103 protein-coding genes, 1 tRNA gene and 1 pseudogene (1 of these 105 cut by a window edge) are annotated in these 114,607 nt (G+C 68.2%); 36 read left to right on the forward strand and 69 right to left on the reverse strand.

The annotated features are described in order from the left end of the window. Positions 1-95: 95 nt before the first annotated feature. The 37 genes from ABH933_RS37405 to ABH933_RS37585 all read right to left on the reverse strand — a co-directional run bounded on the left by ABH933_RS37405 (position 96) and on the right by ABH933_RS37585 (position 39,845). A complete protein-coding gene (locus ABH933_RS37405) occupies positions 96-416 on the reverse strand; it encodes a chitin binding peritrophin-A domain-containing protein (RefSeq protein WP_429424835.1) in 321 nt (106 codons plus the stop codon). A 380-nt stretch (positions 417-796) separates the two neighbouring features. Further along, positions 797-2,482, reverse strand: coding sequence for a hypothetical protein (locus ABH933_RS37410; RefSeq protein ID WP_429424837.1), 1,686 nt, complete (start codon positions 2,480-2,482; stop codon positions 797-799). A 182-nt stretch (positions 2,483-2,664) separates the two neighbouring features. After that, positions 2,665-4,164, reverse strand: a complete 1,500-nt coding sequence (locus ABH933_RS37415; protein ID WP_429424839.1) for a hypothetical protein — start codon at positions 4,162-4,164, stop codon at positions 2,665-2,667. A 394-nt stretch (positions 4,165-4,558) separates the two neighbouring features. After that, a complete protein-coding gene (locus tag ABH933_RS37420; RefSeq protein ID WP_429424841.1) occupies positions 4,559-6,256 on the reverse strand; it encodes a hypothetical protein in 1,698 nt (565 codons plus the stop codon). Further along, complete coding sequence (locus ABH933_RS37425) at positions 6,243-6,872, reverse strand: hypothetical protein (RefSeq protein WP_429424843.1); 630 nt, start codon at positions 6,870-6,872, stop codon at positions 6,243-6,245. Before ABH933_RS37425 ends, ABH933_RS37420 begins: the two co-directional genes overlap by 14 nt. A 199-nt stretch (positions 6,873-7,071) precedes the next feature. Beyond that, complete coding sequence (locus tag ABH933_RS37430; protein ID WP_429424845.1) at positions 7,072-7,482, reverse strand: hypothetical protein; 411 nt, start codon at positions 7,480-7,482, stop codon at positions 7,072-7,074. Positions 7,483-7,489: 7 nt separating this feature from the next. Continuing rightward, positions 7,490-7,936 (reverse strand): DUF4913 domain-containing protein, encoded by a 447-nt coding sequence (locus tag ABH933_RS37435; RefSeq protein WP_429424846.1) that lies wholly within the window; start codon positions 7,934-7,936, stop codon positions 7,490-7,492. Beyond that, positions 7,933-9,756 carry a type IV secretory system conjugative DNA transfer family protein gene (locus ABH933_RS37440; RefSeq protein ID WP_429424848.1) on the reverse strand — a complete coding sequence of 608 codons (1,824 nt, stop codon included), beginning with the start codon at positions 9,754-9,756 and terminating at the stop codon, positions 7,933-7,935. The genes ABH933_RS37435 and ABH933_RS37440 overlap by 4 nt, the downstream gene beginning before the upstream one ends. A 142-nt stretch (positions 9,757-9,898) precedes the next feature. Further along, a complete protein-coding gene (locus ABH933_RS37445) occupies positions 9,899-11,113 on the reverse strand; it encodes a cytochrome P450 (RefSeq protein WP_429424850.1) in 1,215 nt (404 codons plus the stop codon). Positions 11,114-11,273: 160 nt separating this feature from the next. After that, positions 11,274-12,701, reverse strand: a complete 1,428-nt coding sequence (locus tag ABH933_RS37450; RefSeq protein WP_429424852.1) for an MFS transporter — start codon at positions 12,699-12,701, stop codon at positions 11,274-11,276. Further along, on the reverse strand, positions 12,698-13,894 hold the full coding sequence (locus ABH933_RS37455; protein WP_429424853.1) for a hypothetical protein: 1,197 nt from the start codon (positions 13,892-13,894) through the stop codon (positions 12,698-12,700). The genes ABH933_RS37450 and ABH933_RS37455 overlap by 4 nt, the downstream gene beginning before the upstream one ends. After that, on the reverse strand, positions 13,891-14,415 hold the full coding sequence (locus tag ABH933_RS37460) for a hypothetical protein (protein WP_429424855.1): 525 nt from the start codon (positions 14,413-14,415) through the stop codon (positions 13,891-13,893). The genes ABH933_RS37455 and ABH933_RS37460 overlap by 4 nt, the downstream gene beginning before the upstream one ends. Positions 14,416-14,444: 29 nt before the next feature. Beyond that, positions 14,445-15,104 carry a hypothetical protein gene (locus tag ABH933_RS37465; protein WP_429424857.1) on the reverse strand — a complete coding sequence of 220 codons (660 nt, stop codon included), beginning with the start codon at positions 15,102-15,104 and terminating at the stop codon, positions 14,445-14,447. Positions 15,105-16,165: 1,061 nt separating this feature from the next. After that, the gene (locus ABH933_RS37470) at positions 16,166-16,993 is read right to left on the reverse strand and encodes a hypothetical protein (RefSeq protein ID WP_429424859.1); all 828 of its coding nucleotides are present in this window, start codon (positions 16,991-16,993) and stop codon (positions 16,166-16,168) included. A 73-nt stretch (positions 16,994-17,066) separates the two neighbouring features. After that, on the reverse strand, positions 17,067-18,200 hold the full coding sequence (locus tag ABH933_RS37475; RefSeq protein WP_429424861.1) for a C40 family peptidase: 1,134 nt from the start codon (positions 18,198-18,200) through the stop codon (positions 17,067-17,069). 187 nt (positions 18,201-18,387) lie between these two features. Next, a complete protein-coding gene (locus ABH933_RS37480; RefSeq protein WP_429424863.1) occupies positions 18,388-19,275 on the reverse strand; it encodes a hypothetical protein in 888 nt (295 codons plus the stop codon). Between the two features lie 377 nt (positions 19,276-19,652). Next, entirely contained in the window at positions 19,653-19,964 is a 312-nt protein-coding gene (locus ABH933_RS37485; protein WP_429424865.1) for a hypothetical protein, read from the reverse strand. Positions 19,965-20,219: 255 nt separating this feature from the next. Beyond that, positions 20,220-20,792 carry a hypothetical protein gene (locus tag ABH933_RS37490; RefSeq protein WP_429424867.1) on the reverse strand — a complete coding sequence of 191 codons (573 nt, stop codon included), beginning with the start codon at positions 20,790-20,792 and terminating at the stop codon, positions 20,220-20,222. Between the two features lie 144 nt (positions 20,793-20,936). Beyond that, positions 20,937-22,670, reverse strand: a complete 1,734-nt coding sequence (locus tag ABH933_RS37495; RefSeq protein ID WP_429424868.1) for a hypothetical protein — start codon at positions 22,668-22,670, stop codon at positions 20,937-20,939. Continuing rightward, a complete protein-coding gene (locus ABH933_RS37500) occupies positions 22,667-24,133 on the reverse strand; it encodes an SCO6880 family protein (protein WP_429424870.1) in 1,467 nt (488 codons plus the stop codon). The genes ABH933_RS37495 and ABH933_RS37500 overlap by 4 nt, the downstream gene beginning before the upstream one ends. Continuing rightward, complete coding sequence (locus ABH933_RS37505) at positions 24,130-25,605, reverse strand: hypothetical protein (RefSeq protein WP_429424872.1); 1,476 nt, start codon at positions 25,603-25,605, stop codon at positions 24,130-24,132. Before ABH933_RS37505 ends, ABH933_RS37500 begins: the two co-directional genes overlap by 4 nt. Next, complete coding sequence (locus ABH933_RS37510; protein ID WP_429424874.1) at positions 25,602-26,402, reverse strand: hypothetical protein; 801 nt, start codon at positions 26,400-26,402, stop codon at positions 25,602-25,604. Before ABH933_RS37510 ends, ABH933_RS37505 begins: the two co-directional genes overlap by 4 nt. Before the next feature lie 19 nt (positions 26,403-26,421). Then, positions 26,422-27,057, reverse strand: a complete 636-nt coding sequence (locus ABH933_RS37515; RefSeq protein WP_429424876.1) for a hypothetical protein — start codon at positions 27,055-27,057, stop codon at positions 26,422-26,424. Between the two features lie 52 nt (positions 27,058-27,109). Further along, positions 27,110-27,370, reverse strand: a complete 261-nt coding sequence (locus tag ABH933_RS37520) for a hypothetical protein (protein WP_429424878.1) — start codon at positions 27,368-27,370, stop codon at positions 27,110-27,112. Between the two features lie 2 nt (positions 27,371-27,372). Beyond that, positions 27,373-27,669, reverse strand: coding sequence for a hypothetical protein (locus tag ABH933_RS37525; protein WP_429424881.1), 297 nt, complete (start codon positions 27,667-27,669; stop codon positions 27,373-27,375). An 11-nt stretch (positions 27,670-27,680) separates the two neighbouring features. Next, positions 27,681-28,361 (reverse strand): DUF6668 family protein, encoded by a 681-nt coding sequence (locus tag ABH933_RS37530; RefSeq protein WP_429424883.1) that lies wholly within the window; start codon positions 28,359-28,361, stop codon positions 27,681-27,683. Between the two features lie 5 nt (positions 28,362-28,366). Beyond that, positions 28,367-29,104, reverse strand: coding sequence for a hypothetical protein (locus ABH933_RS37535; RefSeq protein ID WP_429424885.1), 738 nt, complete (start codon positions 29,102-29,104; stop codon positions 28,367-28,369). Then, complete coding sequence (locus tag ABH933_RS37540) at positions 29,101-30,657, reverse strand: cutinase family protein (protein WP_429424887.1); 1,557 nt, start codon at positions 30,655-30,657, stop codon at positions 29,101-29,103. Before ABH933_RS37540 ends, ABH933_RS37535 begins: the two co-directional genes overlap by 4 nt. Before the next feature lie 124 nt (positions 30,658-30,781). Next, on the reverse strand, positions 30,782-31,849 hold the full coding sequence (locus ABH933_RS37545; RefSeq protein ID WP_429424889.1) for a lipase family protein: 1,068 nt from the start codon (positions 31,847-31,849) through the stop codon (positions 30,782-30,784). Positions 31,850-32,038: 189 nt separating this feature from the next. Beyond that, complete coding sequence (locus ABH933_RS37550; protein WP_429424891.1) at positions 32,039-33,211, reverse strand: cutinase family protein; 1,173 nt, start codon at positions 33,209-33,211, stop codon at positions 32,039-32,041. 119 nt (positions 33,212-33,330) lie between these two features. Continuing rightward, positions 33,331-34,227: a hypothetical protein gene (locus tag ABH933_RS37555; RefSeq protein ID WP_429424892.1), complete on the reverse strand. Its 897-nt coding sequence runs from the start codon at positions 34,225-34,227 to the stop codon at positions 33,331-33,333. Positions 34,228-34,443: 216 nt separating this feature from the next. After that, a complete protein-coding gene (locus ABH933_RS37560) occupies positions 34,444-35,448 on the reverse strand; it encodes a competence protein CoiA family protein (protein WP_429424894.1) in 1,005 nt (334 codons plus the stop codon). A 1,001-nt stretch (positions 35,449-36,449) separates the two neighbouring features. Then, complete coding sequence (locus ABH933_RS37565; protein WP_429424896.1) at positions 36,450-36,710, reverse strand: NUDIX domain-containing protein; 261 nt, start codon at positions 36,708-36,710, stop codon at positions 36,450-36,452. A gap of 17 nt (positions 36,711-36,727) precedes the next feature. Continuing rightward, positions 36,728-36,952 carry a DegT/DnrJ/EryC1/StrS family aminotransferase gene (locus tag ABH933_RS37570; protein WP_429424899.1) on the reverse strand — a complete coding sequence of 75 codons (225 nt, stop codon included), beginning with the start codon at positions 36,950-36,952 and terminating at the stop codon, positions 36,728-36,730. A 69-nt stretch (positions 36,953-37,021) separates the two neighbouring features. After that, complete coding sequence (locus ABH933_RS37575) at positions 37,022-37,630, reverse strand: GNAT family N-acetyltransferase (RefSeq protein WP_429424901.1); 609 nt, start codon at positions 37,628-37,630, stop codon at positions 37,022-37,024. 553 nt (positions 37,631-38,183) lie between these two features. After that, a complete protein-coding gene (locus ABH933_RS37580; RefSeq protein ID WP_429424903.1) occupies positions 38,184-39,146 on the reverse strand; it encodes an ATP-dependent DNA ligase in 963 nt (320 codons plus the stop codon). Positions 39,147-39,644: 498 nt separating this feature from the next. Then, positions 39,645-39,845 (reverse strand): hypothetical protein, encoded by a 201-nt coding sequence (locus ABH933_RS37585; RefSeq protein ID WP_429424905.1) that lies wholly within the window; start codon positions 39,843-39,845, stop codon positions 39,645-39,647. A gap of 158 nt (positions 39,846-40,003) precedes the next feature. Here ABH933_RS37585 and ABH933_RS37590 point away from each other — a divergent pair, with 158 nt between their 5' ends. Beyond that, on the forward strand, positions 40,004-41,164 hold the full coding sequence (locus ABH933_RS37590) for a UDP-N-acetylglucosamine--N-acetylmuramyl-(pentapeptide) pyrophosphoryl-undecaprenol N-acetylglucosamine transferase (RefSeq protein ID WP_429424907.1): 1,161 nt from the start codon (positions 40,004-40,006) through the stop codon (positions 41,162-41,164). Here the strand turns inward: ABH933_RS37590 and ABH933_RS37595 are convergent. Genes ABH933_RS37595 through ABH933_RS37605 form a run of 3 tightly spaced genes read right to left on the reverse strand, consistent with a single transcriptional unit; the run spans position 41,157 to position 44,231 of the window. Continuing rightward, the gene (locus tag ABH933_RS37595) at positions 41,157-42,287 is read right to left on the reverse strand and encodes a DegT/DnrJ/EryC1/StrS family aminotransferase (protein ID WP_429424909.1); all 1,131 of its coding nucleotides are present in this window, start codon (positions 42,285-42,287) and stop codon (positions 41,157-41,159) included. The genes ABH933_RS37590 and ABH933_RS37595 overlap by 8 nt on opposite strands. Continuing rightward, positions 42,271-43,248 carry an ATP-grasp domain-containing protein gene (locus ABH933_RS37600; RefSeq protein ID WP_429424911.1) on the reverse strand — a complete coding sequence of 326 codons (978 nt, stop codon included), beginning with the start codon at positions 43,246-43,248 and terminating at the stop codon, positions 42,271-42,273. Before ABH933_RS37600 ends, ABH933_RS37595 begins: the two co-directional genes overlap by 17 nt. Continuing rightward, on the reverse strand, positions 43,245-44,231 hold the full coding sequence (locus ABH933_RS37605) for a dTDP-glucose 4,6-dehydratase (RefSeq protein ID WP_429424913.1): 987 nt from the start codon (positions 44,229-44,231) through the stop codon (positions 43,245-43,247). Before ABH933_RS37605 ends, ABH933_RS37600 begins: the two co-directional genes overlap by 4 nt. 178 nt (positions 44,232-44,409) lie before the next feature. On the opposite strand from ABH933_RS37605, the gene ABH933_RS37610 reads away from it, so the two are divergent. After that, positions 44,410-45,909 (forward strand): peptide deformylase, encoded by a 1,500-nt coding sequence (locus ABH933_RS37610; protein WP_429424915.1) that lies wholly within the window; start codon positions 44,410-44,412, stop codon positions 45,907-45,909. Positions 45,910-46,349: 440 nt separating this feature from the next. Here ABH933_RS37610 and ABH933_RS37615 read toward each other — a convergent pair whose 3' ends face one another. Together ABH933_RS37615 and ABH933_RS37620 are read right to left on the reverse strand one after the other, a co-directional pair. Next, positions 46,350-46,640 carry a hypothetical protein gene (locus ABH933_RS37615; protein ID WP_429424918.1) on the reverse strand — a complete coding sequence of 97 codons (291 nt, stop codon included), beginning with the start codon at positions 46,638-46,640 and terminating at the stop codon, positions 46,350-46,352. A 198-nt stretch (positions 46,641-46,838) separates the two neighbouring features. Next, on the reverse strand, positions 46,839-47,681 hold the full coding sequence (locus ABH933_RS37620) for a helix-turn-helix domain-containing protein (RefSeq protein ID WP_429424919.1): 843 nt from the start codon (positions 47,679-47,681) through the stop codon (positions 46,839-46,841). 1,084 nt (positions 47,682-48,765) lie between these two features. Here ABH933_RS37620 and ABH933_RS37625 point away from each other — a divergent pair. Both ABH933_RS37625 and ABH933_RS37630 read left to right on the forward strand, forming a co-directional pair. Then, positions 48,766-49,821 (forward strand): hypothetical protein, encoded by a 1,056-nt coding sequence (locus tag ABH933_RS37625; protein WP_429424921.1) that lies wholly within the window; start codon positions 48,766-48,768, stop codon positions 49,819-49,821. A 458-nt stretch (positions 49,822-50,279) separates the two neighbouring features. After that, positions 50,280-52,022: a recombinase family protein gene (locus ABH933_RS37630; RefSeq protein ID WP_429424923.1), complete on the forward strand. Its 1,743-nt coding sequence runs from the start codon at positions 50,280-50,282 to the stop codon at positions 52,020-52,022. Here ABH933_RS37630 and ABH933_RS37635 read toward each other — a convergent pair. From ABH933_RS37635 to ABH933_RS37645, 3 genes are all read right to left on the reverse strand, one after another. Beyond that, positions 52,001-52,089 (reverse strand) — tRNA-Leu (locus ABH933_RS37635). The genes ABH933_RS37630 and ABH933_RS37635 overlap by 22 nt on opposite strands. A gap of 103 nt (positions 52,090-52,192) precedes the next feature. Next, entirely contained in the window at positions 52,193-52,507 is a 315-nt protein-coding gene (gene mihF, locus ABH933_RS37640; protein ID WP_215920182.1) for an integration host factor, actinobacterial type, read from the reverse strand. Positions 52,508-52,793: 286 nt separating this feature from the next. After that, positions 52,794-53,852: an alpha/beta hydrolase gene (locus tag ABH933_RS37645; RefSeq protein WP_429425234.1), complete on the reverse strand. Its 1,059-nt coding sequence runs from the start codon at positions 53,850-53,852 to the stop codon at positions 52,794-52,796. A gap of 349 nt (positions 53,853-54,201) precedes the next feature. Here ABH933_RS37645 and ABH933_RS37650 point away from each other — a divergent pair, with 349 nt between their 5' ends. Beyond that, complete coding sequence (locus tag ABH933_RS37650; RefSeq protein WP_429424925.1) at positions 54,202-55,683, forward strand: aldehyde dehydrogenase; 1,482 nt, start codon at positions 54,202-54,204, stop codon at positions 55,681-55,683. Positions 55,684-55,805: 122 nt separating this feature from the next. Here ABH933_RS37650 and ABH933_RS37655 read toward each other — a convergent pair whose 3' ends face one another. Beyond that, on the reverse strand, positions 55,806-57,116 hold the full coding sequence (locus tag ABH933_RS37655) for an aspartate aminotransferase family protein (protein WP_429424927.1): 1,311 nt from the start codon (positions 57,114-57,116) through the stop codon (positions 55,806-55,808). A gap of 133 nt (positions 57,117-57,249) precedes the next feature. On the opposite strand from ABH933_RS37655, the gene ABH933_RS37660 reads away from it, so the two are divergent. Then, a complete protein-coding gene (locus ABH933_RS37660; RefSeq protein ID WP_429424929.1) occupies positions 57,250-58,125 on the forward strand; it encodes a TIGR03621 family F420-dependent LLM class oxidoreductase in 876 nt (291 codons plus the stop codon). A gap of 235 nt (positions 58,126-58,360) precedes the next feature. Then, positions 58,361-58,846, forward strand: coding sequence for a hypothetical protein (locus tag ABH933_RS37665; RefSeq protein ID WP_429424931.1), 486 nt, complete (start codon positions 58,361-58,363; stop codon positions 58,844-58,846). Positions 58,847-58,903: 57 nt separating this feature from the next. Here the strand turns inward: ABH933_RS37665 and ABH933_RS37670 are convergent, their stop codons facing one another. Together ABH933_RS37670 and ABH933_RS37675 are read right to left on the reverse strand one after the other, a co-directional pair. Continuing rightward, positions 58,904-60,535, reverse strand: a complete 1,632-nt coding sequence (locus ABH933_RS37670) for an FAD-dependent oxidoreductase (RefSeq protein ID WP_429424933.1) — start codon at positions 60,533-60,535, stop codon at positions 58,904-58,906. A gap of 167 nt (positions 60,536-60,702) precedes the next feature. Next, positions 60,703-61,404: a TetR/AcrR family transcriptional regulator gene (locus ABH933_RS37675; protein ID WP_429424935.1), complete on the reverse strand. Its 702-nt coding sequence runs from the start codon at positions 61,402-61,404 to the stop codon at positions 60,703-60,705. Between the two features lie 88 nt (positions 61,405-61,492). Here ABH933_RS37675 and ABH933_RS37680 point away from each other — a divergent pair, with 88 nt between their 5' ends. Further along, positions 61,493-61,900 carry a site-specific integrase gene (locus ABH933_RS37680; RefSeq protein ID WP_429424937.1) on the forward strand — a complete coding sequence of 136 codons (408 nt, stop codon included), beginning with the start codon at positions 61,493-61,495 and terminating at the stop codon, positions 61,898-61,900. 378 nt (positions 61,901-62,278) lie between these two features. Further along, the gene (locus tag ABH933_RS37685) at positions 62,279-62,896 is read left to right on the forward strand and encodes a hypothetical protein (RefSeq protein ID WP_429424939.1); all 618 of its coding nucleotides are present in this window, start codon (positions 62,279-62,281) and stop codon (positions 62,894-62,896) included. A 170-nt stretch (positions 62,897-63,066) separates the two neighbouring features. On the opposite strand, the gene ABH933_RS37690 is transcribed toward ABH933_RS37685, so the two are convergent. Beyond that, positions 63,067-63,504, reverse strand: a complete 438-nt coding sequence (locus ABH933_RS37690; protein ID WP_429424941.1) for a hypothetical protein — start codon at positions 63,502-63,504, stop codon at positions 63,067-63,069. Positions 63,505-63,725: 221 nt separating this feature from the next. On the opposite strand from ABH933_RS37690, the gene ABH933_RS37695 reads away from it, so the two are divergent. From ABH933_RS37695 to ABH933_RS37715, 5 genes are all read left to right on the forward strand, one after another. Continuing rightward, positions 63,726-64,115: a hypothetical protein gene (locus ABH933_RS37695; RefSeq protein ID WP_429424943.1), complete on the forward strand. Its 390-nt coding sequence runs from the start codon at positions 63,726-63,728 to the stop codon at positions 64,113-64,115. Positions 64,116-64,513: 398 nt separating this feature from the next. Continuing rightward, positions 64,514-65,482 (forward strand): quinone oxidoreductase family protein, encoded by a 969-nt coding sequence (locus ABH933_RS37700; RefSeq protein ID WP_429424945.1) that lies wholly within the window; start codon positions 64,514-64,516, stop codon positions 65,480-65,482. A 639-nt stretch (positions 65,483-66,121) separates the two neighbouring features. Next, positions 66,122-66,802 (forward strand): hypothetical protein, encoded by a 681-nt coding sequence (locus tag ABH933_RS37705; protein WP_429424947.1) that lies wholly within the window; start codon positions 66,122-66,124, stop codon positions 66,800-66,802. After that, positions 66,799-67,344 carry an alpha/beta-hydrolase N-terminal domain-containing protein gene (locus ABH933_RS37710; protein ID WP_429424949.1) on the forward strand — a complete coding sequence of 182 codons (546 nt, stop codon included), beginning with the start codon at positions 66,799-66,801 and terminating at the stop codon, positions 67,342-67,344. The genes ABH933_RS37705 and ABH933_RS37710 overlap by 4 nt, the downstream gene beginning before the upstream one ends. A gap of 60 nt (positions 67,345-67,404) precedes the next feature. Next, positions 67,405-68,157 carry an SDR family oxidoreductase gene (locus tag ABH933_RS37715; protein WP_429424951.1) on the forward strand — a complete coding sequence of 251 codons (753 nt, stop codon included), beginning with the start codon at positions 67,405-67,407 and terminating at the stop codon, positions 68,155-68,157. A 251-nt stretch (positions 68,158-68,408) separates the two neighbouring features. Here ABH933_RS37715 and ABH933_RS37720 read toward each other — a convergent pair whose 3' ends face one another. The 3 genes from ABH933_RS37720 to ABH933_RS37730 all read right to left on the reverse strand — a co-directional run bounded on the left by ABH933_RS37720 (position 68,409) and on the right by ABH933_RS37730 (position 71,695). Then, on the reverse strand, positions 68,409-69,263 hold the full coding sequence (locus ABH933_RS37720; RefSeq protein WP_429424953.1) for a lysophospholipid acyltransferase family protein: 855 nt from the start codon (positions 69,261-69,263) through the stop codon (positions 68,409-68,411). A gap of 406 nt (positions 69,264-69,669) precedes the next feature. Further along, the gene (locus tag ABH933_RS37725; RefSeq protein WP_429424955.1) at positions 69,670-70,329 is read right to left on the reverse strand and encodes a response regulator; all 660 of its coding nucleotides are present in this window, start codon (positions 70,327-70,329) and stop codon (positions 69,670-69,672) included. A gap of 43 nt (positions 70,330-70,372) precedes the next feature. After that, positions 70,373-71,695, reverse strand: coding sequence for a sensor histidine kinase (locus tag ABH933_RS37730; RefSeq protein WP_429424958.1), 1,323 nt, complete (start codon positions 71,693-71,695; stop codon positions 70,373-70,375). A gap of 314 nt (positions 71,696-72,009) precedes the next feature. Between ABH933_RS37730 and ABH933_RS37735 the strand changes: the two genes are divergently transcribed. Both ABH933_RS37735 and ABH933_RS37740 read left to right on the forward strand, forming a co-directional pair. Further along, a complete protein-coding gene (locus tag ABH933_RS37735) occupies positions 72,010-73,371 on the forward strand; it encodes a M20/M25/M40 family metallo-hydrolase (RefSeq protein WP_429424960.1) in 1,362 nt (453 codons plus the stop codon). A gap of 31 nt (positions 73,372-73,402) precedes the next feature. Further along, complete coding sequence (locus tag ABH933_RS37740) at positions 73,403-73,945, forward strand: YbhB/YbcL family Raf kinase inhibitor-like protein (protein WP_429424962.1); 543 nt, start codon at positions 73,403-73,405, stop codon at positions 73,943-73,945. A gap of 6 nt (positions 73,946-73,951) precedes the next feature. Here the strand turns inward: ABH933_RS37740 and ABH933_RS37745 are convergent, their stop codons facing one another. After that, the gene (locus ABH933_RS37745) at positions 73,952-74,842 is read right to left on the reverse strand and encodes a sigma-70 family RNA polymerase sigma factor (protein WP_429424964.1); all 891 of its coding nucleotides are present in this window, start codon (positions 74,840-74,842) and stop codon (positions 73,952-73,954) included. An 86-nt stretch (positions 74,843-74,928) separates the two neighbouring features. Here ABH933_RS37745 and ABH933_RS37750 point away from each other — a divergent pair, with 86 nt between their 5' ends. After that, positions 74,929-75,606 (forward strand): nitroreductase, encoded by a 678-nt coding sequence (locus tag ABH933_RS37750; RefSeq protein WP_429424966.1) that lies wholly within the window; start codon positions 74,929-74,931, stop codon positions 75,604-75,606. Positions 75,607-75,640: 34 nt separating this feature from the next. Here the strand turns inward: ABH933_RS37750 and ABH933_RS37755 are convergent. The 3 genes and pseudogenes from ABH933_RS37755 to ABH933_RS37765 all read right to left on the reverse strand — a co-directional run bounded on the left by ABH933_RS37755 (position 75,641) and on the right by ABH933_RS37765 (position 79,745). Beyond that, positions 75,641-77,468: pseudogene (locus ABH933_RS37755) on the reverse strand (AMP-dependent synthetase/ligase). Positions 77,469-77,598: 130 nt separating this feature from the next. Beyond that, positions 77,599-78,288: a GTP cyclohydrolase II gene (locus ABH933_RS37760; RefSeq protein ID WP_429424968.1), complete on the reverse strand. Its 690-nt coding sequence runs from the start codon at positions 78,286-78,288 to the stop codon at positions 77,599-77,601. Next, positions 78,285-79,745, reverse strand: coding sequence for a PfkB family carbohydrate kinase (locus ABH933_RS37765; RefSeq protein WP_429424970.1), 1,461 nt, complete (start codon positions 79,743-79,745; stop codon positions 78,285-78,287). The genes ABH933_RS37760 and ABH933_RS37765 overlap by 4 nt, the downstream gene beginning before the upstream one ends. Positions 79,746-80,178: 433 nt before the next feature. Between ABH933_RS37765 and ABH933_RS37770 the strand changes: the two genes are divergently transcribed. Continuing rightward, positions 80,179-80,541 (forward strand): hypothetical protein, encoded by a 363-nt coding sequence (locus ABH933_RS37770; protein WP_429424972.1) that lies wholly within the window; start codon positions 80,179-80,181, stop codon positions 80,539-80,541. 136 nt (positions 80,542-80,677) lie between these two features. On the opposite strand, the gene ABH933_RS37775 is transcribed toward ABH933_RS37770, so the two are convergent. From ABH933_RS37775 to ABH933_RS37785, 3 genes are read right to left on the reverse strand one after another with little or no spacing between them, the layout of a single operon-like run. Beyond that, positions 80,678-81,757 (reverse strand): quinone-dependent dihydroorotate dehydrogenase, encoded by a 1,080-nt coding sequence (locus ABH933_RS37775; protein WP_429424974.1) that lies wholly within the window; start codon positions 81,755-81,757, stop codon positions 80,678-80,680. Positions 81,758-81,762: 5 nt separating this feature from the next. Then, positions 81,763-82,029, reverse strand: coding sequence for a DUF5703 family protein (locus ABH933_RS37780; RefSeq protein WP_215920127.1), 267 nt, complete (start codon positions 82,027-82,029; stop codon positions 81,763-81,765). Further along, a complete protein-coding gene (locus tag ABH933_RS37785) occupies positions 82,029-83,120 on the reverse strand; it encodes a YncE family protein (protein WP_429424976.1) in 1,092 nt (363 codons plus the stop codon). Before ABH933_RS37785 ends, ABH933_RS37780 begins: the two co-directional genes overlap by 1 nt. A gap of 248 nt (positions 83,121-83,368) precedes the next feature. On the opposite strand from ABH933_RS37785, the gene ABH933_RS37790 reads away from it, so the two are divergent. The 3 genes from ABH933_RS37790 (at position 83,369) to ABH933_RS37800 (ending at position 86,944) form a co-directional block, all read left to right on the forward strand. Next, the gene (locus ABH933_RS37790; protein WP_429424979.1) at positions 83,369-83,725 is read left to right on the forward strand and encodes a hypothetical protein; all 357 of its coding nucleotides are present in this window, start codon (positions 83,369-83,371) and stop codon (positions 83,723-83,725) included. A gap of 115 nt (positions 83,726-83,840) precedes the next feature. Then, positions 83,841-84,389, forward strand: a complete 549-nt coding sequence (locus ABH933_RS37795) for a hypothetical protein (RefSeq protein WP_429424981.1) — start codon at positions 83,841-83,843, stop codon at positions 84,387-84,389. A 416-nt stretch (positions 84,390-84,805) separates the two neighbouring features. Next, entirely contained in the window at positions 84,806-86,944 is a 2,139-nt protein-coding gene (locus ABH933_RS37800) for an MMPL family transporter (protein ID WP_429425236.1), read from the forward strand. Positions 86,945-87,014: 70 nt separating this feature from the next. Here the strand turns inward: ABH933_RS37800 and ABH933_RS37805 are convergent, their stop codons facing one another. The 4 genes from ABH933_RS37805 to ABH933_RS37820 form a co-directional block, all read right to left on the reverse strand. Beyond that, positions 87,015-87,833 carry a heme ABC transporter ATP-binding protein gene (locus ABH933_RS37805; RefSeq protein WP_429455234.1) on the reverse strand — a complete coding sequence of 273 codons (819 nt, stop codon included), beginning with the start codon at positions 87,831-87,833 and terminating at the stop codon, positions 87,015-87,017. A 14-nt stretch (positions 87,834-87,847) separates the two neighbouring features. After that, a complete protein-coding gene (locus tag ABH933_RS37810; protein ID WP_429425239.1) occupies positions 87,848-88,906 on the reverse strand; it encodes a FecCD family ABC transporter permease in 1,059 nt (352 codons plus the stop codon). A 146-nt stretch (positions 88,907-89,052) separates the two neighbouring features. After that, entirely contained in the window at positions 89,053-90,090 is a 1,038-nt protein-coding gene (locus tag ABH933_RS37815) for a heme/hemin ABC transporter substrate-binding protein (protein ID WP_429425241.1), read from the reverse strand. Between the two features lie 165 nt (positions 90,091-90,255). Continuing rightward, positions 90,256-91,215 carry an aldo/keto reductase gene (locus tag ABH933_RS37820; protein ID WP_429425243.1) on the reverse strand — a complete coding sequence of 320 codons (960 nt, stop codon included), beginning with the start codon at positions 91,213-91,215 and terminating at the stop codon, positions 90,256-90,258. A 294-nt stretch (positions 91,216-91,509) separates the two neighbouring features. On the opposite strand from ABH933_RS37820, the gene ABH933_RS37825 reads away from it, so the two are divergent. The 4 genes from ABH933_RS37825 to mshC all read left to right on the forward strand — a co-directional run bounded on the left by ABH933_RS37825 (position 91,510) and on the right by mshC (position 95,262). Next, complete coding sequence (locus tag ABH933_RS37825; protein ID WP_429424985.1) at positions 91,510-92,289, forward strand: histidine phosphatase family protein; 780 nt, start codon at positions 91,510-91,512, stop codon at positions 92,287-92,289. A gap of 32 nt (positions 92,290-92,321) precedes the next feature. Continuing rightward, positions 92,322-92,906 carry a DUF3090 domain-containing protein gene (locus ABH933_RS37830; protein WP_215920116.1) on the forward strand — a complete coding sequence of 195 codons (585 nt, stop codon included), beginning with the start codon at positions 92,322-92,324 and terminating at the stop codon, positions 92,904-92,906. 83 nt (positions 92,907-92,989) lie between these two features. Beyond that, complete coding sequence (locus ABH933_RS37835) at positions 92,990-93,832, forward strand: SCO1664 family protein (protein WP_429424987.1); 843 nt, start codon at positions 92,990-92,992, stop codon at positions 93,830-93,832. Between the two features lie 191 nt (positions 93,833-94,023). Further along, positions 94,024-95,262, forward strand: coding sequence for a cysteine--1-D-myo-inosityl 2-amino-2-deoxy-alpha-D-glucopyranoside ligase (gene mshC, locus ABH933_RS37840; protein ID WP_429424989.1), 1,239 nt, complete (start codon positions 94,024-94,026; stop codon positions 95,260-95,262). 18 nt (positions 95,263-95,280) lie between these two features. Here the strand turns inward: mshC and ABH933_RS37845 are convergent, their stop codons facing one another. Together ABH933_RS37845 and ABH933_RS37850 are read right to left on the reverse strand one after the other, a co-directional pair. Beyond that, entirely contained in the window at positions 95,281-95,760 is a 480-nt protein-coding gene (locus ABH933_RS37845; protein WP_429424992.1) for an SRPBCC family protein, read from the reverse strand. Continuing rightward, positions 95,757-96,092 carry an ArsR/SmtB family transcription factor gene (locus tag ABH933_RS37850; protein WP_429424995.1) on the reverse strand — a complete coding sequence of 112 codons (336 nt, stop codon included), beginning with the start codon at positions 96,090-96,092 and terminating at the stop codon, positions 95,757-95,759. Before ABH933_RS37850 ends, ABH933_RS37845 begins: the two co-directional genes overlap by 4 nt. Positions 96,093-96,231: 139 nt before the next feature. Between ABH933_RS37850 and ABH933_RS37855 the strand changes: the two genes are divergently transcribed. The 5 genes from ABH933_RS37855 (at position 96,232) to thrS (ending at position 103,104) form a co-directional block, all read left to right on the forward strand. Continuing rightward, complete coding sequence (locus ABH933_RS37855; RefSeq protein WP_429424997.1) at positions 96,232-96,726, forward strand: cupin domain-containing protein; 495 nt, start codon at positions 96,232-96,234, stop codon at positions 96,724-96,726. Between the two features lie 130 nt (positions 96,727-96,856). After that, the gene (locus ABH933_RS37860; RefSeq protein ID WP_429424999.1) at positions 96,857-99,982 is read left to right on the forward strand and encodes a type II toxin-antitoxin system Rv0910 family toxin; all 3,126 of its coding nucleotides are present in this window, start codon (positions 96,857-96,859) and stop codon (positions 99,980-99,982) included. 459 nt (positions 99,983-100,441) lie between these two features. Beyond that, positions 100,442-101,080, forward strand: coding sequence for a biotin synthase BioB (bioB, locus tag ABH933_RS37865; RefSeq protein ID WP_429425001.1), 639 nt, complete (start codon positions 100,442-100,444; stop codon positions 101,078-101,080). Further along, on the forward strand, positions 100,975-101,433 hold the full coding sequence (locus tag ABH933_RS37870; RefSeq protein WP_429425004.1) for a hypothetical protein: 459 nt from the start codon (positions 100,975-100,977) through the stop codon (positions 101,431-101,433). The genes bioB and ABH933_RS37870 overlap by 106 nt, the downstream gene beginning before the upstream one ends. A gap of 453 nt (positions 101,434-101,886) precedes the next feature. Then, positions 101,887-103,104: a threonine--tRNA ligase gene (thrS, locus tag ABH933_RS37875; RefSeq protein WP_429425006.1), complete on the forward strand. Its 1,218-nt coding sequence runs from the start codon at positions 101,887-101,889 to the stop codon at positions 103,102-103,104. 108 nt (positions 103,105-103,212) lie between these two features. Here the strand turns inward: thrS and ABH933_RS37880 are convergent, their stop codons facing one another. Next, positions 103,213-103,944, reverse strand: coding sequence for a TetR/AcrR family transcriptional regulator (locus ABH933_RS37880; RefSeq protein ID WP_429425008.1), 732 nt, complete (start codon positions 103,942-103,944; stop codon positions 103,213-103,215). 95 nt (positions 103,945-104,039) lie between these two features. On the opposite strand from ABH933_RS37880, the gene ABH933_RS37885 reads away from it, so the two are divergent. After that, the gene (locus ABH933_RS37885; RefSeq protein ID WP_429425011.1) at positions 104,040-105,164 is read left to right on the forward strand and encodes an FAD-dependent oxidoreductase; all 1,125 of its coding nucleotides are present in this window, start codon (positions 104,040-104,042) and stop codon (positions 105,162-105,164) included. 162 nt (positions 105,165-105,326) lie between these two features. Here the strand turns inward: ABH933_RS37885 and ABH933_RS37890 are convergent, their stop codons facing one another. Further along, the gene (locus ABH933_RS37890; RefSeq protein ID WP_429425013.1) at positions 105,327-105,917 is read right to left on the reverse strand and encodes a TetR family transcriptional regulator; all 591 of its coding nucleotides are present in this window, start codon (positions 105,915-105,917) and stop codon (positions 105,327-105,329) included. Positions 105,918-106,040: 123 nt separating this feature from the next. Here ABH933_RS37890 and ABH933_RS37895 point away from each other — a divergent pair, with 123 nt between their 5' ends. Beyond that, positions 106,041-106,997: an SDR family oxidoreductase gene (locus ABH933_RS37895; protein WP_429425015.1), complete on the forward strand. Its 957-nt coding sequence runs from the start codon at positions 106,041-106,043 to the stop codon at positions 106,995-106,997. A 23-nt stretch (positions 106,998-107,020) separates the two neighbouring features. Here ABH933_RS37895 and ABH933_RS37900 read toward each other — a convergent pair whose 3' ends face one another. Then, positions 107,021-107,455: an SRPBCC family protein gene (locus tag ABH933_RS37900; RefSeq protein WP_429425017.1), complete on the reverse strand. Its 435-nt coding sequence runs from the start codon at positions 107,453-107,455 to the stop codon at positions 107,021-107,023. Positions 107,456-107,556: 101 nt separating this feature from the next. On the opposite strand from ABH933_RS37900, the gene ABH933_RS37905 reads away from it, so the two are divergent. After that, a complete protein-coding gene (locus ABH933_RS37905) occupies positions 107,557-108,396 on the forward strand; it encodes a patatin-like phospholipase family protein (protein ID WP_429425020.1) in 840 nt (279 codons plus the stop codon). A 54-nt stretch (positions 108,397-108,450) separates the two neighbouring features. On the opposite strand, the gene ABH933_RS37910 is transcribed toward ABH933_RS37905, so the two are convergent. Beyond that, entirely contained in the window at positions 108,451-110,319 is a 1,869-nt protein-coding gene (locus tag ABH933_RS37910) for an amino acid transporter (RefSeq protein ID WP_429425245.1), read from the reverse strand. 469 nt (positions 110,320-110,788) lie between these two features. On the opposite strand from ABH933_RS37910, the gene ABH933_RS37915 reads away from it, so the two are divergent. The 3 genes from ABH933_RS37915 to ABH933_RS37925 form a co-directional block, all read left to right on the forward strand. Beyond that, positions 110,789-112,156, forward strand: coding sequence for an MFS transporter (locus tag ABH933_RS37915; protein WP_429425022.1), 1,368 nt, complete (start codon positions 110,789-110,791; stop codon positions 112,154-112,156). A 354-nt stretch (positions 112,157-112,510) separates the two neighbouring features. Further along, positions 112,511-113,554, forward strand: coding sequence for a helix-turn-helix domain-containing protein (locus ABH933_RS37920; protein WP_429425024.1), 1,044 nt, complete (start codon positions 112,511-112,513; stop codon positions 113,552-113,554). Between the two features lie 399 nt (positions 113,555-113,953). Beyond that, positions 113,954-114,607, forward strand: the 5' portion of a protein-coding gene (locus ABH933_RS37925; RefSeq protein WP_429425026.1) for a cytochrome P450. It continues 510 nt past the right edge of the window; 654 of the gene's 1,164 nt are visible here — the first part of the coding sequence; the start codon lies at positions 113,954-113,956; its stop codon lies off the right edge, out of view.

A 114,607-nucleotide genomic window follows, 5' to 3' on the forward strand; every position in this document is an offset into this window, starting at 1 on the left:
ATCCGCGCCATCAACGAATCCAGTTCGCCCACCAGCCGATCCAACATCACCCGACAGGTCTACCAGCACCAATTCACGCGAGTGACGTTGCAGTACTAATCGACCTCAGCAGGCAGCGGAGACTGGTATTCGTCGGCCACAGCGCCCGCGTTGGACGGCCAGTCGCAGTACTGGCCCTTCGGGTTCCAATCCAGGCCGGGCGGACACGACTGAACGGTCGCGATGTTGTTTGAGCACTGAATATACTTCGTCGTGTCCTCTGGGTCCGGGAAGAGGCCGTTGGGCTGGGGACAGCTGAAGGCGGCGACGTCGAGTCCGACGCCCTCCGCGCGGGCCGAGGCCCCGGTGGCGAGCGTGAGGCCGGAACCGAGCAGCAGCGCACCGGCGGGCAGAGCCAGGATACGGGCGAGTCGCACGGTCGTCTCCTTCGGATAGGGCATCAGGCCGCTCGAATCATGACAGGGGCTGGACGGACGCACGTGTGGACGCCCGGCCTCGCTTCGTTGCGATCGGCTAACACTTTCCGTGCCGGTCACGGCCGTGAAGTTGGGGTATTACGGATTACGCGTATCCGTTGCTTTTTCGGCGATTACGCGTCTGGCAGCGACCCCGCTCTCGGGCGTCAATCAGGTTTGTGCGGACTACTGTTGGCCCGCTTCGGCATTGTCGATCTGGGATTGGAGTTCGTCGATCCTCCGCTTCGCCTTCTCCAGTTGTTCCCTGAGCGCATTTATCTTCCCGACGCCGCCCACGGGCTGGTCGATGTCGTGCTTGCTGTCCGCCGCGCGCGGTTAACTCATCTGTCGGGTTCATAGTCGACCTCCGGGTGCGGCTGATCCACATCGGCCGTGTGCTCGGCGACCTGGTCGGCCGTCGGCGCGGTTGTTGTGTCCGGGCCGTGGTCACGATGTCGGATCGCCACGTCGAGTAGCCCGGCGATGCGGTGGCCGGTATCCATGGCGTCGCTGCGGTGAGCGTGTGGGGTGATTGTGCGGCGGGTGAGGGTTCGGTCACCGTCGTGTTCCCAGACGGCGGGGTTGTAGGCCACGCCGTCGACGCGCATGCCTGGGAACAACCCGTCGCGCCACAAGTCAAAAGGCGGTGCGGCATCACTACTCGGTCCCAGGTCACCGGGGTGGTCCAGCTGCGGGATGGTGCCCAGGGGCTGCCGGAGGGCATCGGCTTGCTGTGCGATTGCCTCGGCCCGCCCGGTGAAACGTCGCTGTCGCAGGCTGGCACCCAGGATGGCCTGCCATTGGTCTTGCGGCACGTTGACCGCTGGCCGCTGCACGGGTTGCGTGCTGGTGAACCCAATCATCCGGCCCTCGAGCATATTGAGTATTTGCAAGGCCGTCTCGCGGCGCCCCAGCATGGCCACGAAGTGTGGCCCGTCCGGGGTATCGGCCGATTCGCTGGCGTACCAGCCTGGCCGGTCACTTCCCGCGTGCTCGGGGCGCCAGGTCACCTCGATGAAGCGCGACCGGTCGTCCTGGTCGCGGAACACGAACTGCTCGCCGGACCGCAAGCCGTCGGTTCGCTCGTCTTCCATCTGGTGCACCAGTGCGTCGATCCAGTTCGGTCGGTCACCGAGGGGATCGAGTACCCGGTAGGAGTCCAGGAGCGGGAACTCGGTGGCATGGTCGTGTCCGAATCTGGTGGTGCGCTCGTCGGCGGCGCTGTGGAGTAGATGCAGGACCCTGTCTCGGTAGACCGTTGCCAGGAACCGGTCGTGGGCTGAGTGTTGGTGCTGGACGGCGTTGTCGGCGTCGTGGTAGGCGTTGATCAAAGGGCTGAGTAGATCATCGTGCTGGGCGAAGGAGCTGAACGCTGCGGCTTCGGCGTCGGTGAGGTCGGTCAGGTGACTGCTGAGCGCGGCGCCGAATACCGATCCGCCGGGCTCTCGACCCAGTTCCAGTATTGGTCGCGGCCATCCGTTGGTCGGGTCGAGGCGAGTGATCGCTGCTTCCACACCGTCGGACAGGTGCGTTACGGCTTTGTCCGAGAGCCACATTCGCGCGGCGGCTTCACTGGTGAACGGTGGCGATTCCACAGTGAATCGGTCTTCGGCGTTGAAGAAGCGGGCCCGGTATGGGTGCGCGAGGTCCGCGACGATTGTGGTCTGGCCGGGAGTCTGGCCCGATATCAGCTGTGTCACGTGGGTATGCAGTTGGGCGGGGTAATCGTGCAGCGAGTGCAGCAGGGTGACGGTTCCCCGGTCCTGGTCTACCTCGAGCACGGCCGCTCGTGCACCCCATGCGGACCGATTCCCTTCTCGGTCGGCGGTGTACCCCGCGAGCCGTCCGGCAATCCAGGCGTAGGCGCTTTGCAGTGAGTCCGTCCCCGCTACATGCAATGCGCCGTACTCGCGTACGGCACGGTCGAACGCGCCGACCTCGCCGATCACCACCCGGTAGCGAGTGCGGTCGATCGCCCGTGGATCCTCGTACACGGTGCTGGGATCTGTCGTCGGGTCAGTGCTCACGTCCGGCTCCGGACTGGCTGCCAGGATTCCCGGCGCCGGATGTGGTGCCGTCGGTCGCGTTCATCCCCATCACTGCAGCGCGGCTCCACGCCGAGCGTCTCAGTGGCCGATGGCGTCGGATTGAGTCCTGTCGGTCCATCGCTACGCCCGGCCCGGCGGATCTGTAGTCGACCGGTGCCCGCTCACCCGAGCTCATGGCCCAGTGCGCTAGGTGGCTCGTGTATGCCGACCGTGCTGTCCGGTTGATCGGGGTCCGGGCTATCGCTCGGCCCCGATGACGCCGAGGGCGGGTGTTCACTCCGCGTTACCGCGTCCAACAGCCGCACGATTCGTATTCCGTGCACGTGGCCGTCCCACACAGTCGTACCGTCCTGGGCCTGCTGGTATTCGATGTGTGTCGGCACGAACTCCTCACCGATCTCCGGCATCTCCGGGGCCCGCTGGCCGGTCAGCCTCGCCTCCAGGTCCGGTGGAATCGGGGCGTACGGTCGAATCATGGCGATGACCTGCCGAGGGTCGGTGATTTCGCTGCGAGCGTTAGCGCCGACGTCGAGGGTCACCACATCCTCGCCGTCGGCGTCCACACCGTCGAAGACCTGCGCGAAGAAGCTGTCGGTGAGTCGATCCCATCCCACCCACACCTCCCGGTCCGGATGCGTCTGGGGGTCACGGGCCCGAAGCCGCAGTCGGTTGACTTGCACTGCCTCTATTTCGCCGTGCTCGCTCTCGGTGCGGCGTTCGCTCAACGTGCCGATCTGGCGGACGACCTCACCGGCGGTTCGATTGAGGTGGTGGACCGACTCGACGGTCACCGTGCCACCGGGTTCGGCGATCTCTCGGCTGATGTCCAGCCATACCCGCTGGTCCGGTGTGGCGTATCGAACCATGGTCTGTATGGCCCAGATGTAGGCCGAGGGCAGGTCTGGGGTTTTGAGTTGTGGGCTGGTCTGCCACCTGGGGGAGAGGGCGTTCGCATCGTCTTTGCCGATGGACACGATGTGTTCGCGCAGATCCGGCGGGGTGCTCAGCAACCGAGCCAGGTGGCGGTCCTGCCCGGCGTAGTAGGAGGCAAATTCCTCCGCTAGTTCCGGCTCGTCGCGGTGGGTCCGCAGGTAGTCGTCGAGTTGCTTCTCCACCTTCGCGATCGACGCGGTCAGCTGCGGGTCCGGCTCGGAATCGAGTAGGACATATTCCGGACCGTCTTCGGTATGTACCACGTCGGGAGCGTTTTCGATGTCGTACAGCTCGAACAGCCGTTTCTGCAACGCCCGGGCCGTCGCCGTCACGGACTGACCATCGATTCCCGGGGCAAATGCGTCCGGGGCAGTGACGATCTGTGCGGTCGCAGCGGACAGGGCTTCCCACTCGCTGCGCAGGCCGCGGCGGTCTTGGGCGAGCCACTCGTCGCGGTACGCGCGAGGATAGAAAGACAGTGCCTCGTTCACGGCGACTCGGGCGGCCTCGTCCAGCCCGGTGGTGCGGGCGGACGTGGCGATGTCCCTGGCGGTGGCGCGTAGGAATTCGCCTCGCGCGAGGCGGTCTTCGTCTGCTTCGTTGAGCACGGTGATGAGGGCGTGGTGCAAGCTGGTCATCCGGTGGTAGTGGTCCAGCTGGGCGCCGATCATGGCCCGCGCGGCCGCGACGGGGTCCGATGAGGTGTTGTTGGACAGGGGATTAGACATGGATTACCTCTGGGGGCTCGAAGCGGGTGACCCGGCGAGGCCGGGTACCGACGCGCGCGGTGGGCGTCGGGTGCGAGCGGTGCGGGCTCGGGGTGAGTGTCCGATACGCACTACCGCGCCCGGCTCGCTCCGCGGGCGGTGCCCCGACCGGTGAACTGGTAGCCGACCGTGTCGATGGGCGGCTTACACCATGGGAGTGCGTAGCGATCCTGCGTGAACGCTCTGTATGGCTGGGCATTGGATTCTTCCCCGGGAGGTGGGTGGGTGATGCGTTGAGCGCAGCCAGACGGGCTCGTCACCCGTGCGCTCGACCGAGCCGAATGCGATGCGGCACACGGCATCACAAATGCGAGCCTGGTGTAGGCGGCGAACGCGGCAACCATGGCGGGTCGGCTCAGCCGAGCTCGTGGTCGGCAGTGTGGTTCCGCTCGCGGTCGAGGCTGGCAGGCATCGCTGGCGGGCTCGTGTCCGGTGTCGGTGTGCTCTGGTGTCCGGGTGGCTGCTGGGTGTGAGTCATCTCGATCAGTTCGGCGATCCGCCCACCGGGCTCGGTGTGCGGCCCTGGATCTGTGTTCGCTGCCCGCTTCGTCGAATAGTCCGCTGTCCGATCGGGTGCATGCGTCAGGCCTTGCTCGTGGCGATCGTTGTGCTGCACGAACGGGTTGTAGGTGATTGCCCCTGTGCGTGATCCGGGGAACAGGCCGTCGCGCCAGAAGTCGAACACGCGGTCCGGCGGGTAGTCCCGGCCCTCCCGCGAGTCGATCGGGTTCGCTGGGCCGGTCCTGTGCACGGCGAATGGTCGGCGGAGCGTGTCGGATTGGCGGGTGAGCTCATCAACCTGAGATGCGAGACGGTCGTACAGGGAGTCCAACTCGAAGATCTCGTGATCGTGCTCACGGGGAATGTCGACCGCGGGGCGCAGCATGGGCGTGGTGGTACCGAATGCGGCCATCCGGTCGGTCAGCATGTCGAGAATCTCGAGCCCGGTCGAGCGTCGCCCGAGAATCGCGACGAACGTCGTACCTTCTGGTGTCTGCCGGTGTTCGGTGGCGAACCAGCCTCGACGATGCACAGGCACTGCGCTGCCGGTCCACACCACCTCGATGATGCGGGAGGCATCGCGGCGGTCATGAAACCGGAACACACGCCGTGGGGTCATGACCCGGTCGGCCTCGCGGCGCGCGGCGGTGATCATCGAGGTGTCCCAGGTGGGGTGTGCTCGGTTGTCGCGGCGGACCCGATACAGGTCCCGCAGCGCGAACGTCGCGGGATGCGAATCGGTCCCCGCGGGCTGGCCGGCGGCGATGTGGGCGGAACCTCGGCGGTAGGCGAGCCGGTCTCGGTAGACCGTCTCGCCGAACAGATCACTGGCCGAGGTTTGTGCCTGCAGCCCGTGTTCGGTGTTCTCGTAGGCGGTGGCCAGGCTTGGTCGTGCGTCCGGCTGCAGCCTGGGCAGGAACGCATCGTCGGCGTTGTCGAGGTCGCTCAGACTACCGTGCAGTTTCACGCCGAAGTCCGGTCGGAGGGCGGCGAATTCGAACACCGGCCGAGGCCACCCCAGGGTCGGGTCCAGGCGGGTGATCGATGCTTGGACCCCGTCGCTGTGCGCTCGTTCGCCCTTGTCCTGCAGCCACAGTCGCGCTGCGGCTTCGGTCTGCAATGGTGCGGACTCGTAGGTGATCAGATCCTGGCTGTTGTAGAGGCGGGCACGGTACGGCAGGGAGAAGTCCGGCAACGACGCAGGGGAGGCCGCGGCCATCAGGTCGGTGACCTGGTCCAGTACGGCGGCGGTGGGGCCGTGCAGCGAGGAGACCAGCGTGGCTGTCGCGGCAGCACGGTCCACCTCGACGATCGCCGCGCGCGCACCGTCGGCTCGTTCGCGGTGAACGGGTTCGACGTATTGCGCCAGTTCCTTCTGCAGCCACGAGTGCGCCGCACGCAGCGAGTCAGCGCCCACGACGCGGACTTCCCCGATCTCGTGGATCGGCCGCGTGACATGCCGGATCGGGCCGAGCAGGACCCGGTAACGGCTGTGGTCGATGTCGGCTGGGCTGGTGATGATCTGGTCGGGTTCCCTTTCAGCCGAGCTCATGGCCTGCTCCGGGGTCTGGTTGCTGGTAGCCCAGCGCTGTGGCTGCCGATGCTTCCGGGGGCGGTTGTTCCATCGGCGGTGTTGTTGCCGGGTCGGCTGCCGGGGTGGCAGTGGCCAGTAACCGGCCGATCCGCGCGCCGCGCTGAGCCATGTCTACGGCCACTTCGGCGGCCTCGTTCATCTCCGGGTGCTCGAGGCGGTGCCGTTCGTCTGTGTAGACAGACAGGTAGATCTCGCGTTCCTCGTCCCGGTTGGCGCCGTCCATCGCATAGGCCATTTCCCACGCCCGGCGTTCGGGCGACCACTGACCGGTGTGTTCTCCCCAGACCGCGTCCCAGACTGCGCCTTTCGCTGCCGCCACGGCCGCTGTCAGATCGGCGCTCGTCCCGGCGGTGTGCAGTCTCGCGTCCAGCCGCGCCTGTTCTGCTGCCAGCGTGAGATGTTCTGTCCGCCAACGTTTTTTGTCTCGATACACGGGATCGACGAGCATGCCGGCCTGGTCCAGGCTTCGATATTCGACCGGGGTGAACGGTGATTCGCCGACCCGCAGATCGTGTCGTACGTTGTCGGTGATCTGCCGCATCTGTTCGGGCATAAATTCCCAGTCCTGGGTCACGTCGACCAGCCACTCCCAGGCACGTCCGTCCGGGCTGCTCTCCCACAGCCTCGAGATTTCATCGGTGCGGTCGAGGAGCTCTCGCACTTGCGGGTCGTTGTCCGTGTTGTGGTTCGTGTCGGGTAGTGCCCCGAGCAGGCGATACCACTCGGCGAAAGCGTCGCGCATAGCTTTTTCCTGTGCTGGATCCATCGCCTCGTTACTCCATGTTCGATATGTCGGTGCCTGGGTGTTCGGCCGCGGCGGCGAGATGCTCTGCACGCCACTGCAATTGCTGCCGATACACCTCGTCGATCAGGAATCCGGCTTGGTGCATACTGTGGGCCTGCAACGGGCTGTAGGGGGTCAGTCCGGCTCTGAGCTCATGCCGGACACGATCCATTTGGCGTCGCATCGCCTCGGGGGCCACGAGCCAGTCGTTGGCGATACCGTTGAGCCACTCCCATTCGGCCGCATCCGGTCCGGTTTCCCACGGCTCGGAAATCGCGTTGTACCGATCTGCGAGGTGATCGAATTCTTCGGGGTTTCGTTCGGCTGCTGCCATCGCCTGGCGCAGCCGCATGATCTCCGCGAATGCGTCCCGCATGGCGTGTTCCCGTGCTTGATCCATGGCCCGGCTACTCCTGTTCCGACGAGTCCGAGACCTCGACGGCGACTTCTGCGTCGGCGGGTGGGCGGGGTTCGTCGTCCTGGCTGTTGAACCATCTCTCGGGTACCGGTTCGGTCGGCAGTGTCTGTTCTCCGACGTGGTGTTCGGGGATGCACCGCCACATCGGCCCGTTCGCCGCGTCCAGCAGGATCCGCATGTGGGGGTCGAGGTGGTAGACGCACCAGCTGCTCATCGCCGACCCGCCCTTGGCGCGGGCCTCTTCCCACCCCTGATGCAAGGCTGCGAGGCGGAAACACACTTCGGTGTGCCGCCACCATTGCGCGCACCAGCTGTGCGTGCCTTCCCTGTTCCCGGTCAGCAGTCGCCGGGAGATCACCTTGGTCAGCCACTGGTCGACCCATAGCGAGAAGTGCCCGAATTCCGGTGGCGGTGGTGGCTCGGCTGGGGTGCTCATATCTCCCACCCGCCCAGCTCGGGAAGCCCTGGCGGCAGGCCCGGGCGGGTCCAGATCGGGTCGTCCCAGCTCGGTGTTGCGGCCGCGGCGCCGCTGTAAAGCAGTGACTCAGCGATCACCTCGGCGTGCTCGGTGTCCTGCCACCACACCTTTTTGCACAGGATCGGTTTGTTGCCGGGGAACCGGATCAGTGCCCGGTCCTTGGGCATTGCACCCAGATCGCTGGGGTCCAGGATGGGTTCGGGCCGCCAGCTGCGGGTGACGTTGCCACCGTGACCGACGCTGACCGACCGGTCGGACACATCGTGTAGGCCGATGAGGTCGGACCACCTTTTGAGGTAGGTGATGTCGCCGATGCCGCCGCCGTAGGCCTCTACGCTCTGGGCGACCATCTTGTTCAGCCCGTCCTCACCCCAGATCTGGCGGCCCTGTTCGAGGACCTGCAGGAACGTCATCAACACCACGCCGTGCCCGCCGGCGTACGTGTAATAATTGGGCAATTCGGACAGTTTGCAGCAGTTCGCGGCCTCGTCCAGGACCGCGAGCAGCGGGACCGCGAGCCTGCCGCTGGTGCGGGATCGTGCGACCGCCAGCGCGGCTTCCAACACCTGCCCGACCAGCGCGGTCATCAGCGGCGCGGCACTGTCGGCGCCTTCCATGGACAGCGGGTACAGGCTGTCGGTCGAGGTGACGAAGTCCAGTGGATCGAATTTGGGCAGGTTGTGAGTGGGGCTGTCGTGGTCGATATCGATGCTGATCCCCGAATGCACGTCGCCGTAGACGCTGATCCGGCGGCGTGCGGGAGGCGTGGCCACCACCGCGTAGGACTGGTCACTCAGTACGTTCAAGAACCGCCGCGCCATGTCGAACACTCCGTCGCGTTGCCGCGCGGTCACCGACTGCATTTCTGTGATGCGTTGCGCCGCACGGAAATCCCCGCTGCGGCTCAGGATCAGTTGCGGGGTTTGGTCCTGGTCACGGCCCAGCCACTCGGCCACATGCAGCAGGTCCCCGCCGACCCGGGCCGCGGCCAGGACGTAGAGGGCCAGCAGCTCCTGGGCGGCGCCGTCGAAGTAGGCGTCCACGCGGGCGCCGGGCTCTTTGGAGGCGGTGGCGAAGAAGGAGGCGAGTTTGCGGGCGGTGGCCATCGAGTCGATCCGCGCCAGGTAGTCGACCCAGAATCCCAGTTGCCGTCGCCCGGTGATGCCCTGCAGGTCGCACAGCCATATCCGGCCGCGGCGCTCGCGTCCCAACCGGGTGTGTACATACAGGTCGGGTTTGTTGCTGGTGGACAGCATGGGGCCGGGGGCGTCCAGGGCGGCGGGGATTGCCCAGGCCATTGTTTTTCCGGTGCGGGTGCCGCTGATGATGGTGGCGGGCATTTCCCAGCTCAGGTAGACCGGCCGGTTGCCGATCACGGTGCGGCCCAGCTGAACTCCGGGGCGGGCTTTGGCGTCGGCGGGTGCGTCGGCGAGTAGCCGCTCGGCCAGTTCGGTGATGTCTTTGCCGGTGACACCAGTCAGGGTGCTGGTGGCTTGCATGGTCCGCGCCGCGGAGTCCAACGGCGCCCGGTGGACCCATCGCCGCCACCCCCAGTCGGCGCCGACGGCCGTCACCGCGAACAGTACGAAGCCGGTGATCCAGGACTGCCAAGGCCAGCGCCGTTGATGGCCGGCCACCTGCACCAGCGCCGCGAACGGGTTGACGCTGACCGGCAATCCCGCCCACAGGCTGCCGATCGCCCACGCGACCCAGACCAGCAGCAGCACGCCGAGCACGATCAGTAGCGCCAGGAGCATCCACACTTCTTCGGACAACACGCCCTTATCCCGGCGCCGGGTCTGCCGTGACGCCATCACGCCCGCACCGCCCCACACCTGATTGCGGAGCCATGGCTGCTCGTGGGGTGGCAACGGTACATCGCTCGCCCTGGCTGGCGCGCATCGTGGATCCGCCGTGTCATCAGCGGTCTCCGATCAGTTCGATCTCGACCGGCAACGGCGGCGCACCCAAGGTGAAACGCAAACGCGGCACCGCGGTGTCGGCGTCCTTCGAATGGAAGATGAATCGCTGTCCCAGCTGTGAGAGCACGATGTCAATCTCCGCCAGCGCGTACCCCAGGCCCAGGCACATGCGGGGGCCCGCGCCGAACGGCAGCCACGCGAACCGGTGACTCGTCGTGCTGTTGTGCCGGTCGGGATCGAACGCTTCGGGATTCGGGCCCCAGAACCCGCGATGGCGGTGGGTGACATAGGGGCTGATCGTGACGGTGCATCCGGCCGGGATCGTGACGCCGCCGATCTCGGTGTCGACGGTTGCTGTGCGGCCGATCACCCAGCTCGCCGGGAACAGGCGCAGGCCTTCGCGAGTGATGTTGCCGGTGATCGCCCGGGCCAGCCGTGGGGAGGCCTGCATCCGCCGTTGCCACCGGGCATACACCTGCGGTGTGCGGATCAACGCAACCCAAGTCCACGACAACGAATTCGCCGTAGTCTCGTGGCCGGCCAGCAACAGCGTCAGCGTCTGAGCCGCGATCGCCTCCGCGCTGTAGCCAGCGTGTATCAGAGCGGCCAGCGCCGGGCCCCGTTCGGCCGGTGGCTGCCGATCGATCATGTCCCCGAGGACACGCAGCACCCGGTTCCGGACCGGGGCCAGCTGGTCGGGCGGGGGCAGCATCACCCCGCTGGCTTCCACGACCGTCATCGCCGTACGTATCTGGGCTGCCAGGACATCGATCTCGCGCCACCCGAGCAGCGCCTCGGCGATCACCCCGAGCGTCAGCCGGCTCATCGCGGCGGTCAGATCGGGCCGCTCACCGCGCAGAGCATGCTGTTGAAGCTGCGCCGCCAGGGCATCGACATGCTCGGTAGCGATGCGTTCGAGCCGCCACGGATCGTGCATCGCCGCCTTGAGCACCAACCGCTCGGCCTCGTGCCGTGGCGGCGGCGCGGTCAGTATCCCGTCCGCGATGTGCTCGCGGAAGTAAACGTTCGCGCCGGTCTCCTTGGTAAAGGTGGGATCGGTCAATACCGTGCGGACGTGGTCGGGGTGCTTGAGGAGCACGTTGCGATCGGGCACAAGCCACAGCACGTCCGTGTCCGCGGCCACCCAGCTGGCAATGACGCCGAGCATGGCCTGCGCGGGATCGGTAGCGGCCGTCGTATTGCTGATGTTCATCGAAAACTCTTCCAGAACAGGGACATTCGAGTCAGAAGGCGGCCACAGGCGGCGCGTAGGCCGCCGATGGCGGTGGTGAGCCGGTACGCCCACAGCGGTGCAGGCGTCGCACTGGTCACCGACCATCCGGTCGGGGTGCGCATCGGGCGTGGGATCCGGGTCATGGCCCGGTCCTGGTTGTGTCGCGGCCAGGTCGGTGTGCGGGAATCACCATCGCCGCGGACACCGCGGCGCCGGCCGCGGTGATGACGGCGATGACCAGGAACAGATGGTGCAGTGAGGCCAGGAACTGCTGGCGCGTGCTGGTGGACAGCATCGCGGCCAGGACCGCGACCCCGAGCGCGCCGCCGGCCTGCCGCGCGGTCAGCCCCAAACCGAGTCCGGCGCCGATACTGGTGGCGGGAACGGTCGCGGCAGTGACCAGCGACAGCCCCGTCACCGTGACGCCCACCCCGGCGCCCAGGACAACCGCCAGCAGCGACCACAGCGCCCACTCCCGTGTTGGGCCCACCGCGCTGGTGGCGAACACTGCGCACCCGCCGGCGACCAATCCCATTCCCGCCGTGCACAACCAGCGTGCCGCGCCGCTGCGGCCGCAGCCCGCGGCGGACGCCATCGCCGACACCCCCACCAGACCGATGCAGCCCGCTGTGGTCAGCAAGCTCATCCGCCACACCAGCTGCAGCAACTGCGGCAACGCCAGCAGAACCGCGAACATCGCGAAACCCAAGCTCGCGTTCACCGCGTTCGACACCGCATACGCCCGCGATCGCCACAGCCGCACCTCGAGGGCGGGCCGGGGATGAGATCGGCTGCGCCACACCGCACCCACCGCGGCCAGCACCCCCGCCGCGAACACTGTCACGGTGACCGGGGACGTGTAGCCCCAGTCGTGTCCCTCGGTGATCGCCGCGACCACCGCGCCGATCCCGCCGCACAGCCCCAGCACGCCCGCCACATCGGGGGCGCCGCGACGGTGCGGTGTGCGTGTGCTGGCCGGAATCGCCGCCATGATCCCGATCAGCAGAGCCGCGCAGATCGGCAGGTTGATCACGAACAAGGACCGCCACCCCCACACCTGGACCAACACGGCGCCGACCGCGGGCCCGATGGCCGCTGCCAGCGCCCCGGTCGCGGCCCATGCGCGGATCGCTCGTCCTGCCGCCGCGGGAGCGACCTGGGCCAGCAGCGCACTCAACGCCGTCGGCAGCAGCAGCGCCGCGCCGGCGCCCTGCACTATCCGGGCACCGATCAGCACCCCGGTGTCCGAGGCCACCGCGCATGCCGCCGAGGCGAGCGCGAATCCGCTCACTCCTGTGATCAGCACCCGCCGATGCCCCAGGGTGTCCGCCAACCGGCCCGCGGTGGCCAGCAGCGCCGCGAACGCGGCCGCATATCCGGACACGATCCAGGTCAACCCCGAGCCCGCACCCGGGAACCGCGCGGCGATCGCGGAGTACGCCAAGGTCACGATCGCACTGTCCAGAAACCCCAGGAACGTTGCACCGCAAGCGATCACAAGTACTCCGAACGGCAACTTACGCCCCGTGCCCGCTGACGTGGCGGGCTGGGCTCGGCCGCGGGTCATAACCCGGCCCCGCGTCCGGGAGTGAGGTCCGAGGCGGCCTCGAGCTGGGCGGCCAGGATCGGTTCGTCGACGCGTTCGGACCGCACGAATACCGGTCCGTCCTGGGGCGCGAGCGCAGGTTCGCCCACGCGGGCCTGGTCGATGTGCTCGGCGATATCGGCGCCTTCACCGATGGCCGTCGACATCGTCGAGCCGATAACGGCGTCCCCGGCACGCCCTTCGGGCGCAGGCGTCGCGGTAACCTGGTCGGCGGGCGTCAACTCGAAGACCCGCTCCGAGGGCACGAATTTCGGTTTGGTCTGCTGTGTCGGTTCGCCCTGTGGCCGAAGCAGGTTCCGCCACAGGCCGGTATCCACAAGCAGTTCCGCCAGGCTCCGGCGTTGACCGGTGCCCATCGTCCTTGTCGAGTCGGTCTTGGGGGCGCCCGGACGCGTCTTGGACGCGGACGTCGGTTCGGCTTGCGCGGCGAGATTCGGCTTGTCGACTCGGTCCGAAGGTACGGAGACCGGGGCGGGCTCCGGCGTGAGCGGGGGTTGGCCTACGCGGGCCTGGTCGATGCGGTCGGCGACATCGGCGCCTTCGCCGGTGCCGGTCGGGAACGGTGCTCCTGCCGCGGCATCGTCGAGGTGCATTTCGACCAGCCTGTCGGCCAGTTCGGCGGTGACCTCGTGCCCCGAGTCGATCCAGCCCGGGCCCTCCGTAGCGCGCTGCTGGGCGTCGGCGATCACCTGCTCGGGGTCCAGGCCGGTCTTCTCGCGCAACTGCTCGCCCAGCAGCCGGGCCCGTTCGCGGTGTTCCGGGCTCAGGTCGCGGGTGGCCGCCGCGGCGGCGAAGTCGCCAACCAGTTCGTCGAAGGTGTGCTGAAACTCCCGGGTAGCGCCCGCGCTGGCGGCGAATGTGCGGGCTTGTTGCACCGATCGCAGACGCTCGCGCGATTCCCGCAGCCGTGCCCGGTGGAGCTTCATCCGCGCGTCGTGCTCGGCGGCGCGGCGGGCGGCCTCGGCCTCGTAGCGGGCATCGCGCTGGGCGCGGGACTGGTCGGATACCCGGTCCCGGAAAATCTGCCGACGGTCCCGGTCCCGGCGTTCGCGATCCGCGCGGGTACGCATCGCGCTCGCGGTGACCTGCGTGGCCGCGGTGTGCAGATACACCAGGAATTCCCGGCCCGGGTCCTCGCCCTCGGGGGCGCTCACGCCAGCACCTCGATCATGTCCACCAGCCACGGATCGCCGGGGCCGGCACGAACAACCCGCATGTGCACCGGGAACGGTGTGAGGTCTGCCCCCGTGCTCGGGTGCTCGGTGACAACCAGCACGCGGCTGGTCGAGGACGCGGTGTCGGCCGGGGAATCTTCGGCGCCGAACCGCGCCCGGCCCAGCACGCTCACATCCGCGGTAGCCCACTGCGCCCACTGCGCGCCGGTTACCGGCCACAGCGTCACCGCGGAATCGCCCAGTGCCCGAAGGTATCCAGGCTCGATGAGTGCCGCCGCGGACTCGAGTGCGTCGTGGGGGTCCTGCTCGGCCGGGCGCGCGCTGAACACCGCGGACGCCGCCGCAAGCAACACCGAAGGCGCCGAGCACGAGTCGATCCGCGAATAGGGAACAGGAAAGGTCCCGGGGCCGCAGCCTCGTGCCGAGGCCGGGCCGGGCGCGTTGTGGTGTACCCCGCACGCGGCCACATCGGTGGCCAGCACACAGATCACCGCCGCCATCGTTGATCTCCTCGCCGAGCCTGCGATGCTCATTGCGGCCGTCCGTCCGGGATGATCAGCGCGGCCAGGTCGTCGGGGTCCCATTGCTGGAAGCCGACCCGCCGGCTCCAGTCCTCGGCCGCGTTGTCTTGGGCGACGCTCAGGTCCAGCACGACCAAGGCATCCGCGCAGCTGCGTTGCAGCGCAGCGGGTTCCACGCCCTCGCGGCTCACCGTCAGGTGCAGGATGGCGGCGTCGGCATCGACTGCGGCGCGTGTCTTGCCGGCCAGCCAGACCGCTTTCTTGGCTGCGCCGAGGTCCGCTGCCTGCTGGTCACCGCGCGGATGATCACGATCGGCCATATGGAAATGCCCGTGCCACACCGGAGCCCCGTCCGGGCCGCACACCGCGTACCGATCCTCCTGGCCGTAGCCCGCGGCCGACAACGCGATATGCGGTCCCGCGCTCGCCGCTGCGGCCGCTGCGGCCGCCCGCTCGCCCGTAGCACGCACGCGCAGCGCGTCGTAGTCGATGTCGAGCTGACGAAGGAGTTCGGCCTTGAATTTGCGGAACAGGCTGCGTGTCGCCAAGCCGTGGGTTTCGGCCCACCGGTAATAGTCGGCGTAGGTGTGCAGGCCGCGCAGCTGCGCTGCACCTTGTCGCACCCCCTGCGCCGCGAGCACCCACTCGTCCTTGTTCTCGCTGCTCACGACCGTCGCCCCGGCCGAGCTGCGGTCGAATCGTGATGTGCGGCTGAGGAACTGCTCGACACTGTGTCCCGGTGCCCCGGCGATCCTGCCGTCCGGCACACCTGCCGTGCACTGGCGTCGGCGCTGGCCCTTTTGTTTTCGGCCAGTCCTGGACGGTCGATGGCGCCGCGGGACAGGTTCTCGGGCCTATGCCCCAGATGCCACCGTCGCGTGTCGAACGGACAGCGGAATACCGACAAGCCGTGGCGGCTCCGGTGGTGGCGGCGCACGCGCCGTGCATCGCGGCGGGTGCTGTAACTGCGGTGCGCGCACCGGGGGCACCAGGTGAAATAGATCGGTGGCGAGTCGAATCCGCGCCGCCGGTCCCGGCGGGGTTCGTCCCCGTCGTCCGCGATCTGGCCATACCGCACGCGCGCGTGGTCGTCTAACGTGGAAAGCATGTGCAGAGTCACCTTCTGCGCTGAGTGAAAACAATGGGTGAAAGTGGGCTCGTCACGGCGTCAACCGTGTCGAGCTCGTGGGCCTCCTGGCCGTGCGACCGGACAGGAGGCCTCACCGAATTTCGGTCAGATCCAACCGAATAGGAGCGACAACAGATCGGCGATTCCGAGAACCTTATTGGCTACCGCGGATCCAGTGTTCAGAATGGCTCCAATATCGGGCATGATTACCCTTCCTTTCATGAGATGGAATTACTTGCCCTTCTATGAGAACTCTGAAAGAGCCTGTCCGTCTAGGGGTTTCACCACCACTGTTTGTGGCCCCACTGTCAGTGGTGATTCCGAGGCGGATTTGCGGCGCTCACCGGTTGCGCTTATTTCGCAGTGCTGTTCAACGCCGCGCCGGGAATTCTCTCGGGAATTCGCGTGTCACGTCGGGCAATGACCGATGACGATCTGTGAGGACGGGGCCTGCCGAGAGGGCGGTATGAAAATGGTTGCGGTGCCACGGTGACCGATCGATACCAGATCGCCGCAGGACACCGCGGTGACCGGAACCGTCACCGCTGTCGGCTCATCAGTCCTCCCGTCCGGGGCGGGTGGCCGACCGTCCGCGGTGTGTCACAATCCAGTGTCGTTCTCGGACACTATGTGTGGACCGGCATCCGGCAACGCGCGATGCAGCGAGTCCGGCTCGCCGCGTTCGGTACTCCGATCGGGCGGAAATGCCGCGTCGAGCAATGCCGCTGGCCCCCTTGCTGTTTTGCCGGTCTGCTCGCCGCGCTCTGTTCTATGTCGGCTGATCGCTTGGTCGGATTGCCACGAGGCGTCCGGATCGTCGGTTACGGCGATAGTGTCCTGCGAGATGATGCGCAGCGCCGCGGGGTCGAACAACACATACGAGTAATGCGCGCCGATACCGCCCTCGCTGCCTTCGGCCGCGACAACGCCGTCGAATCCTCGGTCCTGCAGGTACTGGGTGAACAATTCCCTTGATCGAGATGTGACGAATCTGATTGTGCCGACTTGCGATCCGTGGCCGTTGTCGATGTTTTCGATCATCTGGCTCAGGTCATCGACCTGATACCAGGGGGCGTCGGCGTCGATTGCATGCACCATTTCCCACATCAGCACACTGCGGAACCCCGTCATCACCTCGGTGACCGTGTCCCGATCGGTCAGGTTCACCAGCCGCGCTCGCGTAACCTCGACCCCGTACACCACTGCCGTGCCCGAGGCACCGGCCCGGTGCCGTGCGTAATCCCGTGCCGTGGGGCCGTCGGTAAGGTACACACCCGCGCCCACGGTGTCCTCCTCGGCGCGATCCAACTGCCTGATTCCGGGGGTAGCCGACCCGTGATACAGCCTGGTGTCCTCGAGCACGACCGTGGCCACGCCTCGGCGAAGCAATTCGACGGCCGGATCGGCTGCGGACCGCTCCTGCGGCACCTGCGGCCGTGGACGATCACTGTTGTGACCGGCAGGAAGCCACGGTGAATTCTGCGATGGAGTGTTTGCCGGGTCAGGCACGGGAATCCCCTCCCGATGACGGTGGTGGTGTGGTGCCGAATCGTCGGAAGTCCCAGCGCTCGCCTTTCCAGTCGGTCAGCGGTTCGATCTTCACTTTCTGCCCGTAGTCCGGAGCATTCACGATCAAGTCTCGGCCGGTGCTGTCGTGGCCGACGTAGATGCCGACGTGGTGGGAATCGGTCTCGCCCGGTTCGGTGAAGAACACCAGATCCCCGGGCTCGCGGTCGGAGTAGGGCACGATGACCGCGTGCGGGTCGTCTTGTTGGCTCTGGGTGTAGTGGGCCAACCGGATTCGACCGCCGCTGGCCTGATACACCGCGTACATCGTCAAGCCCGAGCAGTCGAAGGTTCCGTATTGTCCGCCGGGGGAGGGGCCTGCCACGGTGCCGCCGCCCCAGGCGTAGTCGGCTTTGCCGATCCACTGCGAGGCCGCCGCAATGACCGCGGCACCGAACGATCCGGCCGGTGCCGGCACGGGTTGCCCGTTCTCACCCTGACCGCATCCCTGCGGCTGGGTCGTGATGTCCGCGGTGGCATCGCCCGGGGTGGCGCTGACCGCGGCGTACGCCGCGTACACCTGGCGGGCCAGCTGCAGCGCTGTGCCGCCATACCGTTCGGGGTATGCGGAGTTCTCGACTGCCTGGGCCAGGCTCGCGGGGTCCATCGCGGCGGCGCTGGGGATTTTATTGGCTTCGGTGTAGAACCAGTTGATTTGGTTGACCGGGTTCATCAGCCCGGCCATGCCTCCCAGCGTGGCGGCCCATATGCCGGCTCGGATTTGGTGTGGTCCGACCGAGTCGAGGTTGTCGCCCTCTCCGTCGGTGGTAAATCCCTGCGACGCAGGAACATTCGGATTGGACAGGTTGCGGAACCCTGACTCGGCTTCTGCGGCGGCCTCCTGGGCGAGGATGACGTTCACCGGTTCTCCCCGCTGGCGCCCGATCACCACACCGTTGCGGGCGATCTGCGCCTGGTTCGCATTCAGGGACGCCAGGCCCGCCGCACCTACCGCGGGTGCCGGTGTGCATCCGGTGGTGGTGTCCGACCCGAGAATCGCCATCATCATGATCACCAGCAGCAGCGGTACAGCCGCTGCCAGGCCGATCAGCGCCCGTGTCGAGCCCATGACAGACCAGCGGCGTATATCCGGGATCCGAACCTGCCGACCGCCTGGACGGTCCCGCGGCAGATTCTCGGCGGGATGTCTGCCTCCGCCGGCGCCGGGACTCGTGAATAGTGTTGTGGCTCAACGGAGTTACCAGGTTCCATGACGGTCAGGGTCGGTTCCGGTCGGGCGAGTTCGTCGATGCTGGTCACAGTCCGAGGTCCCGGTCCGGTGTGAAGTGCGCTTGGACGTCCGGCGGAAGAAGGCTGCGCGGGGTGTGCAATTCGGGGGACGGTGGGCTGGTGCGGTGGGGGAATGCGGCCGCGATCGTGTTCGCGATCTGCTTCGGGGCTCCGATACGGTGGCGGTCTGGGCCGGTGGCGGTGGTGAAAAGATCTCGCATCTGCGCGACGATCTGCTCCGGCGCGGGCAGCGTGTGTGCGGTGACGGTGCCGGCGATGCCGGCATGCGCCAATGCGTATGCCTGCCCTTCGTACGATCCGCGGTCAGCGCCCGCATAGGAACGCCACCAGGTCAACAGTTCGTCAGAGCTGGCATGACCGATGGTGCCGGCCACCGCGGTGAGCAGCCGGTCGTTGTGCCAGGGCGCGGCTTCCTCGGCGGTCACCGCCAACAGGGTCGACACGGCTCGCACCCGCTCGCCCAGCAGTCTGAATTTCCTGTCGAACAGCCGCGCTGTGCCGACCTCGCTGCGCGCGCCCTGCTCGCTGTAGGCGGCGCCGACCGCGGCCATCCCCAGCACGCTGAGCGCATCGGTTCCCAACTCCGACACCAGAGTGGCCCGGTCGATCGGTGCCGGCTCGCGCCAGTGCAGGTCGCGCCGCCACGCCATGCCGTACTCGCCCCGGGTCCGGGCTTGCTCGATCCATTCCGGCGGCACGCCACCGGCCCACGCCGCGCTCTCGAGCGCCCCACGCAGTTCACCGCGACGCCGCACATCCTCGTGCCACTTCGCCGTGAGCTGCCGTCCTTCCTGGGCTGCACGCTGGGCAGTACGGGCGGCGGTGAACGCGGCGACGGCCTCGGTGCCGATCGCTTTGAGCACCCGGAACTGGATCCGATTCGGCTTACTCATCGCCACCACCCCGCAACGGGCTGCGTGAACAAAGTGCGGTGTTCTCGTTGACTGTTCGCACAACGAATCACCGGCGAATGCCTTCTGAGACGGCCGAGTTCAGTCATGAGGAGGACCTGCAATCCCTTGTCGGGACCGATCCATGCCCGTCTCTCCGGGTGTCATGGCACGCGGAGTTCACGGCTCTTCCCCGGTGCGTCGTCATGGTTTTTCTCATCGTTCTGTCGCTGTCTTCAGGTGTTGGAGTGCTCGGAGTGCGGCGGTGTCGCCGTCCGAGGTGACGTGGTGATCGCTGAACCCGCTGGTGATCGACTGCGGTGCGGCCAAGGCGGCCCTCTGCAGGTACGCGTATTCCGGTGGCCAGTGCCCCCGCTGCGTCAGCCGTCGGCCGCACGCCGGCCGTGCGTGTCATGGGCATCGAGTACCGCGCGTAGTACGGGCTGTTCGGCGGCCAGCTCCCGATAGGCATCGGCCGCCGACTGGCCCTGCATCGGCGCCATATCGAGCTTGGCGTGCAGATGGTTGTCCCACCGGTACCGCAGCGCGGCCAGTACCCCGGCGGGTCCGCCGAAGAGCCGCTCACAATCCGGGAGGTCGTGCAAGAGCTGTGAATTCGTCGGATCGACGGTTGCGCGAGCGAGTACCACATGCAGGATTTCGGTCCGAGCGTGATGATCTTTCCACGTCAATGCACCCACCCCTTCCTGGTAGGCCCGACGCCGGGCGCACGGCCCGAGACGCGCGCTGGAATGCCACCGGGTCGCCACCTCGTTCGGGCCGGCCTGTACAACGGTGCCGACCGCCGCCGTGAGCGGGCGGCGGCCCCGGCTTCGGTGCCGATCGCTTGGAGCGCCGTCAACGGGATCCGGGTCGGCTCAGTCACCGCCACCACCGCCCAGGGGCGTAGGTGGGGTACGTGCCTGTACCTCGCAGCGCCTGGGTGTTCATAAGTCGAGTCCGAAATCGCGGTTCGGTCCTGCCTGCGGGGGTGGTCTGTCGGTGTCGGCGTCGCCGAGAACGGGGCCGGTGTCCGTGAACGCGGTCTGAATCAGGTCTGCAATGGTGGTGCCGCTGTTCTGCTCTGCCCGTGTATCCGGGTAATGCAGATGGCTCCGTACCGCGATGACATCCTCTTCGCGGACCCAATGTTCAACCGCTCCGCCCCACGGTGCCTCGATCATTGCCAGGTAGTGGCGTTGGAGGAGGCTGCGGCCGTCGCTTAGCGGGATGTCCAGCGGGACGCCTTCCGCGACGATCCGGCCTTTCAGAATTCCGATCGGTTCGCCGGAGTTCGCCCCGAACGTGTTGATCCACAGGATCGGTTGTCCCGGAGGCAATTCGGTGGAGTTGTCTGCCTCGCTCGCCGTCGCGGCTCGTTCAGCACGCTGGAGTCGCGATCGCGCGGACGCGACATCGCGTTCTGTTCCGGCCAGCACCGCCGCTGTGATCGCCACTGCCGCGGCGTCCACCTCGACGGCCACGCGGAAGCGATTTTGTGTGCTGAGCACGAGCGTCACTGCCCTGGCGCCGGATCGAGCGACACCGCCGCCGTGGTCATCGGCATTCGATCGGCCTGGAAGTGGTCGCCTGTTAGGGTTGCGGCGTTCTCGGTGATTCTTCGCGGACGAACCGTCGGCGAATGTATGCTGAGACAGGCGAACTCAGTCATGAGGATTTGCCTTCCCTTCGAATGTTGTTGCGGCACTGTCGATGTCGTCGAACCGCTTGTTGGTGTTGTGGACTCCGGCGGCCCGCTCCGCGGGTGTGTAGACCATGCGGAAGGGAATTCCGGGCTGGTCGGCTTCCCCGGTCTTCAGCAGAAAGCAGCCGGTGCCTGGGGGTGCGCGACGTTCGGGCTGCTGGTCGTCGAGCAGGTCGTCGCTGGCTGGGCGTGGTGCGGCCCAGGAGGTGAGCAGCATTTTCTCGGTCTCGGAGAACGACATGACCGCGCGAAGGCGTTCGACCTCTTCGGGCGGGACCGGGCCGATGATCTTGGCTCTCGCGCGTTCGACGAAGCCGAGTGCTTTGTGCTGGGAAGCGTGGGAATCGAAGCTGGCGAGATCTTTGATGGTGTGCGAGCACATGATCAGCCCGGTGGCCAGTCTTCTGTTCAGGCGGGTCAGGGCGTCGACGCGGTCGATCATGTGTTCCCCGGCGCCCAGGACTCGCCAGATCTCGTCCATGACGACTTCGAAGGTGCGTTTCGGGCCCAGTCCGGCGTCGGCGAGGGTGTGCGCGGCGGCGATCGCGCCGAATCCGTCGCTCCAGCACACCATCAGCACCGCGGCGAGAAGTTTGACGTCGCCCTCGGGAATCCAGGACACGTCCACGCACACCGCCGGCGTCGACAGGTTCAACGGTGTGGTGGTGTGGCCGTTGAACACTTCCCCGAACGGTCCTTCGCACAAGGCGCGCAGCGACCGGCGCAATGTCTTGGTGCCGACGCGGTAGGCGTCCTCGGTGTCCTCCTCGGCGAAACGCATCAACTCCTCGCTGCCCTCGGCGATCACGGTGAGCAGGTCAGAGAGCAGGGGCGGATGGTGCGGGGTGAATCCTCGGTGGGTATAGAGTTCGCGCAGCCCGGCGGCGATGAGGGTTTCCTCGAAGTCCTCGACTCGCGATCCGCGGACCAGTTCGATGAGCCCGGCCACGATCGTGACCTGCCCGGCTTCGATGCGGGCGGCGACCTGGCGGCGCATGCCGGGGTCCGGCAGCCGGTCCAGGATCGTGCCCAGCGCGCCCACGGCCAGCGGGTTGATCGTGCCGTGGCCGTAGCCCACATCGACGATCTGCCCGCCCAGGACCTCGACCAGGTCCCGGTAGTCCGGTTTCGTGTCGCCCAGGCACAATACGGTTTCTCCGGCCGCGACCGCGCCGGTCACGATGCGGCGGATCAGCGAGGATTTGCCGTATCCGTTCAAGGCCAGCACGAAGGCGATCGGCGCGGTGAGAAAGCCTTTCAAAAACCAGGACATCGGGTCGAAATGCACCGGGCCGCCGGTGACATAGTGCGCGCCGACCGGGACACCGACCACCGGGGCGCTGGCACCGACCGCGAACGGCCACAGGCCGGCGACTTGGGTTGTAGTGGAACGCCATTCGGGTGTCGCCGGGACGACCGCGGCGCGCCCGCCACCCAGGCCGCCGTAGCCGCGATCGGTGAGTTTCGCGACCGCGCGGTCGAATCCGTCGCGCCCGCTGTCCGCAACCCGACGCGCGGCGGTATGGCGGCGGTGATCGTCGCTGCCCAGCAGTTTGCGGGCCCACCATCCGGCCAATCCGCCTGCCGCAGCGGTCTTCTCGGTCCGGACCCGGGTTTCTCGGGTCATGACCGTGATGCCCCCGATCCGGGTGGTGCGTGCCGGGCGGTGCGGCCGCGCCGGTGCGCGGCTCATGCCGACATCCTTTTCGAGATAGACCCGTGCTCGGGCAGGATCACCCCGATACCCAGTGACGCCGCGAACGCCGCGGCTTGATAGCCGTAGCAGCGGCGGACACTGAGCCGTGACGCCGCCGACATCGCCTCCACCGACGCGGCGATAGTGGGGATATCCGCGTCCAGTCGCGCGGTGGCGGTGACCAGCGCCCCGAAGCGGGTCAGTCCGGCACCCAGGGCCTGTTCTTGCCGGGCAGCCTTGGTGTTACCGACGCGGATGGACGCTGCGGCCGAAGCGATTCCGCCCGGTTCTGTCTGTTCCGCGGCGAGTGCGTCACGGAAATCGCCGTCGACGATCTCGGTGGCCTCGGCGGCGGAGTGCAGCCGGTACACCACCGCGATGCGTTTGCGGGGCAGGTCCGGGCGCGGCTCGAGCAGCGCCTTCATGACGGTCTCGTGCACCGCACCCAGCGGCGCGGCGTCCATTTCCCAGGTGACCGACCGGGCGCCGTCGTGCACGTAGTGATCCCACCGGTCCAGCGCCGAGACCGGGCCGACGGTGTCCCATGATTGCGTCGCGACCAGGTCCGGTCCGGCGGCTTCGATATTGTCTTGCGCGGCAACGTCATACCGGGATCGCACCAACCCCAGCAGCTCCCATGCCTGCATCGGTGCGGCGGGCAGCCCGGCGCGGGCGAGCTGGGACAGCACCCCTTGCAGGCGCTGGCCGATCTCGCGGGCTTGCTCGGCCGGGTTGCGTCGCAGTTTGCCGCGGGCGCGGTAGGTGATCGCGATCCGGGCTTCGATGCGAACCTGCCCGCCGGTGAGGTTGGCGGCTTCGGCCATGACCGCGGCCGCATAGTCCGGTGCATCCGCCCGCACCAGGCGCGCGACTTCGCGGCGCTGCTTGAGCCGGGTTTCCCGGACCGTCTCGAGGACACTGGTGATCGCGACGACGTCCCCCGATCGGCCTTGCGCCGCGAGGAATTGGCCGTATCCCTCCACCCAGCTGTCGATCTGAGGTTGGTCGACCAGCTCCTCCCCGGCCGGGATGACCCGAACCACGACGGTGTAGTGGTCAGTGCGCCGAATGTGGACCAGCCCGAACCGCTGCCCGCCGGGGGCCTCGTATTCGGTGAGCGCCGAGTCCGCGAGCAGTCCCGGCAGGCGGCTGGTCCCGGGGATCCGGGAGAAGCGGCCCGCGCGGTAGATGTGTTCCCCGCGTACCCCGGCCATCGCGAATTGCGTACGCAGGATCAGGATCTCCCACCCGGTGCGCCCGTTGCGGGTGATCACCATCGGCACGAACAGCACCGCAGAGCCCACGATCTGCAGCCCGGTCACCGGCAGCGAGCGGCTGAGCATGTAGCTGAGCATCACTGCGATCACCAGGCCGATTCCCAGCATCGACGCCCCGAACGTCAGCCCGAAAAAGCCTGCCGAGCGTGGTCTTTCCCACCGTCCATACAGGCGAGTGCTCATTGGGGCACCTCGTGTTCGGACTCCGGGGACGCCGCACTATTGACTCCGGCGTAGAGCTTCTTGCCGGTCTCGACCGCAGCCTGGGCCGCGGCGCCCCAGGGACCCCCGGCCGCGGCCACGCCCGCCGAGGTTTCCGCACCCGCAGACTCGGTTGCCGCCCTCTGCGTTCCCGTGCTGTCGGTTGTCTGCCGCGCCTGCGGCGGTGCAGAACCATTCCCGTCGGGGGCCGAGTCGGCTCCTTGGGTGTTGCGGCCCGCGCCACCCGACGGTGTCCCGCCTCCGCCGTCACCCCCTCCGCCCCCTCCACCGTTCCCGCCTCCGTTTTCGCCGCCTGTGCCGGTGGGGTTTTCGTCGACGGTGCGCGCGCTGGAGTCCTCGGAGCTGCCGCCCCCGCCGATGGCGCGGCCGATGCCGGCGCCGATGACCCCGGCGGCGAGCATGCCCATGCCGCTGCCGCCCATGGTGGCGATCGCGGGGGCGACCAGCCGCATGATGGCAGGCATGACGATCGCGACGAGCGCGAGCAGGATCAGGCCCAGCAGAGTCTGCTGCGCGTTGCTGTTCGGTTGGCTGCTTGCGGAGAACGCCACGACGTAGATCAAGGCGCCGACGGGTTTGTACAGCACGAACGCCAGCGACCAGGCGACCAGCCGCTGATACGCCTGGCTGCCTGGGCCGGTTCCAGACACCGAGGCCGCCACCGGAATCAGCGCGACCACCACGATCAGCAGCGCTTGGCGCACGACCAGCAGCACCAATTGCAGCAGCGCGCCGATGAGCCCGAAGATCGCGATAAGGAACATCGCCCCAGTACCCAAGCCCTGGTTCCCGGTCAGCGCATCGAAGTTCACCATATTCTTCACCACGCCAGCGGCGTCGCCGTGCGTGGCGTCGGAGATCACCCAGCTCGAGAAGACATCGCCGAAGTGGGTACCGACCGCCACCAGCGCAGCGAACATCCACGAGGCGAACACCGCGCGGGCGAACATCACGAACGTTTCCTGTGTCTGCCCGACCAATTCCCCGCGGCGCGCCATCGCCAGCCGCGCGCCGGTCAGGATGATCGCCCCCGTCATCAAATAGATCTGTAGATCACCGGTGTATTCGCGCACCGCGGACAGCACCGGCCCGGGAGTTCCGGTCGTGGGTTCGGCCAGCTGCGGCGAGGGCAGCGTGATCCACCAGTCCAGGCACCACTCCAACACCTGAGTCAACCCACCCAGCAGGGACTTGACCACGGCCCCGAACACCGAGTTCGCCAGCTCGCCGGTCGTTCCACCGACCGTGTTTTTCAGGGCGTTGTGCAAGGCGGTGCAGGCGCTGCCCAGGATGCTGGGAAGGTCACATTGCCCGCCGGAATTCGGTGCCGGATCCGCGGCCACTCGCCCGGCGCCCACGACACCGCACAACAGAGTCGTCGCGGTGATGATCGTCGCGGTGCGGGTGAGGGTCGATGTCGTTGCCAATGTCATTGCCACACACCGAAATCCGCGAGCGAGGTCAGCGGGGTCGCCGCCGTCCAGAGGGCGTCGATGTCATCGACGCGCACGCGCCAGTCCCCGTCGATCCACACCATCGGCCAGGTGCCGTAGCTGATCTGCTCGGGTGTGCGCACCGCGACATCGACCACGGCGAAGTCGGGGCGATAGTCCGGATGGATCCGGAATCCGGCGGGTACCACGACATTTCGTCCGGTGTCGGGGTTGTCGGCGCGGCTGTGCGCGAATCTGTCCAGCAGAGCCCCGCCACCGCCGGAGAATCGTTGAGTGACCACGGCCTGCCACACCCCTTCGGGGGCGGCCAGGGCGCGGGCGAACGCGTCCCAGGCCGCCAGCGCGGCCCCTTGGGGAGTGTCGGCGAACCCCGAGGCGATCCCATCGACCACACGCAGTGGCCCGTCGCTGCGCGAGAACGGCAGGGCGGCGGTGTTCCAGCCGCGTTGCCACATGATCCCTGCCGGTGCCGCGGTGAAGTATTGCGGACCCAGCGCCGGGTTCGGGCGACCGCTCAGGTCTTGGGCCAAGGCGATGCCTGCGGGGTCGATCGGGGTGTCCAGGCGGGTGCCGAAGGCATCGATGCTCGGCAATCCGAACCCCGTGCGCCCGTTCGGCGTCGGTGCATAGGTCGGTGCGGGTGTGATGCTCGGTGACTGCCCGGAATTGTTGCTGCTGTCGTGGCTTGATCCGGTGCTGAGCGCGGCGATGGCCGTTACCAGCAGTATCAGTCCGGCGACGGCGGGCAGCAGCCACCTGGGGGTTCGCGTGTTCATTGCCGGTGTCCTCCGTCTTTCATGGCTGTGCCAGCGCGACCATGTCCGGCGGTGTGGCCGCGACGGCGGTCACGAGTCCGCCGCCCGGAGGTGGGGGCAGGGCGAGTTTCCAGTCACCCGCGTTCCAGACGACGGTGGCGGTGTTGGCGGTCAGAGAACGGTCGGTCTGGCGGGTGTAGATCGCGACCACGACGCGATCCGGATTCCAGTGGGTGATCCGGTAGCCCAGCAGCCGTGGGGCGGCCCCGGCCGCGATGGGGCCCGGGATCGAAATCTGTGCACGGGCGATCGCCCAGGCATCGCGCCCGGGCCCCGCGGCCAGCAACTGCCCGATCTGCGGGTAGCCGGTGTCCTCGGCCAGCGACATCCGGATCGTGGTCTGTATGGCGGCCAGTGCCGCTCCGGCGGGAGTGCGGGTGTACCCGGTTGCGACTGGACCGTCGACCCGTGCCGGCCCCTGGTCTCCGGCGGGCACGCTCATGCCCTGGAACTGTGACCACCGCAGATGCGTCGGCCCAGCGTGCACATCGACCCCGGCCGGCGCCGCGCCCGGCCGGTGGCCGTCACCACATCCGGCGGACAGTGCGACCGCTGCCGCGGCCAGCAGCAGCACCAGCATGGTCATGACGGTGCGTGCGATGAGGCGGGTGCGCATCGGATTCCCGCCGCAGGAGCGGTGGTGTACTGGGGCAGAAGGGTTTCCAGGCTCAGAGCGGGGCATACAGGGCTCCGGCGATCAGTCCGGCGGATCCGGCGATCACACCGCCCAGCAGCACCCCGAACATTCCTTCGATGCTCTCTCCGCGGTGACTTCGGATCGCCAATAGCGCTGCGGCCCAGGTCAATCGGGCGACACCGAGTGCGCACACGATCCATCCGGCCCACCCGATCGCCAGCAGCAGTGGCGCGGTCACGTTCCCGGGCAGCGACTTGGCCAGCACTGCGGCGACCGACCCGACGGCGGTCACTGCTAGGTCACCGCACCCATGATCGCCCCGGCGCTGGTCATGACGACACCGCCGATGACCGCGTAAAAGACGATCTTGGGGCTCTCCATCGCCCCGCCGTGCATTCGCTCCCACCCGAATTTTCCGCCCGCGTAGATCAACGCGGCGACCCCGGCGATCATCGCGCCCCACGACAACCAGTTCAGGACCTTGAGCAGACGGTCCGAGCCCGGCGGGGCTTGCGGGGTGAACGGGATGTCCTGGTGGGCGGTGAGTGTCGCGCTCAGGTAGGCGGCTGTGTGGATCAGGATGTGCAACATGGTGTTTCCGTTCACAACTGCGGGGGTGAGGTGCGTTCACGCGAGGCCGCGATGAGCGCGGTGATTGCGGCCCCGACCCGATAGACCTCCGGCGGTACCGACGTAGTCAGGGGCGGGGTCCGGCGGAACCGGCGCCGAGCCGGGGCTGGATCCGACGGGGTGTAGACGGCCAGCTCGCCGGGCTCCAGGGCGATCAGGTCCTCGTGCCAGTCGATGGTCAATACTGTGTCGTGGTTCAGCAGTTCGGCGATGGTGTCGCGGTAGCGGCGCACGGGTGCGGGCAGGCGCCCGGGCCGCATGGGTGTCAGCACGAGGGCTTCGACGGTGACCCCGTCCGGTGCCAGGCCCGCGTGCCATTCCCGCAGCCGGTCCGCCGCTGAGGCCAGGCCGGGCATGCAGGTCCGCGCGGCGATCACGACGCGCTGCGTGGTCTCCCCGGAGGCGGGCCAGGCCCGGCCGCCGTCGGCGGCGTGGGCCCACCACTGCGCCAGCGTGGTCGCGCCTGCCCCGCCGTGCGCGGCCACGACCGCGAACAAGGGCGGGTGCGCACCGGTCAACGGGTACGGGCTGCGGCGCACGGGCGCCCGGCGCGATCGCGGGGGCGCGGTGACCGATCCGGTCGCCGGCGTGCGATCCGGCACGGCCGGCTCGTCGTCGTCTCCGAAGCGGTGGAGCTCGGTGGCGCTGGTCATCGCGGTCACCCTGCCTTCTGGATGTTCGTGATGACCGTGGCGCCGAGGGCGATGCGTACGTCGATTACTTGCAGGTAGTCCACTCGGGTGCCGTCGGGGTGCAGTTCGACCAGGTGCACGTCGGCGGCGTTGCCGCTGAGCGGGGTGATCGCGACGCAGTGCCGGGTGCCTGCGGGGATCGAGGCGATCCCTGCGGCGAGCTGGGCCGGATCCAGTCCGGCGTCCCGGGCCAGCAGCGGGGTCAGCGCGGTCACCGACCGCTGCGCGTAGTACCCGTCTTCGAAGGCGGCGATGACTCCGACCAGGGTGTCGCGGTCACCGCCGTGGTCGGTGACGATCGTTCCCTGCGGGCCGCTCAGACCGGCACAGGCTCCGGTGGTGGTCGCGGTGGTAGCGGTCGCCGTCGGTCGGGTGGCTGCGGGAATCGGCGGTGGGGCAACGGTTGTCGGCTTACGTGTCACATCCACGATGCCGGTGGTGATCGCGCCGACCGCCAGGGCCAGTACCGCCGCGACCAGGAGCCATCCCCGCCGCGGCATCAGCCGGTAGATCCGCCGGATCCCGGATGACGTGTAATCCGTTTCGGTGCTGGGGAATTCGTCGCGTTCAACTCTCGCATCGTCGACTGGATCGGGGTCTGGCTCCGGGGGGTCCTCGAGCCAGCCCCACCCGAGCCGTTCGTCCTGCGAGCCGCCGGTCATCACCGATATTCCGCCTCTCGTGGCGCTGCGGTACCTGGTCATGGCGTGGGGGTGGCCGCGATGGTGGTCTGCGGTGCGCTGGTGTCGGTGGTGGCCGGTGACGTTGTGTCGGTCGCTGGTGCGGTTCCCGTTGTCTGCGTGGGTGTTCCGAAGTTGACGCCGGTGGCGGCGATGTCCTTGGCCAGCGCGGTGAACCAGGTGGTGGTCGCGGCCAGTGGGGGCTGTCCGGTGCTGGTGACCGGGACGGTGCCGTAGGTGTTCTGGTTGCCCACGGCCGAGGAGTATTGGGCGTCCAGGTCGAGGTCGACCAGGTCGCTGTTGTCTTTGACGTTGTCCTGGATGGCGGTGAATGCCTCGTTGACCAGTCCCGGTAGCTGCGGCGACACGACCTGCACGAGCGCGCCGGCCAGTTTGGTGCCCAGAATGCCCAGCGCGGCAGCGGGATTGGCCAATCCCACCGTGGCCAGCGCGGCGAGGGTGTCGGGGGTGAACACATCGGCGGCGACCGCGACCGCGGTGTTGAAGGCGATGGTGCCGAGTTTGAACAGTGCGGAGATCGCGTCGTTCGGACCCGGCTGCGGCGCATGCGGATTCGACGCGTCGGCCAGGCGCTGGGAGATCGACTCCTGCGGCTGGTAGGCCAGGCTGTCCAGGGATGTGCCAGAGATGTCGTTGTTGATCACGTTGACGCCGGTATTGATGACCGTGGCCGACAGCGCGTTGGCGATGCTGGTCACCGCAGTGATCGGGTCGTGGAAGTCGGCCTGTTTACCGATGTCGGCGAACACGTTCAGCAGCGCGCCGTGGGCGGGTTTGTCGCAGGTGATATCGCCGGGTGTGCACAGTTGCACCACGCGCCCGTCCAGCGGTCCGTAATCCGACGCCTCGGCCGGGCCGCTGTCGGTAGCGGCGGAGTTCGCGGGCAGCCCGATTCCCCCCGCGCCGGGCAGTGCGGGGTTCAGGAAGCTGACTTTCGACACCGCGGTTCCGGTGGTGCCGGGTGCGGGTGTCGGGGTGGTTTGGCCTGCGCGGCCAGGGAATACCGGGGTGCTCGCTGGTCGAGCGGGGTCGCCGAACAGCGCCACGCCGGCGATATGATCGGCGGGCACCGGGCCGCTGCCGGAGGCTGCTTGTTGCGCGAACTCGGCCATGACTTGCGCGCCCTCGGTGTACCCGGCGGCGGCGATCAGGGTTTTCGGGCATTCGGTGAGCACCCCGGTGGCCATGGTGTCCGCGCGTTGCAGGGTCGCGGCGATCGATTGGGAGTAGCTGTCGTTCTGGCTGGTCGTGCCGGCACCGAGGTCGATACCGGTTGTCGTGTTGCTGCCGGTGGTAGTGGTCGTGACCTGGTCGTACGGCACGTAGGCGCGTTCGACCAGGCCCGACGCCTGGTCCAGCAACGGGCGCAGCATGGTGCCCAGCACGCCGGTGTCCACATCGGCTCCGGTGTCCGGAGACGCCTGATCCGGGCCCTGCGCGGCGAGCACATACAGGGCAGGACAGGTGCGGCTCATCGGGACCTGTGCATGCACCACAGGGGCTGCCGCGGTGCCCGCGGCCGCGACGGTCACCGCGGCCGCGGCAACTACGGTCATGGCTGCGGTGACCGGTCGCCGGGCGGTAGGTTGACCGGTGCTGGGTGACATGGTGGTCTCGATTCGGGCTCGTGCCGTGCAGGATTGGGCCTTCGAGGTGGGCCGGCCCACCTCGAAGGGGCTTTCAGGACGCCGCTGGTGGGTTACCGGCGTCGAAGAACGAGGGCAGGTGCGGTGCGTCGCGGCGCCATCCACCGCCCGCGTCACCCGATGTCAGGTGCGCGGCGAGCTGGTCGACGGCGTGTTCAGCGCCCCGGCGGCCGGCCTGAAGATGGGTGGCCTCGCCGATGTCGGTCCAGGTGACCTCGACGCCGCGCACGCGGTAGTCCGCGTACAGTTGCTGCGCGACGCGCACGGGCACGATCTCGTCACCGCCGCCGTGGTACAGGTGAATCGGCATGCTGGGCTGCCGGTGGCCGAGCTCCTCATGCATCAGCACCGTCGCCCACAGCCGGTCGTTCCACGGGTCCGGGCGAATCGTGTAGTAGCCCAAGGGCTTTGCGAACCAGGCCAGAAGTTCGGGCATCCCGGCGTTTTCGGCCAGGCGCCCCGCAGCCCGGCCGGCCGGGGCAAGGATCCGATGCAGCGGGACATCACGGTGGGCGCTGCTCAACCCGATGAGGGCGGCGAACCCGAGCCCGCTGTACGGGCCGCCGTCCACGGCTTCGACACACGCGCGCAGGTCCGCGGGCACACCTCCGGCGACCGCGACACGCACGCTGATTTCGGGGCTGTAACTGCGGTGCAATTCCGCTGCCCACGCCACGGCCCGTCCACCTTCGCCGTAGCCCCACAACCCGACCGGAGCTTCGCCGCTCAGCCCGGCGCGCGGGGTGTGCGCCGCGGCCCGGACAATGTCCAACACAGCGTGGCCTGAGGAGTTTCCGGCCAGGTACGGGTGGGGTCCGGGACCGACGCCGTGTCCTTCTCCGTCGGCCACGGCCACGGCCCAGCCGCGTGCCAGCGCCAGCTCGAGCTGCCCTATTTCTGGGAACGTCCCGGCCGCGATCATCCCGCTCGGCGCGTGCTGTGGGCCCAGCCCGTACACCTCGCTGCCGTAGCCCAGGATCGGGCGCGGTCCGCGACCACGCCACGGACCGGTCGGCGCCAGCAGCACACCCGAGGCCAGTATCGGGTCATCGAGGCTACTTGCGGTGCGGTAGAACAGTTTCCAGCCACGAACCCCGTCCATACCGGAATTCACCGGCAGTGAACGCACAAGGCTGCCTGCAGCGGCGCGGGTCTGGGACCGGGTCGATGACCCGTTTCTCGCAGGCGGTTGGAACAGCATCTCGGATGTCTTCTTTCCTTGTCCCCGGGCCAGTTTCACCAATGTCATTGCAGTGCACTGTGTTTGGTGAAAAGCCCGGGCGGCTGACGGTCAGTGTCTGGGGGTCAGGTCTCGTGCCATCGCGGAGAACCACTGGGCTCCAGCCGATATCGGTGACTGCTGGCCCGGCGCGGCAGCGCCGTAACCGCGGTGCCTGGTAGGGGCACCGACGGCGTCGGCTAGTACGGTCGGGTTGAGCAGATCCTGGTTATCGGCCAGGTTGGCCGAAACCGCCTGGGCGAATTGCTGGGCCAGCCGCGGGATGTTGCCGATCGGGTCGGCGGCCACCGCGGCCACGACACTGTTCAGTTTCCGATCCGCGTCCTGGGATTGCTCGACCGTCGGCGGGCTGTTCTGCAGGCCGGCAGCATCGGCCAGCCGCTTCGACAGGCTCGCGTGCGGCAGGTAGTCCACTCGCCCGCCCGGCCCGAGTTGAAGGTCGTCGGTGATGACGGTCGCCCGCGCGGTGTCCACGGTTTGCGTCAAAGCCTGCGTCGCGGAGGTGATGGCGGTGACCGGGTCACTGAACTGGGTCCGCACCGCGACCCCGGCCGCTACACGCAGCAGTTGCGCGTGTTGCGGTGCGTCGCAGGTCCAATCGCCTGGCAGGCAGAAGTCCGCGACGCGACCATCATCGAGGGCGCCGTAACTCTGATCGTGATCGACCAAACCGCCGCCCGCCGGTGCGGCCTGGTCAATCACGACGTGTGTGACCGCGTTCCCGTCGGTGCCCGGCGCCGGCGCCGGGCTGGCGCGGTGCGGGTTGCCGGGGAACAGGGGCTCCCCGGGGGTGCGTGCGGGGTTGGCGAACATGATCACGCCGCCGACCTTGTCCGCGGGGATCGGTCCGTGACCTGATCCGATCTGCTGGGCGAAGGTATGGACGGCGTCGGCGCCTTGTGAGTAACCGACAGCGGCAGTCATGGTGTTCGGGCACTGCTGGTGCACCTGTGCCGCGCTTGCGTCCAACTGCGCGACCGCATCGCTTTCGGAGCGCTGGTAGGGCAGGTTGCCGGTCCCGCCGGTCAGCGGGAGTCCGCCGAACGCAGCCGCGTAACGCACGTAGGCCCGCTGCACCGAGCCGGGCGGAGCCTGGGCCAGCAGCGATGAATTCATCGGGCCCAACATTCCGGTGTCGGCGGTCGGATCCGCGTCTACCGAGGACTCCCCGGTGCCCTGAGCGTCCAGGACATACAGGGCTGGGCAGTGGGTGATGGGTGGCATCGGTCCAGCGGCTGCCGTGCCTGCCGTAGCCGCAGCACCGACGCCGAGCAACGCGACGATCGACGATGCCAGGACAGTCCGGCTGCCGGGTCGTGTGCGCCGCGACGGGATCGAGTCCCTCATCGCTGACCCACCCCCACCGCCGCGCCAACTGCGCCTCCGGCGATTCCGCCGACCACCGCGGCGGCCCCGGCTGCGGGCAGCCCCAGGACAGCGGCGCCGATCGCCGCGCCCGCCGCGGCGCCGATCGCGGTGCCCGCGACACCGCTGGTGACTGTGCCGATCACCGGCACCGGCACCAAAGTGCCCAGCGCCGCGCCGGCGATGCCGCCGACGGTTCCACCGATCAGTCCTCCCACCACCGCGCCGACCGCTGCGGTGGGAACTCCCGCGGCCACGACACCGACCGCGCCGCCGACCGCGGAACCCACGACTGTTGCTGCTGCGGTGCGGTCCGATCTGCTGGGCGGCATGCCGACCGAGTCCCAGAAGCGTGCGATCCCCGCTTCACCGTTCGCGGCGACCGTGTTGATCTGGTCGCGGACATTCGGCGGAATACACGGCGGGGTAGGTGTTTCGAATTCGCCGATGCGGATTGTGTTGGCCGGCGGCCGGATCGGTGCCACCGGCGGCACCGGCCGCGGCAGATGCAACGCCGGCACAATCACCGGCGCGGCGGGCGCCCACTGCGGTACCGGACGTGTCGGTTCATTGTTGCGGACCGCAGGGGAGTCCTGCTGGTTGACTGGTGGCGGCGGTGCAGGCGGCGGGGGCGCCGACGTTGTGCCCGGTTGCGCCGGGCTTGTCACCCCGGGCTGGTCCGGACTCGACACCAACGTGACCGCCGCGCTGGACATGCCCGAGCATGTCAATACCAGGACCAGCGGTAACACTCCGACCGCGACCGTGCGTGCGCTGGGCCGAAGCGTGTTGCTGCCGCCCGCGGATCGTTTGAGCTGCCGCTTCACAGGCAGCAGTAATGGTCGGGGATGGGGAGCGCCCAACTCCTGAAGCATATGCAGAGTCACCTTCTGCTCGAGGGAAAGAAGATGATGGGCGGATTCGAAAATGGACAGGCCGCTTCGAATTCCGACGTCGCCGCCGTCTCAACGACTGCGAAGGTCTGTTTCGCCTCACACACGCCGAAAAGCGGGCGAGGAATCGGCGAGCCCGTCTCCTCGCCTGGGGGGAAGGTGGGAGGAGACGGGCCGCCATTTCCCGGAGTCGATCTGCTACTCCGGTGAGGCGCGGTTCCCGGCCTCGTGATCCATCAAAGCGCCGGAATGCCATGTGTGTCCAGGGTTTTCGCCACCACCGTTTGTGGGACCACTGTCAGTGGTGCTGTCGGTGAACCCAAAACCCCGGCAATTCAGGGCATTCCCCGAGCCTGCAGGCGAAATTAGCGTGTCCCCTACCGTGCACAATCCGTATTCGCATCGCCACACTGCCAACGCAGTTCCGAATCGAGACATTGCGCCGTCTTCGGGTGGGCCCATAGTCGTCGGCTTGCCCTCCCCCGGGGACAGAGCATTGCCGCCCGAAAACTTGAAGAGATCTGGTATATGAACTGTGATGTCGCTGGAGTATTGTCGAGCGGCGCTGCTGCTGACAGTTCTCCGAAAGTTGTTGCAGTACTGGGCTCGTCTGGTGAACGACAACTCCGGAACGACCGTGACCCCGGGGGTGGAACACTGCCTGGGAACTCGCATCCCACCTACCGACGTCGGCTTGCCGGTGCTGCAGTTGGTGAACGGACGATGGCTCTGTCGCTGATGTGCGGAATCCGCGCTTCTGCGGACGGCGCATCGATCCGGCATTAAGCGGCCGCTAGAATCTCGGTCGCGTTCGGGGGCAAGGTTCTTCGTAGGTGTGTGCTGGCATCGGCACAACTGTCCATTCGATCTGATAGTCGCGGTCCAGTACACGCGCACGTCACAGCGACGCTGGCAGTGGGGTAGCCACACCTCGTTGCGGACCTCGATCACCCCCGGTTGTGTCCGCGCCCACGCGGTGAGAATGGCTTTGCTGGCTAGATGCCATACCGACTCCGGAGCATGCAGACCGCCCGTGGGTCCCAGGCGCGGTGGATGGGCGAACTGCGGTCGGCGATCACCACCGATCCGGCCGCGCACGACGACCGGCACGATTGCGCCCGAGGTGGCGTCGACACCCGCGTAGCACAATGCGCAGACCAGGGATCGGTCACCGCTGTAACCTTTGGCCCGCAGCTGCCGCATGCGGTCATCCGCGGGATCGGTTGGCGCGCAGAGGTACTCAGTGCATGACAGGTCCAATGCGACAGTGAGGTTGTTCGACGCAGACACTCGGGGAGCCCTTTCGCGAAATAGCTGACACGGTTCGGGCAACCGAAGAGGTGCCCGAACCGCTGTGAAGAGGCCGCGCTATTCACAGGGGAAGATTGTGTGGATCCGGCTCGATGTGATGTCTGAGAGAGCTTGCCGCTCTAGATTGACGTGAGTTGTGTTGAGCGCTGGGGTTATTCGTGATCGAGAGGTTCGGCTGTTGTGCGGCCTCACTTGATCTTACGACTGCCCGTCGATGTCGACCACGGGCGACACCGGGCGTTGAGGATCGTGGTCCAGGGGAAAGCTGGTCTGGTCCATGTACTTCTGCCGGTGAATCGAGGAATCATCGCCGGAGTCGAACGCGTGCCCCGCCCCTGCCCTGGCTCTTTCTGCGCGCCACGTGGATCGGAGACGCCGCCGAGGTGGTGCTCGTGAGCTCATCCGATCAGTGGGTTCTGCGGGTCCGGCTGGTGTCCGGGCCCGAAATCCACCACTTCATGATCGCTGTCGTGGATTTCACCGCACTGCTCGGCAGCGAGATCCGCGTATATGGCCTGCACCGCGGGGAGGGGGCCAGGCCGATTTCGTGCCCTGGTCGTGGATGTGACGTATCAGTTGGCGCAGGCATGCCTGGTCGGCTTCCCGCACGACGTGCGGGCCCAGGTTTTCGACTTCCGGATGGCGCCGGCTCCCGAGTGGCAAGGCTCGCAGGGGCGTCGAGGTCAACGACCAGGTGTCAGTGAAATAGTCAGGGCTGCAATAGATCTGACCACGTTCTGCGCAGTTTGCCGAAGAATCGTGCGATGTGCGGATCGGAGTCGGGGATCGCATGCGGGTCCAGGTCTCACCATGCGCCGCCGTCGAATTCGGCCGGATCGAGTCTGTAGGCGTGGTGGCGGCTGCCGCGGATCGCATACCACAGCGAGGTGTCCTCATGTGGGAGTGGACGAGCGACGGTGGTGGAGGTCAGGAACGCGGGCCGGTCGGCCGGTGGCAGTGAATTCCGCAGTGATACCGAGTTCTTCGGCGGCTTCGCGTCGCGCGGTCACCAAGGGATGCTCTGCAGGTTCAGCGTGTCCGCCCAACAGGCACCAGTAGTTGGGGTAGGGGATCTCCGGCTTGTCGTCGCGCTGATAGAGCAGCACTTCACGACGGTCGTTGAGCAGGATGATCTGGGTTCCTTCGCGCGCCACGAGTTGTCAGCCTTTCCTCAGCGGTGGTATGCCGTCGCGATTTTGGTGACCGCGGCGGCGACGTCGTGCACATCGGTGTCGGTCATCTTTGGGTAGAGCGGCAACGGGATGATCCGCGCCGAGACGTCCCGCGCGTTCGGGAACTCGTCGGGATCGATGCCGACCACGCGCCGATAGTACGGCTGCTCCGTGGCGTTGGACGCCTTGCCAGAAGAGATCGGCCCGGGCCGTGGAGTTGTCATCCGTTCAACGACAGTGCTTATGCGGCTGTGAATCTGAGTTGCTGGATGCCGACCGGTCGTCGTCACGTGTCAGTGGTCGAGCGGCCAGGGCCAGGGTTGCTGTGGTGTGCGGGGGTCGTCACGGTGGAGGGTGGCGATCCAGCCGTCGTAGACGCCGTCGGGGTATTCGCAGAACCCGCGGACGTGGCCCTCGAGTTGAAATCCTTGCTGCCAGGCTGTTTTCGCCGAGGCCCAGTTACCGGCCACCGCTTCCCACCGCATGAGCGCCTGGCCGTCGTGCTCGAATGCCCAATCCAGCGTCAGCGCCAGTACTTTGGGCATGAGGCCGTGACCGCGGTGGGCTGGGTGCAAACCGTAGCCGATCGTGGCTGTTTGAAAACCGGTCGGGCGGTAGTCGATCGTCCCGGCGAACTGCTGATTGCCGTCGGTGGCAACGGTGATTGCCCAGATCCGCCGTGAGGTGGGGGAGTTCTGCTGCCAGTTGGTGCGGGCGAGCTCGAGGAACTCTCGCCCGTCCGCGATTTGATAGGGCCGCGGAATGGTGGTGAACCGCACCATCTCCGGGTCGCGGCATTGCTGCACGATCGTCGCGAGATCTCCAGGCTGGTGGGCGCGCAGCGTGATGGATTCCCCGTCCGTCAGCACGGGCGCCTCGCGGGGGTGGGATGTTGGGGACATAAATGCCAGAAGACCCGAGGCAGGTCCATGTCGCAACCGGATTTCCGCACCGGACGAAGATGATCGCGGTGCTGCGGACCGACACAGACTCTGCTTGTGCTATTGGTGGGTTCAGCTGTCCGCCAGGGTATTTCCGTTCCGAGTCAGTGGAGGAGTCGTTCGGAGACGGCTCTGTGCGGCCCGGTCCTTCGTAGTCGGTGATGACCGAGACGCCCGAGAGATCGACGACAGCAGCGCACTTGTGGCACCGATGGACCAGAGCGTGCCGGGAGCGTACCCGCACTGGTGGCCGCTTCGACTGCTGCATAGCCACCAATGAGGCCGGCTCCAGTTGTTGCGTGGCAGAGGATTCTCGGTCGCGCCAAATGGCCGATGCTCAGGGGCTGTTCGCCGGTCCGTCGCGCGATACACCGCTTTACCCCGCGATGCCTTCCTGGCATTGGGCGTAATGCTGGCCTCGCGGCGCTCGATGCGCTTCGACGGACTCCCTCTCGGATACCAGCGCAAAAGTCCGAACCGCCAGCACCGGTCGTGACCCGAATGGGCAGGCCCGTCAGCGCGGATCGGCCAATGGATGCGTGACCTCGCGGGGATCCTTGTCGGTGCGCAGCCCTTTCCAGCTGGGATGACGTAAGCCGGTACGGCTGGCCTCCCGAAATTCCGTCTCGCACACCAGAATCGGCTCCACCCAATGAGCAGCCACACCGATCTCTCCCGGCGGCGGCACATCCAGCGGGCACCCCGGTACCGCCAGCCGCTCGAGCAGCGGCTGCAACATCCGGTGTGCTACCGCATCGAACCCCGACCCCACGACCCCCGAAAACAGCAGACTGCCCGACGAGTCGTAGCCGGCCAGCACCAGCGACCCGAATACATCCTGGGCGCGGCGGCTGCTCAGCCAGCCCACTATCACGAACTCCCGGCGGATCCGGATTGTCGTCTTCACCCATGCCGGGCTCCGGCGGCCCGGAAGATACTGGGAATCAACGCGTTTCGATACGATTCCCTCGATCGCGTGGGCGCGGCCCACCTCTAGGAATCGCTGGGCCTCGACGCCGATCCAATGCGGAGGCGTTCGGATCGGTGGCCGCGTTAGCCTCAGCTCCAGTAACTGCTCGCGCCGCTCCAGATACGGCCACGACGTGATCAGCTGGCCCGATTCCCCGAGCAGGTCGAACAGGAAATACTCCACTGGCACCTCGGTGCACACCGTCACCGACGGCGCCCGCAGGTGCATGCGCCGCTGCAGCCGTGCAAATGACGGTGCTCCTCCGGCCGCCTGGTCCGGCGCCACGATCTCCCCGTCCAGCAGCAGCGACTGCCCTTGCGCCTGATCCCGTACCGCCGCCACGATCTCCGGATACTGTCTCGACACCTCCTGCCGGGTTCGGCTGTACAACCGGCACGTCCCGGCGTCCACCGCGGCGAGAATTCTCTGGCCGTCCCACTTCCATTCCACCGCGAAATCCGCCCGATCGGGTGGCCGACCGGCGACGGCCAGCATAGGCGCAGGCATCCGCCACACCCGATCAGCATATCTGCAGCAACAGACCGGTCGGTTGCTGCGTAGCTGTCATTCCGGGAACCGTATCTGCTTTGCGTGCGTCCTACTTGACGAGGGTATTTCGCAGCGATTTGTTCCGCCCGCCGACGACGCCACCGAGGGGAAGCAACGATGGCTCAAACGCCACACCGGTTCACCTGCGAACAACTGGCAGACCTTCACGCGGGATACCTGTCATCCGAGCTTGCCGCTCGCCTGTGGCCCCAAGTATTGGCCGACAGCGAGGCAGCGCAGTATCTGGCAGACCTCGACGCCGTCAGCGCTGCGCTACGGCGCTTGAGGCGCAGCGAGGACATCCTTCATGCGATGCCCCCAGATGTGGCCGTGCGGCTAGATCGGATCCTGGAGGACTTTTCCATTTTCTCCCGAACAGGTGATATCTCAGACGATGGCAGTTCTCGCCGAACTGGTAGTTGAGGCTCAGCGGTAATTGTGAGGTCGTGGGGGCGGCTATCCTGGCGAGATCGGTGTCGTAGACGCGTCGCTGAACGGTGCGAAGTAGTTGTTCTCGGGCCAGCTGTCCACGTCCGCGATCTGACCGTTGCGGCCCCACGTGTCACCACCGTTATCGCTGAGCAGGCCGATATCGTCGGGATATCCCGATATGAGGCGAACTTTCGCTGGTGCGCATCCTTCATACAGGCCCGTCATCGGTCATCCTCCGTGCCGGACAGGAGAGAATTCGGGAGCCAATCGCCCGGATGGACGGCGTGCTGCTCGAATCGGGCCGGTCAGGGTGGACGCCGGGACCAGCTCCGGGTGAACGGCGTATCTGGTGGCAGACTCGGGTGGGTTGTGACAGTCCGATCATGGGAGGCGTCGGCGTGCGGGTGGCGATAGCGGGTGGTGGTACCGGAGGGCACGTGTTCCCCGCGCTGTCTGTTGTGCGGGAGTTGCGTGCCGGTGCGGATTCGGTGCAGGTGTTGTGGTGCGGGCAGGTTGATTCGCTCGAGCAGCGGACCGCGGGCGCCGACAACATCGATTTTGCTGCGGTGGCGGTTGGGAAGCTGCGCCGAGATCGCAACCCGCTGCGGATGATCAACCGCGCCAACGCCGTCGACATGGCGCGGGTGCCGCTCGGCGTGGCGCAGGCGGTGCGCGGGCTGCGCGCGTTCGCGCCGGATGTCGTGCTGACCACCGGCGGGTACGTGGCGGTGCCGGTCGGTGTGGCTGCGGGTGTTCTGCGGGTGCCGTTGGTGGTGCATGAGCAGACGGTCGGGCTGGGCTTGGCGAACCAAGTGCTGGCGCGGGCTGCGACTGCGGTGGCGGTGACTTCCGAAGCGACTATCGCGGTGTTGTCGCCGCGGGCGGCCGCGCGGGCGGTGGTCACCGGTAACCCGATTCGGGAATCGGTGCTCGCTGGCAGCGGTCTTGGGGCGTGGGAGCGGTTCGGGCGCGGGTTCGACCGGGGGCTGCCGACGGTGCTGATCACCGGCGGTGCGCAAGGCGCTCACCAGATCAACTCCGCTGTCGCCGAGGTGCTGAGGCCGCTGTTGGGGCAGGCCAACGTGATTCACCAGGCTGGCGCCGCGGATCTGGCAGGGTTGCAGCACACCGCGGCGTCGTTGCCGGACGAGCTGGCCGGCCGCTACTGCGTCACCGATTTCATCGACGGTGGGGGTATGGCGGATGCGCTGGCGCTGGCCGAGGTGGTGGTGTGCCGTGCCGGTGCGGGCACGATTGCCGAGTTGACTGCGCTGGGCAAGGCCGCGGTGCTGGTCCCGCTGGCGTCGTCGGCTGGTGGCGAGCAGGCGCGCGCGGCACGGCTACTCGAGCAGGCCGGGGCGGCGATCACGGTGTCGGGCACGGTAACTGGACAGTCCATCGGTGCGGCCATTACCGTGCTGCTTGCCGACCCGGACGCCCGCGCCCGGCTCGGCAAGGCCGCGCGGGAGCTGGGACGTCCGGATGCGGGACAGCGCCTGGCTGGGCTGGTGCGCGCCGTCGCCATGCGCGAACCGTTCAGGTAGCCGCAGGAATGAGTGCGTCGGCCAGCGCGGCGGCGACGGTGGTGACGTCGGTGTCGGTCATGGCGGGGTGGAATGGTAGCGACAGCAACTGCGTTGCGGACTGTTCGGTGGTGGGCAGGCGGCGGTGCCAGCGCTCGAAGGCGGGCTGGGTGTGGTTGGGCGGGTAGTGAACCCCGACTCCGATACCGGCGGCCTTCATCCGGGCGAAGACCTGGTCACGGTCACCCACTCGCACGACCAGATTGAACGGCACCGTGTTGTCGATATCGACGTCGACCAGCCGCACCCCCTCGAGCTGCGCGAGTGCTTGACTGTAGCTGCGCCACAGGCTCTTTCGCCGATCGACGATGTGGTCGAAGTGGGCCAGCTGGACCCGGCCGACCGCGGCGTGGACGGCGGACAGGTGGTAGGGCAGACCCGCGCCGTCGACGCGGTAGTCGGTGGTGCGGATGCGGGTCAGCTGGCTGGCGCGGATGCCTAGGGTGCGCATGGCGCGCAGCCGTTCGGCTTCGCGGCGGTTGCGGGCCACGACCGCGCCGCCCTCGATCGAGGTGATGTTCTTGATCGGGCCGAACGAGAAGCAGGTGAGCTGACCGGTCGCACCGACCCGGCGACCATCACGGTGGCGGGAGCCGAACGCATGGGCGGCGTCTTCGACCACGGCGATGTCCCGGTCGGCCAACCGGAGCTCGGTCAGGTCGACCGCGCGGCCACCGTAGAACACCGGTAACACCGCGCGGGTGTGGGCGGTGATCGCGGCCTCGACGGTTTCGGGGGTGACGCACTGGGTGGCGGGGTCGAGGTCGGCGAATCGCGGCACCCCGCCTGCGGCGCGGATGGCGTGGACGGTGGCGCAGAACGTTTGCGACGGGACTACCACTTCGTCGCCGCGCTCGATACCCGCGGCCATCAACGCCATGTGCAGGGCCGCGGTGCCGCGGTGGGCGGTGACGACGTCGGCGACGCCGAGGAACTCGGCCAGTTCCTGCTCGAAGACCTCGGTTTCGGTGTTGTGCCCGTACTGGCCGGCCTCCAATGCGGCGGTGAGGGCAGTGGTTTCGGGGCCGTGGAGGTACGGTCCGGCGTTGCGGGCGACGGCGAGTGATTCAGTTCGTGGCAGCATGACGCTCTCCTGTGGTGACGACGGCGAGGGTGTCGACGTATTTCGTTAAGGTCACCCCGGGGCGGTAGGTGAGCCGGTCGTAGTCGATCGGCTCGCCGAGCAGGGCGTTGAGGTATTGACCGGTCAGGTCGGCTCCGGCAGCTTCAGCGGCCAGGAATGCGCCGGCCGGGCGGGCGTTGACCTCGGTGATCTGCGGGCCGGTGTCGGTGGCGAATCCCTGCACGCAGCACCACCCGCGGACTCCGACCACGGCCAGGGTGTCGCGCACCAGCGTCTCGATCTCGGGGTCGGTGAAGGTGCGGGTCACGATCGACAGGCCGCCCTTGGTCAGCAGCCGCCACCGCAGGATCACCCCGGCACGGCAGTCGTCCCCGGCCAGGCAGTCCGCGGTGAATTCCGTTCCGGTGAGCCGGGTTTGAACGATCGGATCCTCGATCAGCAGGCACGCCGCGCGTGCCCGCTCCCGGCCCCGGCAGGCCAGGACCCCGCGTGATCCTTGGCCCTGGCGGGGTTTGACGACGAACTCCCCGTCAACGGGTGCCTCGTCGAGCGTTTCGGGCAGCCACGTGTGCGGGTGCGCGAGGCCAGCCGCTGCGAGCGCCCGCGCGAATGCGGCCTTGTCCCGGCAGGCGGCCACGGCCGAGCGCGACGGCAGCCAGGTCCGCACACCGACCGCGCGCAGCTCCTCGGCGATCTCAAGCAGCGCGGGCAGCTCAGCCTCGACGGTCGGGGCCACCGCCTGCACGTCCAGGGTGCTGCACATCTTCATCACCGCGGGCCCGTAGCGGGGGTCCTCGACCTGCGGGCACAGCCGCGGTTCGATCCCGTCCAGCAGCAGTCCGTTGGCCTGGGGGTCGGCGTCGACACCGATCGCCGTCGCACCGAGCTGGTGCAGGCGACGTGCCAGATCGAACCCGGGCTGGCCACCGACACCGGTGACCAGCACCCGCACCCTGGTCACCGCCGGACCTCGACGCTGGTGCGGGCTGCCAGCATCGGCGCCCACATATCGGCGTTGGCGCGATACCAGGCGACGGTTTCGGCCAGGCCCTCTTCGATGCTGCGCCGGGGCCGGTATCCCAGCTGCGCGATCTTGTCCCAGGTCATCGCGTAGCGGCGGTCGTTGCAGTGGCGATCGGGCACCCGGGTGACCTGATCCCAGTCCGCGCCCACCGCGGCCAGGATCAGCCCGGTGAGCGTTTCGTTGGTCAGATCGGTGCCACCGCCCAGGTTGTAGACCTGTCCCGGGATCCCGTGACGACGCACCGCGTCCAGGCCCGCGCAGTTGTCCGCGACGTGCAGCCAGTTCCGCACATGCTGCCCGTCACCGTGCAGCACGACCGTGCCGCCGTGCAGCAGCGCGGTGATGTGCGCGGGGATGATCTTCTCCGGATGTTGGTGCGGGCCATAGTTGTTCGATGAGCGGGTCACGCACACGGGCAGCCCGTGAGTCCGGTAGTAGGACAACGCGATCAGATCCGCAGCAGCCTTGCTCGCCGCATACGGCACCGTCGGCGCCAACGGTGCATCCTCACCCACCGCCCCCTCGAGCACCGGCCCGTACACCTCATCGGTGGACACATGCACCACCTTCGTGATCCCGTGCCGCAGAGCGGCATCCAGGATCGCTTGCGTGCCGGCCACATTGGTCGAGATGAACCGGGCAGCTTGGGTGAAGGAATGATCGACGTGCGATTCCGCTGCCAGATGGACAATTTCGTCGTGCGCGGCCGCCAACTCGTCCACCAGGGCACAGTCGCCGATATTGCCGGTCACCAGACGCAGCCGCGGCGAGAGCATCGCGGCGCCGAGATTTTCCGCGTGCCCGGCGTAGGTGAGTGCGTCCAGCACGGTGACCTGCTCGACGTCCTGCTGGTCGAGTAGATGCCGGACGTAGTGCGAGCCGATGAAACCCGCACCCCCGGTCACCAAGACTCTGCTCATGGTGTGTCTCCCCGAATCCTCTTGGACCGCAACCCCTCCCAGGGCGATCGGCAGATCACGCCGGGGTTGAGTTGCTGTGGGTTCAATTTCTCCACGGATGCAGGGTGTTTCGTCAGAGTGGGCGCATACTCACGGGGTCCTCACGCACACGCACACCCCCCGGACAGGAGCACCGACAGTGACCCCGGCTGACACCTCGACCGACAATGATGCCGCCACGCCCGTCAATGTCTTCGCGCTCGAGCTGCGCCGATGGCGCGATGTCCGCAGCCTGTCACGCCGCGCGCTGGCCACCAAACTCGGCTACAGCCGCCCGTATGTGTCCAAGATCGAATCCGGCACCGAGAACCCCTCCCAGCAATTCGCCGCCTGCGCCGAGACAACCCTCCAGGCCGGCGGGGCACTACGCGCCGCGTTCGAAGAGTTCCGCGCCACCCGCCCCGCGGTCACCCGCCCGGCCGCCGCGACCGATTTCAGCGACGCGACCGGGTCGCTGGTTGTTGACCACGACGATGCGAGCCTGTCCTTCGACGGGCACACCTACCGGCTACGCCAGCGACGACGCCTCATCAACGGGGGAGCAGAACCGATCACTCGCTACCTGATCAGGATCTCGGTCGACCGCTACCCCGGCGACCCCGAACGATCCAACCAGCTCTACCAGGAAAACCCACTCACCTGGGACGAGATCGACCTGCACGCCTGGCACGGCGAACACCGCACCGAACCCATGGCCTGGACCGCCCACCACGACCGCGACGCGTTCAAAGAAGTCTGGCTGATGTTCAGCGCACTCCGCGGCAGCCGCCAATTCCCCCTCTACCCCGGCCAGGACTGCTGGATCGAATACGAGTACAACGTCTCAGAAGCTCACTGGGGCAACTGGTTTCAACCCGCGGTCCGCCTGCCCACCAACCGCCTCTCGGTGCGGCTGGACTTCCCCGCCGAACTCGAACCCTCGGTTTGGGGCCTGCAGACCTCGATGGCCGCGGAAGGGCAACCGTTCCGCACACCCATCACCCACCACCTCGATCAAGAACGCCACATCTACGCCTGGTCCACCGACGACCCACCGCTGCACGCGCGCTACCGCCTCGAATGGGACTTCCGCGGACGCAACGACGACCACCGCACCCCACCGAGCAAGGTCATGGCCGGCCTCGGCATCGCGCAGGAAGGCGACGATATCCTGCGTCAGATCGCGCGCCCGTTCGACCTGCCGACCGAAGCCGAAGCCGCCAGCAGCGTTGTTGCCGAACTGAATTCAGCTGTCGACCGTGTCGCCCGAGCGCACGTGTTCGGCAAGGGAATGGGCATTGCAGCGCCTCAGATCGGCATCAGTCGCGCCGCAGCGATCGTGCGCACCCCCGCCGGAGACACTATTACTCTGTTCAACCCACGCATCGTCGAAACCAGCGGTGAAGACGAACAATACGAAGGCTGCTTGAGCTTCTTCGACCTGCGCGGGCGGGTACCGCGCCCACTGACGATCCACGTCGAACACACCGATCTCGACGGCAACACCCACATCACCGTGTTCGACCGCGGCATCGCGCGGCTGGTCGCCCACGAGGTCGACCACCTGCACGGACAGCTCTACCTCGACCATATGAAACCCGGTGTCGAGCCCATCTCGGTCGAGCAGTACCGAGGCACCGGAACGAACTGGACCTATTAGGCTGATCCGCTCCGGACTCGGACGACCTGTGAAGTACCACAGCGGCTGACCGCAGCAATTTTCGATTGAGCTGGACCCATATTCAGTCTCGGCCGGCCCTCGATGAAGAGCAGCTCGCGAACGAGCTGCGGCCCGGGAGTGTGCCGTCGCGGTCGTAGCCTTTGACCGTGTTCCCTCGATGAAGAGCAGCTCGCGAGCGAGCTGCGGCGCGAGGGTGAAGCCACGGGAAGAAGGCCGCGATGGCCCCTCGATGAAGAGCAGCTCGCAAGCGAGCTGCGGCGCTGGTGATCTTCCAGCCTCCCGGGTGATCAGCACCCCTGCTGCCGGTCGCCCTACGACTGGCATTGTGGTGGTCCGTCGCGACGCCGACAGCCGCAGACGGGCCGGGGTTCTGCTGCCCGAGTATCAAACCGACAAACCAATTTCGACAAACGACTTGCCTAGTGAACGCCGATCGGGAGCCATAGGCCCGCCTTGCGATGCCGCCCAAGAAACACCGAGTATTCGTCGGGATCGACCAGCACCACGTAGGAAACCAGATGCCGAGGCGGGATCGCAGGAGCGACGCGTCGGAAGATGTCATCGGTGTCGGCGAGCCACGCGAGGGTGTCGGTGATGTGCTGGCGTTCGAGTTCGTCGACCGGATCGATCTGTCTGACCAGATCGGCGACGACGGCCGTGGCGGATTGCGTACGGCGAAGATACTGGCAGGCGCCGACATACGATGGCACCCTGCACAGGTCCGAGACAGTGGCCGGGTGGACAGATCTCGTTGCTGCTCGCGCCGGGCCTGCGCCTCACCGCTCCCGGGCTCCGTATCCGGATCCGAACGTCGCCGAGTGCAGGCCTGCCTGTCTCCCCTCGCACAGGAGGCAGCCAGGCCTGACTGGCCGCCGAGTGGCCCACCTGGATGCGGCTCGGTGATGTCGTTACGGCTGCGGGCCCGAGTACGTCTCTCGCTTGCCGACGAAGTTGATGAATTCTCCGACGGAGTTTCTGATCGTCAGCTGTGACACCCGAAGGGTCCACAGCTCACCGGTTTCCGCGTCGCGCATGTGTAGAGCTGAGTCTTCCTCAGCTCGGCCCGGCACGATCTTTGCTTCATGGGCCCAGTATTCGTGGAATTGCGGATTTTTGCTCAACTCGTTCAGCATCTGCAAGCCCCACGGCGTATTACCGTACGATCCCATCAGATAGCGAAACCAGTACACGTTCAGCTTGGCCTCGCGTTCCCACTCCACCAGCACCTTGCGTGACAGTGCGGACCTGAAGTACCACAGCATCACGTTCCCTTGCTCCGCCAGTCCGGGGAAGGCGCGGCGGTACTTTTCGTTGGACACCAGCAGGTTCCATCGGGTGTCGAAGACCGCCACGCAATGGTCGTCGAGCCTGTGGATCGTGTCCATCATGATCGGGTCCAGGCTCTGCTTGAGTTCCTCGGGGTCGCGAAGGTCTTGCACCACACCCATACCCGCCAACCGCAGCATGTGCTCTTTGGTAGCCGGGTCCAGCTCCAGGGCGGTTGCAAGATTGTCGAGCACCGACCGGTCCGGAGCGGATCGCTCGCCGGTCTCGAGCTTTCCGTAGTAGGAGATGGTGAGCCCTGCCCTTCTCGCCATGTCCTCTTGGGATGGATAATCTTGCTTGCCGGTCCAGTCCGGCATGCTCTTACGCGCATCCTTCAGAAACTCGCGTAGGGTGGGCGGGCGCTCCGCCCCCTGCACGGTTTCCGGCTCCATCGCCTCAGATTTGCTCAGGTCCAACGGGTCCACGAGATCCCCTTCATCTAGGTCGCAACAGTTTTGTGAACGTACGTTGAGCGGCATCTTGTGAACACCACCGATGAAGGAGGGAGTCAGCACCTCGTGTTTACGCCCCTGGACCCCCTCCAACATTTCAACGTAGACAGTGAGTGACCTTGTTGTCTACCCCTCTGGCGCACAGAGCGCAGCCACTGCTAGTGGCCCCACTCGGACAAGTCTCGAACTTCTTTGTGTCTCAGTGAGGTCAGCGATCTCACAGACACTTTCGAGGACGCTCACAACCAGGCTCCGACCCGAAAACGCTTAGGGCGTATCGACTTCCGACCCTCGAACCGCGTCTGTTCCCGCCACCACACGCGGTGGTCCCACGAGCAGTGGCCCCAAATGCCTGGACAGGCAGAGTATTTCGAACCTGTGATGGTTGTATGACCACGGTCCGTTCGACCGATCCTCGCGGTCGCAGAAGCCGCGCACTGCGCCAGCGGCATTCGGCAGCTTCCCGTTCCGTTCCAGTCCGCGCGAGCGAGTTGGCTACTGTCCCAGACTCGTTCAGCAACCCCAGCCGCGATCGCGACGCGCCCCCGTGGCCGCGTTGCGCCGAGGCGAGTTCATGCCCGGAGCGCTGTCCGCTCCGGATCGAATCCAGCGCACGGCGACGCCGGCCCTGTTCACCGCGCACCTCTGGGCGTGTGCGCCCACCACCGTCTATCCCCTCCGGCACCAACACGCCTACGGGTAGCCGACTCGGTCCTCGGGCGGCCAGCCCGGTACGCAGAAAGACCGCATGATGATCAAGTTCGTCAGGAAAAGATTCAGGCACGATCGGGTGGAGGACGAGCACCCAGACCTTGCCGGACTGCGCCGTTGGGCACGCGAGCAGGTTGCCTACCAGCACGATCCGGCGATTACGGCCGCGTGGTCTCCCGGCGAAGTCGCCGCGACACGCACTCTTGCCGAGCGCATCCGGGCCAGCGAGCGGGACCGTGAATGGAAACGCGCCCGGGCCGCCGCCGAGGCCGAGGACCTCGCCTTGCGCACCCAGCGCGTGATCGACAAGGCCGACACCGCCGACCGCCTGACCGCCCGGAGAGCTATGGCGGCCCAGCGCCGAATGACCTCTGCCCATGCGCGGCTGGCTTCGCTGTATCGGCACCGCCTGTGGTCGCTGGTCACACTCAGCGGTGTCGTCATCGCCGGCATGCTGTGGAGCGCCACGAACGTGCAACACAACATCGCCCCCGGCGGCCTCGTCGATCCGCTGTACTGGTTCAGCTACCTGGTGGAGCTGATGATCTCCGCCTGCCTGGTCGTGATCATGGTGGGAACGAACAAAGTCAGCGAGTACGGGATCACCGACGACCGCCGCATGGTCGCCGCCGCCGAACTGGCCCTGCTCGGGTTGACGATCGCCCTCAACACCTACCCGTACTGGCGCCAAGGATTCACCATGGCCGGTACGGGAGTGCACGCGGTCCCGCCGGTCATGATCGGCGTCGCGTTGATGATCCACCACGCCGCGAGCGTTCGCTATGGCCTCGCGATTCAGAGACAGGCCGCTGAACTGCCGGACGCCGACCCCGCACCGCCGGACGCGCTCAATGCCCGAGACGCGTACAGTCCTCACGCCGATCCAGCGCCGCGTCTGCTCGGTGGCCACGACGCGGATCCGATGCCGGAGGCGAACCAGCCGCACCGGCTGGACGCGTCTGTCGCCGCCGACCTATCGTCGAGCGCGCGGAAGCGCGGGTACGTCCCGAGAGCGGCTCGGCCGCGGCCGCGTGCGGTGCATGCGTTCTATCCGCATCCACGCCTCCGCCTGACCAGTGCTGGGTTCCGCCGCACCACGGTCGGTCGCCTGGACGCGTCGGCTTTGATCGACAGGACGCGTACACAGCACTCGGACGCGTCGAGTGCTGCGGCCAGGCGACGCGGACGTGCGGACACAGCGACAAGCGGCATTGGCTCCGGGAATGGGCGGCAGAAAGTCGACCGTGAGCACATTATCCGGATAGCCGCCGAACACCCGAGTTGGTCCAACCGGCAGATCGCCGACGCGTACGGATGCAGCAGCAGCGTCGTCGATAGAATTTTCCGGGCTATTCCGCGTCCCGGTGTGCAATCGCACCCCGCCATCCCGCAGGTGCAGTAATCGTTTCCAGTAGTCGCTGCGGTATGGGGCGAATTCTCTGCTGGTCGCCACTGGTGGTGGCCCCACAATTGGTGGGCATGGATTCTATGGACGGGCAATGCTTTTCGCGCCTGTAATGGTGTGAGGAAAGCTCGTTCCGAATCGGTGCGGCTGCCGGCCCGGCCCGGGTGCATACGCCGACATCTTCGGAATTCGACTCTGAGGATGCCCCATGCCGGATACCGATCGTGTACCTGTGTTGCCGTCGCCGTGGCGGCGGGTGCAATGATGGAGCCCGAGCACGCAGCCGAGCCCGGCCGCCGCGCATATCGCCGTGGCGGGGAGAAGATATCCGTTCATCTGCCCGACGAATTGCCAGTGCTTAATCACGCTGCTGCGAAGGCCCTGCTTCGGATTTTGCTGCGGCACGCCGACACCAACCAGGCCGCTGGCTAGAAGTCAGGAAAGAGGGGACCTCGATGCCCGATGATCCCAACGAGTGGGCTGTACTCGATGACCTGCTGGGCATTGAGGTCCAGGCCGATGAGTTCGACCCAGACCGGCTGTTTGCGTTCGTCGGGCGGTGCTCCACCGAGGACAACCAGGATCCAGAAACCTCACTGAACTGGCAACTGGCCAAGGCGACAGCACTGGCGCCGGGCCGTATCGTCGAAACCTATTTCGACACAGGGCAATCCAGGTCGGTGCCCTGGGATCGCCGTCCGAACACCGCGAGGTTGCTGGCCGATCTGAAGAATCCGGCCCGCGGCTGGACGGCGATTGTCGTCGGCGAAGGTCAGCGGTGCTGGTTCGGTAATCAGTTCAGCCTCACCGCTCCGAGGCTCGACGCCTACGGCATCGAGATCTGGGTGCCCGAGCTGGGCGGCTCGTACGACCCGAACAACACCGCGCACAACATGATGATGTCGATGCTCGGAGGCATGAGTCAGTCCGAGCGCCAGCATGTACAGCAGCGCACCCGATCGGCGATGGATGCCCAAGTGCTCAATGAAGGCCGACATCAGGGCGGTCGAGCACCGTACGGGTACCGGACCGTCGACGGCCCGCCACATCCGAATCCGAGCCGGGCCGCTCAAGGCCAGCGGCTGCGGTTGTTGGCGATTGATGAGTTCGCCGCCGCAGTCGTCCAGCGTATCTTCCGGGAGTACATCGCCGGCGCGGGCGATAAAGCCATCGCGACGGCGTTGAACCGCGAGGGCATCCCGTGTCCGTCTGCCCACAGCCCCGCCCAAAATACCCACCGCGCGGGTGATGGATGGCAGGCGCCTACGGTATCCGCCATACTGCAGAATCCGCGTTACACGGGGTACGCCGTATTCGGGCGCTGGTTCAAGAAGGAAGAACTGCTGGATCCCGATGACGTCGCCGCCGGCCACGTCATCCGGTTCCGTCGCTCAACTGCAGACCGCATCATCCGATCCAAACGGCCAGCGCATCCGAAGATAATTTCGGTCGAGACCTTCACCGAAGCGCACCTGATCCGACGCGCTCGCGCCGGAACGAGCAACAGGTCTCGCGCCCGCCTCGAACGGACCCGGCAGACGAATATCCCACGGCCGTACCTGTTTCGGGGTCGAATCCGCTGCGCGGGCTGTGGTCGGAAGATGCAGCCCGCGATGCCGCACGGCAATGTCTACTATCGGTGCATCGCGCGCACTCTTGCGCCCGGAAGCGAGGCGCTAGCCGATCATCCGAAGACTGTGAACCTTAGAGAATCGCATGTCGCTGGGCCGTTGAATCGTTGGCTCGCAGTTCAGTTCAGTAAGCAGAATCGTCGGCAGATGATCGAGATTCTGGTGGAGGCGTACAACTCCGACGACAGCGATACTCGACGAAACTATCTGCGGCAGCAGATCGCCGACGCCGAGGCCAAACTTCACCGGCACCGAGCGGCTATCGAGGCCGGCATCGATCCGATGGCTCTGGTGGATGCGATCAACGCCGTTCAGGCCACCAAGGCCATCGCTGCAGCTGAGCTTGACCGGATGCCGACGCAGGTCACGACGAGCATCACCGAGATTGCGACGATGCTCGATTCGTTCGGTGATATCGCCGCTGTTCTCGATGCAGGAGCACCCGAAGATAAATCGGACCTCTACGCCGCGCTTGGCATAGAGGTCCGATATCACTACAAACAGCGGATTGCTGATGTGAGTGCTACCCCTTGTGTGGTTAGCACTGGTGTCCGGAGGGGGACTTGAACCCCCACGTCCGTTAATAGGACACTAGCACCTCAAGCTAGCGCGTCTGCCATTCCGCCACCCGGACCGGTGGTGCTCAGCAAGATTAACGTGTCCGTCCGCCTGGACCAAATCGCGGGGATTTCCCCAGGTCGCGGGGCGGGTTGGGGGTTGCTGAGCGCCTCCGGGAATCAGTTGCTGATTGCCTCGAGCAGGGCGGCGCGCTGGCGCGAGCCGAGGCCGCCGATGCGGCGATCGGCGGGGATCTCCGCCTCGTCCATCAGCTTGGCCGCCTTGACCGGCCCGATACCCGGCAGCGCCTTGATGACGGCGGCCACCTTCGTCTTTTTGACCAGGTCTTCCTTGTCGGCGCGCTTGAGCACCTCGGACAGCGAGACCGAGCCCTTGCGGATCTGCTCGATCAGCTCCGACCGCGCCTTGCGGACGGCGGCCGCCTTCGCCAGCGCCTCGGAGCGTTGCTCGGCCGTCATGGTGGGAAGAGCCATGTCTACTACCTTTCACTCGTTCGCTGGAACTGCAACGGCACCGATTGAACATCACCGAACGGCGGTCGGTGTAACGACACACCGCGAGGACAGGCGGGGTAAAGCGTGCGCAAGCGCCGTCGCGAACGGCGTATGCGGGCGATTTGCCACGTCTGGGGGCGGCGGATCTTCGCCGGACCGCGTCGTCGGTGATTCGGATCTTAGTAGCGTCCGCAAGTGTGCGCCACGAGCCGAGACCTGCCGCAGGGGTCCCGCATCCTGCGGCGGACGGTCGGGAATGCCGAATTTACAGGCCGAGCCCGGCGACGAGCACCGGCCAGGACTTGATGAACGCGTCGTTCCAGTACCCCCAGGAGTGGGTCCCGGTGGGGGTGTAGTCGTAGGTGGCGGGAATGCCGAGCTGGTCCAGCCGCGACTGCAGGTTGTGGGTACAGGCGTTGACGCCCGCCTCGATGAGCCCGCCCAGCACGATCTCGTTGGCCAGCGTGCCGGGGGTGTGGCCGGCGCCGTAGGAGAGGAAGGGACTGTCGAGGGTGTCGTGCTTGCCGGGCAGCCCGCTGCCGGCGGAGATGAACAGCCGGGTCCCGCGCAGCTGCTCGGCGTGCAGGTACGGGTCGTTGGCGGCCCACAGCGGGCTGCCGGGCGGGCCCCACATGTTGTCCGGGTCGCCGTGACCCCACGTGGAGATCTCGGTCTGGACCACGCGCTGCCCGAGCGGATCGCTGGTCTGGGCGCAGCCGCTGTAGGAGGCGATGCCGCGATACAGACCGGGTTTGTGGATGGCCAGCGCCAGCACCGACTCCCCGGCCATCGACAAACCCGCGATCGCGTTGCGACCGTTGTCGCCCAGGGCCGCATCGACCAGCGGCGGCAGCTCCTCAGTGAAGAAGGTGGTCCACTTGTTGCGGCCCAGTACCGGATCGTCCCGGAGCCAGTCGGTGTAGGCGCTCCAGGCGCCGCCCATCGGCTGCACGATATTGGCGTTCTTGTCGTTCAGGAACCCCATGACGTAGGTCATCGTGGACCAGCTGTCGCCGTCGGTGCCGCCGCCGGATCCGTTGAGCAGGTACAGGACCGGGCGCGGCACGGAGGTGTCCGCGGGTCGCTGTACATCCACGTCGACGTCCTTGCGCATCGCCGCCGAATGCACGTGCAGGACCAGATGGCGCTTGTCCTGCACGGTCAGCCCGGTGATCGCCGAACCGTCCGCCGCGGTCGCTGCGGCGAGCACGTGTCCGGAGGAGATGATCGGATCAACCGGCGCGGCAACGGATTCCGCGATGCCGGTGACACCCGCCAGCGTCGAGGTGATGGTGGCGACGACGGCGAGCGCGGCCGCGCGCATCGCGTATCTGGTTGTCAACTCGGCAATCTCCGTACAACAGCGATGGATTCGATGCCGCCGCGGCGGCGCACCCACTTTCGCATACTTTCCTGAGACCGCTCGCGCGCCGGTGTCCCCGCGGGCAGGTGGTGCGCACAGGCGGCAAGTGTGCCTCGGATGCAAGAGCGCACGGGCTGCCGTGGGCGCGGACGCGCAATCGCGAATCCGATGGGTGGACAAATGTCTATATGGGTGCCCGGCCGGGTCTGTAGGTTGGATTTCGAGACCGTTCGGAAGTGACCGCGCGCCCGGTGCGGCGCCCGGGAGGCGAGCGGTCCGACCTCGGAGCGACGTGGAAAGGGTTGGCGCGGTGACACAGAGCGCGACCGGATACCGGACCGAATACGACAGGCTGTTCATCGGAGGCTCCTGGGTGGAGCCCGCCTCGGCGGAGGTGATCGAGGTGCGTTCCCCGGCGACGGGGGAGCGGGTGGGGCAGGTGCCACTGGCGGTCGAGGCCGATGTCCGCGCCGCCTGCGCCGCAGCCCGCACGGCCCTCGACGAGGGGCCGTGGCCGCGCATGACGCCCGCCGAGCGCGCCGCGGTGCTGGGCCGGGCCGCGGCTCTGCTGACCGAGCGCGCCGCCCAGTTCAAGCAGCTGCTGACCCTCGAGACCGGCCAGCCCGCGAGCATCGTCGAGATGATCCAGTACGGGCCGGCGCTGGCGAGCCTGCAGTACTACGCCGGGGCCGCGGACAAGTTCACCTGGCGCGAGATCCGCGACGGCATCTATGGGCAGACCCTGGTGACCCGCGAGCCGGTCGGCGTGGTCGCGGCGATCGTGGCCTGGAACGTGCCGCTGTTCCTGGCGGCCAACAAGCTCGGCCCGGCCCTGCTGGCCGGATGCTCGGTCGTGCTGAAACCCGCTGCGGAGACTCCGCTTTCGGCCAACGCATTCGCCGAGGTATTCGCCGAGGCGGGGCTGCCGGCTGGGGTGCTGTCGGTGGTGCCCGGCGGACCCGAGACCGGCCGCGCCCTGACCTCGGATCCGGAGATCGACAAGTTCAGCTTCACCGGCAGTTCGGCGGTCGGCCGCGAGATCGGCAAGATCGCCGCCGACCGGCTCAAGCCCTGCACCCTGGAGCTGGGCGGCAAGTCCGCGGCCATCGTCCTCGACGATGCCGATCTGGACGCCTGCGTGCCCATGCTGCTGTTCTCCGGCGTGATGAATGCGGGGCAGGCCTGCGTCGCCCAGACCCGCATCCTGGCGCCCCGCGAGCACTACGCGGAGGTCGTGGAGAAGATCGCCGCCGCGGCGGCGGCCAGCACCGTGGGCCGCCCGGACGATCCGTCCGCAACGATCGGCCCGCTGATCTCCGAGCGCCAGCGCGACCGCGTGGAGGGCTACATCCGCACGGGTATCGAGGAGGGCGCCCGCCTGGTCACCGGCGGCGGCCGCCCCGAGGGCCTGGACGGCGGATGGTTCGTGCGGCCAACGGTTTTCGCGGACGTGGACAACTCGATGACGATCGCGCAGGAGGAGATCTTCGGCCCGGTGCTGGTCGTGATCCCCTACGACACCGAGCAGGACGCGATCCGCATCGCCAACGACTCGAGCTACGGCCTGGCCGGCAGCGTCTGGACCACCGACAACGAGCGGGCGATGCGGATCGCCGCGCGCATCCGCACCGGCACGTACGCGGTGAACATGTACGCCTTCGACCCCGGCTCGCCGTTCGGTGGGTACAAGAACTCCGGCATCGGCCGCGAGAACGGCCCCGAGGGCATCGAGGCATACTGCCAGTCCAAGAGCCTGCTGCTGCCGTTCGGCTATACGCCGCAGCAGGATTGAGCCGCGCGCGCCGCCCGTCGAAAGAGAGGTGGGCGGCGTCGCGGATCGCTCGGAGGGCTAGGCGTACCTCCGCATTCGCTCCGGCCATGCGCGGTTTCGGACGGCTTCGCCGACGGCGCCCATCAGGCGGCGTCGCCGATCGCTTTGTCCAGGATCGAAAGTCCCAGTGACAGTTCGTCTTCGGTGGCAGTGAGCGGCGGTGCGATGCGGAAGACCCCGCCCATGCCCGGCAGCTGCACGATGTTCATGTGCAGCCCCAGCTCGAGGCAGCGCTGGGTGATGCGGGCGCCGAGCTGGTCCGCGCTGTGCCCGGATTCGGGATCGGCGGCGAGCTCCAGACCCATCAGCAGTCCGCGGCCGCGGATATCGCCGACCGCGGTGTGGCGCTCGGCGATTCGGTCGAGCCCGGCGCGCAGGAACGCGCCGAGTACGGCGGCTCGCTCATCGAGGCGCTCGCGTTGCAGCACGTCGAGCACGGTATTGCCGACGGCGGCGACCAGCGGATCGGAGACGTGCGTAGTCAGGAACAGGAACCCGCGCTCGTGGGCGCGCTGCTCGATCTCGTCGCTGGTCAGGACCGCGGCCAGCGGCAGGCCCGCGCCGAGGGTCTTGGACAGGGTGAGAATGTCGGGCACGATGCCGTCGCGTTCGAAGGCGTACCAGGATCCGGTGCGGCACAGGCCCGTCTGGGCCTCGTCCAGGATCAGCAGCATGCCGCGCTCGCGGCACTTGTCCCGCAGCGCGGCGAAATACCCGGCGGGCGGATCGATCACGCCGCCGGAGCTCAGGATCGGCTCGACCAGGCAGGCGGCGAGGCTGCCGGTGGACTGGGCATCGATCAGCTCGAATCCGAAGTCGAGCTGGCGCCGCCAGTCGAGTTCGCCTGTGGCGGTGGTGAAGTCGGGCCGGTAGGCGTTCGGCACCGGCAGCACGAAATTGCCGGGGGCGGCCGGGCCGTAGCCCTTGCGCCCGGCGCTGTAGGTCGCGCCCGCCGCGCCGAGGGTCATGCCGTGCCAGGAGCGGGAGAACGAGACAATCTCGTGTCCGCCGGTGACCAGTTTGGCCATCCGGATCGCCGCCTCGTTCGCCTCGCCGCCCGTGGTCAGCAGCAGCGCCCTGGTCAGCGGCTCGGGCAGCGTCTCGGCCAGGCGGCGGGCCAGATCCACCACCGGGCGGCTGAGCATGCCGCTGAACAGATGATCGAGCTCGCCCACCTGCCGTCGCACGGTCTCCACGATCTCCGGATGCGAGTGCCCGAGAATGGCGCTCATCTGCCCGGAGGTGAAATCCAGGATCTTCCGGCCGCTTTCGGTGTAGAGGAAGCTCCCGGAGGCCCGGGCGACCAGCTCGCTGCTGAAACCGCCCGGAGTGTAGCGCACCAGGTGCCGGGACTCGTCCGCGGGCTGGGGATTGTCGGACATCGAAGCAGACATATCCCCGACGCTACGTGCGGCGGTGCCGTTCCGTCCATGCTTTGCCCGCAGGAGCAGCCCCGGGCCGAATAACCGGTGTCTCGGCGGGAACGGACCGAGTACCGTGCGAACCATGGATCAAGATCGAAATGACATGACAGCACGTCCGTTTCGGTTCGCCGTAGGTTTCGCGACCCCCGGCTCCCGGACCGAGTGGCGCGAGCGGGCGCGACGGGCCGAGGATCTCGGCTACACCACAGCTCTGGTCGCGGACCACCTCGGCCTGATGTCACCGTTCCCGACCATGGTCGCCCTGGCGGAGGCCACCGAGCGCCTGCACGTCGGCACCATGGTGCTCAATGCCGGGTTCTACCGGCCCGCGTTGCTGGCCCGCGACGTGGCCAGCACGGATCTGCTCACCGACGGGCGATTCGAATTCGGTATCGGCGCCGGACCCGATTTCGCCAAGCCCGAGTTCGAGGCGGCCGGGCTGCCGTTCCCGAGCGGCCGGGCGCGCATCGAGTTCCTGCGCGAGACCCTCGGTGAGATCCGGGCCCTGTTCGCGAACGGTCATCAGCCGCCGGTGCAGCGCCGAATTCCGGTGCTGGTGGCGGGAAGTGGAGATCGGCTGGTGCGGGTGGCCGCCGAATACGCCGATACCGTGGCGCTGGCCGGAGTCGCGGTCGATCCCGGCATCGATTCCGCGGAGGCCGGTGTGGCGGCGCTGGCCCGGCGTGTGGAGTTCGTTCGCGAGGCCGCGGGGGAGCGTATCGCCGAGATCGAGATCGGGTTGACCGTGCAGGGGGTCGACGTCGCCGGTCAGGGCGCGGCCGATCTGTCGATTGCGAGCATGTTCAACCCGCAACTGTCCGAGGCGCAGCTGCGTTGCCTGCCCGGTGTGCTGCACGGGTCGGCGGCCGAAATCGCCGATACACTCCGGCATTACCGCGACGCGTACTCCGTCACCCACTATTCGGTGCCCTCGTCCCAGCTCGACGCGTTCGCGCAGGTGATCGAACAGCTTCGGTGATCGTCGCGGTGTCCAGGGTGGAGATTTCTCCACCCTGAGGACGTGAAAGATCCGCCCGTCGGCGCAGGATCGGCGGCGTCGCGGCTCCTACCGTTGGGGACAGTCGATCAGCGCGGTGCCGAAACCCCAGTGCGGCACCCGCTTTCCAGTCCCCGAGAGGTGGAGATCCGCCATGAGCGGTGCGTTGCAAATTGTCCTGATTATCGCGGCCGTCGGATACATCCTGGTCCGGCGGATGATCGGCGAGCAGGCCGAGGCGCGGCGGATGCTGATCCTGCCTGCGGTGCTGGTGATCATCGGGCTCTCGGATGTCTCCAAGGACGTGAAAACTCCTGCGGCAGTTGTGATTCTGGTGGTAACCGCGGCGATCAGCGTGGCGATCGGAGCATTGCGCGGTGCGTCGGTCCGCATCTCGACGCGCGAGGGTGTGGCCTTCGTGCAGTACACGGCCTTGACGGTGATCCTATGGGTGGCGAACGTGGTGATGAAGTTCGGTGCCAATGCGGGCCTGCGGGCCATCGACCCGCACGACAGCGCGGCACTGAGCAACAGCCTGATGCTGACGCTCGGCGCGGGTATGCTGATCGAGGGACTGATCGTGCTGGCCCGGGCTTTGCGCGCCGACCACCGGGTCGTGTGGCAGGCCGGTAAAGACGGTGCGCCGCACCAGATGTCGCCCTTCCTGGACGACATCCAGCGCAACTTTCGTGACCGCCGCTGAATCGGCGCCCAGTGAGCCGGTGTGAGTGTGATCCGTTGTCAGAGAGACGGATTCCGCTCACATTGGTATGCTCGTCGCCGGTTCGCGGGAGTCCTGTCCGCCATCCCCGGGCGCTGCCGAGGCGGCCGCGGCGACGACGCTGAGTGCCTCCGTCAGTGCAAGAGCCGGGTCGACGGGAGCCTGCACCGCGCGCCAGGCGATGTAACCGTCGGGCCGCACGAGGGTCGCACCGGCCGCATCGAGGCCGTACGCGGCCGGGAATGCCTGCGGCTCAACCACTGTCACCTCTCCGCCGATCCGGACGAAGCGCACCGGGATGCCGAGCTGGGCTGCCGCTGTGGCCGTTGCCGCGGTCCAGCGCTCGTCCTGGGACATCACCACCCAACCGGGTTGGAACAGGTCCAGCGTGGAGTGGGCCTGCCCGTCGAGGAGGATCTCGAGGTGCGGGGCGCGAGTGCCCGGCTGGCCGGCCCACTGCGAGGGCGTGCGCGCGGGTGGTAGGTCGTCGCCGGCGCCTATGACCGCCGCCGACCGGTACAACTGGCCCAGCTCGATGGCGGCGTCGTCGAGAACCTGCACCGCGGACTCGGGAGTCTTCAGGTACGCCTTGTAATCGGCGCGGGCGAAGAGCTGGTCGTGGCGCAGGTTCGCGATCGGGCGGCGCTCTGCGTCGTAGGTGTTCAGCAGTTCGGGGCCGGACTGCCCCGCCAACACCGCCGCCAGCTTCCAGGCCAGGTTGTGCGCGTCATCGATGCCGGTGTTGGCGCCGAAACCGCCTCGGTTGGGTGGCAATTGGTGTGCGGCGTCCCCGGCCAGGAACACCCGTCCGGCGGAGAAGCGCGTGGCAATCAGGGCGGCGAGCTCCCAGCGACCGGTGGTGACGATCTCGACCGGGATGTCGTCGCGCCCGATGGCCCGGTGCACCGCCCGGACCTGCTCCTCGGCGGACCGCTCGACGTCGTCGCCGAGCATCAGCACCCACCGCCCGTCCGAATAAGTGGTGAGGAAGGCCTGGAAATCGGGCTGCTCGATCTCGAACTGCACGACGCCCTTCTCGAGGTATGCCTCCAGCGCCGGTGCGGTGAACAGGATGCTGCGCTGCACCGAGAGCAGTCCCGCGCCGTGTCGGGCAATACCCAGTGCCTCGCGGATCGGGCTGGTCGCGCCGTCCGTGGCCACCACATACCGTGCGCGCAGCCGGTATTCGTGGCCGTCCGCACGGCGGCGCAGGGTGGCGGTTACCCCGTCGGCGTCCTGGGCGAGGTCGAGCACCTCGGTGCCCGTCCGCAGGTCCGCGCCGAGCTCACGAGCCCGCTCGCGCAGGATCGGCTCGAGCGCGTCCTGAGCAATGGCCGTCGCGTGCACGGGCGATTCCTCGGAGCCATAGGAGCCGCCCTTCCCACCGGGCGTCCACGGGTACTCCTCGAGCCAGGCGCCGGCCAGGCTCTCCGCACGGGCTCGCCGGGGTGGCTTGATGTTCTGGACCGAGGCGGGCAGTTCGACCCCGGTTGCTCTGAAGTGCTCGAGGGTGCGGGTGGTGTAGCCGATGGCTCGTGGGTGCAGTGAGCTGCCGAGGTGCTTCTCCGCGAGCACAACGGGCACGCCATGCCAGGACAGGAAGACCGCGGCGGACAGGCCGACGAGGCTGCCGCCGACTATGAGGACCGGAGTCGTTTCGGTGGTGGGCATGATGAACTCTCCTTGCGGTCGATGGGTAATAGGGCAACGGAAGATGATGGGGGAGTGGGCATTCGAGGATGGGACAGCACCCGAGGAGTGTGGCCATCGAGGAGTGGGCGGCATTCGCGCCAGGGCTCGGGCCGGTACCCGGAATGAAACGAGTGCCCGGCGATGCGCTAGGTCTGCGGGTCCGTGCGCGGTGTGGCGAGGATTCCGTTCAGCAGCACGTCGAATGCCCAGTCGACCCGGTCCTGTCCGGTGCCGGTGAACAATTCCCGGCCCAGCGCGGTGACGCGCGGGTAACGATCGGGTGGGGCGTTGTCGACGGCGGCAACCAGCGCGTTGAACTGGCCCGCGGCTGCGTCCGGATCCTCACCCTCGCTCGTGTGCTCGGCCCCGGTCGCGGTGGCAGATTGCATGAGCAGGTCCACGGCCCACGACGCCCGCCGATCGTCGATTCCGGCCTGATGCAACAGCGCCAGCAGCGCCTCGATCAGATCCAGATATCGCGGACCGGACGGGCGGGTAAGCAGCGCCGAGCGTGCGAGCGGGGGATGGGCGAGCAGCACGCCCAGGTACGAGCGCAGCACCAGCCGCATCCGGTTCTGCCAATCGCCCTCGGCCGCAATGGGATGCAAGTCGACGTCGGCGAGCAGCTCGTCCAGGACCGCCGCGCGCAGCTCGGCCGCGTCGCGGACGTAGACGTACAGCGACGCGGCCCCGGTGTCGAGCTCGGTGGCCAGCCGCCGCATCGTCACCTTGTCCAGCCCCTCGGCGTGCATGACACGCACCGCCGCATCCACGATGCCCTGCCGGGTCAGTGCGGGTTTTGCGGGGCGATCCCGGCGACTCCGAATCTCTTGTTCCCTGTCTCCCATGCTCTCAGTTTAACGAACATGTTCGTTGCGAACAAGTACGTAACGAACATGTTCGTCACCGCTGGCGCGATTGAGGTTGTTGCCGCGGATGCTGGTCGGTCGCAAGTCCGGGCCGCTGTTCCTCACCGACCGCAAGGCCCGCCCAGCGGTCGCGAAGAACGACGTCGACCCGGCGACAGGGCGGGCGCGCCTGTCGTGTCGGCGTGCGGCCGAGCTGTTCGAGGCCCACACCGAGCGCTTCGACGATGGCCCGTACACACTGCACCGGCTACGGCATTCCCGGCTGACTCACGCCGCGGAAGAGGGCGCGTCGACGCCGGTGCTGATGAAGCTGTCGGGGCATACCTCGGTGCGCAGCCCGCGAGGTACGCGAAGGTATCCGACGAAGGGCTACGGCGTTATCAAGCAGACAGCGACCCCGCCGCGCGGCGCCGGCCAGGCCGTTGATGTTGTCCGCCGACCCGTCGTCTCGGGGTCGCGGCAGAACGGCAGGTGACCGCTCGTACGGGCCGCTGCTCGCCCGTCCGATAGCTGGTGGAGGGTAGTTATTCCGTGCGCTCTTCGGATGGTTGGTCTGCAGGTCCGGGACGAGCGTCTGTCGAACACCGAACGGGCGGGTAGGTCAGCAACTGTTCAGCTACTATCGATGTCGTGGTAGGTGCGGGGCATGGATTCTGGCGGAGCCGAGGCTTGATCGAGGCTTCGATCAAGCGGGATGGAATGGTTGATCGTGACATCGCTCGGACTTGGGCGCAGCGCATGGCAGCGGTCTGCCGATAATGCATGCGCGAGTTTACCAAAAGTTGCATTGATCAAGGAAATGCCTGCTCATCCATAATCGCAACGATAACCCAGCGGATTAGGAGGAGGACAAATGGTAAATGCATCCTGCAAGCTCCCGTGGGACGAAAAGAATGCGGCCTTGTTCAAGGGCGGCCAGGTATGGCACACCGACTGGCCGGGCCAAACGGTAGACATTGCGCAATGGGTCGGGCGGGACTTCACCGGCGACTTCCCTTCCTGGAAAAAGGTCGATGCAGCCCTGCAGCTCCCGTGGAGCACGAGAAATGCGGCGCTGTTCAACGGTGACGAGGTATGGCACACCGACTGGCCGGGTCAGACGCTACGCATCGTGGACTGGGTGGCGCGGAACTTCACCGGTAAACTCCCGTCCTGGGACAGCATCGATGCTGCCTGCAAGCTGCCGTGGGACACAAAGAATGCGGCCTTGTTCAGGGGCGATCAGGTATGGCACACCGACTGGCCGGGCCAAACAATAGACATCGCGCAATGGGTCGGGCGGAACTTCACCGGTAACTTCCCATCCTGGAAAAAGGTCGATGCAGTCATGCAGCTCCCGTGGAGCACTAGAAATGCGGCGCTGTTCAACGGCGATCAGGTATGGCACACCGACTGGTCAGGTGTGACGGAAAATGTCGCCACCTGGGTCCGGCAGAATTTCAGCGGGAGCCTCCCGAACGGTTGGAATTGAGCAACAGCGGCCCCGCTGCACACCTGAGGTCAACCGGCTGCGAATTGCGCTGATGCGAAAGGTGTAGTCGGCCGACCAGCGAGCCGGCGCCGACCGACCGGGCCATTGAGTACTCCGTGCTGCGCCCACGGACAGCAGCACGGAGTACTGGGCCCACCGACAGCGGTGGTTCAGCCGTCGTCGCGGGCGTCGGGATCGCGTAGCGGTCGGTGGGTTCCGCCGAGGTCGGGCGGGCGGAAGGCGTAATGCCCGTCCAGGCCGATGTGGCCGCGCGCGAACGCCGACAACCGGGCCGCGTCATGCTCGCGGACCGGATGGTCCTGTGCGCGAAGCTGTTCCACGGCCCGGTCGCTGTAGACGGTGCGATCAGCACCTTCACCGTCGCGACCAGCACCGCCAGCCGATACTCGGGCGGCTCGAGCCGGCACAGCTGGGGCACCGGCGAAGATCGCTTTCGGGCCGTCACCGGTCATCCACGACTGATCCGCGATCCACACCGACAACTCCGCCTCGACCAAGCCGAACGAGACCAGACCGCACTCCCGCTGGATCTCCCAGGCATGCTCGAGCTTGGTTTTCCCCGATCCACATAACTCTTTCCAGCTCAACCCGCGAATACGACCCGAACCGGCCGTAACCCTCATCCGTCACCGCGACATGAAATCACCTGCCAGCCAACGCCGTTGGCCGAATCAAATCGCTAGCGCCGGATCTGGCGAAACTGTTCCTCGACCCCCTGGTCATGTCTTGCAGTGGCAGACGCGGCGTTTGCGCATAGGGTGAGTCCCGTAACGGCGGGTGTCGCCGGAGTCGACCGGAGGGAGTGCGGGTGCGCCGCATGCTGATCGCGCTGTCCATGATTGCCGCGGTGGTGTTGACCCTGTCGGTCGCGGCCTGTTCCGCGCAGGGGAATGCGCCGAGTGCCCAGGCTCCCGCGTCGGCCGAGGGCACCGTGAAGGTGCAGGCCGGGACCGGCACCGAACGATTCCCGGTCCCGATGGTCGCGGTGGGCATCAGCGCATGCTCCGCGAGCGCGGTCCTGGCCACGCTGACCACCGGGCACGACGGCGCCGCGACGCGGAGCTTCCCCGTCGGGTGCTACCGCGCCACGGTCACCTCGGTGCCGGACGGTTGTCAGGCCGACGCCGTGGCGAACACCCAGGTCGATGTGAAGGCTGCGGACACGGCCACGGCGAACTTCCTCATTCACTGCGCCTGATCGTCCCCCGCCTCGGCGGGGGAGGGGTCGAATTCGCCAGGCGCCCTGGGGATCGGCGCATCTCGTGGCTGACTGATGCGGGGTAGGGGCCGCGCGGCTTCCGTGCGCGTAGTGCCGGCACGGCGAAGGCGGCATCGATTCGGATTCTCGATGGGTTCGCCCTCATCCGCGGACTGCTGTTTTGGAAAATATCAATATTCTTATCGACCTATGCGCATCTAAATATGAGTCCGCCATTTAGCGTGTCAAGCCGAGGACCAATGAAAGCAGCAAGGAAGGGACAGGGGTCATCTGATTTCGAGGCGGGGAGCCCGTCACCACGGTGGTCCTGCGACACTCGGCGCACGGAGGGGGCACCGCGCGCCGGTGGTTACCGATAGCCTGCCTACGATCGAGCGATGAGAGCGCTGCGATTCGATCGGTTCGGTTCCCTCGATGCGCTGGCGCTGCTCGATGTGGACGTGCCCGCGGTGCACTCGGGTGAGGTGCTGGTGCGGGTGCATGCGGCGGGGGTGAATCCGAGCGATGTGAAGAATGTGCTGGGCGGGTTCCCGTACACCACGGTGCCGCGGACGCCGGGGCGGGACGTGGCGGGGGAGGTGGTCGACGGTCCGAGGGCGCTGATCGGGCGGCGGGTGTGGGCCAGCGGGCGGGAGCTGGGGTTTCTGCGTGACGGTACGCATGCGGAGTATGTTGCGGTGCCCGCGGACGGGGTGGCGCGTATGCCGGAGAAGCTCACCTTCGCCGAGGCGGCATCGGTTCCGGTGCCGTACGTAACCGCGCTGGAGGCCCTGGATCGCGGCGGCGTGCGTGCCGGAACTGCGCTCGTGGTGATCGGTTCCGGGGCGGTGGGGTCCGCGGCGCATGCGCTGGCCACCGCGCGCGGCGCCCGGGTGGCGGTGGGGGTGCGGCGCACGGAGCAGGCTGCCGAATTGGTGCGCGGCGGGGTGGATGCGTTCGCCTTCACCGATCCCGAGGGGTTCGCGGCGGGGGTGCGGGAGCGCTGTGCCGAGGGCGCCGAGGTGGTCTTCGACAGCACCGGATTCCATTTGCCCGCAACGGTTCCCGTGCTTGCGCCAGGTGGTCGCATCGTGGTGATCGCCGCCCCGGCGGACGGGCACGAGCGGGTTCCGGTGCGCGAGCTGTACCGGCGCGGTGGGTCGCTGATCGGCGTGAACTCGTTGCTGCACGACACGGTGGCGACGGCCGCGGCGCTGGAGACGCTGACCGGGTTGTTCGAGTCCGGTGCGCTGGCCGTGCCCACCGGGATCGAGCTGCGCTCGCTGGACAGGGCGGTGGCGACATATTTCGACCTTGCCGACGGCGTGCCGGCGAAATTCGTTCTGACGCCGACGGATCGGATCTGAGCGATCGACGGCCGGCTCGAAGCCGACGCGCGGTCGGGGACACGCGCGAAGAAATCGGCGACCGGGAATGCCAGATCATCTCAGGTTTTTCTAAGAACTATCGTGAATTCGGGCAAATAGGTCGACGAAAGGACGGTGATGGTGATTAGCGAATCATTCGCCGTGTTTGGTTGGCGGTCTATTGTCGGCCACGCCGTGGGCTCGCTGCCCTCGCAGTTGTTCGGTCGGTTGAGTCCGTGAAAGTGGATGTGTGCCTGTGTATCAGGAGAAGAGCCGGTCGCGTGGGGGCTGCCCAGACGTGAGTGGTGGCGAGTAGTGAGTCGGACATCGGCCATAATTGCAGAAGGTTTGCCACATGATGGCATGCGATTATGTGCATCAATAACGACTTGCTGGCCATAGGAATCACTGCCCGTCCCGCGGCCGCGGGATGCCTGTGATCAGGGGTGCATCTATCCGCCTCGACTACCGCAAACGGCCTTCCATCGCCTACCTTCGATGACCGTGAGTGAAGTAACACCCGCGCGACCGGACGTCTCTCTCGGCTCGACGCCCTCCACCCCGCCGGTTTCCGCCCGGAGACGTGGTCGGTGGCCCGGGTGGAGATACGGCCCGCTACGGCGGGTGCGCGCGGGGCATGTGCGACAGCACCTGGGCGCGGTCGTGATGGCGGTGCTGACTGCTACCATCACGCTCGCCTTCGCGCCGCCGATGCACGCCTCGGCCGCCGCGACCGATCCGCGGTCGGAGAACGCGGTGGCGCGGGCGGCGGTAGCGGACCTGATCGGCCCGCATCCGTGGTCGGTGGTGTTGCCGAGCGATTTCGCCGCGGGCGCGGGATATCAGCCGATCGTGGAGCGCGGGCTGCTGGTGGATCCGCTGGGTGAGTGCTCCTCGCCGATCCAGTTGCCAGCGGAATTCAAGACGGCGTGCCGGGCGCACGATCTGGGATATGACGTGCTGCGCTACGCCGAGCGGCGGCACGCGCCGCTGGGGGCGTGGGGGCGGCAGGCGATCGATGCGGTCTTCCAGCAGCGCATCCATGCCGCGTGCCAGGTTCGCTCGAACACGATGTCCGAGACCGGGTGCGAGGTGATGGCGACGATCGCCACCACCGGTGTGGATCTGAATTCGCGTCGGCAGAACTACGCGACACCGGAGCCGGAGTACATGTTCGGTATGCGGTTGTCGGGCAAGCACATCGACGCTCAGCTGTGGCATATGGGCGGGCCCGCCGCGCTGGGGGTGATCGCGGCGTTGGTGATGGCCACGGTGCTGGCGGTGGTGTGGCGTCGCAGGGTGCGGAGGGCGGTTCGATGAGCGGGATGCGGGCGATGACGCGGCTGCGGCCCCGGGTGGGCACGATGCTGGCGGTGACGGCCGCGACGGTGTTGTCGTTGCTGCCGGCTGTGCTGCCGCGCACCTCGGCGACGCAGGCGGTGCTGACGGGCGTGCTGGGCGCGATGGCGATCGGTATCGCCGGTGTGCTGCGGACCGTGCTGCGGCGGCGCGGTTTCGATCTGGAGGAGCGCTGGGGCACGCATCGGGTGCCGGTGATGCTGGTGTGTGGTTTCGCGCTGGCGGCCGCGACAGTGAACGCCACGCACTGGCAGAGTGGGCTGCGGGCGGCGATGTCGATGGCTCCGGTGGGTCCGGAGTACTGGTTGCGCGCGGCGGTGGGCGCCGCCATTGCGGGTGGGCTGCTGGTGTGGGTTTTCCGCGGCGTGCGCGGGCTGCTGCGGCTGCTCACCGGTAGCGGTCGACGGGCGAACGTGACCGTCCTACCGGAGTCGCTCCCCGATGCGGTGGATGTGGAGCGGCCGGAGGAGTTGGCGGCGTCGGGTGCGCACGGGTCCGTCTAATCGATGACGTGGCCGGCGCCCGGCCCCGTTGTGCCGGTGTGTTCGGCTACCCTCGGGCGAGTGTCCGAATCGAAGTATGTCCTCGTCACCGGCGCGGGAACCGGCCTCGGCCGCGCGATCACGGTCGCATTGACCGCCGCGGGCCATCACGTCCTGGCCGTCGGCCGCACTCCGGCCACCCTGGAGGCGGCCGTCGCGGCCGCGCACGGTCCGGGTACCGCTGCCGCGTGGGTGACGGACGTGACCGATCCCGAGGCGGTGCAAACGCTGTTCGGCGAGGTCGAAAACCGTTGGGGCCGACTGGATGTGCTGATCAACAACGCGGGGTTGTTCGGGGCCTCCCAGCCGGTCGACGAGGTCTCGGTGCGGGATTGGCAGCGGGTGATCGATACGAATCTGACCGGTTCGTTCCTGTGCGCGCGGGCGGCGTTCGGGTTGATGAAGCGCCAACTGCCCGGCGGCGGGCGGATCATCAACAACGGTTCGATCTCCGCGCATGTGCCGCGGCCGAACGCGGTGGCGTACACCGCGAGCAAGCATGCGGTGACGGGGCTGACGAAGGCGCTGGCTCTCGAGGGCCGCGCTCACGACATCGCGGTGGGTCAGATCGATATCGGCAATGCGGCCACCGAGCTGACCGCCGGAATCGCCGCGGGCGCAGTGCAGGCGGACGGGAGTGTGCGGCCCGAGCCCACCATCGATGCCTCGCATGTGGCCGCGATGATCGTGCAGACGATCGCGCTGCCATCGGAGGTCAACGTGCCGTTCCTGACCGTGATGGCGAACGGCATGCCGTATATGGGCCGGGGCTGAGCCGTGGTTCCCGACCGGCCGCTATCGGGAGGACCGTTTTCGCACCGGTAAATCGCCATCAGTCGGACGTGGGGCGCTGGAAATCAGCGATATGGCCGGACACCCACTGCCGGTAGTCGCGAGGAGATTCGCCCACGAACTCCGCCGCCGACACCTACGAGGGTGGCCTGCGTGCACTGGTCGACGGGCTGCTCGCCGGCGTGTCGCGGCCGGTCGGGTAACGAGTGATGATCGCGGTCGGCGTGCGGGTTTCAGACCGGTACCAGGTCGGCCAGGCCGGACAGCGGTCCCGGTAGGCGCGCGAGGTGGGTCTTGATGCCGGTGGCGACGGGGTTGGGTGTTTCGGCGCGCAGTCGGTCGAGTTCGGTCTGCATGGTGGTGACGGTCTGGTCGTAGCAGGCGTCGACGGTGTCGGGGTTCTCTGGGTCGCCGGGTTCGGTGGACCAGTGCAGCGGCGGCAGGAAGCTGACCTTCACCGAGGCGGGTAGCGGCACCTGCGGCAGGATGGGGGCCACGCCGAAGGGGACGCCGAGGGTGTAGGGAAAGACCTTGGCGCGCACCAGTTTATCCAGGCCCAGGAGCCGGGCGGTGCGTTCGCCGCGGCTGAGCACGAAGATCGCGTCGTGGCCGCCGTTGGCGACCGCGGGGATGACGGGGATGCCGTGTTCGAGGGCGAGGCGGATGAAGCCCTTGCGTCCGGCGAAGTCGATTCTGCCGCGGTCGGTCCAGGGGCGGCAGGCCTCCCAGTCGCCGCCAGGGTAGACCATGACCGCGCCGCCGTCCTTGATCGCGGCGGTGGCCGCGTCGCGGCAGGCGGGCAGGACTCCGACCGAGCGCAGGTTGTCGCCGAGAATCGGTGTGCGCAAAAGGATGTCGTGTGCGACGCCGCAGCTGGGCGCGCCGGGGCGGTGCTCGATCATCGACATGTAGGTGATCCACGCCTCGGGGGCCCAGTAGATGGAGGAATGGTTGCCGATGACCAGCGCGGGGCCGGAGGTCGGCAGGTTCTGCAGGCCGGTCACCCGGGGGGTGAAGTAGTTCATGTACGCCCGCGCGACGGAGAAGAGGGGATGGTCGAGGTCCGGGATCGGCAGGGGGGTGCTCATGGGCGGGGTTCCTGTTCTGCTTCGATGGCGCGCAGGTGGGACGCGTGCGCTGCCCGGGCCGGATCCTCTCCCTGGCGTGCGCGCCGGTTCTCCCCGTTGTCGTTCTTGCCGGCGTTGCTGCCGGCCCCTGTGGATTTCGGCGTCGCAGATACGCCAGTGATCATCGAGCGACACTGAAATGCCCTCGGTCACATCCCCGTTGATAGCCCCGATGGGCCGCGTATGCGGTCCGGTCCGGCGGGCGTGTCGCGATCTTCGTCGACCGCACCCGCACTGTCCTCCTGCAAAATCGACGGTAGCAGGCAAGCGCTTGTTAGGTGGGGACTGTGTGCTATCCCACTCTGTAGCAGCACAGTCGAGGACAGCTGGCGAATCTATAGCTAACTTGATCGGTGGCGGCAGCGGGCTAGGGTGTGGGGCGGACGAGCCCGTGCTGGTGGGCGTACACGACGGCGTGGATCCGGTCGCGAACACCGAGTTTGGCCAGGATCCGGGACACGTGCGTCTTCACGGTCTCCTCTCCGACGCACAGGGCCGCGGCGATTTCGCTGTTGCTGCGGGCGTCGGCGAGCAGCAGCAGTACCTCGTGCTCGCGGGCGGTGAGGGCGGCGAGTTCAGGCGGTTCGGGGGCGGTGGTGAGGGTTCGGGCGAAGCGGCCGGCCAGGCGGCGGGTCATGGACGGGTCGATGATCGCGTCTCCGCGCGCGGCGATGCGGACCGCGGCGATGAGTTCCTCCGGGGGCAGGGTCTTGAGCAGGAATCCGCTGGCTCCGGCCTGCAGCGCGCGGGCCAGGCTGGTCTCGCTGTCGTAGGTGGTCAGTACCAGCACCCGGGTGCCGCCGGCGGCGACGATGGCCTCGGTGGCGGCCAGGCCGTCGAGTTTGGGCATGCGCACGTCCAGGATCGCGACGTCGGGGTGGAGCCGGGCGGCCTCGGCGACCGCGCTGCGTCCGTCGCCGACGTCGGCGACGCACTCGGTGTCGGGATGGGCCTCGACGACCGCGCGCAGGCCGGAGCGGAACATGCTGTGGTCGTCGGCGATCAGGACGCGGATCGGGGTGCTCATCGGCGGAGGTGCTCGTCGGCGGTCCGGAGGTGGGCGGGGATGTTCACAGTCCTCCGATGGGGATGGAAACGGTTATGCGCCAGCGGCTCTCGGATTCGATGCGATCCGGGGCGTGGCTGGCGGGTGTGGCGGCGGGGATGATGCCGTATTCGACGGTGCCGGTGAATAATTCGGCGCGGCGGCGGATGCCGTCGAGGCCGCGATGCAGGGAGTTGCCGGTATCGGCGTGCGCGGCAACGGGGTTGGTGCCGGTGATGACCACGAGATCTGCGCGTTTGTCCAGTTGGAGGTGTGCGCTGCCGTTGCCGTGGCGCAATGCGTTGGTGAGCATTTCCTGCACGATCCGGTAGACGGTGACGTCGAGCGATTCGGGCAGTGCGGTGTCGGGGCCGGGGGTGTGCAGCTCGAGTTCCAGTCCGGCTTCGCGGACGTGCGCGGCGAGTTCCTCGATGTCGGCCAGTCCGGGCTGGCGGCGGCCGGCCTCGTCGCGTCCGTGCAGCAGATCGAGTTGGCGGCGCAGGTCCACCATCGCCGCGCGGCTGCTGGCCTCGATCGCCGCCAGGGAGCGGGTGGCGGGGCCGTGGGCGGCGCCGGTGGCGAGTGCCAGTCGTGCGGCGCCGGCGTGGATTCCGATGGCGCTGACGTGGTGGGAGATCACGTCGTGCAGGTCGCGGGCGATGGCCTCGCGCTCGTCGGACAGGGCGCGGTCGAGGGCGGCGCGCTGTTCGTGCCGGCGCAGGTGCTCGCGTTGTTCGAGTTCGGCGGTGTAGGCGCCGCGGGCGGTGGTGTAGCGGCCCACCATCCAGGGCAGGACGCCCGTGGAGACCGCGGCGATGGTCAGCAGTCGCGGGTCGCGGGCGTGTGGTCCGGCGGCGATGAGCATCGAGCCCACCGCTCCCGCGCCCAGCAGCGGGACGATGATCAGCGAGGCGCGTCCGGACAGCCATGCGCCGGCGCGGTAGCCCGCGATCAGAAAGCCCATGTCGCCCAGGCGTACCGGCAGGTCGTGATCGTGCAGCAGCGCGGTGGCGGCGAGCCGCAGGATCACCTGTGCGACGGCGACGAATCCGGCGGTGGCGGGCGGTGCGGCGAAGGCCAGGTCCGCCCCGACGATGGGCACCGTGAGCGCGATCGCGGGCAGCGGTGCGACGGGGAAGATGCCGGACAGGGCGAAGGTCACGATGTCGATCAGGGCGGTGGCCACCGCGACCAGGATGGACTGGCGCGCGAGGGATCGCAGCACGGCGGTGAGGTCGCGGTCCTGCGCCGAACCGACGTCGTGGACCGAGGCGAACAGGTGCGGGAGCCGCCACTCCCGGCTCGTCCACCGGTCGGCACGGCGTCCTCGGGCCGGGTTGGAAAGCACGTCACGGACGATACCCGCAGGCCACGGCGGGATCGTCCCGCGCGCGGGGGATGGGGGATCCCCCGCGCGGACCACGGGTGGCTGGCGCGTCCGGCGGCGAGGAACGACGCGGTGCGGCCGCCCCCGTTCGCGGCGGATTCGCCGGAGGCGTGAATGGCGGTGCGCCGTACAGGGGTCCGGCGAGCATGGCGTGCATGCCGCTGTGCAACGCCGACGGATGTGGCGCCTGGATGCGGTGGCGCGGGGGTGAATGGTTCTGCGCGGGCTGCGGGCAATCGGTGGCGTATGGGTGTGGCAGTGGTAGGAAGGTGAACGTGTCTGCAACCGGCGAAGCAACCCCGTCCGAAGCCCCGTCGCGTGCGGTATCGGAGGTGGTGGATCTGGTCAGTGCGCTGATCCGGTTCGACACCTCCAACACCGGCGATCTGGCCACCACGAAGGGGGAGCGCGAGTGTGCGCAGTGGGTGGCCGATCAGCTGCATCGTGCGGGGTACACCACCGAGTACGTGGAATCGGGTGCGCCCGGTCGGGGGAATGTGTTCGCGCGGTTGGCCGGGGCGGATTCGAGCCGGGGCGCGTTGATGATTCACGGGCATCTGGACGTGGTGCCCGCCGAGGCGTCGGACTGGAGTGTGCACCCGTTCTCCGGTGCGGTGCGCGACGGTTACGTGTGGGGTCGCGGTGCGATCGATATGAAGGACATGGTCGGCATGATGCTGGCCGTGGCGCGCCAGTTCAAGATCGAGGGCACGGTGCCGCCGCGGGATCTGGTGTTCGCGTTCCTGGCCGATGAGGAGAACGGCGGGCGGTGGGGTTCGCAGTGGCTGGTGGACAACCGGCCCGATCTGTTCGAGGGCGTCACCGAGGCGGTAGGGGAGGTCGGCGGGTTCTCGCTGACGGTGCCGCGCCGCGACGGCACCGAGCGGCGGCTGTATCTGGTGGAGACCGCGGAGAAGGGGCTGGGCTGGATGCGGTTGCGCGCCAAGGCTCGCGCCGGGCACGGGTCGTTCCTGCACGAGGACAACGCGGTCACGATTCTGGCGCAGGCGGTAGCGCGGCTGGGCACGCACACCTTCCCGCTGGTGCTGTCGGAGTCGGTGACCGAGTTCCTGGCGGCGGTCTCGGAGGAGACCGGGATCGAATTCGATCCGGCCGGGCCCGATATCGAGGGGCAGCTGGCCAAGCTGGGCACCATTTCCCGCATCATCGGCGCCACGCTGCGCGATACGGCCAATCCGACGATGCTGCAGGCCGGGTACAAGGCGAATGTCATTCCGCAGACCGCGGAGGCGGTGGTGGACTGCCGGGTGGTGCCGGGCCGTCAGGCCGCGTTCGAGCGCGAGGTCGACGAGCTGATCGGCCCGGACGTGGAACGGGAGTGGATCACCAAACTCGATTCCTACGAAACGACTTTCGACGGCGATCTGGTCGATGCGATGAACGCCGCGATCCTGGCGCACGACCCGGACGGGCGCACGGTGCCGTATATGCTGTCCGGTGGCACCGATGCGAAGGCGTTCGCGCGCTTGGGGATTCGCTGTTTCGGGTTCGCGCCGCTGCGCCTGCCGCCGGAGCTGGACTTCTCGGCGCTGTTCCACGGCGTGGACGAGCGGGTTCCGGTGGATGCGCTGGAATTCGGCGCCAAGGTCCTGGAACACTTCCTGCTCAACAGCTGATGATCCCGCCACTCCCGAAAGGACTCCTGTCGTGCCCGACTACTCGTACAACCCGTACGCGGCGCTGCCGAAGCTGCCCGACTTCCTGGTGATCTCCACCGATATCGCCGACGGCGAGAGTTTCGGGCTGAACCAGGCCAGCGGGAAATTCGAGGTTCCCGGTGGCAGGGACATCTCCCCGCAGCTGTCGTGGTCCGGATTCCCCGCCGAGACAAAGAGTTTCGCGGTGACCGTCTACGATCCCGACGCCCCGACCGCCTCGGGGTTCTGGCACTGGGCGGTGGCCGATATTCCGGTCGCGGTCACCGGCCTGGATTCGGGTGCGGGCAGCGAGGGCGGCACGCTTCCGGCGGGGGCGATCGCGCTGCGTAACGACGGCGGATTCCCCGGATTCGTCGGCGCGGCACCCCCGGCCGGGCACGGCCACCACCGGTACTTCATCACCGTGCACGCAGTGGACGTGGAATCGCTGGGCATCGGCGCCGACGCGACACCGGCCTACCTGGGATTCAACCTGTTCTTCCACTCGATCGCCCGCGCCCAGCTGGTAGCGACGTTCGAGATCCCCGCCTGAGGATGGTCACTGCGCCGGCGCCCTACCGGTGAGGGTGGCCAGGTGGAGCTGGTCGAGTCGGGCGGGGTCGGCGATGAGTTCGTATTCGGTGATCGTGTCGCCGTCGAAGCCGAACAGGATGATCAGTCGAAATCGGCCGTGCGGCGCGACGGCGATTGCGACCGAGCCGTCGACGAGCAGCGGTGCGGCGAAACGGGCGCTGCGGCCGAAGACGGCGATCTCCTCGGCGACCGCCCGCGCCCCCTGGACGCGGGCGGGGCGGTCGACGGGAATCGCGTGACGGTCCGCGCGGCGAATCACGTCGGCGGACAGCACCTCGAGGACGGCGTCGATGTTGCCCGCACGGGAGGCGGCCAGGAATGCCTCGACGACCGCGCGGCGGCGGGCGAGTTCGGTCGCCGGGATCTGCGGGCGGCCTTGGACCTTGTGGCGCGCGCGGCTGGCGAGCTTCTTGGTCGTGGCCGGTGAGCGTTCCACGATCGGGGCGATCCGGTCGAACGGCACCGCGAACATGTCGTGCAGCACGAAGGTGATGCGTTCGTCGGGGTTGAGCCTGTCCAGCACGACCAGCAGCGCACGGCCGACCGAATCGACCAGTACCGCTTCGTGTTCGGGGTCCGGATCCGGTGCCCGCTCGGCGTTGCCGGGTAGGTCCGCACCGGCGAAGTCCTCGCGGCGCGTGTGCCGGGTTCGGAGCATGTCCAGGCAGATGCGCGACACCGCCGTGGTCAGCCACCCGGGCAGGTTGCCGATGTCGCGCGCGTCCACCGATGCCAGTCGCAGCCAGGTTTCCTGCACCGCGTCCTCGGCGTCGGCATGCGAGCCGAGCATGCGGTAGACAACCCCGCGGACGTGGTCACGGTGCTGATGGAAGCGCTGGGCGAGCGGTTCGGTCATGGCGGTCACCTTTTCTCGTTGTCGTACGTCATTACCGGAGAGAGACCGACACGACCGACAACCGGGACCGAGGGAGAAGCCTACTCGTGGACACCTACACCGCGGTGCACAGCCGCCGCGCCGTGCGCACGTTCACCGCCGAGCCGGTGGCGCCGGCGGTGCTCGAACGTGTGCTGTGCGCCGCGGCGCGAACCCCGTCCGGCGCGAACCTGCAACCCTGGAACGTCTACGTGGTGACCGGGGCGGCGTTGGAGGGACTGAAAAAGCGCACCCGGGAGCGGGTCGCGGCGGGCGATTCGGGTGACACCCCCGAGTACCAGATGTACCCGGCCGAGCTGCCTGCGCGGTATCGGCAGCGTCGTGATGCCGCAGCCGAACAGCGTTACCGCGCATACGGTATCTACCGGACCGACGCACGAGCTCGTGCGGCGCACGTCGCGGCGAACTGGGACTGCTTCGGCGCACCGGCCGCGCTGTTCTGCTACATCGATCCGGTGATGGGACCGCCGCAGTGGGCGGACCTCGGGATGTATCTGCAGACGGTCATGCTGCTGCTGCGGGCCGAGGGCCTGCACAGCTGCACCCAAATGGCCTGGTCGGTCTACCACCGGACCGTCGCGGAAACGGTGCGCCCGCCCGAGGGGGCAATTCTGTTCTGCGGCATGTCGATCGGGTTCGCGGACCCGGGAACCTCACATCCCCGCATCGATCGCGCCCCGCTCGCCGAAACCGTCACCTTCATCGAGGATCTGCCACCCGGGTGAAGCTGGTCCACCAAAGTAATTCCGCCGCAGTCGATCAGCGGGTCGCCAGGCTCACGACCGGTTCGGACACCGGGTCGCTGTACAGCTCGGCGATTTCGGTGGCGTACTTCTGGGCGATCGGAGCGCGCCGGAGCTTGAGCGTGGGGGTGATTTCCGTGCCGCCGGGTTCCCATGCGGCCGGGACGATCCGGAATCGCTTGATCTGCTCGGCACGCGAGAGCCCGGTGTTGCCCGATTCGATGCCCGCGCGGACCTCGGCGACGATTCCCGGGTGCACGGCCAGTTCGGCCAGGGCCGGCGCCGGGCACGCCGAGGGTTTTCGCACGGACCGCGGCGGTGTCGGGGTCCAGCACGATCAGCGCCGCGATATACGGTTTGGCGTCGCCGAGGGCGACCACCTGAGCGATCAGCGAGGAGGCGGCCTTGACCGCGTTCTCCACGGCGGTGGGGGAGATGTTCTTTCCCGCCTCGGTGATGATGAGTTCCTTCTTGCGGTCCACGATCGTGACATAGCCGTCGCCGTCGATGGTGGCGATGTCGCCGGTGTGCAGCCAGCCGTCGGAGTCCAGTGCCTCGGCGGTGCGGTCGGGCAGGTTGCGGTAGCCGCGGGTGACGATCGGCCCGCGCACCAGCAGTTCCCCGTCACTGTCCAGCCGCACTTGCACCCCGCGCACCGCGTGGCCCACCGAACCGGGGCGCGGTGCGGCCGGTTCGGTATAGGTGGCGGCGCCGGCGGTTTCGGACATCCCCCACACCTCGGTGACCGTGAAACCCAGTCCCAGCATGTATTCCAGCGTCTCGGGCGGAATCGCCGCCGCCCCGGACGAGGCCAGTTTCAGCTCGTCCAGCCCCAGGGCCCGGCGCAACGCGGACAGCACCAGCGCCTCGGCGATCCGATACTGCACGCCCAGTAGCGGATTCACCCCGACCCCGTTGATTCGTGCCCGCGCGCAGGCGATTCCGACGCCGATGGACCAGTTCGCCAGGCCCCGGCGCAGCGGGCTGGGCTCGGCGGCCAGGCGGGTCTCGATGCCCGCCTTGATCTTCTGCCACACCCGCGGCACACCGAACATGACCGTCGGGCGGGCATCGGGCAGGGCGGCGGCGATCTCGCGCGCGTCGGGCACGCAGGTGATGGTGATGCCGGTGAGCAGATTCGTGCAGTGCGCCGAGATGCGGTCCGCGACATGGGCCGAGGGCAGATACGACACCGCGCGATCGTCCGGTCCGCCCGCAGCCACCTCCTGGACCGCGCCGACCTGTGCCAGGACGTTCGCATGGGTGAGCTCCACCCCCTTGGAGGGGCCGGTGGTGCCGGAGGTGTAGATCAGGGTGGCCAGATCGTCCGGGCGCACCGCGTGCCAGGCCGCGTCGAAGTCGAACTCCGGCAATGGATCCGCCTCCACCTCGCGCAGCGACATCGTCCCGGCGGCGGGGCCGTCGACCAGTACGATGTGCGCCAGCTCGACCCCCGCGCCGCGCACCGCGTCCAGGAATGCGGCCTCGGTGACCACGATCCGGTTCCCGGCGTCGGTGAACACGTGCGCGATCTGCTCGGGCGAGCTGGTGTTGTACACCGAGAACGGGACCGCGCCCAGATGCAGCGCCGCGGCATCGGCCAGATGGAACTCCGGCCGGTTGGTCAGCATGATGCCGACCGTATCGCCGTGCCGCACACCGAGTTTCGCCAGCCCGGCGGCGATCGCCCGGACCCGACGGTCGTATTCGGCCCACGTGATCTGCACGCCTCCGCCGACCGTGCGCAGCGCCACCTGATGCGGGCGCAGGGTGATCGTCTGCTGGAATGCCTCGGGCGCGGTGTGCACCGCGACCCCGGTCCGATGCGTGAAGGACGTTGTCATCTCCGGTACCACCTGCCTGCGCACGACATCACCGCAGCCGGTTCGTGCAGTGACGTAGGTCACCGATCATAACGATCCGTGCTCGGTCGCGTGTGCTACCTGGGATGCCGGGCCCGCAGGTTCACCCCGGTCAGCGGGGTTCTGGAGCCCAGGGCGCCTCGGCGGTGGGGATCCAGTGCCGACGCCGGCGCCGCTTGGCCTCGAGGTAGTCGCTGGCCCGGGCGCTGAGAGCGGCGGTGGCCAGCGGCAGCACCGACACCGCGATCCCGGCCTCGCGCACGGCGCGTGCTTTATCGGGATTGTTGGTCAGCAACTGGATTGCCCGCACCCCGAGGTCGTCCAGCAGCACCCGCAGGTGCTCCACGGCCACGGTGTAGCTGCGGGCGTCGGCCGGGTAGCCCAGGGCCTCGTAGCTGGCGAAGGTGTCCGCGCCGTACTGCTCGCTGTGCCGGTATCCGCGCGCCTTTGCCAGCAGCCCGGCCCCGCGGCCCTCCTGTTCGAGGTAGATCAGCACGCCCGCGCCGGCGTCCTGGATCATGTCCAGGGCCTTGTCCAGCTCCGGTCCGCAATCGCAGTCGTCCGAGCCCAGCGACTCCCCGTACAGGCAGCGTGAATGGATCCGGACCAGGCAATCGGGGCCGGGGTCGCCGAACACCAGCAGATGCCCGTGGTCGGTGTCGCCGCCGATCTCCAGTATCCGCAACGGAATCTCGCGTCCGTGACGGTTGAAGGTGTGCTCGGTGCCGGTCCCGGGTGCGGGTACGACGGTCTCTGGCATGACGTGCGCGGGCGCCGCGAGGGCGGGCACGACAACGGTCACTGTTCCTCCGAAGCGAATTTCACGATGTGGTCGATCCGGTCCGCCGGTGGCATGGCGCTGGGAACATTGTCGAGCGACTGGGTGGCCACCATCGCGGCGGTCGCCCAGATGAAATCGCTCGCCTCGGCGGGCTGCCGTGATCGGAGCAGACGATACGCCAGCGCGGCGGAGAACGCGGCGTGCGCGCCGGGGGAACCGGTCAGTAGCGCCGGGAACGGCGGCACATCCAGATCGATGGTGTCCGAACGCACCGAACACCCGAAATCGTCGATCGCGCACACGGTTTGCACACCGAGCAGCCGCAGCTGCGGTACCGGGTCTTCCTCGCCGTGCAGGGTGGTCAGCTGGCGCAGCTCCTCGGTGCTGCCGATCAGGTAGTCCACCGACCGCAGGTGCGGATACAGCCGTTGCGGGCGGGTGACCGGGGGTGCGGCGTGCACCATGACGATGGGCCGGTGGGCCAGGCCGCCGAGGGTGGCCAGCACGTGCTCGAGGATCGATACGGGCTGCTCGAAGCTCATCAGCACCGCATCGGCCGAACTCAGCGCCTGCACCGCGGCCGGGCTGGCGAGATCTTCCATGCTCAGCGCGGCCATGTCGGCCTTGCAGGCGATGATCGTCGGCTCGCCCGAGGGCGTGATGATCACCGCGGTTACCGGGGTCGGGGTGCCCGGGCGCAGCGTGATGAGCTCGGTGCCGATCCGCTGGCCGCGCAGGTAGTCCACGATGCGCCGGCCGGACTGGTCCTCGCCGACCGCGGCCATCAGCTGCACCTCGAGGCCCAGGCGCGCGGTCGCGACCGCGCGCGCCAGGCCCTTGCCGCCGGGGTGGGTGATGAGGCTGCCGTTCACGGTGGTGTGCGGGCGGGGCCGGTGTTCCACGCGGTACAGGTGATCGATCACCGCGTCGCCGACGACGGTGACCCGGCCCACGCTGGGCTGGGCGGCACGCCCGGCGAGATCGGGTAGCGGTGCGGTCTGTGCGCCGTCGTCGACCAGCAGGCGGGCCAGCTCGGTGAACGCGCGACGCTCGGGTGTGCGCCGCAGCTGGCTCACCGTGGGTGCGGGCGGGATCGTCTCAGCGCGCAGCGCGCGGTGCAGCTCCTGCCAGTGCTCGCACAAATATTGGCGGCGCGCCCCGAGATCATCGGCGTACAGCCCGGCCGGATCCACGCCGTTGGCGGGCACGGTATCCAGCAGGCCCAGGGCCAGTTCGGTGTCGGTGATCAGGCGTTCGGTGGCGGGCAGGCGCCGCACCAGCTCGCGCAGCACCGGGGCGACCGCGTCCTCGCGGCGCAGCCCGGCGCGGTCGGCGTGGCGGGCGATGACGTGCAGCTCCAGCAGCGGCCCGGCATCGATCTCGGTGCTGTCCAGGCGATTGGATCGCAGGCCGCGGCGTTTGCGCAGGCGGGACAGCACATTGCGCACGGCCTCGGTCGCGGCGTCGTGTCCGGCCATGTGCGCATCACCTCCGTTTTTCAGTTGCGCAGTACCCGCTCCCGAGCAGACGATAGGGCAAGGGATCGGAGATTGCCGGGTTTATCGCCGATGAGAACCGGCAATACCCAACATATCGCGGCATTTGTCCGGACGGAATGTCAAGTGCCGCGGCGCAATCGGCGATCTTGAACGCCAGCGGCCCCGGGGAGGTCCAGATGACGGATGCGATTCTGTGCAAGCGCCGCATCCGGCAACGGCAGCGGCACCTCGCGCCGCACCCATTCACGAGCCCTTGTCCAGCGCGGCGTGCACACGCCGCCCGCACCGCCGGAGGACATCCGGCAAACCCACATCGGTTCGCCACTTTCCGGCACTCGGCGCCGATGTAGCGAGTAATCGTCCGTTCCGGGCGGCGGCGGGTCGCCCGGGCGGCATCCGAGAGGAGAATGCCGTGACCATCGAGACGACAGAGTGGGCGATGACCAGTGACCGCACGCCCGAATACGCCTGGCGCGCCATCGGCGTCGGGGTCGCGGTGTGGCGGCTGAGCTGGCTGCCCGAGCATCGCCTCTCGCACGCGCAGGCGTGCGCGGGCATGGAACTGGACGAATTGCTCAGCGATCCGGCCGCGGTGCACGACGAGCCCACCCACCGCAAGGTTGCCGAGCACGCGTCCGTGCTGGGCGTGCACTACGAGCACGCGGTGATCCTGCTGTCGCGGCGCATGATCGACCGGATGCGCTGGCATTCGGGCATGCGCACCCGCCGCGAATCCGAGCCGGTGCTCTCTGGCCCGGGCCCACGCTGCTCGTGACGGGCGCCGACCCGGCCCCGGTTACACAGCCCCGCGGTGGGGACATGCCCCGGTGGGTGCGGGTCCGGCCGCACACACGCGACGCAACTCGGCACGGGATGCAGGTGTGCACAGCACGCCGAGAGCGTGCGGGAGTTCAGGCGCGGGTGGTGTGCCCGGCGCCGACCGCCTCGGACAGCGTGGCGTACCCCCCCGCACGCAACTGCGCGGCCAGGCCGCGGTGCAGGCGCCGGGTCCACAGCGGCCCGCCGTAGATGAATCCGGTGTACCCCTGCAGCAGGGTGGCCCCGGCCAGGATGCGCTCGTAGGCCTGCTCGGCGGTCTCGATGCCGCCGACGGACACCAGCACCAGGCGGTCTCCGACCCGGGCATACAGCCGCCGCAGCACCTCGAGGGACCGCTCGGCCACCGGCGGACCCGACAGCCCGCCCGCGCCCATCGCGGCGACCTGCGCGGCCGGGGTGCGCAGACGATCGCGGGCGATGGTGGTGTTGGTGGCCACGATCCCGGCCAGCCCCAGCTCCACCGCCAGATCGGCGACCGCGTCGATGTCCTGGTCCGACAGATCCGGCGCGATCTTCACCAGCACCGGCTTGTTCACCGAGTCCAGCACCGCGGCCAGCAACGGCCGCAGCGATTCCACCGCCTGCAGATCCCGCAGGCCGGGCGTATTGGGGGAACTGACATTGACCACGACGAAATCGGCGAGCGGGCCCAGCAGCTCGGCGCTGGTGACGTAGTCGGCGGCCGCCTGCTCGGCCGGCACGATCTTGGTCTTGCCGATGTTGGCGCCGATCGGGACCCCGCCGGGCCGCCGCGTGCGCAACCGTGCCGCCGCCGCGGCCGCGCCGTGATTGTTGAATCCCATCCGATTGATCAGCGCGTGATCGGCAGGGAGGCGGAACAGGCGCGGCGCGGGATTGCCCGGCTGCGCCTGCCCGGTGACCGTGCCGATCTCGGCGAATCCGAAACCCAGTGGGCCCCAAGCGTTCACGCCCTCGGCGTCCTTGTCGAACCCGGCCGCCAACCCGATCGGCGCCGGGAAATCCACGCCGAACGCGGTGGTGCGCAGGATCGGATCGCCGGTCACGGTCAACCGGGCCAGCAGCGCGCGGGCCGGGGCGAAGCGGGTGGCCAGGCGCATCGCGACGAAGGCCAGATGGTGAATGCGTTCGGGAGGCAGCAGGAACATCAGGCGAAGCAATAACGCGTACATGCCGATCACATCCCCGGTTCCGGCACCGGGGCCGTGGTTTTACGCCGCCGCAGCAGCACCCGCCGGCTGCCGTCGGTGTACGCCCGGACCCGCGACAGCTCCCAGCCGCCGTACTCGGCCTGGATGGACAACCGCATCGAGGCTGTCACCCGGTTGATCTCGGGGGGTAGTCGTAACGGCACGTACTCGTATTCTCCTTCGTCGCTGGTCTCCTCCCAACTTGCCGGAATCGACCGTCTGCGTGGTGAACGGTGCGCCGAGGCCCGAGTCATCACTGCCCTCTCTTCCTCTCGTCCGCGCCGATCCGCTGCAGACCCGCACCCGTCGCGGACCCCACGAACAGGTCGCCGGTGCGGGAGTCGACCGTCACCGAGTTCGGCTGGCGCACCGTGGCGAAGCGCCTCACTTCCTCCGGTATACCCGTCGACAGGTCGTAGCCGACAACTTCGTTGGTCCCGGTCAAGCTCACCCAGAGTGTTTCGGTGGCCTGGTCGTAGGCCTCGGCGTAGGGCGAGGAGCCTACCGGGAACCACTGGTGCATTTCGAGCGGATCGGGCGTGTACACCAGCAGCGCACCGCCGGCGGTGTCGGTGACCAGCATCCGGCCGAAATGGTCGGTGATCATGTTCACCGCCCCGATGCCCGCGCGCAGCTGCAGCCCGGGCCGCGCGCGTTTGATGTCGACCTGGGTCAGCGTGGTCCGGTCGCGGTCCAGCGTCACGATCGCCGAGCCGGGAGCGACGATCGCGTCGTTGCCGCCGAGGCCGGTGAACGTCTGCGTCACATGCCCGTCCGCACCCAGGATCAGCACCCGCCCGTCGGCCAGGCCCGCGGCCACCGTGCCGTCGGCGCGCTGGGCCACCGAGCGGACCTGCCCGTCGACGGGGGTGGCGTGCACACTGGCCGCGGCCGGGTCGATGTGCAGCACCTGACTCCCAGCCGCGGCCAGGACCTGACCCTCCGGGCCCGGGGTCAGCGCCGTGGTGCGGGCGGGCAGGGTCACGGTGCGGGCCGGGGCGGCCAGGTCGGCGGGATCCAGGATGCGCACGGTGACCCCGTCGGAATCCAGGAGCAGCAGCGCACCGGTGGCGGGCTCGGCCAGCGCCGCGGCGATCGGGCCGCTGGGCACGACGGTCCCGGCGGGGGTGGCGGTCGTTGCCGGGGCGGTCGCGGCGTGGCCCGGGGCCGCGGCCGGGGTGCTGCCGGTGTATCCGGAGTTCTTGGAACATCCGCTCAGCAGTGCCGCGGCGGTGGCCACGGCCAGCAGTGCGGCCATCGATGATCGGCTCACGGCCCGCAGTCCCGGCCGATGCACGGCGCGTCGTGACGCCGCGCGGGCTCCGGATTCACCGCGAGCACGCATACTCCGAACTCCTTCTCACCGACCACCGTGCGGTGTCCCGCACCGGGCCCGGACACGGGCCCCGACCGCTCGAGCGGACTTCTTTATCTGACCATGATCGCGGACCCGGCCCGCTGTCCGGGGTGCTTCCGCACCCTGGGCGCGTCGCATTCGCCGCCGATCGGCCCCGTCATCCCGCCTTGCGATGATCACTCTGTCGGTACCCGGGGTTAACGTGTAGTTCGACCAACCCGAACCAGGAGAGCCGGTTGACCACAGATCCGCGGTCCGGATTCACCCTCGACGACCTCACCGTCGGGCCCTTCGCGCACGGATTCGGCGGCGCGGGTGAGGGGCGGTCGTTCGCGTTCCGCACGGTCGGTTCCATCCTGACCCTCGAGATCTACCGCGCCGGGCTCGAGGCCGACGTGCCCGGCCCGGAGGATGTGGTCGCCCGCGCGCAGGCCCCCGTCACCGATATCGACCTCGGCGATGCCCGCAGCGTGCGCGCGCTGGTCTGCGACCTGATCCCGCTGGCCACCCCGGTCGGCCCGCCCGTGGGCATCGCCCCCGCCACCGTGCACGCCCTGCTGCTGCGCCTGAGCGCGGTCCTGGACGGTATCTGAGGGCCGCGGCCGCGAACATGCCGGGCCGGAATACGGCCGGGCACACCACAGCGTGCCAGACTGGGGGCAGAAGTCCGGTTAACTTGGACCTGTTTCGACGCCGGTGAGGATGTGGATGGCTGTGCGAGGATCGGCCCGCGGTCGATGGGCGGGCGCGGTGTGCGCGCTGGTGGCGCTCGCGATGGGAGCGGCAGCGTGCGGGGGCGATCCGGATGCGGCCTCGGTGGCCGCGGCCCGGTCCTCGGCATACGCCGCGCTGAGCTCCTCCTCGCAGGCCGCGGCGGTGAGTTCGGCGAACCGGCCACCGATTCCGACCGCCGCCCAGCTGGACGCGCAACTGAAACGGGCGCTGGATCCCACACTGCCGGACAGTGATCGCACCAACCTGATTCAGGACGGCCAGGCGTTCGCCTCCTCCATCCCGGACATGTACAAGGCGCTGCACGACAATCCGCGCGCGGTCTACGGAGTGGTGGACCCGGTGTTCGACAATCACGACGGCACCCTGACCGCGACCCTGCGCCTGGACAAGGACGGCACCGGCGAGAACGTGCGCACCACCATCATGCATTTCATCGATATCAACGACACCTGGAAGATCTCGCGCAACGACCTGTGCGGTGTCCTGCGCTCGGCCGATTACAAGACCCCCGCCTGCGGGTGATCCCGGCCCAGGAGTGCATCGGGTGAATAGTTCAGTGGCACAGAGGATCTCACGCACGGCGACACCGTGGGTGCGCCGCCGCGGCGGGCTTCCCGAAGTCGACCACACAGCCCCGTCCAGCGCCGCTGTCACGGTCGTGGCCGCCCGGACGCGGGCGCCGCGGCACGATCCGCACTGCACCCAGCAGTTCCGGCGGGGGCACATCGCCGGAACTGCGAACCTGAGCGGTATTGCGAACCAGGCAGCGGCACAACGCATCCCGGCGAGAGCGGCACGGCGAACCGGAGTCGTGGACGGTGCAGCGGCACCGGGCCGGGAACACTCAGGGGTGCCCGGTTCGCGTGCGGCGGACACCGGAACGCGAACGGAGTGTGCGGGTGAGTGAGACGGCTCAGCGGAGGCGCGCGGCTACGACAGTGGAAGCGCAGCACTGGTCCCGGACGCTGCCGCTGCGGTGGGGGCGGTTCGTGCACCGGCACCGGTATGTGGTGCTGGCGGTGTGTGTGCTGGCGATCGCGATCTCGGGGTTCTGCGGGCGGGATCTGGGGCCGCGGCTGACCCAGGGCGGCTGGTTCGACGACCACAGCGAATCGGTGGTCGCCTCCCAGCTCGCGGATGAGACCTTCGGCCGCGACACCGACGCCGACGTGATCGCCCTCTACACCGCCCCGCCCGGCGCCACCGTGGACACCCCGAAGGTGCACACGGCGATCACGCAGGCACTCGCCGCGCTGCGGGCCCGGTACCCGGACCGGATCAAGAAGATCGACAGCTATTTCGACGGCCCGATGATGGGCCAGTTCGCCGACGCCTCGCGCACCCACGCGTTCGCCAGCATCGGGCTGCGCGGGCAGGACACCCAGACGGTGAACAACTACCTGACCATCGAGAACGATCTGGGTGCGGGCCCACCCGGCAGCGGGCCCGGCGGCACCACGGTGCAGCTGGCCGGGCTGCAGCCGGTGGTGGAGGGCATCAATCTGGGGATGCAGCACGACATCCGGCGCGCGGAGCTGATCGCGCTGCCGCTGGTGGCGATCCTGCTGTACTTCGTGTTCGGGGGGCTGATCGGGGCGCTGCTGCCGGTGCTGATCGGCGGTATGACGATCGTGGGCACCCAGGGCATCATCCGGGGGCTGACCGATGTCATCGATGTCAACGTGTTCGCCAGCGCCGTGGTCACCCTGGTGAGCCTGGGCCTGGCCATCGACTACGGGTTGTTCGCGGTGACCCGGTTCCGGGAGGAGCTGGCCGCCGGGCACGGCGTCGAGGAGGCCACCGCCCGCACCGTGGCCACCGCCGGGCGCACGGTGCTGTTCTCCGCGGCGATCATCGCGATCAGCCTGGGCGCGCTGTTCATCTATCCGCATCAGGTGCTGCGGTCGGTGCCGTACGGCGGGATCAGCGCGGTGCTGCTGGCCGCGGTGCTGTCGGTGACCGCGCTCCCGGCGCTGCTGAGCATCGTGGGCGAACGCATCGACCTGTGGGGCTGGCACGGGCTCGCGGGCGTGGGTTCCGCAGCGCCGCTGGGGGTGTCGCGGCGGCTGCGCGCCGCGCGCGGGCAGGGGTTCTTCTCGGATCTGGCGCTGTTGGCGATGCGGCGCCCGTGGCGGGTGATCGTGCCGGTGGTGCTGGGGCTGCTACTGTTGCTGATTCCGTTCCGGCACATCGCGTTCGGGGGGTTGAGCGAACGGTATCTGGCGGCGGACAACCCGGCGCGGGTGGCGCAGGAACATTTCGACGCACTGTTCCCCGACTTCCGCACCGAACCGCTGAAGCTGGTTGTGGTGGGCGCGAATTCGCGTCAGCTGTCCGATATCCGCTTCCAGGCGAACTTCGCTCCGGGCCTGACCGGTCCGTTCGAGGCGGCCGCGCCGACCACCCGCGGCATCACCGTGCTGCAGGCTGGGCTGACCGATCAGACGCACGCGGGCCCGGCGATCGACACCCTGCGTGCGATCCCGAAGCCGACCGGGGTGCGGGTGATGGTGGCGGGGGTGCCCGCGCTCGAACACGACAGCATCACCGGGCTCCTGCACGGACTACCGGAACTCGCGGCGATTCTGGTGCTCGCGGCGATCGCGCTGATGTACGCCGCGTTCCGGTCGCTGGTGCTGGCGGTGAAGGCGGTCGCGATGAGCGCGCTGAGCCTGGGCGCCACCCTCGGGGTGCTGACCTGGATCTTCGTGGAGGGACACGGGGCGGCGGTGCTGGGTTTCACGCCGGGGCCGCTGATGTTCGCGGTGCTGGTGCTGATCGTGACGGTGCTGTTCGGGCTGTCCACCGACTACGAGGTGTTCCTGCAGTCCCGCATGACCGAGGCCCGCGCCGCCGGCGCGCCCCCACCGGAGGCCATCCGCTACGGCATCGCGCACACCGGCCGCGTGATCACCTCCGCCGCCGCCATCCTCATCGTCGTCACCGGGGCGTTCGGGTTCTCCGATCTAGTGCTCATGAAATACATCGCCTACGGCATGATCGCGGCACTGATCCTGGACGCCACCGTCATCCGCCTGCTACTGACCCCCGCGGTCCTCAAACTCGTGTGGCGGTGAGCTCGCCGCCGACCAGTTCGCCGGGGTCGTGCAGGGCGGTGGGGCGGAACGAGGGTGCCGGGGCATTCGGTCAGCGGCGCAGCGGCAGGACCAACGGGGCGCCGGTGACGGGATGGTCGATCACCTCGACCGGATGTTGATAGACGCGGGTCAGCAGGCCGGGGGTGAGGATCTCGCGCGGGGAGCCGCAGGCGGCCAGGCGACCCGACTCGAGCACCGCGACCCGGTCGGCGTAGGCGGCCGCGACTCCCAGATCGTGCAGTACCACCACCACCGCCGCGCCCGCGCCCGCGCGATCGCGCGCCAGGCGCAGCACCGCCTCCTGATGTCCCAGATCCAATGCGGCGGTGGGCTCGTCCAGCAGCAGGGTGTGGGTGTCCTGGGCCAGCACCCGGGCCAGCGCGACCCGGGCACGTTCACCGCCGGACAACGCCGGAAACGCCCGCGCGGCAAGGTGACTCACGTCCGTGGCGGCCAGGGCGGCCTCGATGGCGGCCTCGTCGTCCTCGCGGCGCGGGGTACGGGCCCACGGGGCGCGGCCCATCGCGACGACTTCACGGGCGGTGAACGGAAATCCCACCGTGTGGGTCTGCGGCAGCACCGCGCGCCGGCGCGCCATATCGACCGTCGCCCAGTCGCGCAGCGCCCGACCATCCAGTTGGACCGTGCCCGAGGCGAGTTCGAGCTCTCCGGCCAGCGCCGCCAGCAGCGTGGACTTGCCCGCGCCGTTCGGCCCGACCAGCGCCAGGATCTGCCCCGCCACCACGTCCAGATCCACCCGATCCAGCACCAGCCGCCCGCTGCCGCGCTCGACGCTCACCCCCTGCGCCCGCAGCGTCACCGCACCATGGGCCGGAGGCTCGGGAATGCCGTGCTCGCGTACGAACATCCTGCGGATCCCGATCATGCCCAGCCTCCCGAGCGGGCGCGGGTGCGACGCAGCAGCCAGAAGAAGAACGGCCCGCCGACCAGCGAGGTGAGCATGCCCAGCGGCAGGTCCGCGTTGGTGACCAGGTCGCGGGCGCCGATGTCGGCTGCGAGCAAGATCACCGCGCCCAGGATCGCAGAGAGCGGGATCAGCACCCGGTGCGCCGGGCCCACGAGCATCCGCACCACATGCGGCACGATCAATCCCACGAACAGGATGATCCCGGTGAACGCCACACCCGCGGTGGCCAGGATCGCGACCACCAGGATCACGTTGCGCCGCAACCGTTCCACATCCACCCCCAGATGCCGGGCCGCGGATTCACCCAGGGCGAGCAAATCCAGCCGCGGGGCCATCACCACCGCGGCCAGCACCCCGGCCGTGGTGAGCGGCGCGACCACCGCCACCGACTGCCAGGTCGCGCCGTTCAGGGAACCCAACTGCCAGAACACGATCTGATCGCGGGCCGCATCCGAGGCGGTGAACAGCAGAAACGACATGAGCCCACCGGCGAACGCGTTGACCGCCACACCGGTCAGCACCAGCGTCACCGTCTCGGTCCGCCCGCCCGAGCGCGAGAGCAGATACACCAGCAGCGTCGTCCCGAGCCCGGCCACGAACGCACCCGCTGCCACCGACCACGCCGCGACGAACGCACCACCGGCCACGATCACCACACCCGCACCGACCGCCGCCCCCGCCGACACCCCGATCACACCCGGCTCGGCCAGCGGATTGGCGAACACCCCCTGCAGCAGCGCCCCGGCCGTCGCCAGCGCCGCACCGACCAGTATCGCCAGCACCACTCGCGGAAACCGCACCTGCAGCAACGTGATCTGCCCCGCCGGATGCCTGGGCAGCGGCCCCCAGTCCAGCCCGATGCGATGCAGGACGGTTCCGGCGACCTCGAGCGGCGTCGTGGGCACCTGCCCGACGGCCGCGGAAATCAACGCCAGCGCAACGAGCAGCACGATCGACACCGCGAACACCACCGCCACCCGCGAGCGCCGCCGCGGCGCCGGACGGGGCTGCACCGAGTGCGGCTCGGCATCCGCTGCACCGTTCGCGGCGAACGCCCGGTCCTCGATGGCCGCGGCCGATTCGGGTGCCTGCGCTTCGAGCCCTGCGCCCGTCAAGTTCGCCGAATCCGATGGCATGGAGGCCGATCCGGACGGCTCGGTCATGCCGGGGCGCCGTACATGGCGTGCGAGAGGGCCGCGATGATGCGACCGGTGTTGGGGCCGAAGCTCAGCAGCACCGAATCGGCCATGTCGATGACGCGCTTGTCCCGTCCGGCGGTGGTCTGGGCGACGCCGGGCACCTTGGACAGCCCCTGGACGCCGCCGACCGATTTCAGGCCGTCCGACATGACCAGGAACACATCGGGATTCGCGGCGATCATGGATTCGCTGGTTATCGGGATGAACGGTTGGGTGATCGCTTCGCCGGCGTCGGTGCCGTCCAGGGCGGTGATGAGGGCGTGCGAGCCGAAACCGGGCCCGGCCATCATCGTGATCGCGGTGCTGCGCAGGTACAGGAACGCGATGCTGGGTGCGGGGTGCTGCTTGGGCACCGCGGCGACCGCGGCATCGATCTCGTGCTGAGTGCGCTCGGCCAGGGCCTTGCCCTGCTCGTTCACCCCGAGTGCATCGGCCACGGCCTGGATCTGCGGGGCGACCCCGGCCAGTGTGCGGGCGGGGTCGAAGTAGACCACGGTGATACCCAGCGCCCTCAGTTGATCGCGCATGGTGGGGGTGGCGCTGACGGTGTCGGTGAGGAAGACCGAGGGCCGTTGTGCGGCAACGGCTTCGACGTTGATGCTGCCGCTGCCGCCCGCGACGTTGGGCACATCCTTCGCGGCCGGGAACGCCGCGGAGGTGGAGCGGCCGACCAGGTTCGCGCCCAGTCCCAGCGCCCACACGGTCTGGGCCAGCGTCCCGTACTGGTCGACCGCGACGATTCGGGCGGCGTCGGTCACGGTGACCTGGGAGCCGTCGAAGGAGTGCACGGTCACCGGCAACGCCGGATGCGGTGCCGGGCCGATCACCACCGGGTTCGGATCGGCCAGCACGGCGGTGGCGGGCCCGCGCCCGGCCGCGGAAGCGCCTGTGCCGCTGGAGGATCCGCAGGCTGCGACCACGGTCACGAGCAGCACTCCGAACAGGGCCGGCGCGATGTGGCGCAGTGGCCGGGCAGATCCGGCGCGGGACGAGCGCATCCGATCGAGACAGATCATGAGGCTAGCCTAAGTGGGTGGCCGGGGTCACGGGCGAGCGGGATGCGCCCGGCCCGGTCCGTTCACCGAAGACACAGCGGCGGCGATCGGCCCCGAAACCACGAACCGCCGCCGTCTTCGGACGGCGGCGGTCGGTGACCCGGTGACTCAGATGCTGCTGACGTCGTCCAGGGCCGCGGCGATCGCGCGGGGCAGTTCGAGGGTTTCCGCGGCCAGCACGCCGGTCAGCTGGCCCATATCGCGCGCGCCGACGATCAGCGAGGCCACCGCGGGCCGGTCCCGCACCCAGGCCAGGGCCACCGCCAGCGGTGAGGTGCCCAGGCCGTCGGCGGCGGTGACCAGGGCATCGACCACCCGGTCGGCGTGATCGTCGAGGCGCTCGCGGATCTGGGTGGCCGTGGCCTCCTCCGCGCCGCGCGAATCGGCGGGCACCCCGTCGCGATATTTGCCGGTCAGGATGCCCCAGGCCAGCGGGGTCGTCGCGATCAGCCCGACGCCGTGATGCTGTGCGGCGGGCACGATGTCGTGTTCGGCGCCGCGCGCGAGCAGCGAATACGGGGTCTGGGCGGCGGTGATCGGCGCCGCGCACGCCATCGTGGCCAGCTGCCACGCGTCCAGCCCCCGCACCCCGCCGTAGCGGACCTTGCCCGAGCGCACCGCGTCGTCGAGGGTCGCGGTGATCTCGTCGAGGGGAGTGTGCGGATCCCAGGCTGCCACGCTCCATATGTCCAGGTAGTCCGTGCCCAGCTGGGTCAGGGTGCGATCGAGCTGGCGCAGCAGGGTGCGCCGCGAGGCGTCCACGCGCCAGCGCAGCTCGGCGCCGGGTGCACCGTTCGGATCGGTGACCGGGCGCGGTGTCAGGCCCGCGCAGCCACTGATCACCAGGTCGTCGCGCGGCACCAGCTCGTTCACCAGCTCGCCCAGGATCCGCTGGGCCGCCCCGCCGCCGTAGGCGGGAGAGGTGTCCAGCAGGGTGCCCCCGGCCTCGACGAACGCCACCAGCTGCACCGCGGCGTCGTCCGGATCGGTTTCCCTGCCCCAGGTGTGGGTGGCCAGGCCTATCCGGGAGACCCGTAGGCCACTGCGCCCGACCGCTCGCTGTTCCATCACCGTGCCCACACTTCCGTCACATCCAAGAGCCTAGGGCCACAATCCGTTCGGGACGCGCTCCGGCGCGGCGAACCGCCGTACCGATCGGTCGGCAGGTGGTATCCGGGTGATTCCGGCGGACCCGGTCGCGACGGGCTCGGCGCCGATGCCGCCCGGGGCGCTCAGCACAGTGCGGTGGCGTCGGCAAAACGGTACGGACGGAGCCGAATTCGCCGTAGGCGTAATGAATGCCCGGCGAACGCACGGCTCGCGGTCGTGGATCGCGGCTCGTGATCGCTTACGCTGAGGACCATGACGGTGATCCTGCTGCGGCACGGGGTGTCGACCTCGAACACGGCCCGCACCCTGGCCGGGCGCAGTCCGGGCGTGGATCTGACCGACCGGGGTCGCGAGCAGGCTCAGGCGCTGGCGGAACGGTTGGCGCCCTTGCCGATCGAGCATATCGTCGCCTCCCCGCTGCTGCGCTGCATGCGCACCGTGGGCCCGCTGGCGGACAAGCTGGGCCTCGAGCCCGAGACCGAGGAGCGCATCCTCGAGGTCGACTACGGCCAGTGGACCGGCCGCGCGCTGTCCGAACTGGTCAGCGAGCCGCTGTGGAAGGTCGTGCAGGGCCACGCCTCGGGAGCGGTGTTCCCCGGCGGGGAGGGCCTGGCGCAGGTGCAGCACCGGGCCGTGGCCGCCATCCGCGAACACGACCGCCGCTTCGCCGAACAGCACGGCCGCGACACCCTGTGGGTGGCCTGCACCCACGGCGATGTGATCAAGTCGATCCTGGCCGACGCGTTCGGCATCCACCTGGACGGCTTCCAGCGCCTGATGGTGGAACCGGCCTCGATCAGCGTCGTGCGGTACACCCCGACCGCGCCGTACGTGTGGCGGGTCAACGACACCGGCGCGGACCTGTCCGCGCTGTCCGCACCGCCGGAGCAACGCTCGGGCGAGCGCGCCGGGCCGGTTCCCGGCGGCGAGGTCGGTCCCGAACCGAACGCCGCCGCGAGCGCCGGCGACGCGGCGACCGGTCGCCCGCCGGATGCGGATAATGGGAATTCCCAAAGTCCCGATTCCTTGTAGTAAGTAGTGCAGTGTGGTTTCAGGAGGTGCAGATGAGCCGAGCAATCCACGTGTTTCGCACCCCCGATCGTTTCGTCGCCGGAACCGTCGGTGAGCCGGGCGATCGCTCCTTCTACCTGCAGGCCGTTGAGCAACCGCGGGTGGTCAGCGTGCTGCTGGAGAAGCAGCAGGTCAAGGTCCTGGCCGATCGGATGGGCCTGCTCTTGGACGAGGTGGCGCGCCGTTTCGGGGCCAGTGTGCCCCCGCAGGCCGACGATGTGGCCGACACCGGGCCGCTGCAGACCCCGATCGATGCGGAGTTCCGCGTCGGCACCATGGGACTGGGCTGGGACGCGGATGCGAACGCGGTGGTGGTGGAGTTGCTGGCGATTACCGAGACCGAGGTCGACGAGTCGGTGGTGCTGGACGACACCGAGGAGGGCCCCGACGCGGTGCGGGTGTTCCTGACCCCGTCGCAGGCGCGCGAGTTCGCGTTGCGGTCGGCGCGGGTGATCGCGGCGGGCCGCCCGCCGTGCCCGCTGTGCGGGGAACCGCTGTCCACGAAGGGGCATATGTGTGTGCGCACCAACGGCTACAAGCGCGGCGACATCTTCGGCGCGAGCGATCTCGAGGACTGACACGTGAGCGGAGCGCAGCGGAGTGAACCAGCGTTGCAGCGTGCTGCGCGCACGACGGAGCCGAGCGTCGGCGAGGCGAAGTCGTGAGTGAGGTGGCCGGCGCCTGCGACGGGTTCTATTCCGGTGATCTGGCGGTGATCGGTCGCATCAGCACCGCCAGCAATCTGACCCTGGTGTGTGAGATCGGCGTCGACGGAACGGTCCGCGACCGCACACCCGATGCCGCCGATGCGGGTGTGCGCGTGGTGTACAAACCGGTGCGCGGGGAGCGGCCGCTGTGGGATTTCCCGGACGGTACCCTCGCGGGCCGCGAGGTGGCTTCGTATCTGGTCTCGCAGGCGCTGGGCTGGCCGGTGATCCCCGAGACGATCCTGCGGGAGGGCCCGCTGGGCCCGGGCATGGTGCAGCGCTGGGTCGAGTCGGTGGACAACCACACCGAGCAGGGCGACCGCCTCGACCTGGTCGACCTGGTGCCCGCCGGTGCGGTGCCCGACGGCTTCCGTGAGGTGCTGCGCGCGGTCGACGGCGCGGGTGCGGAGGTGTCGCTGGTGCACGCGGACGATCCGCGGCTGCAGCGCATGGCGGTGCTGGATGTGCTGCTGAACAACGCCGACCGCAAGGGCGGGCACGCCCTCGAGGGCCTGGACGGTGAGGTGTACGGGGTCGATCACGGCATCTGCCTGCACACCGAACCGAAGCTACGCACGGTGCTGTGGGGGTGGGCCGGGGAACCGGTCGACGCGGAGTTGCTCGCCGACATCAGCACGTTCGTCGAGGCCGTCCCGGGCCGGATCGGGGACGCGCTGGCCCAGCACATCACCGATGAGGAGATCGCCGCGCTGGCCGCGCGTGGGCGCCGGCTGCTGGAGCGTCCGGTGATGCCGATGCCCCGCAGCTCGCGCCCGATTCCCTGGCCCGCGTTCTGAGCGCGGACCGCGGCCGAGCGCATCGGCCCGCGGGATCGATCCCTCGGCATTAGTGCCTGTGAGATTGCAACGGTTGCGCTTTCGCATCCGGCGTGAGTATGCAGGTGGGCGCGGGTTGCCCGGAGTGGCATGGACCACCGCTGCCCGGGGGTGGCGGGCGTGCACGTCCAGGAGACCTTTACTCTCGATTCATGCAGTCCTGGTCCGATATCGCCGTCCCGACCGTCCCCGGATCCGGACCGCCGTTGCGATTGTTCGACACCGCCGACCGGCAGGTGCGCCCGGTGAGCCCCGGCCCGATGGCCACCATGTACGTCTGCGGCATCACCCCCTACGACGCGACCCATCTCGGGCACGCGGCCACCTACCTGGCCTTCGACCTGGTGAACCGGGTGCTGCGCGACGGCGGGCACGAAGTGCACTACGTGCAGAACACCACCGATGTGGACGATCCGCTGTTCGAGCGCGCCGAGCGCGACGGGCTGGACTGGCGCGAGCTGGGCACCCGGGAGATCGCGCTGTATCGCGAGGACATGGCCGCGCTGCGGGTGCTACCGCCCCGGGACTACATCGGCGCCATCGAATCGGTCGGCGAGGTTGTCGAATTGGTCGACAAGCTGCTGGCAAGCGGTGCGGCCTATGCGGTCGCCGACGCGCAGTATCCGGACGTCTACTTCCGCCACGATGCCACCGAGCAGTTCGGGTACGAGTCCGGATACGACCGCGCGACCATGGACCGGTTGTTCGCCGAGCGCGGCGGCGACCCGGACCGGCCCGGTAAGCGCGATCCGATCGATGCGCTGCTGTGGCGCGCGGCCCGGCCCGGGGAGCCCTCGTGGCCCGCGCCGTTCGGCGCGGGGCGCCCCGGCTGGCACATCGAATGCGCGGCGATCGCTCTGAACCGGATCGGACCCGAGTTCGACATCCAGGGTGGGGGCAGCGACCTGATCTACCCGCACCACGAGTATTCCGCCGCCCACGCCGAGGCGCTGGTGGCCGGTCGCCGGTTCGCCCGCCACTATGTGCACGCCGGGCTGATCGCGCTGGACGGGGAGAAAATGTCCAAGTCCCGCGGCAACCTGGTGTTCGTGTCCAAGCTGCGCAACACCGGCACCGATCCCGCGGCGATCCGGCTGGGCCTGTTCGCCGGGCACTACCGGCAGGACCGGGAATGGTCCGATGCGGTACTCGCCGAGGCTCTGTCGCGCCTGGACACCTGGAAGCGCGCCGCGGCGCTGGCCTCGGGCCCGGCGGCCGGGGACACGATCGCGCGCCTGCGCCAGCATCTTGCCGACGACCTGGACACCCCCAAGGCCCTTGCCGCGGTGGACAACTGGGCCCAGCAGGCGCTCGAGTACGGCGGTCCGGACGCCGCAGCGCCGGACGAGATCGGCACCGCGGTCGACGCGCTGCTGGGCATCCGGCTCTGATCGGCCGGCGCTGATCGCTCAGGCCGCGACGGCCTTGCCGTAGAGGTCCTGGATCGCGGGCCAGCCGTTCGGGTCCGCGACCGCGGCACGCATGGATTCCCAACCGTCGCCGTGGTTTTCCAGGCCCGAATGCACGAGGGTGACCCGGGTGCGGTCCGGGCCCGCGGCGCTGAAGGTGATATCGACGCGGCTGGTGCGGGCCCGGTCCGGCTGGTGCTTCCAGTCCAGGGAGATGTCCCAGGAGAACGCGAAATGCCCGGGCGGGGACCAGATCAGCACGGTGCCCCAGGGGCATTCGGTGCCGTCGGTTTCGCGGTTGACCAGCCGCCCGCCGACCTGTGGTTCGACGATCACCTCGGCCAGGGTGCCCGTGCCCAGGTGGTGAGCGCGGGGCCACCAGCTGTCGATGCCGGCGGTGAAGACCTCGTAGGCCTTGCCGGGGGGCGCCTCGACAAGGAATTCGATGCGGACGTCGCTGTTGTGCTGTACCTGTGTCATGTCTGCTCCTCGGGTTCGCCCTGCCGGGCCTGTTCGTTCATCTCATCGCGGAATGCCGACATCGCCGTCGACCAGAAGTGGGTGAAATATGCGCACAGCGCGTCGATTCCGCGCGGATCGAGCCGGTACACCCGCCGGGTGCCGATGGCCTCGTCGGTGACCAGGCCCGCGTGTTTGAGCACCTTGAGGTGCTGCGAGACGGCCGGGCGGCTGACCGGAAGCTCGGCGGCGAGTTGTCCGACCGCGCACGGGCCGCGCCCGAGTCGTTCGAAGATGGCCCGGCGGGTCGGATCTCCGAGGGCGTCCAGCGCTGCACTTTGGTAAGTCCCCACGAACGGTAAGTCTACAATTACATATTGAGGTGGGCAAGGGGTTTCCCGGACCCGAACCGGCTACCGCGGCGGCGTCCGGGCCCGGATGTCACGCTCGGGCTTGCTGCGTCGTCTCCCCGGTGAAGAAGGGAGACAGCACATGTCGATGCTGCATGTAGGTCAGTCCGAGCCGTTTCTGGTCCGCGCGGACGATGCGGAGGTCCTGGGCGCGGCGCCCATGTCGATCCGGTTACTGGCCGACGGCGACGGGGAGGGCGGGGGCATCAGCGCGAGTCGCACCGTCATGGCCAAGGGCACCCAGGGCGCGCTGCCGCACCACCACGAGCACACGATGGAGATGTTCTTCATCATCGAGGGCGGCCTGCACGTGCTGACCGGCGACCGGGTCGTCACCGCCCGCACCGGCGATTTCCTGCTGGTGCCGCCGAACACCACGCACGCCTTCGCCACCCCCGAGGACACCGGGGTGGACATGCTGTTCCTGATGCCCGGCGTCGCGCGGGCGGACTACTTCCGGATGATCGACCGGATCCGCAACGGCACCGCCGATCCGCAGGAAATCCTCGACAGCGCAGAGATTTTCGACAACTACTTCCATCCGAGCCCGGAGTGGGAGAAGTTCATGGGCTGGTGACCGCGTCGCTGGACGGTCGCGGGCCCGAGCACAGGTATCACCTGGGGACCAGTGGCCGCGCCGCGCCGGTGTCGGACAGGCAGGGTCTAATGGGGTCCAGTACTCGATGAGGAGAGGACGGTGACCGCCAGTGTCCGGTATCGATCGAATCCGTGCCGCGCGGACGTATCTGCGTGCGGGTGGCGAGCTGGCGCGGGCGGTGCGGGCCAATCCACGGCTCGCACGCGAACTCCTGGCGGGGGTGATCGCCGGCAGCCCGGCCGATTCGGCCGACGGTCCGTCCGCCGAGGTCCGGGTCCCGGTCTCGGCCGAGGAGCGGCGCGAGCGGCTCGCCCCGTCCGGGCTCGGCGAATTCACCAAGACCGCACACGCCGAGCAGACGATCGATGCGCCAATCGAGACCGTATGGGCCTATCTGCGTGAGCTCGGCCGTCTGGGCGAATGGTTCTCCCTGCACCACGGCTGGCGCGGGGATCCGCCCGGGCCCCTGCACACCGGCCAGACCTTCACCCAGCAGGCCCAGGCCATGGGGCTGCCGGTGGATATCGCGTGGCGGGTGGCCGCGGTGAGCGAACGCGGCTTCGAGCTACGCGGCCAGGCGCCCCAGCAGGTGCGCCTGGGTTACTGGATCACGGTGTCGGGCACCGATTCTCAGACCGTGGTCGATTTCGATGCCGGTGTGGCCGGCCCGCCGATCGAGGGCCCGCTGGGCGGGTCGGTGGCACGCAGCCTCGAGGAGGCCATGCGCGAATCCCTCGATCGGCTGCCCGCCGCGATCGCCGGATACACCCCGCCCGCGCGCCCGGCGCGGGAGCCGGTGCTGCACACCGCCTCCGGCGTCCGGCTGGATCCGGCCACTCCGGTGCTGATCGGCGCCGGGCAGATCGCGCAGCGCACCCCGGACGAGAGTTACAGCGATCCGGCCGAATTGGCGGTGCGGGCGCTGCGTCGCGCCGCGGTGGACGCCGGGGCCGATGCCGGGCTGCTGGGCTCGGCCGATGCGGTGTTCGCGGTCGCGTGCGCCTCGTGGCAGTACCGGGATCTGGGCGCGGTGATCGCCGAACGAGTCGGGGCGGGCGCCGCGGACACCGTGCAGTCCAGCCCCTTCGGCGGTGACGGCGCCCAGCTACTGCTCAACGAGGCGGCCGCGGCGATCGCCGCCGGACAGTACGAGATCGTGCTGGTCGCCGGCGCCGAGGCCGGGGCCACCCAGGCCGCGGCGCAGCGCGCGGGAATCGACCTGCAGTGGCCCGCACAGGATCCCGCGCAGGCCCCCACCCGCATCGCCGGGGTCGACAAGCCCGCGAACAACGCCGCGGAGACGGCCGCCGAGCTGATCGCCCCGACCCACATGTACGCGCTGATCGAATCGGCGAACCGGCACCGGCTCGGCCGCACACCCGCGGAGCACTCGCGGCAGGTGGCCCAGCTGTGGTCGCGGCTGTCGCAGGTCGCCGCCGGGAACGAATACGCCTGGCAGCCCGAGAAATTCAGCGCCGAGCAGATCGCGGCCGTGTCCGGGGACAATCGCATGGTCTCCACCCCCTACACCAAACTCGAATGCGCCAACCTGCAGGTCGACATGGCCAGCGGCATCATCGTTGCCAGCGTCGCGGCCGCGACCGCCGCGGGCATCCCGCAGGAGAAATGGGTGTTCCCGCACGCGGGCGCCTCGGGCTGCGACGAATGGTTCGTCAGCGAACGCGCCGAACCGGCCACCTCCCCGGCCATCCGGGCGCTGGGCGCGGCCGCGCTCGCGCACGCCGGGATCACTGCGGGCCAGCTGACCCACGTCGACCTGTACGCGTGCTTCCCGGTGGCGGTGCAGATCGCCGCCCGCGAACTGGGCCTGCCCCTGGACGATCCGGACCGGCCGCTGTCGATGACCGGCGGGCTCACCTTCGGCGGCGGACCGGGCAACAACTACAGCGGACACGCGGTAGCCTCGCTGATCACCGCCCTACGCACGGACCCGCAGTCCTACGGCCTGGCCACCGCGCTGGGCTGGTACCTGACCAAACACTCCCTGGGCGTGTACTCGGCCACGCCGCCGCGCGCGGGCTTCGAGCACCTGACACCGATCATCGACACCCCGCCCCCGCGTCCGGCACGAACCGAGTACGAGGGGCCCGCGGTCATCGAGGCCTACACCGTGCCATACGGGCGCGACGGGGAACCCGAGGCCGCGATCGTCAGCCTGATCGCACCCGACGGCGCCCGGATTCTGGTGCGCAGCACCGACAAGACGTTGATCGATCGCCTCATCGATACATCGGCGCCGGATGCGCCGACTGCCGGTACCCGCGTTCCGGATTCAGCCAAGTCCGATGCGGCAGGTTCGGTTGTGGCCGAGGCTGCTGGACCCGCACGTGATGCCGATTCGGCCGGGCCCGATTCCGCAGGACGCGGCGACGCGCTCGGGCTGCCCGTGACCGTGCGAGACGGGCAGATCTCCTTTACCGCAGGTGATCGCATGCCGCTGCCGCCTCCGCCGGCGCCGCCCGTGCTGGTCGAGCGGCGGGGCGCGGTCACGATCATCACCATCAACCGTCCCGAGGTCCGCAACGCGGTGAACCTGGCCACCGCGCTGGGGATCGAGCGGGCCCTGGACGCGTACGAGGCCGACCCGCACGCCCAGGTGGCGATCCTGACCGGCGCGGGTGGATATTTCAGCGCCGGAATGGATCTCAAGGCCGCCGCCCGCGGGGAGGTGCCGGTGACCCAGGGCCGGGGCATCCTGGGCATCGCGGCCCAGCCGCCGCGCAAACCGCTCATCGCGGCCGTGGAGGGGCCCGCACTGGCCGGTGGCTGCGAGCTTGCGCTGTCCGCGGATCTGATTGTCGCGGCACGCAATTCGACCTTCGGGATCCCGGAGGTGAAGCGGGGCCTGGTCGCCGTCGGCGGTGGGGTGCTACGGCTGGCGCGGCGCATCCCGCGCGCGATCGCGATGGAACTGGCGTTGACCGGCGACCCGATCACCGCGGCTCGCGCCGCGGAGCTGGGTCTGGTGAACCAGCTCGCAGACCCGGGCGGGGCGCTCGAGGCCGCGTTGGCTCTGGCCGAACGCATCGCGGTCAACGCGCCGCTGAGCATTCTGGCCAGCAAACGCATCATCGAAGAATCCGCGGACTGGACAGTCGCCGAGGAGTTCACCCGCCAGGGCCAGGTCGCCGCCACGGCCCTGGCCTCCCAGGACGCCACCGAGGGCGTGCTGGCCTTCACCCAGAAACGGCCACCGGTCTGGAAGGGCCGCTGAGGAACGAGGAAGGGCGCCACGATCCGGGCCGCGGCTGGCGGCCGGACGATTCGCCGACTTTGTCCGGGCAGGATCTCGATCGCGGTCGGCCGGGTCGAGCTGTTGTCCCGGTGGTCGATCCTTGTGCGGGTCCCGGTGGTAATCGCCGAAAATCCAACGGAGTTCGCGTAGTTCCTGGTCAGGCCCAGTGCGTCGGGACCCGCATCTGCATCGTTCACGTTTCATGGAAGGGCTTGCGGCCGTGTGTAGTTGATGCACGTCAAACGGTGGGCGGAGCTTCATCGGGACTTGCGCCCTTCGGGGTTTCCTGGATGTGTCATGTCATGCAAGACTGCTGTTCACGGGCACACTTGAACGGCGTTCAAGCTCGAGGTAGGTTGCCGTGTTATGACGAGTGGATTGTTGGATCTGTTGGTAGACAAGGCGTTAGACGGTGTGACTCCCGCGAGGGCGGAGGCGTTGGCGCTGCTGGCGGGTTCGGAGCCACTGATCGACGTGATCGCCGCGGGTTCGCGGGTGCGGCGTGAGTTCTTCGGGATGCGAGTCAAATTGAACACGATCGTGAACATGAAAAGCGGTTTGTGTCCGGAAGATTGCGGCTACTGCTCCCAGCGCCTGGGTTCGAAATCCGAGGCACTCAAGTACTCGTGGATCTCACCGGACAAGGCAGCGCAGATCGCCGACCACGCGGTCCGCGCGGGCGCGAAGCGCGTCTGCCTCGTGGCCAGCGGGCGCGGGCCCGGCGAGCGTGACATCACTCGGATCGAAAACACCATCGCCGCAATCAAAGTCGACAATCCGAACGTCGAGATCTGTGCGTGCCTCGGCTTGCTGAACGAGGGGCAGGCCCAACGGCTCGCGGCGGCGGGCTCGCATGCCTACAGCCACAACCTCAATACAGCCGAAGCCCGCTACTCCGAAATCTGCACAACGCACACCTTCGCTGATCGCGTGGATACGCTCACGCGCGCCGGCGCGGCCGGATTGTCTCCGTGCTCCGGGGCGATTTTCGGCATGGGCGAATCCGACGAGGACATCGTCGATGTGGCGATCGCACTGCGCGAACTCGACCCGGACTCGGTGCCGGTGAATTCCTGATTCCGTTCGAGGGAACCCCGCTGGGCAACCGGTGGGACCTCACCCCGGAACGCTGTATCCGCATCCTCGCGCTGTTCCGGTTCTTCTTCCCGGACGTCGAGGTCCGTCTCGCCGGCGGTCGCGAGATCCACCTCCGCAGCCTGCAGCCGCTGGCGCTGCACCTGGCCAACTCGATCTTCTTGGGCGACTACCTGACCAGCGAGGGACAGCCCGGCATCGACGACCGCCAGATGATCACCGACGCGGGATTCACCGTCGAAGGCGCACACGAGCAAACACTTCCACAGCCCCGCCACGACCTTGTAGCGCTCCGCCGGCGGGGCGCCGGAACGGACCAGCCCGCCAACGCCTGAAGCGATCTCCCCTCGATGGTCGTGATCCGATCTGCCGGAAGGTGACTTCAACAGGCCGGTCGTTCACATGAGTGAGCATGTTCGACGTATCGCCATTCTGGGGTACAGGCCAAAAGTGCCGTAGTGCAGACCAGTTCGAGACACGCCGACGTTCGAAGACCCCTGCACGCGCGCCGAAATCCGCAGGTCACCCGTGCACACGACTTCGAACATTCACATGCGACCGAGGGTGTTTCGCGAACGAACGTGCGTGAGACGGTCTCGATCATTGGTTTGGCTCTGTCATTGTGCTGTGGGATGTTGCGAGGTAGCGTGCTGGGCGTGCAGCGCGCTTACTTCACTACGACGCCGGACGACGTCCCGGCGCGCTGACTCTGTTCTGATCAAAGCCCCGGGCGGATGCCCGGGGCTTTCGCGTGTGGTCATCCGCCTTCGACTGGAAGGAAGACTCACGTGCACGACCACCGGAAACTGGGCCGGGAACTCAGCCTGTTCGACACCGATCCATTGATCGGGGCCGGACTACCATACTGGCTGCCCGATGGCGCGATCGTGCGCCATAGTCTCGAGGAATACATCCGCACCGCCGAACGGCGAGCGGGCTACCAGCACGTGTACTCTCCTGTGCTCGGCAAGCGAGAGCTCTACGAAATCTCTGGCCACTGGGCGCACTACAACGACGACATGTACCCGCCGATGGACGTCGGTGGTGAGCAAGTGGTGCTACGGCCCAGCGTGTGCCCACATCACGCGGTGATGTACCGGTCTCGCTCCCACAGCTACCGTGAATTGCCTCTGCGCATGGCCGAACTCGGCGCGATGTACCGCTCGGAACTGTCCGGTGTGCTCGGCGGCTTGACCCGCGTGAGATGCATCCAACTGAACGACGCACATATTTTTTGCACCCTCGAGCAGGTCGCCGACGAGGCCACCGCGGCGCTCGCACTGATCGGGTCCGCATACCAAGCCATGGGAATCACCAACGCTCGCTACCGGCTTTCACTTCCCGGCGCGAGCGGCAAATACGTTGCGGCGCCGGAGATGTGGCAGCGTGCAACGAAGATTCTCAGCGAGGTGCTCGACCGGTCCGGCGTGCCCTACGAGGCCGCCGAGGGCGAAGCCGCATTCTACGGCCCGAAAATCGACATCCAGGTCAGCGACCATGCCGGGCGCGAATCGACCCTGTCCACCGTGCAGGTCGATTTCCATCAACCCGAGCAGTTCGATCTGCACTACATCGGCGCCGACGGGGGCAAGCATCGGCCGGTCATGGTGCATCGCAGTATCATCGGCAGCGTCGAGCGTGTGGTCGCGCACCTCATCGAACTTCACGGCGGGAGCTTCCCAGCGTGGCTGGCCCCTGTTCAGGTCGTGGTACTGCCGGTATCCGACGCGCAGGAGTCGGACGCTGCCCAGCTCCGCGGTCATTGTCTGAGCGCGGGTCTGCGTGTGCAGGTGGTGCCCGCCGAGGCAGGAAACCTGGGGGCACGGGTGCGTGAAACCCGCCTGGCGCCATACCAGTTCATCGTCGGGCCGGCTGAAGCCTCCAACGGAGATGTGGCGATACGGCTGCGAGACGGACGTCGTCTTCCCGCCCTCGCTGCCGGTGACGCCATCGCTCGCATCCGAGCACTGATCCAGGCCAACGACACCCGTCTGTGGGCCGACTGATGCCTGCTGCCGGTGGCCGCCGGGCCACCGGCAGCAGGCGGCGCGGTGTCTTCTCAGGGTCGGAAGAGCGTGTCGCCGGAATCCCTTGTGGCCGATGCGCGCGGTCGGTCAATCGGATGCGGGCCGCAGATTGTTCATGAGCAGGCCGAGGGTGAACTCGAAGCGGTCGGGTCCGGTGCCGGTGATCAGCTCGGCGGCATGGCGTCGAGTCAGCGGGAATTTCTCGGCGGGCAGGGCGGTGAAGCGGGCCAGCAACTCCTCGTGGCCGAGCACCCATTCCTGATCCTGGCGCCGGCGCCGCTGCTGAACCAGCGACTGTTCGAGCGCATAGGCGCTGACGTAGAGAGACAGCGCGTCGCGTGCCCATCCGGCCGTCCCGGGTTCGATGCCACCCGCGAGCAGGATCGCCAGGATGCCTTCGCCGACACGCAGTGTCTCGAGATTGGTCGGCACCGTGGCCAACGCGGCACGCGAGACGCCGGGGTATTTCAGGTACTGGTCGCGGATCTGCGTGTACACCCCGCGTAGCTGCTCGCGCCAGGCAGCCGGGTCCGGTTCGGGGAGCGTGACCTCTGCGTAGAGTCTGCCGATCAGCAGCTCGTCGAGATCGTCCTTGTTGACGATGTGTGCGTACAGCGACGACGGTCCGGTGCCGAGCACGGCGGCGACCCGGCGGACGGTCAGGGCGTCGTACCCCTCGGCGGCGACGACCTCCAAGGCGGCGTCGGTGATCCGCTCGACGGTGATCGGCTGCTTGCGTGGTGCCGGCGCGGCGGCCCCGGCCCCGGCTGCGGGCTGGGCGTGGCGAGCGGCGCGGTGTTGGCGGGGAGCGGCGGGCATGCCGGAACTCTACCTTGACACGAACTAAGTTCGCTAAGTAGAACTTAGATCGTAATAACGAACTTAGTTCGTATCGATGTTCGCGGAGGTGTGCGATGCGAGTTGCCGTTGCCGGAGCCGGTCTGGGAGGTCTGGCGCTCACGCAGGGCCTGCGAGGCGCCGGGATCGAGGCCGAGGTGTTCGAACGCGACCCGGGGATCGTCGCGCGGTTCCAGGGCTATCGGCTCGTGCTGAACCCGATCGGTTTTCAGGCGGTGCGCGACTGCCTGCCGACACGCTGGCACCCGCTGCTGGACGAGATCGTGATGGACGCCTCCGCCGAGCAGCTGATCCTGGACCCGCAGTTGACCGAGATCGGCAGGCTCGGCGCGAGCCGGACCGGCATCGTCGTCGACCGCCAAGTGCTACGACACCTGCTGCTGACCGGCCTCACCGTGCACACCGACGCCACACTCACCGGCTACGAAGTCCTGGCCGGCGGCACAGTCCGAGCCGAGTTCGCCCGCCGCGACCCGGCCACCGCCGACCTGCTCGTCGGCGCGGACGGCATCACCTCCGCGGTCCGCGGGGTGCTGTCGCCGCAGACTACCCCGACCGACACCGGCGTCCGGTTCGTCATCGGCCGCACCCTGCTGACCGACGAGTTCGCCGGCCTGTCCAAGGCCTACGGCTCGAAGATTGCGGGTGCGCGCGTCAGCCTGCTGCTGGGCGCGATGCGTTTCCGTACCCCGCCCAAGCAGGCCGCCGAGCAACTGGCCCCCGAAGTCACGCTGCCCGACGTCGGCGACTACGTGCGCTGGGTCATGATCCTGCCGCCGAACGGCTCGCTGGAAGACCTGAGCGCGCAGGACGCCGTGTTGTCCAGGATGCAAGGTTGGCACCCACAACTGCGCGCGCTTATCGAACAGGCCGACCCGGACAACAGCAGGCTGCTGTCGATCCGGGTGGTCGAGCCCCGTGAGCGCTGGGCGTCCGGCCCGGTCACGCTGCTCGGCGACGCGATCCACGCCACCTCCCCGACCGGCGGCAACGGCGCGAACACCGCGCTGCGCGATGCCGACCTGCTGCGCCGCTGCCTGATCGAGGCCGACGCAGGCTGCCGGGACCTGCACAGCGCGGTCGAGGACTACGAGCGGCAGATGTTCGGGTACGGCACCGACGCCGTCCGGAGCAGCCTCGAGAAGCTGCCCGCCTTCGCTCCCGAAGCGAAACTGTCCTGAGCCGAATCGCAGCGGCTCACCACGCTCGCCCGCAGTTGCCCTGACGGGTAAGGCTCCAGCCGGTTGGGGGTGTCTTCCACGAAGCGTGCTGTGCGAGGGCGTGGTTGGCCGCACGTGATGGAAGGCGACCTGTGACGTTCGGTGACCGCGGATGGGGCCCTGTCAGTGTTCGGAGCCTGCCTGCATCGGTGCGGCGGCCGCAGAGAGGGTGCGCAGGTCGTAGAAGGCCCGGGAGAGACACGCGTCCAGAGTGTCTGAGGCGTCATCGATCCAGGCGTGGACCGCGTGTTGATAGGCGGCCCAGCCGGTCCGGGCGGCCAGGTCGGCCGGACCGGCATCGATACCACGTTGTCGCAGCGCCTCCGCCACGGCATCGGTGAGCCATGCATGCTTGGCCAGCTCGCGTTCGCGCAGTGCCGGGGTCACCGCGATGACTTTCCATCGTGGATCGGACAACGGGCGGTTGCGTTCCAGATTCCGAGCGGATTTCCGGAACGCGCACAGCAGTGCCTCGAACGGGCCCAGTTCCTGAGGTGCTTCGGCAATCGACTGCATCAGCGCGGTGCGTAAGTCGGCTTCGCCGTCGAAGAGCACCTCGCGCTTGTCGGGGAAGTGCCGGAAGAAGGTGCGCTCGTTGACCCCGGCTCGGGCGGCGATCTCCGCTGCTGTGGTCTGGTCGAACCCGCGTTCCCGGTACAGCTCCAGAGCCGCCTGTTGCAGGCGGCGACGCACCTCTGCTCCGCTTCGTGGCATTCTCCGAGCCTACCGCGATGTGTCAGTGACTGGCATCAAGTTGCGTCAGTTACTGGCGCTACGCGTAGAGTCGGTGACTGGCACTACTTAGCGCCAGTGAATGGCGTAACAAGGGAGGGTTCCATGCATGTCTTCGTCACCGGGGGCTCCGGTCAGACCGGACCCACTGTCGTCACCGGGCTCATCGCGGCCGGTCACACCGTGACCGGTCTGGCCCGCTCGGAGGCCGCGGCCGCCCGGCTGAAATCGTTGGGTGCGACACCGCATCGCGGTTTCCTGGACGACCTCGACAGCCTGCGTCGCGGCGCGGCAGCCGCCGACGGCGTACTACACATGGCGTACGGGGGCGACTACGCGGATCCGGATGACCTCATCCGCCGCGACTGCGCAGCGATCGAGGCGCTCGGGCAGACGCTGGCCGGGTCCGGTAAGCCGCTTGTCAGCGCCTCGGGCACCTTGGTAACCAGGGCCGGGCAGGTCAGTACCGAGCAGGACGCACCAGACCCCGACTCGGTCGCCGCTTTCCGCATCGCGGGCGAGCAGACCTGCCTGAGCCTGGCCGGATCGGGTGTGCGAGCCAGCGTGGTGCGACTCGCGCCGACCGTGCACGGGCCCGGCGACTACGGGTTCATTCCGGCTCTCATCGCGGCCGCGCGCAGGGCAGGCGTCTCGGCCTACATCGGCGACGGCGCCAATCGGTGGCCGGCGGTCCACCGCGCCGACGCCGCGGTGGCGTTCCGGTTGGCGTTGGAGAGGGCTCCGGCCGGCAGCGTGCTACACGGCGTCGGCGAAGGCGCGGTCACGATCAGAAGCATCGCGGAGCAGATCGCGCACGCGCTCGACATCCCCACCGCTTCGCTGACCCTCGAACAGGCCGCCGCGCATCTCGGGAACCCGTTCCTGGCCCGATTCTTCTCGCTCGACGTCCCGGTCTCCAGCGAACACACCCAAGCGCTGCTGGGGTGGGCGCCCGAACACGCGACGTTGCTCGACGACCTGCGGACCGGTGACTACTTCACTCCACAGGCCAGCGTCCGGGCCGAGCAGGTCTGGCTGCCGCACGAGCGCAGCCACAGCTGACCTGCCTGATGCCCGCGCGGGTATCAGTGTCCGGAGGCGACGGCTTCGGCGCGGGTTTTGAGCCCGCGTGCCTCCATCGCGACGTATCGGCGGGTCAGTGATCCGGTCAGCGCGCCGACGGGCCGGGCCAGCGGGCCCAGCTGATCGATGACAAGCCGTGCGGCGGTGACGGTTTCGGTGATGGGTTGCAGCGCGTGGATGCCGATGGTTGTGACGCCGGGCGCCCGGGAGATCCAGGTGAACGCCGAGCCGGGGGTCAGCTCGGTGATCGTCCAGATCGCCGAGGGAAGGCGGGGCTGGCGGATGCGCGCGCGGCTGCCGAGGCGCAGCGGGCCGTTGTCGAGCAGGTCGAGCCGGGTGACCGACGCGGTCCAGCGCGGCCAGGATTCGACCTCCGCCAGTACCGACCACACCGTGGCGATCGGGGCGGCGATCTCGGTGGTGGTGTCGAGGTGCACGAATACGAGCGTGGCACAACGGATTCGGCCCCGGGGGTGTTTCGGGACGAGAGGGGCCGGGCAGGCCGACGGATCGGGGTGTGATGGTTACTGTGGAGGGCATGTCTGATGCACAGCCCGCCCGGATCGATACCGCTCTCGTGCTGGGCGGGGGTGGACCGGTGGGGATCGCCTGGATGGCGGGTCTGGTGACGGGGTTACGCGACGCCGGAATCGATCTGTCGCTGGCGGACCGATTCGTGGGCACCTCGGCCGGGGCCGTGGTGGGCGCCGTGCTGGCCGCCGGCGGGGATCCGGCGATCCTGGCCGCGCCGTTGCCCTCGGACGGGGAACGGTTCGAGGTGGACCAGGAACTGATGATGGGGATCTTCGCGGAGCTGGCCGCGCCCGGGAGCGACCGGGGCGCGGCGTGGCGCCGGGCGGGGGAGCGGGCGCTGGCCGCGCCGGTGGGCGATCCGGCGGTGCATGTGGCGCGCATGCGGAATCTGGTGGGCATGGACGAGTGGCCGGACCGGGATCTGCGGATGACCTCGATCGACATCACCACTGGCGAGTTCCGGGTGTGGACCGCCGCGGATGCGGCCACCCTGCCCGAGGCGCTGGCCGCGAGCACCTGTGTGCCGGGCGTGTTCCCGCCGATTCCGGTGCAGGGGCACCATTATGTGGACGGCGGCCTGCGCTCGTCGGTGAATGCCGACCTTGCCGCGGGCGCGGAGCTGGTGGCGATCCTCGAGCCGCTGGCCCACATGTTCCCGCGCACCCCCGCGGACCGCGAATTGGGCGGTGCCACGGAGATTTCGGTGGTTCCCGACCCGGAAACGATCGCCCTGTTCGGCCTGGACGTATTCAGCACCGCGGCCGTGGCACCGGCGCACGAGGCGGGCCTGCGCCAGGCCCAGGACGCCGCATTGCGCCTGAAGGCCCACTGGCCCGGCCGGTGATCGGCCGGGCCAGTGGGCCCCTGCGCGTGGTGCCGGGCGTCCCCGGCCACCGGCTCAGCTGTCGACGTGCACGTGCGGGCGCTGAGCGGGGTCGGGGACGGCGCGGCGCAGGATCTCGCGGGTCACCGGCGCCACCTCGCCCTCGCCGACGAACAGGAACTTGAGCAGGTTCGTCAGCGGATTGCCCTCGGTCCATTCGAAATACACGTGCGGGTTCAGTCCCGTGCGGTCGCGGATGGCCAGCAGGATCGCCGCGATCGAGTTCGGGATGGCGGTGGCCTCGACGGTGAGGATCTTGTAGCAGTCCAGCTCGACCGCGCTCACGTGCAGGTCGGTGGAGAATTCCGAGGCGTCACGCACGATCACCTCGAGGAACAGGATCGGCTCGGAGGCGGGGATGTGGCTCTCGATGCGTTGCACGGCCTCCTTCTCACGGTATTCGGCGGGCTGGCGATCCTCGAGGCTGTCCAGGTCGTGGGTGACGATGCGGATGGTGCCGCTGGCAGCGATCTTGTCGATCAGCCAGCCGGCCTTGTCGTCGAAGTCGACCTCGATCGCGCGCAGCTCGAACGCGCGCCGGGCGCGGGAGATGAACGACACCACGATGATCGCCAGGATGAACAGCGAGGCCAGCTGCACACCCTCGGGCTTCTCGACGATGTTCAGGATCGTGGTGTACACGAAGACCGCCGAGACGACGCCGAAGCCGATCACCTTGTTGCGCTCGCGTTTACGCGCCGCGGACAGGGTCACCGCGACCGCGGCGGAGGTGATCAGCACCAGCACTCCGGTGGCGTAGGCGCCGCCCTGGGCGTCAACGTCGGCCTTGAAGTACCAGGTGATGCCGAAGGAGATGACCGCGAACACCAGCACCAGCGGGCGGGTGGTGCGCGCCCACTCCGGGGCCATGCCGTAGCGCGGCAGGTACCGCGGCACCAGGTTCAGCAGGCCCGCCATGGCCGAGGCGCCGGCGAACCACAGGATCGCGATGGTGGAGGCGTCGTAGACGGTGCCGAATCCGTTGCCCAGGTATTCGTGCGCCAGATACGCCAGTGCGCGCCCGTTGGCCTTGCCGCCGTTCTGGAATTCGCGTTCGGGGATCAGCACCACGGTGATGAAGCTGGTGATGATCAGGAACACGCTCATGATGATCGCGGCGGTGGTCAGCAACTTCTTGGCACCCGCGATCCGGGTGGTGGGATTGTCCTCCGGTTCGCCAGGGGTGCTCTTGATCTGCGGCATCACCGCCACGCCGGTCTCGAAGCCCGACAGGCCCAGGGCGAGTTTGGGGAACACCAGCAGCGAGACCCCGATCATGGCGAAGATGCTGCCGTGCTGGGCGGTCATGGCGTGGGTCCAGTCCACGATCAGTCCCGAGGCGGTGAACACGTGGTACAGCCCGACCGCGGCGACCACCACGTTCAGCGCCAGATACGCCCCCACCAGCACGACCGCGGTGCTGATGGCCTCACCGAAACCCTTGAGGAAGATCGCGGCCAGCAGCGCCAGCAGCACCATCGTGATCAGCATCGCGTGGCCGGTGAGCCAATGCGGCACAAGCGGATTCTCCACGATGTGCGCGGCGCCGTCGGCCGCGGACAGGGTCATCGTGATCACGAAGTCCGTCGCGGCGAAGCCCAGCAGCACCAGGATGAAGATCTTGCCGGTCCAGCGCGGCAGGATGCCGAACATGGCCAGCGAGCCGCCGCCGTGCGGGGATTCGCGGGCGACGCGGCGGTAGACCGGCAGCGCGCCCAGCAGCGTCAACGCGACCAGCACCAGCGTCGCCAGGGGTGACAGCACACCTGCGGCTACCGCGGCGATACCGGGCTGGTAGCCCAGAGTGGAGAAGTAGTCCACGCCGGTCAGGCACATCACCTTCCACCAGGAGCGCTGATGGGATTCCTCGGCCTGTTTGACCATGGGGCCCGGGTGCTGGGAATACTGCTCCTCGTCTGCCCCCTGTAGCAGCCAGGATCTGATCCCGGTGCGTGGCCGTTGCGCGGTGGCGGTCACGTCGTAGTCCCCCTCGAGGGCTCCCTGTCCGGTGGACCCGGAATCTGGTCATCGTCGGGGCCAATCTACGCGGACTCGACCTTTCGGCGTTAACGGACTGTTGACACGCCCGGCGGGGAATCGTCGGGTTTACTGAAGGATCCTTGACGCAGTCCGGCTGGCGCTACCTAGCGGAGACTGACAAATCTGGCAAGTGTGATGCGTATCACAAAAATGGGTATCGCCACTGGTCGGACGGTGCGTCTCACCCGTTTCGCGGCATCGGTCGCCGTTTGCCGAGGATGAAAACCGGGTAAACGTGGCATTCGTTGCCATTCTGTTATCAGAGAAGTGACGAAAGACACTATGCACCGCGGCGATGCGGTGTCCCGAAACCATGGGGAGAGGAGTTCGCGTGACATCCCGCGACCCGCAACCACAACAACGACGTTCCGTGGCCGCGGCCGCGATGGGCAATGCCACCGAATGGTTCGACTACGGCGTCTACGCGGCCACCGCGACCTACCTCACCCACGCGTTCTTTCCCGGACTCGGCACCGCGTTCACCATGCTCGGCTTCGCCGTGTCGTTCGTGCTGCGCCCCTTCGGCGGCATGGTGTGGGGCCCGCTGGGCGACCGCATCGGCCGCAAGGCCGTGCTGGCGACCACGATCCTGCTGATGGCCGGGGCCACGGCGTGCATCGGCATCCTGCCCACCCATCATCAGGTGGGCGTGCTGGCCCCGATCCTGCTGTTCGCGCTGCGCATCGTGCAGGGCTTCTCCACCGGCGGCGAGTACGGCGGCGCGGCCACGTTCATGGCCGAGAGCGTCGAGGACCGCCGGCGCGGGTTCCTGGGCAGCTTCCTGGAATTCGGCACCCTGACCGGCATCGTCGGCGGCACCGCGCTGGTCCTGGCGCTGCAGGTGCTCCTGGGCGACAGCGCCATGCAGAACTGGGGCTGGCGCATCCCGTTCCTGGTGGCCCTGCCCCTGGGCCTGGTCGGCTGGTATCTGCGCAGCAAGCTCGACGAGAGCCCGGTGTTCACCGAGGTCGCCGAGAGCACCGAGCAGCCCCGGCCGCGCGGGCTGGCGGCGGTGACGCGCTCGCTCGTCTCGACGCTGGGGAACCTGATCACCCACTATCCGCGCGAGCTGTTCACCCTCGCCGGACTGGTCATCGCGCTGAACATCGTCGACTACACGCTGCTGTCCTATCAGCCCACCTACCTCGAGCAGACCATCCACATCAGCGACTCCACCACCACCGCCATGGTGCTGGTCGGTCAGCTGGTGATGATGCTGGTGCTGCCGGCCTCGGGGGCGCTGTCGGACCGGGTGGGCCGGCGCCCGATGTGGCTGGTGTCCCTGGTCGGGCTCGCCGTGCTGGCGGTACCGATGTACTGGCTGATGGGCCAGGGAATCGGCTGGGCCATCTTCGGTTTCGTCGTGCTGGGCCTGCTGTTCGTGCCGCAGCTGTCCACCATCTCGGCGACCTTCCCGGCGATCTTCCCCACCCAGGTGCGGTATGCCGGATTCGCGCTGTCCTACAACCTGTCGACCGCGATCTTCGGCGGCACGGCCCCGTACATCGACCAGGCCGTCATCGACGCCACCGGCTGGAAGCTGTTCCCGGCCTTCTTCATGGTCGCCGGCTGCCTGGTCGGCCTGGTGTCGTGGGTGTTCCTGCGCGAGACCAAGGGCGTCTCGCTGCGCGGCACCGACACCCCCGCCACGGGGGAGCTCGCGGTGCAGCCCGCGCCCTGACGGGGACGTGACCGAAAATCCGTGCATCGGATGCGATTGTGCATCCGATGCACGGATTTCTTGTGTCGCAGGCTGATTCGTCCATTTCGCGCCGAAGAAACGTCACTGTGACGATCAGTGGGTGGATGCGTGGAGTGTCGAGGGGGAGTGGCCCCGGCGGAACACCACCGAATTCCCACTGCCCCAACCGGTGTCGCATCGACGGCTCCCCTCCTGTGGCCGTCGAGCGCCCGGAGCTCGAACCCGGACCCTGCGGGTACGATCTTCCCCCAGGTTAGGACCGGCGGGTCCGGCTCGGAAGCCGAGAGGTGTGCAAGATTTCGGCGCAGGTGTGCACAGACGCGAAGGGGTGGCATGGTCGAGTTGCGGTACGACCGGAGGGTTTTCAGCACCGGCGAACTCCCCGAGACCGCACAGAAGGACGCCTGGGAACACGAGGTGATCGGGAACCACGGCCCGCTGGCACACGCGTTCCCCAATCGAGGAGAGCATCGGTTCGGCGGCGGTACGCGCGTCGGCCGCCTGCTCGAGCTCGACGGCGGAGAGTGCGCGGTGGTCGCACAGGTTGTCGACTTCGCCTCGAACGAGGTCCGATACGATCGGACACCGCGCCAGGTCAGGCAATTCGACGACCGCGGTGCTCGGCTGGTCGTCGGAATCCGGGGATCGATCGGGCTCACCCAGGGCGGCGTCGCCGTCGAGCTGACGGGCGGATGCTGCGCGCTGGCACGCATGTCCGAGCCGTTCACCTTCGAGCACGACGCGGGGGCGCGTGGGCTCATCGTGACCCTGACCGTGCCGAAAGACGAAGAGGCGCAGAAGAACTTCTACGCGATCATCGACAAGGCGCCCCTGAGCTTGGATCAGCGCCGCGGAACCCTGCCGGGTGCGATCGCTCTGATCCACGCCCTGGCCGCGCGCCAGGAGCATCTCACCGCGCACGATTTCGCCGCCATGAACACTCGCATGCTCGAGCTGTTGCTGATGTCGCTCGACGACCGCCGAGTGGGGGAGGTCGCGCGGCATCAGGAGGTCGCGGCGAGCGTCCTGCGGTACGTGCAGGAGCATTCCGACGACCGGCGGGTCTCGGCGCAGACCATGGCCGCGCACGTGAACTTCTCCCGGCGCACCCTCTACAACATCATCGCCACGGCCTTCCCTGGCCGGACACCGGGGGACCTGCTGACCGAACATCGCGTGAAGCGTGCGCTGCACCGGTTGCAGTCGCCCCTGTACCGCGGCAGCACGATCAGGGACATCGCGATCGCCTCGGGATTCCGATCCGAAACCGCGTTCCGGGAGGCGTTCGCGCACAGCCCATCCGGGCGAACCTACGGTAGTCCGGACGAGGCGCGCGAGCGGGCCGTGCTGTCCCCGCGACTGGACGAGTCGTCCTGACAGGACACTCCGCACCCCGGCGCGCGGGCGGCGCCGCGATCCGCCGAAAGCGTTTCGACCTGGAACAATCTGCGCCGACCTGGCGCATCGCCGCGGCGTGGGCTCCGCGCCGCACGGGCGACGCGGGGGCGCTATCTGGTGGTGGCCCTGCGATCACTCGCATCGATCGGTATCATCGAACTTCGCAAACGCAAACATGCAAACTCAAATGTGTTGTCGTCGAACACATTTGACGTGTCATTCGGAATTGCACCTCGTGTCAAGGAGTCTTGCGATGATGTTGAAGGAGTTGCCCGTCCGACCCGTCCGTCCGGCTTTACTCGCTCGCACGGCGGGCACACGCGGGTGAGGCTCTACTCGCCCGAGTTCGCGGCGGACCCGCACGGTGCCTACCGTGACATGCGCCGCGACCATGGCGCGCTGGTCCCCGTCGACATCGCACCCGGTGTCCCAGCCACCCTCGTGCTGGGATACCGCGAGGCCCTGCACGTCTTCGGCGACCCCGCCCGATTCCCCGCGGACCCGCGCCTGTGGCAGGCCCGCCAGGGCACCGGATGCCCCGTCGCGGCCACCATGGGCTGGCAGCCCAACGCCGCCCGCACCGCCGGCGACGAACACGTGCGCTACCGTAGCGCCGTCACCAACGCCTTGGACCGCGTGGACCTGCACACCCTGCGGCACATGGTCGAACGCACCGCGGTCACCCTGGTGAACGAGTTCTGCCAGAACGGCAGCGTGGACCTACTCAACCATTACGCCGTCCCGCTGATCGTCGAAATCATCGACCAGCTGCTCGGATTCACCCCCGACATCAGCGACGCCATGTTCGACGGCATGATGACCCTGCGCGACGCGACCACCCCGGCCGAGACCGCCCAAGCCGACGCCGTCATGGCCGCCGCGATGCGCGAGCTGATCGCCAACAAGCGCGCGGCGCCGGCCGAGGATCTCACCTCGTGGCTCCTGGCCGACCCGGCGGCCCTGGACGATGCGGAGGCGACGCACGCGATCGCGATGCTCTACACCTCGGGGACCGAGCCTACCTGGAACCTG

This window comes from Nocardia sp. GP40 (genome assembly GCF_050434125.1).
In the GTDB taxonomy this organism is placed as follows: Bacteria; Actinomycetota; Actinomycetes; order Mycobacteriales; family Mycobacteriaceae; genus Nocardia; species Nocardia albiluteola.

What these genes read in the sequence shown, in the direction of transcription:
- ABH933_RS37590 (WP_429424907.1), top strand. Translation starts at nt 40,004, where the DNA reads ATGGGAGGCGTCGGCGTGCGGGTGGCGATAGCGGGTGGTGGTACCGGA.
- ABH933_RS37550 (WP_429424891.1), bottom strand. Translation starts at nt 33,211, where the DNA reads ATGCCACCCATCACCCACTGCCCAGCCCTGTATGTCCTGGACGCTCAG.
- ABH933_RS37540 (WP_429424887.1), bottom strand. Translation starts at nt 30,657, where the DNA reads ATGACCGTAGTTGCCGCGGCCGCGGTGACCGTCGCGGCCGCGGGCACC.
- ABH933_RS37555 (WP_429424892.1), bottom strand. Translation starts at nt 34,227, where the DNA reads ATGCTTCAGGAGTTGGGCGCTCCCCATCCCCGACCATTACTGCTGCCT.
- ABH933_RS37445 (WP_429424850.1), bottom strand. Translation starts at nt 11,113, where the DNA reads ATGAACATCAGCAATACGACGGCCGCTACCGATCCCGCGCAGGCCATG.
- ABH933_RS37575 (WP_429424901.1), bottom strand. Translation starts at nt 37,630, where the DNA reads ATGTCCCCAACATCCCACCCCCGCGAGGCGCCCGTGCTGACGGACGGG.
- ABH933_RS37505 (WP_429424872.1), bottom strand. Translation starts at nt 25,605, where the DNA reads ATGACATTGGCAACGACATCGACCCTCACCCGCACCGCGACGATCATC.
- ABH933_RS37545 (WP_429424889.1), bottom strand. Translation starts at nt 31,849, where the DNA reads ATGGACGGGGTTCGTGGCTGGAAACTGTTCTACCGCACCGCAAGTAGC.
- ABH933_RS37895 (WP_429425015.1), top strand. Translation starts at nt 106,041, where the DNA reads ATGCATGTCTTCGTCACCGGGGGCTCCGGTCAGACCGGACCCACTGTC.
- ABH933_RS37905 (WP_429425020.1), top strand. Translation starts at nt 107,557, where the DNA reads ATGTCTGATGCACAGCCCGCCCGGATCGATACCGCTCTCGTGCTGGGC.
- ABH933_RS37450 (WP_429424852.1), bottom strand. Translation starts at nt 12,701, where the DNA reads ATGACCCGCGGCCGAGCCCAGCCCGCCACGTCAGCGGGCACGGGGCGT.
- ABH933_RS37630 (WP_429424923.1), top strand. Translation starts at nt 50,280, where the DNA reads ATGCCCGATGATCCCAACGAGTGGGCTGTACTCGATGACCTGCTGGGC.
- ABH933_RS37745 (WP_429424964.1), bottom strand. Translation starts at nt 74,842, where the DNA reads ATGACCGAACCGCTCGCCCAGCGCTTCCATCAGCACCGTGACCACGTC.
- ABH933_RS37670 (WP_429424933.1), bottom strand. Translation starts at nt 60,535, where the DNA reads ATGCCCACCACCGAAACGACTCCGGTCCTCATAGTCGGCGGCAGCCTC.
- ABH933_RS37500 (WP_429424870.1), bottom strand. Translation starts at nt 24,133, where the DNA reads ATGAGCACTCGCCTGTATGGACGGTGGGAAAGACCACGCTCGGCAGGC.
- ABH933_RS37685 (WP_429424939.1), top strand. Translation starts at nt 62,279, where the DNA reads ATGGTAAATGCATCCTGCAAGCTCCCGTGGGACGAAAAGAATGCGGCC.
- ABH933_RS37645 (WP_429425234.1), bottom strand. Translation starts at nt 53,852, where the DNA reads ATGCGCGCGGCCGCGCTCGCCGTCGTCGCCACCATCACCTCGACGCTG.
- ABH933_RS37805 (WP_429455234.1), bottom strand. Translation starts at nt 87,833, where the DNA reads ATGTTCGTACGCGAGCACGGCATTCCCGAGCCTCCGGCCCATGGTGCG.
- ABH933_RS37585 (WP_429424905.1), bottom strand. Translation starts at nt 39,845, where the DNA reads ATGACGGGCCTGTATGAAGGATGCGCACCAGCGAAAGTTCGCCTCATA.
- ABH933_RS37535 (WP_429424885.1), bottom strand. Translation starts at nt 29,104, where the DNA reads ATGACCAGGTACCGCAGCGCCACGAGAGGCGGAATATCGGTGATGACC.
- ABH933_RS37420 (WP_429424841.1), bottom strand. Translation starts at nt 6,256, where the DNA reads ATGAGCTCGGCTGAAAGGGAACCCGACCAGATCATCACCAGCCCAGCC.
- ABH933_RS37720 (WP_429424953.1), bottom strand. Translation starts at nt 69,263, where the DNA reads ATGAGCACCCCCCTGCCGATCCCGGACCTCGACCATCCCCTCTTCTCC.
- ABH933_RS37515 (WP_429424876.1), bottom strand. Translation starts at nt 27,057, where the DNA reads ATGCGCACCCGCCTCATCGCACGCACCGTCATGACCATGCTGGTGCTG.
- ABH933_RS37510 (WP_429424874.1), bottom strand. Translation starts at nt 26,402, where the DNA reads ATGAACACGCGAACCCCCAGGTGGCTGCTGCCCGCCGTCGCCGGACTG.
- mihF (WP_215920182.1), bottom strand. Translation starts at nt 52,507, where the DNA reads ATGGCTCTTCCCACCATGACGGCCGAGCAACGCTCCGAGGCGCTGGCG.
- ABH933_RS37605 (WP_429424913.1), bottom strand. Translation starts at nt 44,231, where the DNA reads ATGAGCAGAGTCTTGGTGACCGGGGGTGCGGGTTTCATCGGCTCGCAC.
- ABH933_RS37655 (WP_429424927.1), bottom strand. Translation starts at nt 57,116, where the DNA reads ATGTCTGCTTCGATGTCCGACAATCCCCAGCCCGCGGACGAGTCCCGG.
- ABH933_RS37765 (WP_429424970.1), bottom strand. Translation starts at nt 79,745, where the DNA reads ATGGCCGGACACGACGCCGCGACCGAGGCCGTGCGCAATGTGCTGTCC.
- ABH933_RS37570 (WP_429424899.1), bottom strand. Translation starts at nt 36,952, where the DNA reads ATGACAACTCCACGGCCCGGGCCGATCTCTTCTGGCAAGGCGTCCAAC.
- ABH933_RS37915 (WP_429425022.1), top strand. Translation starts at nt 110,789, where the DNA reads ATGGGGAGAGGAGTTCGCGTGACATCCCGCGACCCGCAACCACAACAA.
- ABH933_RS37910 (WP_429425245.1), bottom strand. Translation starts at nt 110,319, where the DNA reads ATGGTCAAACAGGCCGAGGAATCCCATCAGCGCTCCTGGTGGAAGGTG.
- ABH933_RS37675 (WP_429424935.1), bottom strand. Translation starts at nt 61,404, where the DNA reads ATGGGAGACAGGGAACAAGAGATTCGGAGTCGCCGGGATCGCCCCGCA.
- ABH933_RS37700 (WP_429424945.1), top strand. Translation starts at nt 64,514, where the DNA reads ATGAGAGCGCTGCGATTCGATCGGTTCGGTTCCCTCGATGCGCTGGCG.
- ABH933_RS37430 (WP_429424845.1), bottom strand. Translation starts at nt 7,482, where the DNA reads ATGGATCAAGCACGGGAACACGCCATGCGGGACGCATTCGCGGAGATC.
- ABH933_RS37855 (WP_429424997.1), top strand. Translation starts at nt 96,232, where the DNA reads ATGTCGATGCTGCATGTAGGTCAGTCCGAGCCGTTTCTGGTCCGCGCG.
- ABH933_RS37460 (WP_429424855.1), bottom strand. Translation starts at nt 14,415, where the DNA reads ATGGCGGCGGTGATCTGTGTGCTGGCCACCGATGTGGCCGCGTGCGGG.
- ABH933_RS37660 (WP_429424929.1), top strand. Translation starts at nt 57,250, where the DNA reads ATGACAGCACGTCCGTTTCGGTTCGCCGTAGGTTTCGCGACCCCCGGC.
- ABH933_RS37525 (WP_429424881.1), bottom strand. Translation starts at nt 27,669, where the DNA reads ATGTTGCACATCCTGATCCACACAGCCGCCTACCTGAGCGCGACACTC.
- ABH933_RS37680 (WP_429424937.1), top strand. Translation starts at nt 61,493, where the DNA reads ATGCTGGTCGGTCGCAAGTCCGGGCCGCTGTTCCTCACCGACCGCAAG.
- ABH933_RS37710 (WP_429424949.1), top strand. Translation starts at nt 66,799, where the DNA reads ATGAGCGGGATGCGGGCGATGACGCGGCTGCGGCCCCGGGTGGGCACG.
- ABH933_RS37830 (WP_215920116.1), top strand. Translation starts at nt 92,322, where the DNA reads ATGAGCCGAGCAATCCACGTGTTTCGCACCCCCGATCGTTTCGTCGCC.
- ABH933_RS37885 (WP_429425011.1), top strand. Translation starts at nt 104,040, where the DNA reads ATGCGAGTTGCCGTTGCCGGAGCCGGTCTGGGAGGTCTGGCGCTCACG.
- ABH933_RS37580 (WP_429424903.1), bottom strand. Translation starts at nt 39,146, where the DNA reads ATGCCTGCGCCTATGCTGGCCGTCGCCGGTCGGCCACCCGATCGGGCG.
- ABH933_RS37845 (WP_429424992.1), bottom strand. Translation starts at nt 95,760, where the DNA reads ATGACACAGGTACAGCACAACAGCGACGTCCGCATCGAATTCCTTGTC.
- ABH933_RS37495 (WP_429424868.1), bottom strand. Translation starts at nt 22,670, where the DNA reads ATGAGCCGCGCACCGGCGCGGCCGCACCGCCCGGCACGCACCACCCGG.
- mshC (WP_429424989.1), top strand. Translation starts at nt 94,024, where the DNA reads ATGCAGTCCTGGTCCGATATCGCCGTCCCGACCGTCCCCGGATCCGGA.
- ABH933_RS37880 (WP_429425008.1), bottom strand. Translation starts at nt 103,944, where the DNA reads ATGCCCGCCGCTCCCCGCCAACACCGCGCCGCTCGCCACGCCCAGCCC.
- ABH933_RS37825 (WP_429424985.1), top strand. Translation starts at nt 91,510, where the DNA reads ATGACGGTGATCCTGCTGCGGCACGGGGTGTCGACCTCGAACACGGCC.
- ABH933_RS37815 (WP_429425241.1), bottom strand. Translation starts at nt 90,090, where the DNA reads ATGCGCTCGTCCCGCGCCGGATCTGCCCGGCCACTGCGCCACATCGCG.
- ABH933_RS37475 (WP_429424861.1), bottom strand. Translation starts at nt 18,200, where the DNA reads ATGGGCTCGACACGGGCGCTGATCGGCCTGGCAGCGGCTGTACCGCTG.
- ABH933_RS37665 (WP_429424931.1), top strand. Translation starts at nt 58,361, where the DNA reads ATGATCGGCGAGCAGGCCGAGGCGCGGCGGATGCTGATCCTGCCTGCG.
- ABH933_RS37890 (WP_429425013.1), bottom strand. Translation starts at nt 105,917, where the DNA reads ATGCCACGAAGCGGAGCAGAGGTGCGTCGCCGCCTGCAACAGGCGGCT.
- ABH933_RS37785 (WP_429424976.1), bottom strand. Translation starts at nt 83,120, where the DNA reads ATGCGTGCTCGCGGTGAATCCGGAGCCCGCGCGGCGTCACGACGCGCC.
- ABH933_RS37780 (WP_215920127.1), bottom strand. Translation starts at nt 82,029, where the DNA reads ATGACTCGGGCCTCGGCGCACCGTTCACCACGCAGACGGTCGATTCCG.
- ABH933_RS37775 (WP_429424974.1), bottom strand. Translation starts at nt 81,757, where the DNA reads ATGTACGCGTTATTGCTTCGCCTGATGTTCCTGCTGCCTCCCGAACGC.
- ABH933_RS37920 (WP_429425024.1), top strand. Translation starts at nt 112,511, where the DNA reads ATGGTCGAGTTGCGGTACGACCGGAGGGTTTTCAGCACCGGCGAACTC.
- ABH933_RS37595 (WP_429424909.1), bottom strand. Translation starts at nt 42,287, where the DNA reads ATGCTGCCACGAACTGAATCACTCGCCGTCGCCCGCAACGCCGGACCG.
- ABH933_RS37625 (WP_429424921.1), top strand. Translation starts at nt 48,766, where the DNA reads ATGGCGGCCCAGCGCCGAATGACCTCTGCCCATGCGCGGCTGGCTTCG.
- ABH933_RS37795 (WP_429424981.1), top strand. Translation starts at nt 83,841, where the DNA reads ATGGCTGTGCGAGGATCGGCCCGCGGTCGATGGGCGGGCGCGGTGTGC.
- ABH933_RS37560 (WP_429424894.1), bottom strand. Translation starts at nt 35,448, where the DNA reads ATGCGGCAGCTGCGGGCCAAAGGTTACAGCGGTGACCGATCCCTGGTC.
- ABH933_RS37725 (WP_429424955.1), bottom strand. Translation starts at nt 70,329, where the DNA reads ATGAGCACCCCGATCCGCGTCCTGATCGCCGACGACCACAGCATGTTC.
- ABH933_RS37480 (WP_429424863.1), bottom strand. Translation starts at nt 19,275, where the DNA reads ATGAGTAAGCCGAATCGGATCCAGTTCCGGGTGCTCAAAGCGATCGGC.
- ABH933_RS37435 (WP_429424846.1), bottom strand. Translation starts at nt 7,936, where the DNA reads ATGAGCACCCCAGCCGAGCCACCACCGCCACCGGAATTCGGGCACTTC.
- ABH933_RS37415 (WP_429424839.1), bottom strand. Translation starts at nt 4,164, where the DNA reads ATGTCTAATCCCCTGTCCAACAACACCTCATCGGACCCCGTCGCGGCC.
- ABH933_RS37820 (WP_429425243.1), bottom strand. Translation starts at nt 91,215, where the DNA reads ATGGAACAGCGAGCGGTCGGGCGCAGTGGCCTACGGGTCTCCCGGATA.
- ABH933_RS37530 (WP_429424883.1), bottom strand. Translation starts at nt 28,361, where the DNA reads ATGACCAGCGCCACCGAGCTCCACCGCTTCGGAGACGACGACGAGCCG.